The sequence below is a fragment of the Nonomuraea monospora genome (assembly GCF_039531895.1).
In the GTDB taxonomy this organism is placed as follows: Bacteria; Actinomycetota; Actinomycetes; order Streptosporangiales; family Streptosporangiaceae; genus Nonomuraea; species Nonomuraea monospora.
The window spans coordinates 204,372-319,714 of record NZ_BAAAQX010000007.1 but is presented as its reverse complement, the minus strand read 5'-3'; the positions used below and the strand labels follow the sequence as shown (position 1 = coordinate 319,714).

Sequence of the window (115,343 nt, the reverse complement as noted above, 5' to 3'; positions counted from 1 at the left end):
GAGCTGTCCGGCACGCCCGTCACCCGGCTCACCGCGTCCAGCCCGTCGGCCGCCACGCACCTGCGGTGGCTGTCGAGCTACCTGGCGGTGCCGTCCGACGGGGCGCTGGTGGTGCTGCCCGATCCGTACACGTTGCTGCTGCATCCGGTGGACGGGATCGGGGTGGTGCGGGCGATCGAGCGGCTGCGGGTGCACGCGGCCCGTACGGACGGGCTCAGCTCGCAGGTCTACTGGTGGCACGAGGGGCGGCTGACGTTGATCAGAGCCGACATCGTGACCAGGGACGGGCAGACGCGGCTCGTGGTGGCGCCGCCGCCCGACTTCGCCCGCGTCCTGGCCCGCCTCGCCGTCTGAGCGCCCGCGCCTGGAGCGACCCACGCGCCCCGACCACCCGCCCCCGCACCTCCGGCGCGAACAGGCCGCGTCACGTGGGCGATCGGCACGGACGCGACGGCCACCGTGACGCCGTAGCCGGTGACCAGCAGGCCGACCGCCGACAGGGACACCCGCAGGTCCTCGGACATGAGGGTCAGGAGGCCGACCGGCAGGTTCTCGGCGGTGTTGAAGGTGAGGGCGGCGAGCATGAGCGCGCCGAGCACCGCGAGTCTGTGCCATGGGGCCGGAGGTCGCGTGATCACCGGGTTCCTGGTGGGTGGGGAGGACGCCGGGACGCCCTCGCGGAGGGAGTCCCGGCGGCGTGCGGGCGGTTCAGCCGCGGTTGACGTAGTCGCGCAGGTGGATGGCCGTCAGCGACGTCCCGTCGGCGACCAGCTCGCCGGGGGTGCCGGAGAAGACGACCTGCCCGCCGTCGTGCCCCGCGCCGGGCCCGAGGTCGATGATCCAGTCGGCGTGGGCCATGACCGCCTGGTGGTGCTCGATGACGATGACGGAGTTGCCGTCGTCCACGAGGCGGTCGAGCAGGGCCAGGAGCTGGTCCACGTCCGCGAGGTGCAGGCCCGTGGTGGGCTCGTCCAGCACGTACGTGGTCCCGTTCTTGGCCATGTTGATGGCGAGCTTGAGCCGCTGCCGCTCGCCGCCCGACAGGGTGGTGAGCGGCTGGCCGAGGCCCAGGTAGCCGAGGCCGACGGAGACGAGGCGGTCGAGGATCGTGCCGGCCTGGCCGGTGGGGAAGAAGTCGCGGGCCTCGGAGATCGGCATCTCCAGCACCTCGCTGATGTTCTTGCCGCGCAGCCGGTACGTCAGCACCTCCGGTGTGAACCGCTTGCCCTCGCACGTCTCGCACACCGACGCCACCTCGGCCATCATCGCCAGGTCGGTGTAGATGAGGCCGATGCCCTTGCAGGCCGGGCAGGCGCCCTCGGAGTTGGCGCTGAACAGGCCCGCCTTGACCCCGTTGGCCTTGGCGAAGGCGGTGCGGATGGGGTCGAGCACCCCGGTGTAGGTGGCCGGGTTGCTGCGGCGCGACCCGCGGATCGGCGACTGGTCGGCCACCACCACGCCCTCGCGGCCCGCCACGTGGCCGTGGATGAGGGAGCTCTTGCCGGAGCCCGCCACGCCGGTGACCACGGTGAGCACGCCGAGCGGGATGTCCACGCTGACGTCGCGCAGGTTGTGCAGGGTGGCGTTCCTGATCGGGAGGTGACCCGACGGGCGGCGGAAGGTGTCGCGCAGCCGTACGCGATGGTCGAGGTAGCGGCCGGTCAGCGTGCCGGAGGAGCGCAGCCCCAGCAGGTTGCCCGAGTAGCAGATCTGGCCGCCCGCCGTGCCTGCGCCGGGGCCGAGGTCCACGACGTGGTCGGCGATGGCGATGGTCTCCGGCTTGTGCTCGACCACCAGGACCGTGTTGCCCTTGTCGCACAGCGCCAGCAGCAGGCGGTTCATCCGCTGGATGTCGTGCGGGTGCAGGCCGGCGGTGGGCTCGTCGAAGACGTAGGTGACGTCGGTGAGGCTGGAGTTGAGATGGCGCACCATCTTCACCCGCTGCGCCTCTCCGCCGGACAGGGTGCCCGACTCGCGGTTGAGGCTCAGGTAGCCCAGGCCGATCTCGACCAGCGAGTCGAGCGTCGAGCGCAGGCCCTCCAGCACCGGCCCGACGCGGGGGTCGTCGATGCCGCGGATGAAGTCGGCCAGGTCGTTGACCTGCATGGCCGAGCAGTCGGCGATGTTCCTGCCGTGGATCCGGGCCGAGCGGGCGGCCTCGTTCAGCCGGGTGCCCTCGCAGGCGGGGCAGGGGGCCAGCTTGATCGCCCGGTCGGCGAACGCCCGCGCGCCCGGCTGCATCGAATCCCGGTCCTTGCCCAGGTAGGCGCGCCTGACCCGGACCAGCAGGCCCTCGTAGGTGAAGTTACTGGTGCCGTACTTGAGCTTGGTGGCCGGCTTGTGCAGCAGGTCCGCCCACTGCTGCTCGGTGAAGTCCTTCAGCTTGGCGTCGGGGTCGAACAGGCCGGAGCCGGCCACGACCTGCCAGGGCCAGCTGTCCACCGCGTAGCCGGGGGCCGTGATCGCGCCCTCGTTCAGCGACAGCTCCCTGTCGACGACCGCGTCCACGTCGATCTCGGTCGCCTTGCCCAGCCCCTCACACGCCGGGCACATGCCCTCGGCCATGTTGAAGCTGAAGGCGGAGGCGGAGCCGACGTGCGGCTCGGCGACGCGGCTGAAGACGATGCGCAGCATGGTGTGCGCGTCGGTGGCGGTGCCCACGGTGGAGCGGGCGTTGGCGCCCATGCGTTCCTGGTCGACGATGATCGCCGCGCTCAGGTTGTGCAGCGCGTCCACGTCCGGACGCGACAGGCTCGGCATGAACGCCTGGATGAACGCCGTGTAGGTCTCGTCGATCAGCCGCCGCGACTCCGCGGCGATCGTGTCGAAGACGAGCGAGGACTTGCCGGAACCGGACACCCCGGTGAAGACCGTGAGGCGCCGCTTGGGGACGTCCACGGAGACGCCCTTGAGGTTGTTCTCCCTCGCGCCGCGGACCTGGATGCTGTCGTGGCTGTCGGCGGCGGTGTGATCGCGCGTCTGGACGGTGCTGGCCTGGTGGCTGGAGAGCACGGAACCCTTCCATCGTCGGCTGACTGTTTATGGTGTAAAGGGATTGGCCGGGACAGCTTACCCCCAACCTGGACGCGCCGGGCACCTCTGCGGGCGGGCGAACAGGTCGTGAACTCGGGGCGACACCCTGCTCAGGGCCTGCCCGGCGCGGTTAGCGTGGCAGGCGCCACCAGTGAAGATCCGTCGGAGTCACATCGAGTTGCGCAGGAATCATCGGGAGCCCGGCGTGCGCGCCGTCCTAACGCGGGGAAGGCTCGTCGCGGTCGGGATCGACCCCTGGCTGACGCGCGAGCCGCCAGAGACCGTGGCCGCCCAGGTGGCCGAGGCGGTGGACGCCGCCTTCGCCGCGGAGTCGCCGGTCGACGCCGCCGTGCCGTTCGTCGAACCGCTCGCCCTGGCGCGGGAGCTGCGCGCCGTGCGCGCCGACCTCGACGCGCGGATGGCGCGCGTGACCGCCTCCATCGAGGTGAGCGCCGCCGCGCTGTGCGCCGGCGCCGAGGTGCCGCTGCTCGACTTCGGCGAGCTGTTCGACCGGCTGATCGCGATGCTGGAGACCATCGGCGGCGTGCCCGACGGCGACGTGCGCGGCACGTCCGAGGGGCCGGTGAGCGCCGTGTGCGCGCCAGGGCCGCGGCTGGTCGCGCTGAACGTGACGGCGCGGGCCATGTACGGCGGGCCGCGGCTGCTGGGCGAACGCGTGGTGGACGGGGTCAACACCGCCCTGGACGACCTGCGGCACGGCCTGTTGCTGCGGCGTGCCGAGGCGGGAGCCGGGACCGAGCAGATCATGGCAGGGGTGGAGGAGCTGCGGCGGGCCGGGGCCCTGCGGATGCGGGGGTACGTGCGGGACATGGCGGCGATGATGTCCCAGGTCAAGGCGGCCGGCGTGGTCGTTGGTGACGTGTCGGAGGCGGTGTGAGGTCGTGAGTCTGGAACTGCCCGCCGCGCTGGCGGCCGTCGAGGAGTTTCTCGGGTGGTCCTTTCCCGAGGGGGACGAGGACGCGCTCGTGCGGCTGGGCGACGGGTACGAGGACGGGCTGGTACGGCCCGGCGGCGGACGCGAGGCGCGGCCCGGGGGCGGGGACGGGGGCGAGGTGCGGCCCGGTGCGGGGGCGCTGGTCGAAGGACTCGGGTTGAAGGCGTCCGCCGGGCTGGTGCTCGCGCGTAAGGGCGTCACGCTGCTGCAGTACGGGCTGACCGCCGCCCTGCTGGCCGAGACGCTCGCGGCTGGCGGGGCGCTCGCTTCGGGCGAGGCGCCCGCGCCGGTGCTGCGGCGGGCCGGCCAGCGGGCCCTCGACGCCGTCACGGGCGGCGAGGGGGTTTCGGGCGGCGGCGGTGTTGTGGACGGCGACGCCGTTACGGATGGCGACGGTGTTGCGGGCGGCGACGCCGTCACGGATGGCGACGGTGTTGCGGGCGGCGACGGTACCGAGGCGTAGGCGGCGGCCCTCGCGAAGGGCGTGGCTCTGGCACGGCCGCTACGCGGAGATCGAGTTCACGGCCCGGTGATGCAGGCCGATCACCGGGATCTCGTGCAGGCTGCCCGAGTACAGGAACTGCGTCATGCCGATCAGCAGCCGTCGCACGTCCTCCTGAGGCCGTACGACGAGCCGCAGGAACTGGCTCGTCGTGCCGAGCTTGTTGCCGCACTCGCGCACGTACACCCCGTGCTCGGCCAGCAGGTGATCGCGCAGCGGCACCCCGTCATGGCCCGGCGGCAGCTTCACCAGCAGGAAGTTGCCCTGAGAGGCGAACACCGACAGCCCCGGCATCGTGCTGAGCTGCTGGAACATCGCCCTCCTGTCGTTGCCCAGCCGCCTGAGGCTCTCCTGGTACTCGGGCATGAACTGCCGCATCATGAACACCACGACCTCGGCGAACGAGTTCAGGTTCCACTTGGGCAGCGCGTCGCGCACCCGTCCGGCGAGGGCGGGGTTGGCGACCATGTAGCCGAAGCGGATGCCGTGCAGGCCGAAGTTCTTGCCGAGGCTGCGCAGCACGATCACGTTCGGCCGCACGGCGGCCTCCGTCGCGATCCCCGGGTACGGCTCGGCGTCCACGAAGTCGCCGAACGACTCGTCCACGATCACCAGGTCGAGATCGATGAGCTGGTCGAGCAGCCGCAGCACCTCGTGTTTGGGCAGGTAGCCGCCGTCGGGGTTGTTCGGATTGCAGATCACCGCCACCCGCGAGCCGCGCGTACGGATGAACGAGACGTAGTCGTTCACGTCGAGCGTGAAGTTGCGGCTCTCCTGCAGCGGATACATGTCCACCCGCTTGCCCGTCTCCAGCGGCTGGTCGGTCCAGCGGCCGAAGGTCGGGATCGGCACCGCGAGGCTCTCGCGGACCAGCAGATGGTCGATCCAGGTGATCAGCTCCGTGGAGCCGTTGCCCATCGCGACCGTCTTGGGGTGCAGCCCGAGCGTGGAGCAGAGCTCCTCGGTGATCGTGCCCGCGTCGCTCGGATAGAACTTGAGTATCGTCTCCAGATTTCTCCCGAGGTGCTCGAAGATCTCCGGTGTGGGGAAATACGGGTTGCAAGGGATGCAGAAGTCCACCGGGGCGCGCTCTCCCGACGAGCTGCGCAGGAGTGAGAAGTACGACGGGCTGTGCGCTTGCGCCCGCAAGAGACTGAGCTCCACGACACCTCCATGGACCACGTGTCCGATGTGTGTAGGTACGCGCGGGTGTCGTCAGTGGTTCATGAGGACGGGTCGGTTCTGCGGAGCGCGAGGATCGCGATGTCGTCGCGTGGCGCGGTGCCGGTGAAGACCCGCAGGTCGGCGTCGATCCTGGCGGCCAGGCCGCCGGACGGGGCGCGGGCGTAGGAACGCAGCCGCGCCTCCAGCGGGTAGAAGGCGCCGCTGGGGTCGCGCGCCTCGGTGACGCCGTCGGTGCACAGCAGCATCGTGGCGCCGGCCGGGAACGTGAACCGCGTCCCCTTCCTGGGTGACGACGACAGCGCCGCCAGGCCGAGGGGCACGGCGGGCTCGCCCAGGTCGGCCTGGATCGCGTCGCCGTCGTGGATGACGAACGGGGCGATGTGGCCGCAGTTGACGGCCTCGACCACCGAGCTCCTGCCGATGTCCAGCACGAGGGCGGTGACCAGCCGCTCGGGCTCGCCGGTCTGGGTGGCGAACGCGTTCTGCCTGACGACGGAGTTCTCCAGGGCGGCCACGACGCCGGTGAGCGTGTGCTCGCGGTAGGCAGCCTCCCTGAACGAGCCCAGCACCGCCAGCGCCGTGCCGATCGCGGGCAGGCCCTTGCCCTGGACATCCGCGATCAGCACCCGGGTGCCGTGGCGGGAGGCGGCCACCTCGTACATGTCGCCGCCGACCATCGCGTCCTCCTCGACCGGCTGGTAGAGGCCGTTCACCACCACGTCGGCGGTGCGCAGGGGCAGCGGGCGCACGATCAGCCGCTGCAGCGCCGCCGCGGCCGAGCGCAGCCGGGACACCTCCTCCTCGCGCCGCACCCGGTACCGGCAGCCGACCACGCTCAGCGCCCCGAACAGCACCATGAACCCGGTCGCCAGCAGGATGTCGTCGGTCTCCGCGCCGAGGTAGACGCCGGTGCCGATCTCCGCCAGGATGACCCACACCGAGACCAGGGCCGTCTGCCACACCTCGCCGAGCGCCGAGACGATCGCCGGCAGGAAGACCAGCAGCGGGAACAGTCGCACCGCCGTCCCCGTGGCCACGTCCAGCGCGACCACCACGACCGTGACCAGCAGGCACACCGCCACCAGCACCGGCGTGCTCAGCCGCGGCCCATCGCGGTGCCGCAGTCTCCCGTCGTCCGTCACCGCTCTCCCTTCACCTCATGTCACCTTCTATCAGTCCGTTTCTCCTCTCCGGCGCGCTGGCACGCGCCCTTGACCGCACCTTGCCCTGACGTGCGAATGGGAACGCCTTCGGGCGCATTAATATCCGGGCGAACGTCCCGCGGTGAATTGAATGGCGGGGAAATCGACGGGTGGCGCGGCGCATTGCGAAATGCGCTTTCTCAGAACGGTGTTGACGCTCTGTGCTGCAAGGATAGGCAGGGTGGCTACGGAAAGTAAACAGCGCCGCCCTTTATGGTGGGGTTTGCTGTTGTTGGTGGGTGGGGTGTCCGGGTTCTCATTAGCTTCTAATCTCGCTATCCATTGACACACGAAAATGATCTTGTAAATATCTGAGTTGAGACGCGGAACGACTAATTCATGTCTGGATAGGGAGCCGCCCATATGGACATCGAGCACGACTGGAACCTGCTGCCGGCCGTGGTCGTCCGGAGCGCCGGGTTTTCCTGGGAGCTCGTCATGTCCCTCGTCTACTCGCGGGCGGCGGAGAGTGCGGTGGTGGTCGCGGGGCTGGAGCGGCGGGCTCGCGAACTGCTGGCTGAGTCGCACGACCATGACACCGACGCCCGCCCGTCCGATGCTCGCTCGGCCGACGCCCGCCCGCCCGAAGCGCCCTCGCCCGAAGCTCGCTCGGTCGAAGTTCGCTCGGCTGACGGCCGTTCGGCTGACGCGCGCTTGTCCGGCGCGCCTCCTGGACGTGCGGGGAGCGGGGTCCGGGCGGGAGGCGGCGGGTGGACGGGGAGCGGGCGGTTGCCGCGTGGCCTGCGCAGCCGCCTGCGCGACCTGCGGCCCCTGCCGGACGGCACGCCCGCCCCGGCCGACTGGCTGGCGGAGTGGAACGAGGTGACCGGGCGGCTGGAGGAGGCCAGGCTCACGCTGTCCGGGCTGGCCACCGGGGACGCCGCGCTCGGCAGGGCCGCCGTGGCGGGGATCGTCGCCGACGAGCGCTTCCTCGACGCCCTCGTCTGCTCCTCACCCGCCCTCTACCGCGACCTGCGACGCGGCACCAAGAGCGGCAAGATCCGCCGCGAGCTGGCCGAACAGGTGCAGCGGCTGTCGGCGTCGTGCGAGACGGCGGGCTGCTACGGGCCCGTCAACTACGGAGTCGTCGCCCCGGGGGAACGCGGCGGCCACACGTGGGCGGGGGCCGCCGAGTACGCGCGGCGGGTGGCGTTCCCGGCCGCGCGGGTGGGCGAGGCGTTGCAGCAGCGCGTGCTCGCCGAGCCCGCCCTCGTCGCCGGGCTGGTGCCGCGCCGCAAGACGTGGACGGGCGAGGTGCTCGACGGGGCCGCCTTCGTGGGGCACTGCGACGGCGGGCGCACGCTCGCCGAGATCGCGGCCGAGACGGGGGCCGGGGTGGAGCGGGCTTCGGCGGCGATGACCGTGGCGGTGCGGCGCGGGCTGCTTACCCACGACCTGTGCCCGCCCGCCACCGTCTGCGACACACTCGGGTGGTTGCGCGAGCGACTGGTCGCCAAGGGGGTGCCGGTGGCGGCGGGCGACGAGGCCCACGAGGGCGCGACGCGTGACGGCGTGGCCCGCGACGGCGTGGCGCGCGGTGATCGGGCGCGTGAAGGCGCGGGGCGCGGTGAGGGCGTGCGTGAGGGTGTGGCGCGGGGGGAGGGGATGCGGGCCAGGGCCGCTTCGGGTGCCTGTGAGTGCGGGTGTGCCGAGGCCGAAAGCCGTACCCGGAAGGGGCGGAGCCCGGGGGAGGAGAGCGCGGGCGGACGGGAGGCGCGCGTACGCAGGATGCTGGCCTCGGGAGTACCGCGAAGACCGTTCGTGTCCCGCCCCGGCGTGCCGGCGCAGCGCGCCCGCGCGATCATCGGCACCCGCCCCGCCCAGGACGCCGACCTCCCGCTGGGCAGGCGCGTGGGCGAGATCAGCGAGCTGCTGGCCCAGTACCCCGGCGCGTCACCCGACGTGAAGCTGGCCGTGCAACGCCGGATCGAGGCGCTGGCGGGCGGCGGGCGTCGCGACGACCGGGCGATCGTGCACGAGGCCGCCGCCGGCACGCTGCGGGTCACCGTCGGCGACGCGCTGGCCGCCGACCTGCGGGGCCGCGTGCCCAGGGTGCTCGACCTGCTCGCCGAGGAGGCCGAGCTGACCAGGCAGCGCACCAACCGGCTGCTGGCCGGCAGGCTCGGGCCAGGCACGTACGAGCTGGCCGAGGTGCTACGCTCGACCGGCGACCTGGAGATCGAGCACGGCGACCGGCTGGACGAGCGCATCGCCGCCCTCGTCCGCGACTCGCCCGCCGGCACCACCGAGCTGAACCTCGCCGGTCTGCTCCCCGAACCGGCCCCGCCCGCCGCCCCGGTGCTCTGCTCGGCCGACGTCATGGTGGCCGCGTCCGCGCTGGAGGCGTACGAGGCGGGGGTGACCCCGCTGGTCCTCAGCAGGCTCCACGACGCGGTGCTGCTCACCCCGTGGGCGCTGCAGTTCCACGAGGAACGCGCCGCGTGCCTGGCCGAGCGGGACACCGGGATCAGGCGGGCGCTGTCCGGGTTCACCGTGCTGAACGTCATCTCGCGCCGCACCAACGGCGTGCCGCCGCTGGAGCTGCCCGGCCCTGTGCTGGAGCTCGGCGGGGTGGCGGCCGACCCGAGGCGGCGGCGGATCGGGCTGGACGAGCTGTACGTGCACAGCGACGGGCAGCGGGCCGTCCTGCACGCCAAGGGGATGGAGGAGCCGCTGCTGCTGCACAACGGCGAGCACGACACGGCGTTGCACACGGCGTTCGCGCTGCCCAGGGTGCGATTGCCGAGGCTTCGCGGGCTGTCCGGCGTGCCCCGGCTGACCTGGGACAACGTGGTCCTCTCGCGGCGGCTGTGGCGGCTGGGGGGCTCCTCGTTCGAGGCGCTGGGGCAGGCCGGGGGCGATCGTGAGCTGCTGGTGGCGATGGCGCGGCTGCGCGAGGCCCACGACCTGCCGGTGGCGTTCTTCGCGTCCACGGCGCGGGAGCGGCGCTCCTTCTACGTGGACACGCGCGCGCCCGCGCTGCTCGAAGGGCTGGCCCGGCTGGCCGCCTCCGCCGACGAGGTCACGGTGACCGAGGTGCTGCCGGGGCCGGGGGAGAGCTGGCTGCGGGAGGGGGAGCGGCGGTTCGCGGCCGAGTTGCGGTGCGTCTACCTGCGGCCTGCCGGGTCTCCTGCACAGGGCGGGGAGGGGGCGGTGGCCGGTGAGCGCGCCGGTGGTGGTGGCGGGGCGCAGGTGGTCGGTGAAGTGCGGGTGGGCTCGCGTGGTGGCTCGGTTCAGGGGACGAACCGGTCCGTACAAGGGGTGCGGCAGTTGTCCGGGCCGGTCCCGCAGGCTGTCAGAGGGCTGCAGCAGCCCGTGCAGCCGTCGCGAGGGGCCGCCGTCGCGCGGTGGATGGAGCGGCGCGGGACGGCCTTGGAAAGACAGCCGCAGCTCTCGAGCCCGCGCACCACGGATCGGCGGCCCCAGCCGGACGATCTGCGGTCCCGCGCGGACGACCTCCGGCCCCGGCCGGGTGATCTGCGGTCCCGGCCGGATGACCTGCGGCCTCGTGTGGACGACCTGCGCTCCCGTGCGGATGATCTGCGGTCCCGTGCGGATGATCTGCGGTCCCGGCCGGAGAACTTGCGGGGCCGTCCGGCGCACCCCTACCCCTGGCCCGGAGAGGGCGGTTGATGGAGCTTCTCGTCATTCCCCCGTTCACCGACTTCACCACCGAGATCGTCCCGCCGCCCGGAACCGAGGTGCTCGACCTGGGCACCCGCGTCGTCGAACGCCTCGCCGACCCCGCGCTCCTGCGCGCCGCCGCAGGACGCCCCGACGGGCCGCACCCCGCGCCGGCCGGACAGGCGGCGGACGTCATCGAGCGGGCCGGCTACGACGACGCGCACCTGCGAGCCGTCGGCACGGCGCTGCGCCTGGCGGGCGACCCCGCACTCCGGCTCAGCCTCGACGGGCTCGAACTGGCCGAGGGCAGCACGCAGAGCAGCCGCGACGTGCTCACCGCGGCCGCCAGGTGCGAGCTGTTCCGTCCTGAGGTCGACCAGGCGGTGGAGGCCGCCAAGGAGCGGCGCGTGCACGTCGTGGTGGACGGCGAGCGGCAGCTTCCCGCCGCGTTCGCGCTGGTGCGGGCGCTCGGGGCGGAGCGGGTGACGCTGTGCGGGCGGCTCGTGGCCGAGCAGGTCGCGGCGCTGCGGCGGGTCCCCGAGCTGGCCGGGGCCGAGTGGCTGAGCTGGTCGCCAGAACGGGTCATCCGCCCCAGCTGGTACGCCGGCGGCCCCCGCACCCACGTCCGCTGGCTGACCGGAGGCGACACGCCGCCCGCCGGCGGCCCGTGGGCGGGCAGGCTGGACGCGGTACGGGTGGCGCGCTTCCCCCTCGACACGCTGGCCCGCTGCCGAGGGCTGACCATCATCGTGACGCGCATCGACTTCCTGGCCGCCGTGACCGGGCTGAACGGCATGACCGTCAACCTCCGCCGCCTGCTGGCCGCGATCCCGAGGTCCGCGCCGGTGACGTGCGAGCTGGCGGTGGGCGCGCCCGGGATCGACGCGGGCGTCGTGGGGGAGTCGCTGGAGCTGCTGGCGGACGGGCCGGGCGGGGTTCGGCTCGGAGGGGTGCGGCCGTACCGGATGGGGATCCGTACGGTCTGGGCCGGGCACAGCGTGCGCTTCCCGCCGCGTGCGGGGGACGACCTGACGCGGTGGATCGAGTTCGACGCGCCCGAGACCATGCGGGCTTGGGAGGTGGCGAGCACGATCAGGACGTGGCGCGACCGGCTCCACGACCTCCCACCGGGACGGCTCGCCGCCTGCACGGTCGCCGGGGACACGGCCAGTGGCGCGGTGGGTGGTGGGGTGAGCGGCACGGCGGGTGGCGCGGTGAGTGGAGCGGCAGGCGGCGCAGTGGGCGGCGTGGCGGGTGGCGCGGTGAGTGGAGCGGCAGGCGGCGCGGTGGGTGGCGGGCGGCGTGTCGTGGCGGGGGGCGGGGCCGGGGTGTCGGGGGGACGCGGGTGAGTGGGAGCCTGGGGGATGGCGCGGACGCCGGGCGGGGAGATCTGGTCGTCGAGTTGTGCCCGTGGTTCCTGCTGCGCACCACCGGCCTGCCGGTGTCGCTGCTCGACGGGCTGGGCCATCCCGACCTGCGGCGGCTCACCGAACGGCTGCTCGCCGCCGAACGCCGCCTGACCGCCGAGCGGCGGGCCTTTGAACGCCTGGCCGCCCCCATGCGCGGCAGCGTCCTGCGGCTCGCTCCCGAACGGCGCGCCCAGGCCAGGCACTGCATCAGGAGCGTGCGCACCGGGATGCCGCTGTCCGGGGAGGAGCTGGGGCTGCTGGAGTCGCTCGGGCTGGGGGAGTGGGCGCGGCGGTGGCAGTCGGCGGTGGTCGTGGCGGGGGCGGCACGGGCGGCGGCCAGGAGCGCCTACGCCGCCGCACGGCTCGTGACCCGGCGTAAGGTCGCGGAAGCCTACGACGAGGAGTCCGTGCGGGAGGCCGCCTTTCTCGCCGATCCAGCCTTCTACCAGGCGATCGTGCGGCATCCGCTGGCCCGCAGGCCGGGGGACGGCACCGCCAGGCGCTCCCGGCTGCTCAGCGCGGCGGCCCATCGGCAACTGCGGCGGTTAACGGTGGGGGGTGGGGGCGGTGGGCCTGTCCTGTATGCGCGGTTCCAGCCGGGGGACGAGCGGGCGCTGCGGGTGGGGGAGCCGGGGACTGAGCGGGTGGTCGTCGAGGCGGGTGAGTGGCTGGCGCGGCACGTCGGGGACGCGGGGCGGGTGGAGGAGTTGCGGGTCCGGTACGCGGACGCGCCCTGGCCCCGGCGGGCGGAGCGCTTCGAGGACGCTCGGCTCGAAGCGCTGGACTCGGCCGGGAGGTGCGCCCTGATGGCGGACGGGCCTTCGGGGCGCGGGATGGTGGGGGAGGGTCCGCCGGGTGGCGGGACGGTGGGGGACGGGCCTGCGGGGGATAGGCATTCAAGGGGCGGGACTGCGGGGGGCGAGCATGCACGGGGCGGGCCTGCGGGGGACGGGCCTGCGAGGGGTGGGGTTGAGGGGCGGCCGCATCCGCATGGGTGGGGTGGGCGGGCGCGGGACGCTGAGGCGTGGGGGCCGCAGCGTCACGAGGTGTTTCGAGAGGCGCGGTCCAGCCCGTACAGCGAACGCGTCACGATAGGCGGCGGCGCGCTGGCCGGGCTGCGGGCGGCGCTGACGGCGGTGTTGCCGCTGTGGCACCTGGCCACGCTCCTCGCCGACGACCCCGCGCACCTGCACGCACTCACCACCACCCTGGAGAGGCTCGCGTCCGAGGCGCTGACCCGCTGTGACGAGCCGCACGTCATCAGGCTGACCAGCCAGGACGTGGCCCGCGCCACCGCCCACCTCTGGGATCGGACCCAGCCCCGCCCCACCCTCCCCGGCCCCGACCTGATGGCCGTCGGCCCCACGCTGGACGAGGCGACGTGGCTGCTGTGCGGCGTCCGTGCCGACTGCCGCCCCCTCCACGAGCCCATCCCCGCCCAGCTCCGCCCCGCCCAGCACCCGTTCCCTGACCCGCCCACCTCACCGGGCCCCGCCCTGCACCCGCCCACCTCACCGGGCCCCGCCCTGCACCCGCCCACCTCACCGGGCCCCGCCCTGCACCCGCCCACCTCACCGGGCCCCGCCCTGCACCCGCCCACCTCATCCGGCCCCGACAGGCACCCCGAGATCGACCTGGGCGCCCACACCCCCCGCATCCTCCTGGACGACCTGATCTACCAGCGGGCCCGCTGGCGCGTCCCCCTCCCGGCGGAGCGCGGCGCGGACGCGTTCGACCGCTGGCTGGCCATCCACCGCCTGCGCCGCGAACGTGCCCTGCCCCGCCACGTCTTCGTCCACCACCCCGCCACCCCCACCCCCTTCTACGTCGACTTCTGCGACCCGTTCGCCGTCGAGGACCTGGCCAGGCACGACCCGGCCGAGGTGCTGATCACCGAGATGCTGCCCGCCCCGGGACAGCTCTGGTGGCGGGTGGACGGCCGGGAGCAGTGCGCGGAGCTGCGGCTGGGCTGCGTCGTACGCTCCGCGCCCCGATAAATTCGGTTGCCGGGCGGCACCGGGGCCTGGTGTACTCCCGGACGAGAAGCGCGCCCACCACCGTGAGGAGGCCCGAGATGGCTGAAGTGTTCATGATCCCTCAGCTCAGTGACTCCTCCGACGCAAAGGGCATGACGCTTCTTGAGTCCGATCGATACCGGGACCTCTTCCGCATCGACCTCTGACAGAGATGTACTACGGCTGCTCCGTCCAGGACGGGGCGCCGGCGCGGCGCTGACCGCCGCGATCGCCGCCGCTACGGCGTTGCCGCTGGCCGCGCCGCAGGTGACCCGGCGGTTCGTGGACGACGCCATCGGCGGCGCGAGCATCCGGCACCTGACGCTGGTCGCCCTCGCCTACCTGGGCCTCGCGGTCGCGGGCCAGGCCGCCAGGATGGTGACGGCGTGGCTGGCCAGCAGGCTGGCCTGGGACGGCACGAACCGCCTGCGCGAACGCCTGACCGGCCACGCGCTCGGCCTCGACCTGGCCTTCCACGGCCGCCACACGCCCGGCGAGCTGATCGAGCGGGTGGACGGCGACGTCGTGGCGGTCGCCGACTTCGAGGTGGCGTTCCTGCTGGACGTGGTGGCCAGCGTGCTGCTGCTGGCCGGCGTGATCGTCGTGGTGTTCGCCGTCGACTGGCGCATCGGCGCGGTGCTGCTGGTGTACTGCCTGCTCATCGGGTACGGCATGGCGCGCGCCCAGCGGCTGGCCGTGCCGTCGGCGGCCCGTTCCCGCGCTGCGAGCGCCACGCTGTTCGGCACCCTGGAGGAGCGCCTGGCGGGCGCCGAGGACCTCAGGGCCAACGGCGCGGGCGAGCACACGGTGCGCCGCTTCCACCAGGTCGCCGCCGCCCTGTTCCAGGCCGAGCGGCGCGACGCCCGCATCGGCACCACGCTGCTCGCCGGCACGTCGGTGGCGTTCGCCGCGGGCACGGCCCTCATGCTGGGGCTGGCCGCCTGGACGGTGCAGGCGGGCACCCTCACGGTCGGCACCGCCGTGCTGCTCTTCCAGTACACGCTCATGGTGCGGGCGCCGTTCGAGCGGCTGATCGACCAGATCAGGCAGTACCAGGCGGCCCTGGCCGGCCTGGCCCGCATCGCGGCGCTGCTCGCGGAGCGGCCCGCGCTGACCCCCGGCACGCGCCCGCTGCCCGCCGCCGGGCCGCTCGGGCTGCGCGTCGAAGGGGTCGCGTTCGGCTACCCGGACGACGACGAGCAGGTGCTGTCCGGCATCGACGTCACGCTGGCGCCCGGCGAGACGCTGGGCCTGGTCGGGCGGACGGGCAGCGGCAAGACGACCCTGGCCAGGCTGGTGCTGCGGCTGCACGACCCCGTGGAGGGCGCCGTCCGGGTGGGCGGCGTGGACCTGCGCGAGGCCGACCCGCACTCGCTGCGCACCAGGATTGGCGTGGTCACGCAGGACGTGCAGCTCTTCGCGGCCAGCGTCCGCGACAACCTGACGCTGTTCAGGCCGTCGCCCGGCGACGAGCGGCTGATGGAGGTGCTGCACGGCGTCGGGCTCGGCGAGTGGGCGGCCGGGCTGCCCGACGGGCTCGATACCGAGCTGCGCGGCGTGTCGGCGGGGCAGGCGCAGCTCATCGCGTTCGCGCGGGCGTTCCTCGCCGACCCGGGGCTGGTCGTCCTCGACGAGGCGTCCAGCCGCCTGGACCCGGCCACCGAGCGCCGCATCGAGGACAGCGTCGGCCGCCTGCTCGACGGCAGGACAGGGGTGATCATCGCGCACCGCCTGTCGTCGCTGTCCCGGGTGGACAAGATCGCGGTGCTCGACCGCGGCAAGATCGTCGAGTACGGCCGCCGCGACGAGCTGGCCGCGGACCCTGACAGCAGGTTCGGGCGGCTGCTCGACCTGGCGGGGGTGAGCCGATGAGACCCGTGATGCTGGTGGCCACCCGGCTGGCCACGTTCGACCTGCGCAGGTACCTGATCGGGGCGCTGCTGTGGCTGCCCGTCCACGTGATCCCGCTGGCCGGCGGGCTCGTCCTGCAGCAGGTCTTCGACCGGATCAGCGGGCACCAGCCGGCCGCGCTGGAGGCCGTGCTGTGGCTGTGCGCGGCGTTCGTCGGGGTCGAGCTGGTCCGCGGGGTGGTGATCGTCGTCGCCTGGACGTACGGCGTGTACTGGTGGAACGCGGCGGCGACGCTGCTGCGCGCCAACGTGCTGCGCTCCGTGCTGACCGCGCGCGGCCCCGCCGCCGCGCGGCTGTCGCACTCCTCGGGCGAGGGCGTCGCCCGGCTCCGGGACGACGTGGCCGACGCCGTGGACTTCACCGACGAGAGCGTCAGCCTGGCCGGCACCACCCTGTTCGCGGCCGTCGCCCTGCCGATCATGGCCTCGATCGATCCGCTGATCACCCTGGTGCTGATCCTGCCGATGCTCGCGGTCGGGGTGCTGAACAGGTCGATGCACCGGGTCGTGGCCAGGCTGCACCGCCGGGCCAGGCGGCTCGGCGCGGCCGTGACGGCGTACGTGGGAGAGGTGTTCGGCGGCGTCCTCGCGCTCAAGACGGCGGGCGCCGAGCCCGCCGCCCTGGAACGGCTGCGCGAGCACAACCGGCGGCGGCGCGACGCGGCCGTCCGCGACCGCATGGCCACCGACCTGCTGGACGCCGCCACCACCACGACCGTCGAGCTGAGCACCGGCCTGGTGCTGCTGCTGGCCGCGCCCGCCATGCGCGGCGGCGACTTCACCGTGGGGGACCTGGCGCTGTTCACCAGCTACCTCGGCTGGCTCACCGCGCTGCCCCGCTCCATCGGCACCACCCTCTACCGGCTGCCCCAGGCGGCGGTCGCCACGGAGCGGCTCACCGCGCTGATGGCGCCGCACGAGGACGCCGACGCCCTGTCGCGGGGCGCCGACGTCTGGCTGCACCACGACCCGCCCCCCACCGCCCCGCCGCCACCGCACCCCGACCCGCCGTCCGCCGACTCGCCGCTCCCGCACACTGGCCTGCTGTCCGCCGCACTGCCGAGCCCGCACGCTGACTCGCCACCCCCCACGCCGCCGCCACTGCACGCCGGTCCGCTGCGGGTGCTCGAGGCGCGCGGGCTGAGCGTGCGGGGTGTGCTGCACGGCGTCGATCTGCGGCTCGAACACGGCTCGTTCACCGTGATCACCGGGGCCGTGGGGGCGGGCAAGACCACGCTGGTACGCGCCCTGCTCGGCCTCCTGCCGCTGGACGAGGGCACGATCGTGTGGAACGGCGCCCCGGTCGCCGACCCGGGCACGTTCCTCGTCCCCGGCCGTACGGCGTACGCGGGCCAGGTGCCCCGCCTGTTCTCGGCGTCCCTGCGGGAGAACCTGCTGCTCGGCAGGCCCGCGAGCGACGACGACGCCCGGCGGGCGCTGGAGCTGGCGGCGTTCGAGCAGGACCTGACCGGGATGCCCGACGGGCTCGGCACGGTCGTCGGGCCGCGCGGGGTGCGGCTGTCCGGCGGGCAGGTGCAGCGCGCCACCGCCGCCCGCGCCCTGATCCGCGAGCCGGACCTGCTGGTGGTGGACGACCTGTCGTCCGCGCTGGACGTCGAGACCGAGCGGCTCCTGTGGGAGCGGATCGCCGGGCGCGGCCCGGAGACCGTCCTGGTCGTCTCCCACCGGCAGGCCGCACTCGAACGCGCCGACCAGGTGATCGTTCTCGACCGTGGCCGCGTCGCCGGACGCGGGCGGCTGGACGAGCTGCTCGAAGGGTGCCCCGAGATGCGGCGGCTGTGGCACACGGAACTGATCACCGACGACCTGATCACGAAGGAGGAGCAGGCCGGAGCTTAGGGCACCATGGAAGGGTGACACCAAGCACCACGAAGGTGACGGAGCTGGCCGAGCTGGTCGCCGGGGGACGGGTGGCCGTGCTCAGCGGGGCAGGGCTGTCCACCGAGTCGGGCATCCCCGACTACCGGGGCCCGACAGGCCGGGCCAGGCGCGCCGAGCCGATGACGTACCAGCGCTTCGTCGGCAGCGCAGAGGCCCGGCAGCGGTACTGGGCGCGCAGCCACGTCGGCTGGCGGCAGATCGGCGCGGCCAGACCCAACGCCGGGCACCGCGCCGTCGCCGAGCTGGAGCGGCACGGGCTGCTGGCCGGCATCGTCACCCAGAACGTGGACGGCCTGCACCAGGCGGCCGGCGCCCAGCGCGTCATCGAGCTGCACGGCGGCCTCGACCGCGTCGTCTGCCTGTCGTGCAGGGAGCGCACCCCGCGCGCCGAGCTGGAGCGCCGACTGCGCGAGGCGAACCCGTCGTGGGAGGCGACCAGCGGCCAGATCAACCCCGACGGCGACGCCGTGCTCACCGACGAGCAGGTTTCCGGGTTCCGGGTGGTCGGGTGCGCGGGCTGCGGCGGGGTGCTCAAGCCGGACGTGGTGTTCTTCGGCGAGAACGTGCCCAGGCCGCGCGTGGACGAGTGCTTCGCCGTCGTGGGCGGGGCGCGGGCGCTGCTCGTGCTCGGGTCGTCGCTGGCGATCAAGTCGGGGCTGCGGTTCGTGACGAAGGCCGCCTCGCTCGGCCTCCCCATCGCCATCGTCAACCAGGGGCCGACCGGGGGAGACGCCGACGCCACGCTCACCCTGGACGCGCCACTCGGGCCCACGCTCGCCGACCTGGCCGCCCAGTTCACCACGGCCTGCTGAGGCGGCAGGACCGGCTGCGCAGGCGGCTTCACACGGCCGTTCGAGGCTACTTCGCGTGGCCGGTCTGAGGCTGTCTCGCACGGCCGGTCTGAGGCGGCGGGCGCACTCTCGTGCGCAGGGCAGAATGGAGCCCATGCCTCCTCGTGCCTGCCTGTGCGGCCTGCCCGCCCCCTACCAGGACTGCTGCGGCCGATTCCACCGCGGCGAGGCCGCCGCCGCCACCGCCGAGCAGCTCATGCGCTCCCGGTTCAGCGCGTTCGGCGTGGGCGACGAGGCGTACCTGCTGCGTACCTGGCACCCCGCCGCCCGCCCGCCGCGGCTCGACCTGGACAAGCGGGTGAAATGGGTGCGGCTGGAGGTGCTGGAGAGCACCGGGGGCAGCGTCGTGCACACCGAGGGCACCGTCCGCTTCCGCGCCCACTACGTGGAGCGCGGCAAGGCGGGCGAGATGGAGGAGAACAGCAGGTTCGTCCGCCTCGACGGCCGCTGGGTCTACGCCGGGACGAAGGACGGCTGAGCCGCCCCTCCTCACTCGACGCAGTGCGTCAGCGTCCGGACGGTCTTGGTGATCCGGTAGTCGTGGTCGATGGTGACGACGGCGTTCCCGGGGCCCCAGTCGATGTTCTCGCAGGTGTCCTCGGAGCTGACGGCGCCGAAGTCCCACGCCTCATGCACGATCTTGTTCCCTGAGACCTTCCACTTCGGCCCGGCATGCCATTTCAGGAGAAGGCTGTAATTGCCGCCGGCCACGAGATTGTCGGACACGGTCACCGCGCTGAGATTCTTGTCCACCAGGTTGATCGGGTCGGAATGCTCGGGCGCCTGCCGCTGGTCGATGGTGTTGTGGTCGAACACCAGCCCGCTGCAGACGATCTTCCCGGGGCAGTAGGCCTGGATGCCGTCGGAGTGGCTGGTCGGCGGGCCGCACAGCTTCACGTACGAGTCGCGGACGACGATGTTCCTGCCCGACATGCGGAACCCGTCGTCGAACCCGCGCACGCTGATGCGCTCCGCCTTGAAGTTCTTCTCGCCGACGGCCTGGTTGATGACGCAGCCGCTGGGCGGGCCCACCGTGGAGTCGGTGATGGTGAACGAGCCGCCCGTCTCCCAGTTGGTGATCAGGCCGTCGATCTGGCTGTTCCTGATGACGACGTCATTGGCGGTGATGATGAGGTCGCCGGTGATGTGCTGCCCGTCGATGACCTGGCCCTGTTTGGCGGCGGTGACGTTGCCCTTGACGGTCGTGAGTTTGGTGCCGGGAGGGACGCCGGTGCAGGACAGGTTGGGGTGACGCGGGAGGTCACAGTCGGCCCTGCCGGTGGGCGACGGCGTCGGGGTGATGGTCGGCGTCACGGACGGGGTCGGGGTGACGGTGGGTGTCACGGACGGAGTCGGCGTGACCGTCGGCGTGGCGGTGGGCGTGGGCGTGGGCGTGCGGGTCGGCGTGGGCGTCGGGCTCGTCGTCGGAGTGGGGGAGGGCGAGGTGGTCGCCGGTTGGAAGGTCACGTCGACCAGATAGTTGTGCCGTCCCGCACTCGCTCTCGTGGGAAAAGCACTGGAATCGTAGACGTACACCCCATTGCGCGACTGCGCGCGCAACGATTCGGTACGCGGAGAATTGCGCGTGAAGTAACCCGGTACGACGGCGTAACGCCCGTCCGCGCTGAAATACGACACCGTGTAGGTCCTGCCGGGCGAGAGCGCGACCGTCTTGGGCAGCCGCGCCTCCTGCCAGCCCTGGCTGCTCTCCACGGTGAACGATGCCTTGGCCAGGCGGTTCCCCCGGTCGTCCCAGAGGCTGGCGGTGTGGCCGTCCGAGCTCCTGGGGTGCTTGTAGAAACGCAGGGCCGACACGGACCCCGCCCGGGAGGTCGTGAAGCGCATGCCCAGCTCCACCGGGCGCCGGGCGTTCGACAGCCGCGGCGACAGCGAGCCGGAGGCGGCCCAGAAGCTCTCCTCCGCCGTGCCCGTGCCGGGCAGCGCCGCGGCCGGGTCGATGATCGCGAGCCCTCCCGCCAGCAGGCCCGCCACGAGCGCGGCCAGGCCCGTCCGCCGCAGGCGGAGCCTTACGCGCCGCGGCGCTTTCTGATCGACGTGCAGTGACCCGTTCACGAGCGAGCCTCCATGGGCAGGCAACACGCACCGGATTTCCCCCGACCGAGAATCGCGCCCATCGTGCCATGCGGCGTCAGACGCTCGCGGTGCTTATCGCTATTCATGAGGAAAATGGGCCGTAAACGGACGGCGCTAAAACCCCGATTATCTTTCGGCCGCAGTCACGGCTTGCGGGCGACCGCTCCCACGAAGGTGTGGTACGTAATGCCGGGCTCTGCCTGGTCACCGGAGCCGGGACGCCATTCCGGCAGCGGCACCAGACCGGGCTCCAGCAGGTCCAGCCCGTCGAAATAGGTCATGATCTCCTCGCGGGTGCGCCAGCGGCCCGTCCCGAGCGTCTCGTTGAAGATCTTCTCGGCCGCGAACGCCTGCTTCGACACCTCCGGATAGGCCAGGCCCGGGTTGTGGAAGTGGGAGACGGCCAGGTAGCTGCCCCGCGCCAGGCGGTCCACCATGCGGGCGGTGATGGCGGCCGGGTGCTCGTCGTCGGTCAGGTGGTGCAGGATGGCGAACATCAGCAGGCCCACCGGGCGGTCGAAGTCGATGAGCCGGCGCACCTCCGGGTCGTCGATGATGCCGTCCGGGTCGCGCAGGTCGGCCCCCACGACCGTGCTGTGCTCGTCCACGACGAGCAGGGCGCGGCCGTGCACCAGGACGATCGGGTCGTTGTCCACATAGACCACCCGGGTGCCGGGGGCGGCCGACTGGGCGATCTCGTGCACGTTGCCCTGCGTGGGCAGGCCCGAGCCGATGTCCAGGAACTGGCGGATTCCCGCCTCCGCGGCCAGGTGCCTGACCACCCGCTTCAGGAACTCGCGGTTGGCGCGGGCGGCCTCGGGGGCGTCCGGGGCGATCTCCAGGGCGCGCTGGGCCATTTGGCGGTCGGCTTCGTAGTTGTCCTTGCCGCCGAGCATGAAATCGTAGACGCGGGAGACGTTGGGCCTGGTCGTGTCGACCCCGTAGGGTGCCCGCTCCTGCCCGTTCTCGGCCACTCTGGGCTCCTTCGGGTGCGGAAACTCAGGCGATCGTACTACTGCCGGTATACGGAAATTTCCGAAAAGTCGCGCAATTGCCCCACCGCCCGCAACCCACCGCGGCCCGCCACCCGCCCGCCGCCCGGCTGAACGCCCCCGCCCGCCTGAGCGCCCGCCTCCGGCACACGCTAGCCGGTTGGTTGTCGGGCGCCGGGCGCCGAGCGATGGGTGCTGTGCCGAGGGCGAGGCGCTGGGTGCCGGATGCCGGGTGCCAGGTGACGGGTGACGGGTGACGGGTGACGGGTGACGGGTGACGGGTGCTGGGTGACGGATGCCGGGTGCTGGGGTGACGGGTGACGGGTGCGGGTCAGGCTGACTCGCGGATCACCAGCTCCGTAGGCAGTATCACCGGCTCCACGTGCCCCGCCCCGTCGATGAGCGCCAGCAGCAGCCGCAACGTCTCCTGCGCCATCTCGGCCAGCGGCTGGCGGATGGTGGTGAGCGGCGGATGGGTGGAGACGGCCACCGAGGAGTCGTCGAAGCCCCCCACCGCCACGTCGTCCGGCACCCGCCGCCCCGCCGCGCGCAGGGCCGCGAGGGCGCCGGCCGCCATGAGGTCGGAGGCGACGAAGACGGCGTCGAGGTCGGGGGCGCGTTCCAGCAGCTCCGTCATGGCCCGCTCGCCGCTGGCCTGCGTCCAGTCGCCGTGGGCGATGAGCCGTTGGGTGGCCTTGCGGCCGAGGACGTCGGCGAAGCCTTCGAGGCGCTGGATGCCGCCGGGCGTGTCCATCGGGCCGGTGATCATGGCGATGCGCCGGCGGCCGAGGCCGACGAAGTACTCGGTCATCTGGCGGGCGCCGAGCCGGTCGTCGGCGGCGGCGTACGGGATGACGGTCTCGCGCCCGATGACGGCGCCGCAGGAGACGGCGGGCGGGCCGCCGCCGAGCGCGTCGAGCAGCGGGTCGCCCGCGTGCGTGGAGACGAGCAGCACCCCGTCGGCGTGGCCGCCGCGCACGTAGCGCACCACCCGCTCCCTGTCGCCCTCGTCACCGGCCATCATCATGACGAGTGACAGGTCGCGCTCGGCGAGCATCCTGATGGCGACGCGGATGAGGGTGCTGTAGTTGGGGTCCTCGAACAGCTTCTCGTGCGGCTCCGACAGGACCATGACGACCGATCCCGTACGCTGCGTGACCAGGCTGCGGGCGGCGCGGTTGACGACGTACCCGGTCTCGGAGATGGCCCTCTCGATGGCCACGCGCGCCGCCGGGCTCACGTACTTGTCCCCGTTGAGCAGGCGGGAGACCGTGCCGCGGGAGACCCCCGCGGCGGCGGCGACGTCGTGGATCGTTGGGCGTTTCATTTGACCGCTCCCGAGGACAGATCGGTCTTCCAGTATCGCTGCATCGTGAGGAAGAGCGCGATCAAGGGCACGATCGACAGGAAGGCGCCGGTCAGGATCAGGTTGTAGAGGGCGGGCTGGTTCGCGCCCGCGGCCAGCAGGGTGTAGAGGCCGACCGTGAGCGGGAACTTGCCGTCGTCGCCGAGCATGATGAACGGCAGCAGGAAGTTGTTCCAGATCGCCACGAACTGGAACAGGAAGATCGTCACCATGCCCGGCACCATCAGCGGCATCGCCACCCGCGACATCAGCCCGAACTCGCCGGCGCCGTCGATGCGGCCCGCCTCCAGCAGGGAGTCCGGGATGGCCGCTGCGGCGTAGACGCGGGCCAGGTAGATGCTGTACGGGTGCAGGATCTGCGGCAGCAGCACGGCCCAGTAGCTGTCGGCCAGGCCGATCCTGGAGAAGAGCAGGTACTGCGGGATGGCCAGCACCACGGCGGGCACCAGGATGCCGCCGATGAGCAGGCTGAAGATGAGGTCCCGGCCGGGGAAGCGGTATTTCGCCAGCGTGTAGCCGGAGACCGCGGAGACGGCGGTGGACAGCAGCGCGCCGCCGCCCGCGTAGACGAGCGTGTTGCCCGCCCACAGCCAGAACACGCCGTCGCGGTAGGCGAACAGCTCGGTGACGTTGTCGAGGAAGCCGGTGCCGAAGGAGAGGGTGGCGGTGCTGAACAGCTCGCCCGGTGACTTGGTGGCCGCGATCAGCACCCAGCAGACCGGGAACAGGCAGTAGACGGCGCCGATCAGCAGGAGGGCGGTGGGGACGGCGCCGGTCGGGCGCCCGGCGCCCACCAGGCGGCGGTGGCGGCGGGAGGTGGTGGCGGTGGCCGTGGTCATCGGCCCTCCCATGAGGTGCGGGGCATGACCGTCAGCCCTCTCTGAAGGCGTGGTGGCGGACCACGCGCAGGAATCCGAACGACAGGACGAGTGAGATCGCGGCGATGACGATCGAGGTGGCGGCGGCCGAGTACAGGTCGCCGGTGACGAACGCGTCGCGGTAGACCTTCATCAGCGGGCTCCACGTGGAGCTGATGGTGTTGGTCAGCGGGCGCAGCGTGGTGGGCTCGGTGAAGACCTGGATCGTCGCGATGATGGAGAACACAGTGGTCAGCACGATCGCCGGAGCCAGGATCGGGATCTTGACCCGGACGGCGATCTGGAACTCCGAGGCGCCGTCGAGCCGCGCGGCCTCGTACAGGTCGCGGGGGATGGCCCGCAGCGTGGTGTAGAGCACGAGCATGTTGAAGCCGACCCCGCCCCACACCGCCACGTTCGCCATGGAGTACGTGACGGTGGTCGCCCCCAGGAAGTCGACGTCCAGGACGTCCCTGATCGGGCTGAGCGAGGGCAGGTAGAGGAAGCCCCACAGCAGGGTGGCCGCCACGCCCGGCACCGCGTACGGCAGGAAGATCGCGATCCGCGAGAAGCGGGCCAGCCGCACCCGCGCCGAGTCGAGCATCAGCGCGAACAGCAAGGCCAGCCCCAGCATGACGACGAGCACCAGCGCCCCGTACCCGAGCACGCGCGCCCAGCCGCTCCACAGCTCGGCGTCGGCCAGGGCGGCGGCGAAGTTGTCGAACCCGACGTAGACCTCCCGCCGCGCGCCCCTGCCCAGCCCCAGCCCCGACACCTTGGTACGGCGCATCGCCAGGTAGACGGTGTAGCCGATGGGCACCGCGAGGAACAGCGTGAACAGCACGATCGCGGGGCTCAGGAACAGGTACGGCCACACCCGCTGCGAGGGCTTCATGAGGCGATCGTGAAGCCGGACTTGCGCATGTCGGCGACCGTGGCGTCCTGCATGCCCTGCACGGCGCCGGTGAACGGGGTCTTGTTCTGCAGCGCCTTGTCGAAGCCGTCCTTGAAGGCGTTGTAGGTGACGCCGACGTTCGGCCCGAAGGTGAAGCCGCGGGCGCCGGCGGAGACGGCGGCGGCCTGCTGCCAGAAGTCGGGCTGGTTGGCGAAGTACTCGGGCGGCGCGCCGAGCGCCGACTGGGCCTTGGTGGCGGCCGGGTAGATGGCGGCCTCGCTGACCAGCAGGCCGGTGGCGGCCGGGTCGGTGTTGAGCCAGGTGGCGAACTGCGCGGCGGCGGCCTTGTTCGGCGTCTTGGCGGACACGGCGGTGGACGAGCCGCCCCAGAACCCGCTGTAGTTCTCTCCGGCGTTCCACTGCGGCAGCGGCGCGACGGCCCACTTGCCCTTGGCCTTGGGCGCGTTGCTGGACAGCACGCCGGGCGCCCACACCGCGGACGGCCAGGTCAGCAGCTTGCCGTCGTTGAGCGCCTTGTTCCACTCGGGGGTGAAGTACGGCATGTCGTCGATGGCGCCCTCCTTGACGAGGGCGTCCCAGTAGTCGGCGACCTTCTTGGTGGGCTCGTCGGCGATGTTCACCTTCCACGACTCGCCGCTGATCGCCCACCACTGCGCGCCGGCCTGCTGGGCGAGGCCTGTGAACGCTCCCGGGTCCTTGCTGGAGAACGTGCCGAGGTAGGCCTTCGGGTCCTTCTTCCTGAGGGCGCGGGCCGCCTCGCCGTACTCCTGCCAGGTCTTGGGGACAGCGAGGCCGTGCTTGTCGAACAGGTCCTGGCGGTAGAAGAGCATCATCGGGCCGCTGTCCTGCGGGATGCCGTAGACGGCCTCGGTGCCCAGCGTCACCAGGCCCCACAGGCCCTCGGAGAACTCGCCCTTGATCGAGGCCGTCTCGGCCTTGAGGTCGGCGACCGCGTCGGCGGCGATGAACGAGGGCAGGTGCTGGTACTCGGCCTGGACCAGGTCCGGAGGGTTGCCGGCCTTGGCCGCGGTGAGGAACTTGGCGGCGGCGTCGTCGCCGCCGGCCTGCTTGCTGACCGTCACCTGGATGTCGGGGTGCGCCTTGTTCCAGACCTCGACGATCTTGTCCATGTTGGGGGCCCAGGTCCAGTAGGTGAGCTTGACCGGGCCCTGCGGGGAGGCGGCTGGGCTCTGCGCCGCCTCGGGGCTCTGGGCTGGCTCGCTGGAGCCGCAGCTCGCGAGGGTGGCCGTGAGTGCGAAGGCCAGGGCTGCTCCAAGGCGGTTGGCGCGCATTGCGTACCTCCAGAGGGTTCTGTGAACGTGCACAGAGTGAAGCAGTGCCGAAACGGCCGTCAAGGGGTCGTTACGTTCTCGTTAAAGTCCTGCAAGAAGATGAAATTTGGGGATAACTGTTCCCCTCGGGCCGCTGTGCGGCTTACTGTGCACGTTCACAGAAGCTTTCAAGGGGGATGGATGTATCCGGAGCGTCCTGCCGGGATCGCCTATGGCGGCGACTACAACCCGGAGCAGTGGCCGCGCGAGGTCCTGGAAGAGGACGTGGCCCTCATGCGCGAGGCCGGGGTGAACCTGGTCAGCCTGGGCCTGTTCTCGTGGGCGCTGATGGAGCCGGCGGAGGGGCGTTTCACGTTCGGCTGGCTAGACGAGATCATCGACCGGCTGCACGCCGGCGGCGTCGCGGTGGACCTGGCCACGCCGACCGCCGCGCCGCCCGCCTGGTTCGTGGCCCGTCATCCCGACGTGCTGCCGGTGACCAGGGAGGGCGTGCGGATCGGGTTCGGCGGCAGGCAGAGCGCCTGCTCCAGCGCCCCGGCCTTCCGCGAGGCGACCGCGCGGCTGGTGCGGGCGCTGGGCGAGCACTACAGGGGCCATCCCGCCGTGGTCATGTGGCACGTGCACAACGAGTACGGCGCGCCGCTCGGCGAGTGCTACTGCGAGCACAGCGTGGCGGCCTGGCGCACCTGGCTCCGCCAGACATATCGCGACATTTCCGCTCTTAACGACGCCTGGGGCGCCACGTTCTGGGGCCAGACCTACACCGACTGGTCCGAGATCGACGCCCCCCGCGCCAACCACACCGCCGTCAACCCCGCCCAGCGCCTCGACTACGCCCGCTTCAGCGACGGCCAGCACCGCGAGCACTACGCGCTGCAACGCGACATCCTGCGCGAGCTGACCCCCGGCATCCCGGTCACCACCAACTTCGCGGGCACCGTCAACTGCAAGTCCACCGACCTGTGGCAGTGGGCCCGCGAGCTGGACGTGATCGCCAACGACCACTACCTCCAGGCCGAGCGGCCCGACAACCACATCGACCTGGCCATGTCCGCCGATCTGGCGCGGTCGGTGGCGGGCGGCGCGCCGTGGATGCTGATGGAACACTCGGCGGGCGCCGTCAACTGGCAGCCGCGCAACCTGGCCAAACGCCCCGGCGAGATGCGCCGCAACAGCCTCGCGCACGTCGCCAGAGGCTCGGACAGCGTGCTGTTCTTCCAGTTCAGGGCCTCGCGGTTCGGCGCGGAGAAGTTCCACTCCGGGATGGTGCCGCACGCCGGGACCGGCTCCGAGCAGTGGCGCGAGGTGGTGCGGCTCGGCGCCGACCTGCGCAAGCTCGCCGGCCTGCGGGGCAGCCGGGTGCGGGCGGAGGTGGCGATCGCCTGGGACTGGGAGTCGTACTGGGCGCTGGAGCTGGACTGGCGGCCGTCGGTGGACCTGACGTTCAGGGAGCGGGTGGACGCCTTCTACGAGGCGCTGTGGCGGGAGCACGTCACGGTGGACTTCGTCCACCCTTCCGCTGATATTTCGGGGTATCGGGTGGTGGTGGCGCCCAGCTCGTACCTGCTGACCGAGGCGTCCGCCAAGAACCTGCACCGGTACGTCGAAGCGGGCGGCCACCTGCTCGTGTCGTACTTCTCCGGCATCGTGGACGAGCACGACACCATCCACCCGGGCGCCCACCCCGGCGCGCTGCGCGAGCTGCTCGGCCTGTCGATCGAGGAGTTCCACCCGCTGCGCGAGCACGAGACGGTGACGCTGACCGGGGGAGAGGTGGCGCGCGTCTGGTCGGAGCGGGTCCGCCCGGCGGCGGCCGTCACGGTCAGGGAGTTCGCCGGGGGCCCCGACGCGGGGCATCCCGCCGTCACCCGCCACGACCTCGGCGCGGGCGCCGCCTGGTACCTGGCCACCGCCCCCGTCACCGGCCTGCGCGAGCTGCTCGTGCAGGTGCTCGACCACGCGGGCGTGTCCCGTCCGCACGGCCTGCCCGACACACTCGAACGGGTGCGCAGAGGCGGCCACGTCTTCCTGATCAACCACGGCGACCAGCCGGTGACGGTCGAGGGGGTGAGCGGCGTGAGCGTGTTCGACGGCGTGCGGCACGACGGGCCGGTCACCGTCCCGGCCGGAGCGGTCGTGGTCGTCGCGGAAACCCCCCAACCCTAGGGAGACCGATGAAACGCATCATCCTCACCACGCTGCTGTTACTCACGGCCCTCGCCGCGCCCGCGCACGCCCAGGCCGGGCCCGGCCGCCTCCAGATCAGGGGCGCGGACGTCTCCAGCCTCGCCAAGTCCGAGGCGCTCGGCGGCGTCTACCGCGACGCGGCCGGGCGCAGGGGCGACGCGCTGCGCATCCTGTCCCAGGCCGGGCTCAACTACATCAGGCTCAAGGTCTGGGTGAACCCCGCCGACGGCTACAACACCAAGGCGCGGGTGCTCCCGGTGGCCAGGCGGGTCAAGGCGCTCGGCATGGGCCTGCTCATCGACTTCCACTACTCCGACACCTGGGCCGACCCGGGCAAGCAGTTCAAGCCCGCCGCGTGGGAGGCGCTGCCGTTCGCGCAGCTCAGGCAGGCCGTGTACGACCACACCTACGACGTGCTCGACGCGCTGCGCGACCAGGGCACCACGGCCGACATGGTGCAGGTCGGCAACGAGATCAACGGCGGCCTGCTCTGGCCGGACGGCTCCAACTCCAACTGGCCGAACACGGCGGCGCTGCTGAACGCCGGGTACGACGCGGTCAAGGCGGTCTCCGGCTCGACCCGGGTCGTGCTGCACCTGGCCAACGGCGGCGACAACGGCCTGTACCGGTGGTGGTTCGACAACGCCAACGCTAACGGGATCCGCTACGACGTGATCGGCCTGTCGTACTACTCCTACTGGCACGGCACGCTGGCGGCCTTCCAGTCCAATCTCAACGACGTCGCCGCCAGGTACGGCAAGCCCGTGGTCGTGGTGGAGACCGCGCACCCGTTCACCACGGCCGACGACGACGGCTGGCCGAACATCATCACCGCCGCCGAGCCGTACCCCGGCTACCCCGCCACGCCGCAGGGGCAGTCGGCGATGCTCGCCAAGGTGGGCGAGATCGTCCGCGCGGTGCCGAACGGGCGCGGCCTCGGCCTGTTCACCTGGGAGGCGACCTGGACGGGCGTGAAGGGCAACGGCTGGGACCCGGCCGACCCGTCGTCGGGCAACGGCTGGGAGAACCAGGCCCTGTTCGACTACGGCGACAGGGCGCTTCCCGCGATGGCGGTGCTCGGCCGCCTCTGACCTGGTGTTCCCGGCGTGTCCCCGGCCCATACGGTAGGGGTATGCGCCTGACCGCCTTCACCGACATCGCACTGCGCATCGTGATGCGCCTGGCCGTGGCGCGGCCGGATGACCTGCTCACCACCCGCGCCGCGGCCGGGATGCTCGCCGTCCCCTACACCCACGCGGCCAAGGCCGTCGCCCGGCTGAGCGAGCTGGGCGTGGTGGAGGCCAGGCGCGGGCGGGGCGGCGGGCTGCAGCTCACCGCGGCCGGGCGGGCCGCGAGCGTGGGGGCGCTGGTGCGGGAGCTGGAGGGTGCGGGTGACGTGGTGGGCTGTGAGGACGACGTGCCCTGCCCGCTGCGGGCGGCCTGCCGGTTGCGGGGCGCGCTGCGGCAGGCGCAGGAGGCGTTCTTCGCCTCGCTCGACGGGGTCACGGTCGCGTCGCTGGTGGACGCGCCGACGGGGCCCGTCCTGCTGTCGTTGACACCCCCCGGAGACAGGGCCGGCACCCCGGGAATTTAATATGAATCTCAGATGCTTATTTAAATGCCCTGTCTGGAGGTTCCCCATGCTGTCCCCCAAGGCCGCGGAGCTCGTCCGCGCCACCCTTCCCGCCGTCGGAGCCGAGCTGGAGACGATCACGGCGCGGTTCTACGACACCATGTTCGCCGACCACCCCGAGCTGCTCGACGGGCTGTTCAACCGCGGCAACCAGCGCAGCGGCGAGCAGCGCAAGGCGCTGGCGGGCGCTGTCGCGGCCTTCGCGGGCGCGCTGCTGAACAGCCCGGGCGAGCGCCCCGACGCGCTGCTGGCGCGCATCGCGCACAAGCACGCCGCGGTGGGCGTGACCGACGACCAGTACGTCATCGTGCACAAGTACCTGTTCGGCGCCATCGCCGAGGTGCTCGGCGAGGCCGTCACGCCCGACGTCGCGGCGGCCTGGGACGAGGTCTACTGGCTGATGGCCGGCGCGCTGATCGCCATGGAGGCCCGCATCTACGCCGAGGCGGGCGCGCGCGACGGCGCGACCTGGCGGCCCTGGCAGGTGGTCGAGCGGCGCGAGGAGACCGCGGACGCGATGTCGCTGGTGCTGCGCCCCGTCGGCGACGACCCCGTGCCGCCGGCCCGCCCCGGCCAGTACGTCAGCGTCCGCGTGACCATGCCCGACGGCGTGCGCCAGCTCCGCCAGTACTCGGTGTCCGGCCACGGCGCGGACGGGCACCGCAGCATCACGGTCAAGCGGGTGCGCGCCGGCGAGCGGCCGGAGGGCGAGGTGTCCACGCTGCTGCACGCCACGGTGCGCGAGGGCGACGAGCTGACCCTGTCGGCGCCGTTCGGCGACGTCGCGCTGGAGGACGGCGACGCGCCGCTCGTCCTGGTCTCGGCGGGCATCGGCTGCACCCCGATCGCCGCGATGCTGCGCCACCTGGCCGACACCGGCTCCGGGCGCAGGGTGCTGGTGCTGCACGCCGACCGTGCCAGGGCCGACCACGCGCTGCGCGAGCAGATGGAGCGCCTCACCGACGCCCTGCCCGGCGGGGAGCGCCTCTTCTGGTACGAGAGCGGCGAGGGCGACCGCGCCGGGCTCATGGACCTGGCGGGGGTCGAGATCCCCGAGGGCGCGATCGTCTACATGTGCGGGCCTGTCGCGTTCATGCGGGCCGCGCGCGCCGGGCTGATCGGGGCCGGGGTCGCGCCGCGCGACATCCACTACGAGGTGTTCGGCCCTGACCTGTGGCTCGCCGCCGCCTGAGGGCATGATGGCCGCATGACGATCTCAGCGGACGAGCTGCTCACCACGACGCGCAGCGTACGCAAGCGACTCGACCTCACCCGTCCCGTCCCCATGGAGCTGATCAGGGAGTGCCTGGAGATCGCCCTCCAGGCGCCCAGCGGCGGCAACGCCCAGACCTGGCACTGGATCGTGGTCACCGACCCCGGCAAGCGCAAGGCGATCGGCGACTACTACGCGCGCTCGTGGAACACCTACTACGGCTCGGGCGGCTCCGCCAGGCAGCTCTTCAAGGACGACCCGGAGCGCGCGGCCACCCAGCAGCGGGTCTCCGACAGCGCCGCGTACCTGGCCGAGCACCTCGGCGACGTGCCGGTGCACGTCATCGGCTGCATGGCCGTGCCGGGGCTGCCCGAGGGCAACCAGGCCGGGATGTGGGGGTCGCTGCTGCCGGCCGCGTGGAGCTTCATGCTGGCCGCCCGCGCGCGAGGGCTCGGCTCGGCGTGGACGTCGCTGCACCTGGCCTACGAGAGCGAGGTGGCCGAGCTGCTCGGGCTGCCCGCGAACGTCAGGCAGGGCGTGCTGCTGCCCACCGCGTACTACACCGGTGAGACCTTCAAGCCGGCCAAGCGGCAGCCGCTGGACGAGGTGCTGCACATCGACGGCTGGTAAGCCCCGCACGGCGGGAGCACAGTGGAGGTCACGACCGACGTGAGGGAGGGCCCCCGTGATCTCCTTGCCGCTGCTGCCGACGTCGCTGGTCGGGAGCTACGCCCAGCCGGACTGGCTGATCGACCGGGCCGGGCTGGCCGGGCGGTTCCCGCCGCGCGTGCGGGCCAGGGAGCTGTGGCGGATCCCGCCGGAGCTGCTCGGCCAGGCCCAGGACGACGCCACCGAGCTGGCGATCAGGGCGCAGGAGCGGGCCGGGCTGGACATCGTCACCGACGGGGAGATCCGCCGCGAGAGCTACTCCAACCACTTCGCGACCGCCCTGGAGGGCCTCGACCTGGACGACCCGGGCACCGCCCTGGACCGCAGCGGCCATCCGAACCCGGTGCCGCGCATCGTCGGCCCCATCCGGCGGGCCCGGCCTGTCGAGGTGGACGACCTGCTGTTCCTGCGCGCGCACACCGGCCGCGTGGTGAAGATGACGGTGCCGGGGCCGTTCACGATGAGCCAGCAGGCGCAGAACGACTTCTACCCCGACGCCGAGGCCGCCGCCATGGACTACGCGGCAGCCGTCAACGTCGAGATCCGCGACCTGTTCGCCGCCGGGGCCGACATCGTGCAGCTCGACGAGCCGTACATGCAGGCCAGGCCGGACGCGGCGCGCGCGTACGGGCTGGCCGCGCTGAACGCCGCGCTCGACGGGATCACCGGCATGACGGCGGTGCACATCTGCTTCGGGTACGCGGCGATCATCCACGAGCGGCCGGAGGCGTACTCGTTCCTGCCGGAGCTGGCCGGATGCCCGGTGCGGCAGGTGTCGATCGAGACCGCGCAGTCGGGGCTGGACCTCGGGGTGCTGTCCGACCTGAAGGACAAGACGGTGGTGCTCGGCGTGATCGACCTGTCCACGCCCGAGGTGGAGCCCGTGGAGGTGGTGGCGGGGCGGGTGCGCGGGGCGTTCGAGCGGGTGCCGCCCGAGCGGATCGTCATCGCCACGGACTGCGGGATGAAGTACCTGCCCAGGCGTTCGGCGGAGGGCAAGATGCGGGCGATGGCGGGCGCCGCGCGCCTGCTGCGGGAGGAACTGCGCGGATAATCTTAAATCCTCCTGAAATCCCCGCCCGGACCTGGTGCTCCACTTTAGGATCATCGCGCTGACCCCCTGACCCAGCGAGGAGCCCGAAGTGGCAGGAAACGAGCAGGAAAGCGCGCCCGGCGGGATAGACACCAGCAAGCCGAGCGTCGCCCGCGTCTACGACTTCATGCTCGGCGGCAAGGACAACTACGAGGTCGACCGGCACGTGGCGCAGGCGGCGCTGCGGATCGCGCCCGACGCGCCCGAGGCCGCCCTGGCCAACCGCGAGTTCCTCCGCCGCACGGTGCGCTACCTGGCCGCTGACGCGGGCATCCGCCAGTTCCTGGACATCGGCTCCGGCCTGCCCACGCAGGGCAACGTGCACGAGGTCGCCCAGTCCGTCACGCCGGGCGCGCACGTCGTCTACGTCGACCACGACCCCATCGTGCTCGCCCACGGCCGCGCCCTGCTGGCCGTGGACGAGACCACCACGATCGTCGACGCCGACGCCCGCGAGCCCGAGAAGATCCTCGACGACCCGCGCACCCGCGCGCTCATCGACTTCACCGAGCCGGTCGGGCTGCTGCTGTTCGGCCTCCTGCACCACCTCAAGGACGAGGAGGACCCGGCCGGCATCGCCGCCAGGCTCATCCGGCCGCTGGCCGCCGGCAGCCACGTGGTGATCTCGCACTTCCACAACCCGATGCAGGCCCACCCCGAGGTCTCGGAGCAGGCCTTCACGGCGGAGAAGCTCTTCAACGAGCACCTCGGCACCGGCCGGTGGCGCAGGCGCGAGGAGATCCTGGCCTACTTCGACGGGCTGGAGCTGGTGGAGCCCGGCCTGGTGCCGCTCCCGGAATGGCGTCCGGAGACGGGGGACCACCAGGCCGCGCCCGGCATCACGTACCACACCTTCGTCGGCGGCGTGGCACGCAAGCCGTAGCGGAAGCGGGTCAGGCCACCGGCAGCTTGCCGGTGGCGACCACGTCGCGGTACCAGTGGGCGCTGTCCTTCCAGGTGCGCGCCATCGTCTCGCGGTCCACGCGGACGATGCCGAACCGCTTGGCGTAGCCGTGCGCCCACTCGAAGTTGTCCATCAGCGACCACACGAAGTAGCCGCGCACGTCCGCGCCACCCGCGATCGCCTCGCTGACCGCCGTCAGGTGGCGGTGCAGGTAGTCGACGCGGTCGGCGTCGTGCACCACCCCGTCGGCGGAGACCGGGTCGGGGAACGCGGCGCCGTTCTCCGTGATCATCGTCGGCAGGTCGGGGTAGTCGCGGTGCAGGCGCAGCAGCAGCTCGGTCAGGCCGGTCTCGTCGATGTTCCAGCCCATCTCGGTGTACGGGCCGGGCTGCTTGACGAACTCGATGTCCTCGCAGGCGATCCAGGGCGAGGCGGCCCCGTCCTGGTGCCCGTCGGCGGTCTCCCTGGCGCCGCCGCCGTCCCACTGCCGCACCAGCGTCGGGTTGTAGTAGTTGACGCCGAGCACGTCCAGCGGCTGGCAGGCGGCGGCCTCGTCGCCGTCGCGGACGAACGACCAGTCGGTCACCTTCGCCGTGTCGGCGATCAGGTCGCGCGGGTAGGCGCCCTCCAGCATCGGGCCGAGGAAGGCCCGGTTGGCCAGCGCGTCCGCGCGCCGCACCGCGTCGGCGTCACGCTCGGACACGCCGCGCACGTGGTGCAGGTTGAGCGTGACCGACATCTGCGCGCCCCTGGCGGCGGTCGAGCGCAGCGCCTGCACGGCCAGGCCGTGGCCCAGGTTCAGGTGGTGCAGGGCGGCCAGCGCGGCGGCGGCGTCGGTGCGCGCCGGGGCGTGCACGCCGGAGGCGTAGCCCAGGTAGGCCGAGCACCACGGCTCGTTCAGCGTGATCCAGGTGCGGACCCGGTCGCCCAGCTCCTCGCCCATGAGGCGGGCGTACTCGGCGAAGCGCAGCGCCGTCTCGCGCTCCGGCCAGCCGCCCGCGTCCTCCAGCTCCTGCGGCAGGTCCCAGTGGTAGAGCGTGGCCACCGGGGCGATGTCCCTGGCCAGCAGCCCGTCCACGAGCCGGTTGTAGAAGTCCACGCCGGGCCGGTTGAGCGCGCCGCTGCCGCCCGGCTGCACGCGCGGCCAGGAGATGGAGAAGCGGTAGGCGCCGACGCCCAGCCCGGCCAGGAGGTCGAGGTCCTCCTCCAGGCGGTGGTAGTGGTCGCAGGCCTCGTCCCCGGTGTCGCCGTTGGCGACCAGGCCGGGCGTGTGGGAGAAGGTGTCCCAGATGGACGGGCCGCGGCCGTCCTCGTTCCAGGCCCCCTCGACCTGGTAGGCGGCTGTGGCTGTGCCCCACAGGAAGTTCTCGGGGAAGGCAGGCATGTCACTCCTTGACGCTGAGCGTGATCTCGATGTGGTCGGTGTCGGGGGACGCGGCGGCGTGCGCCGACGCGTGCCGGAGGCTCCAGGGGGCCGGTGCGCCGCCGGCCCGGCGGGCGCTCAGCCGGTCGCCCCGGCGGGACACCTCGAAGACGGCCGCGGGGCCGCCGTCGAGCGCGGGGACGGTGACGGCGCGGGTGGCGCCGTCGGCGAGGTGGTAGGCGTCAAGGGTGACGCCGTCGGCGTAGTCGTAGTCGGGCCGGTCGTCGCGGGCGCCGGTCGCGAGCACCGCGCCCGGCCGCACCAGCAGCGGCAGGCTGTCGAACCCGTGCCGCTCGGTACGCCAGCCGGGCCCGCTGACGGTCCCGCCGCCGAGCAGCCGGGTCCACACCCCCTCGGGCACGTAGTACGAGATCTCCCCGTCCGCCGACAGCACGGGCGCCACCAGCAGGTCGGGGCCCAGCATGTACTGGGCGTCCAGGTGCTCGCAGGCCCGGTCACCGGGGAACTCCAGGTGCATGGCCCGCATCATCGGCAGCCCCTCGGCCGCGGCCTGCACGGCGGCCCCGTACAGGTACGGCATCAGCCGCGCCTTGAGCTTGGTGAAGGCCCGCAGCACGTCCACGGACTCCTCGTCGAACAGCCACGGCACCCGGTAGGAGCCGCTGCCGTGCAGGCGGCTGTGCGACGACAGCAGCCCGAACGCCACCCACCGCTTGAACACGGCCGGATCGGGCCGCCCCTCGAAGCCGCCGATGTCGTGGCTCCAGAACCCGAACCCGCCCAGGCCGAGCGACAGCCCGCCGCGCAGCGACTCGGCCATCGCCTCGAACGTCGACTCGCAGTCGCCGCCCCAGTGCACCGGCAGCCGCTGCCCGCCGACCGTGGCCGACCGGGCGAACAGCACCACCTCGCCAGGCCCGCGCCGCTCGGCCAGCACGTCGTGCACGGTCTGGTTGTACAGAAGGCTGTAGTAGTTGTGCATCCGCCCGGGGTCGGAGCCGTCGGCGTAGACCACGTCGGTGGGGACGCGCTCGCCGAAATCGGTCTTGAACGCGTCCACCCCCATGTCGAGCAGCTCGCGCAGCTTGCCCGCGTACCACTCGCGGGCGGCGGGCGAGGTGAAGTCCACCAGCGCGCGCCCGGCCTGCCAGTGATCGTCCTGCCAGACCGTCCCGTCGGGCCTGCGCAGCAGATGCCCGGCCGCCGCGCCCTCCTCGAACAGCTCCGACGCCTGCCCGATGTACGGGTTGATCCACAGGCACACCCGCAGGCCGCGCTCCTTCAACCGGCGCAGCATGCCCTCGGGGTCGGGGAACACCTCCGGGTCCCACGCGAAGTCGCACCACCGGAACCGCCGCATCCAGAAGCAGTCGAAGTGGAAGACGCTCAGCGGCAGGTCCCGCCCGGCCATCCCGTCCACGAACGACGTCACCGTCGCCTCGTCGTAGTCCGTGGTGAACGAGGTGGACAGCCACAGCCCGAACGACCAGGCGGGCGGCAGCGCCGGGCGGCCGGTCAGCGCCGTGTAGCGGCGCAGGATGTCGGCGGGCGACGGGCCGTGGATGATCAGGTACTCCAGGTCGTGCCCCTCGGCGCTGAACTGCACCCGCGACACCGTCTCCGAGCCGACCTCGAACGACACCCTGCCCGGATGGTTGACGAACACCCCGTAACCCCGGTTCGTCAGGTAGAAGGGCACGTTCTTGTAGGCGATCTCGCTGCTGGTGCCGCCGTCCTCGTTCCAGACGTCCACGGACTGGCCGTTGCGGACGAGGGGGCCGAAGCGCTCGCCGAGGCCGTACACCAACTCGCCCACGCTCAGGCGGAGCTGCTCGACCATGAAGTGCCGGTCGCCGGGGTCGCGCATGACGCCCAGGCTCTTGCCCGCGCTGCGGGTCAGCTCCCGGCCGCCCGCGCTGAACGTCATCTCCCACGGCGCGTCCCTGCGCACCCGGACGGTGAGGTCGCCGCTGGTCAGGGCGGCCTCCTCGGCGTCCACGGCGATCTTCACCTCCGGCCGGTCGTCGCGCACGGCGAAGGCGGGGGAGGCCGGCACGGACCCGGCGAAGTGCACCGTGCGGACGCGGATCACGTCCGGCATCGGCGAGGACAGGTCCACCCGCAGGACCGGCCCGTCGATGGTGTCGCCGCGGCGGCTGATCTCCCGCGTCGGCGCGAGGACGCGTAGCGAGCCGTCCCGCGCGGTCACGTCGTGCGCGGCGGCGGCGTAGTCGCCGCGCACGCCCGCCCGCATCCGCCAGTAGCCGTCCTTGAACTTCATGCCGGGACGACCTCCGGGCGCAGGGCGACGACGGCGCGCGGCGCCAGCGTGACGTGATCTTCGGCGGGGGAGCCGGTCAGCAGGTCCACCCCCGGCTCGGGGATCGGCACGCGGACCGTGGCGGCGCCGTGGTTGAGCAGGAACAGCACCTCGCCGCGGCGCACCGCCTCGACGCCCTGCGGCAGGCCGGGCAGCACGCCGCGCACGCCCGCGTCGGCCAGCGCCCGCCCGGCCAGCGCGGACAGCGCGGCGGGCTCGGGCATCGTGCCGACGTACCAGGCGACGCCCTCCCCGGACGGGTGGCGCAGGATCGCCGGCCGCCCGGCCAGGTCGCCCTCGGCGAACTCGGCCACCACCTCGGCGCCCTCCGCCCGCAACAGCTCGGTCCAGTTCTCCGCCTGGAATCCCGCCCCGCCCTGCCAGGAGCAGGCGACGGGCCCCGGCACGGGCTGCCACTCCTCGCCGGAGGCGCCCAGCACCGCGCGCAGCGGCACGGGGAACCTGCCGGTCCGCACGTGCGCGTTCGGGTCCGCGACGCCCGAGAACGGGCCGACCACCAGCACGCCGCCGCCGTTCACGTACGCCGTCAGCGCCGCGGCGTGCTCGTCGCTCACCAGGAACAGGTTCGGCACCACGACCAGCGCGTACGCCGACAGGTCCGCGCCGGGCGGCACCACGTCCACGCTCACCCCGCGCTCGAAGAACGGCACGTAGTAGCTGAGGAGCTGGTCCACCGCGTTGAGCCGGTCGCTGGGCCGGCCGCGCTCTTCGAGCGCCCACCAGCTCTCCCAGCCGAACACCATCGCCACCCGCGCGGGCACCGGCTCGCCCGCCACCCCGGCGAGCGTGCGCAGCTCCTGCCCGTGCTCGCGCACCGCGGCGTGCAGCCGCGTGTCCGCGCCCGCGTGCGGCACCATCGCGGCGTGGAAGCGCTCGGCGCCGAACCGGGAGGCCCGCCACTGGAAGTAGCACAAGCCGTCCGCGCCGCGCGCGACCGCCTGCAGCGACTCCAGCCGGAACTGGCCGGGCGGCTTGGGCAGGTTGTGCTCGCGCCAGTTGACGGCGCTGGTGGACTGCTCCATCAGCAGCCACGGCCGCCCGCCGGCCAGGCCGCGCATCAGGTCGTGGGTGAGGGCCGTCCTGGCCGGGGTGAGCGGGTTGCCCGGCTCCGGATAGCAGTCGTTGGAGACGACGTCCTGCTCGCCGGCGAACGACCAGTAGTCCACCCGCTTGAAGAAGCCCATGAAGTTCGTGGTGACCGGCACGCCCGGGGTGCGGGCGCGCAGGATGTCGCGCTGCTCGCGGAAGTGGCCGAGCAGCTCGCCCGAGCAGAAACGCCACCAGTCGAGGCGCTGGCTGGGGTTGATGATGTACGGGGCGCGGCGCGGCGGCACCACCTCGGCCCAGTCGGCGTAGCCCTGGCTCCAGAACGTGGTGCCCCACGCCTCGTTGAGCGTGGCCAGGTCGCCGTAGCGATCACGCAGCCAGGCGCGGAACGCCGCCGCGGACTCGTCGCAGTGGCAGACCTCGCCGTACTCGTTGCCGACGTGCCACATGGCCAGCGCCGGATGGCCGGCGTACCGCTCGGCCAGCGCGGTCGTGATCGACTGGGAGCGCTCCCGATAAAGGGCCGAAGAAGGGCAGAACTGGTTGCGGGAGCCGTACCAGAGCCGGTGGCCGCCCTCGTCCACCGGCAGGGTCTCCGGCCAGCGGTGCCCCAGCCACGGCGGCGGCGAGGCCGTCGGGATCGCCAGGTCCACCGCGATGCCGTGCCCGCCCATCAGGTCGAGCACCCGGTCCAGCCAGCCGAAGTCGTGCCTGCCCGGCTCCGGCTCCAGCCGCGCCCAGCTGAACACGCCGACCGTCACCAGGTTGACCCCGGCGTCCCGCATCAGCTTGGCGTCCTGCTCCCACACCTCCTCCGGCCACTGCTCCGGGTTGTAGTCCCCGCCGAACAGCAGCCCACGGCCCTCGGTCACCGTGTGCGTCCCGAGTGTCAAGATCCGCCCCCTTCACGCGGTGGCGCGGAGCTGTCCCCGACCACCAGACGGCAGGGCACGAGCCGCTGTCGCGGCGGCCCGTCACCCTGCAACCGGTCAATGAGCATGCGGGCGCCGAGCCGGCCCAGCTCCGTGCTGGGCGGTTCCAGCGTCGTGAGCCGGGGGTGGAACATCTCGGCCACCCGCGCCGACGACAGCACCAGCAGCAGCGTCAGGTCCTCGGGTATGCGCAGGCCGCGCCGGGCCACGGCGGTGATCACGCCGACCGCCGCGCGGTCGTCCATCACGGCCAGCGCCGTCACGTCCGGATGGGCGTCGAGCAGGTCGTCGAACGCCTTGCCGCCCTCCTCGGCCGAGCCGGGACGGAAACCCGCCACGTAGGCCAGCCCCCGTTCCCGCGCGGCCCGGGCGAACTCCTCACCGGCGCGGACGGCGGGGCCGTACCCGGCCGGGTGCCCGTCCTCGGCCAGGTTGAACAGGGCCAGCTTGCGATGCCCCAGCCCGGCCACGTGCGCCACCGCGTCCCTGGCGGTGGCGGCGAAGTCGATGTCGGCGTAGTCGATCGTGCCGGGCTCCCGCGTCCGCCCGATCATCGCGAACGGCACCCCGGCCTCGGCCAGGAACCGTGGCCGCTCGTCGTCCAGCGCCACCTCCATCAGCAGCACCCCGTCCACCAGCCCCAGGCCGGTGAGGTGCCGCAGCTCCTCGATGGGGCCGGCGCTCTCGGGGGACAGCAGCAGGTGATACCCCAGCTCGCCGGCCGCCTCGGCGGCGCCGGTCGCGAACTGCATCTCGGTCAGCCCGAAACCGCCGCGCGGCGCGGGGAACAGCAGGGCCAGGATGCGGGTGCGCTTGCTCTGCAGGCCCCGGGCCAGCAGGTTGGGCCGGTAACCCAGCTCGGCCGCCGCCCGCTCGACCCGCCGCCTGGTCGCCGCCGCCACCGGACGGGTGCCGTTGAGCGCGGCGGACGCGGTGCTCACGGCCACCCGGGCGCGCTCGGCCACGTCACGCAGAGAGGTCATGGTGCTCCGGGGACCGTTGTGGCGGGTCGAAACGTTTCGAACCACGCTAAAGTCCGATTTGCGGGGATGTCAATGGGGTGAATTCGGAGGCCCGAAACTGGGCCTACCGCGCCTCCCCCGCACCGAAGATCGTCACCGCCTTCGTCTGCGTGAAACCGAGCAGCTCCTCCACGCTCTCCTCACGCCCCACCCCCGACGCCTTCACCCCGCCGTACGGCACCCCGGGGAAGTGCCGCGACACCCCGTTCACCCACACGAACCCCGCCTCGAAGCCCGCCGCGAACCGGTGGGCGCGGACCAGGTCGCGGGTCCACACGGATGCGGTCAGGCCGTAATCGACGGCGTTGGCCAGGCGCAGCGCCTCCTCCTCCGTCGCGAACGTCAGCACGCTCAGCACCGGCCCGAAGATCTCCTCGCCGGCCGCGCGCATGTCCTGCGTGACCCCGGTCAGCAGCGTGGGCTCGACGAAGTGGCCCCGGTCGAGGTGCGGGGGGCGCCGGCCGCCGGTGGCGACGACGGCGCCCTCGTCCTCGGCGGTGCGGACGGCGGCCAGGACGCGCGCGGCGTGCGCGGCCGAGACCAGCGGGCCCACGTCCGTGTCAGGGTCGAGGGCCGGGCCGACGCGCAGGGCGCGCATCAGGTCGCGGACCCGCGCCGTCACCTCGCCCGCGATGCTCGCGTGCAGCAGCAGGCGGGAGGTGGAGCCGCACGACTGGCCGGTGCTGGCCGTCAGGTTCATGCCCTGGACGGCGCCCCTGGCGGCGGCCTCCAGGTCGGCGTCGGGGAAGACGACCATGGCGTTCTTGCCGCCCAGCTCCAGCGTGACGTGCTTGACCGCCGCCCAGGCCGCGCCCTCCTGGATGGCCCGGCCCGTGCGTTCGCCGCCGATGAACGCGATGCGCCGGATGCCCGGATGCGCGGCGATGGCCGCCCCCGGGCCGGGGCCGACGCCGGTCACCACGTTCAGCACGCCCGGCGGCAGCGTCCCGCCGAACAGCTCGCCCATGCGCAGCGCCGACAGCGGGGTCTGGTGGGCGGGCTTGACGATGACCGTGTTCCCCGCGACCAGCGGCGCCGCGATCTTCCCCGCCGCGAACATGATCGGATGGTTGAACGGCAGGATCCGCCCGACCACCCCGTACGGCTCGCGCACCGTGTAGTGCAGGTGCTCGGCGCTGGCCGGGATCACCTCGCCGCGCAGCTCCAGCGCGCAGTCGGCGAACAGCTCCAGCGACTCCGCGGCCCGCTCCACGTCCAGCAGCATCTCCCGGTACGGGCTGCCCAGGTCGAGGGCGTCCAGGGTGGCCAGCTCCTCCCGGTGCTCGCGCAGCGTCGCGGCCAGGCGGCGCAGGATCGCGGCCCGCTCGCGCGGCGGCGTGGCGCGCCAGGCGGGGAACGCGCGGGCCGCCGCCTGGTAGGCCGCCTCCACGTCGTCCTTGCCGCCGTCGGGCACGCGGGCGAGGTACCCCTCCGTGCTGGGGTCGGCCACCTCGTACGTGCGCCCGCTGACGCTCGTCACCAGCGCGCCGCCGACCAGCATGCGCCACTGATGATCACGCGGGCTCTTCACCGGGGCCTGCCCGCGGGCAGCGGGACGACGCCCGGGGGCAGGCCCTCGTGCCGGTCCTGCACGACGTCCACGATCGCCGGCTTTCCTGACGCGAGGGCCCGCTCCAGGGCGGGTACGAGGTCGGCGCCGCAGGTCACGCGCTCACCGTGGGCGCCGTGCAGCCGGGCGAAACCGGCCAGATCTGGGTTGTCATAGAAGACTCCGAAATATCGGGCTTGGTGGGCGGTGCGCTGGCGGTCCCTGGTGTTGCCGTACGCGTAGTTGTTCGCCACCACGGTGACCACCGGGATGCTCTCGCGGACGGCCGTCTCCAGGTCCTGAGCCACCATCCAGAAGCTGCCGTCACCGCTGAGGCAGATCACCCGCTCGTGGGGGCGGGCGAGCTGGATGCCGAGAGCCGCGGGGAAACCCCAGGCCATCGCGCCGCCCGAGGAGGCGAAGTGGCTGCCGGGGCGGGTGAAGTCGAGGTGGCGCTGGATCCAGACGCCGGTGCTGGGGGCGTCCACGACCAGGGTGGCGGGGGTGCGGGTGAGCGTCTCGGCGAGGGCGCGGACGAGGGCCGCCGTCGCGACCGTGCCGGGGGGTGGCGGGGCGGCGTCGGGGAGGCGGCGGTCGCGGGTGTAGGCGGCGCGGAGTCCGCGCAGCCAGTCCGGTGCGGACGCGGTGCCGTTCATCGCGGTGAGGAGGTCGGCCGCCGCCAGGGTCGCGTCGGCGTGCAGGGCGATCTCCGGCGGGTACACCTTGCCCAGCTCGTCCGGGTCGATGTCCACGTGCACGAGTCGGGTGCCGGGGGAGAGCAGCGTCCAGCGCTTGGTGGTGAACTCCGAGAAGCGGCAGCCGAGCGCCAGGAGCGCGTCCGCCTCCTTGATCGCGCGCTCGGTGGCGGGGAGGGCGCCCGCGCCGAGGGATCCCAGGAAGTTCGGGTGGTCGTTGGGGAACTGGTTCTTGCGCGACCAGGTGGTGACGGCGGGCGCGCCGAGCTTTTCCACCAGAGAGGTGATGGGGGCGGGGAAGCCGCTCACGTCTGGGCCGTTCGCGGCGGGGAAGCCGCCCGCGTCCGGATCGCCCGCTGCGGGGGCCGTGCGGACCCCGCCGCCGATGAGCACGGCGGGGCGCTCGGCCTGGGCGAGGACGCGGGCGGCGGTCCTGGCGTCCGCGGCTGCCGGGCGGGGCAGGCCGGGACGGAAGCGGGGCTGCGGCCGGGCCTCGACGCCGGCGCGCAGCACGTCCAAGGGCAGCGACACCAGCACGGGCCCGGGACGGCCCGACACGGCCCGGCGGACCGCGCGCTGCAGCAGCTCGGGAATGCGGTCGGCGCGGTCGATCTGCACCTGCCACCGGGTGATCGGCCGGAACAGCGTCAGCACGTCCAGCTCCTCGAACGCGCCGCGCCCCGCCACGTCCCCCGGCACCTGCCCGACGAGGGCGAGCAGCGGGACGGACTCGTCGAAGGCGTTGCCCACGGCGGTGGCCAGGTTCATCGCGCCGGGGCCGCGCGAGGCGACGCACACCCCGAGCCGGCCGGAACCGCGGGAGAAGCCGTCGGCCATCGAGGCGGCCACCTGCTCGTGCCGGACCGACAGGTAGCGGATCCCGTCCTGGCGGGCGAGCGCGTCGAGCAGGTCCATGATCGTGGTGCCCGGGATCCCGTACACCTGGGAGACGCCCTCCGCGGCGAGCACCTCCACCACGAGTCCGGCCCCGTTCACGTCAGATCACCACGAAGATCAGCCAGGTGGCGAGCGGCGCGACCAGCACCATCGAGAAGCCCCACTTGACCAGCCCCCGGTACAGGCCTTCGCGCTCACGTTCGGGCGCGCCGGCGACGGTGAGCGCGCCGATCGAGGAGAACGGCGTCGCGTCCACGGCGGTGGCCGAGATGGCCAGCGCGACGACCACGCCGGTCACGTCCACGGCGCCGCTCAGCAGGAGCGGCACGGCCAGCGGGATCATCGCGCCGAGCACCCCGATGCTGGAGGCGAACGCCGAGGTGAGGCCGGCGATGAGGCACAGGATCAGGGCGGCGAGCAGCGGGGTGCCGATGCCGGCGACGCTGTCGCCGATCCACTTGACGGTGCCCATGCGCTGCATCAGCGCCACGTACGTGACGACGCCGCAGATGAGCAGGACGGTGTTCCAGCTCACCCTGGACAGCGCGCCCTCGCTGGAGGCGGGGAACAGCAGGTGCAGGGTGAGCGCCGCCGTCACCGCGAGCACGCCGATCTCCAGGCCGAAGCCGAGCGCGCCGACGCCGACCCCGGCGATGGCCAGCAGGGTGACGTTGCGCACGACGGGGGAGGGAGCGTCGCCGCCGCCGGCCGCGGCCGAGGGAGGGGTTGCCGGATGACCGGCGGCGGCGACTTCCACCCCGGAGCCGCCGTCTCGGGGCGGCCCCGGGGAGATCTCGGCGTCGGGCTCGGGGGAGGGCTCGGCGCCAGGCCACGGGAGGGCTGCAGTGCGGGGCTCCTTCATCAGCGCGCGCCCGCCGAACAGCAGGAACGTGGCCGCTCCGAGCGCCAGGCTGAACACGAAGTTGCCCACCCACGGCCACACCGGATCCACCACCAGCCCGTTGCGCTCCACGGTGCCGTTCACGATGACGCCCAGCACGTTCAACGGCGAGAAGTTGCCCGAGTTGGAGCCGTGGATCACCATCAGCCCGGCCAGCCGCGCGTTGATCCGGTGCCGCTCGGCCAGCCGCAGCGCGATCGGCGCCAGCAGCGCCACCCCGGCGGGCCCGGCCGCGCCGGCGGTGGTGGGGATGGCCGCCAGCCCGAACAGCACCCACGGGACGGCGGCGCGGTTCCCGCGCACCAGCCGGGCCGCGGAGTCGACCAGCCAGCCGATGGTGCCGTTCACGGTGGCGAGGCCGAACAGGTACGTCACGCCGAACAGCAGGATGAACACGTCGATGGGGAACCCGGAGACGGCGGTGTCGAAGTCCTCGCCGGCCGCCAGCAGCCCCACGCCGAACGTCGCCACCAGGGCCACCGCGCCGAGGTTGACCGGCCGCAGCGTGCCGATCACGAACACCGCGAGCAGAACGATGACGGAGACGACGTGCAGGGACATCGACGATCCTCCTCGCGTGCCGGACGCGACGCGCAGGCTGACCGTAGATCGGGGTCAGAATGTGTGTCAATAGTGACTTACTTCGGGAGGGTGCCGCCGTCCTCCAGCCGGTCGATCAGCTCCAGGCCGCGCTCGGCCCACTCGATCTCCGTCCTGGCGCGGGCGACGAGCCCCCGGTAGGCGTGCACCTTGTAGGCCACGATGGCGTCGTGCGACTCGGCGGGCGAGCCGGCCAGGCGGCGCCGCAGCAGCGCGGTCTCCCGGCGGGCGAGCTGGTCGACGTGCAGCTCGTAGCGGTCGCGCAGCGCCTCGTAGTGCGCCCGGTGGGCTCTGAGCTGGGTGCGCGCCTCCTGGAAGGAGCCGTACTCCAGGTAGGTGGCCTTCACGTACGCGGAGTCGCGCATCGCGGGCGGCTCCTCCACCTCGCGCACCCACCGCCGCAGCTCGGCCAGGCCCGACTCGGTCAGCGTGTAGGCCCGCTTGGTGGCCAGCGCCTTGTCGCCCCTGGCCAGCGTCCGCGCGACGACCAGCCCGCCGGACTCCAGGCGGCGCAGCTCGGTGTAGATCTGCGAGTGCTGGGCGTGCCACACGTACGCCACCGACTGGTCGAACTGCTTGGCCAGCTCGTAGCCGGTCATCGCGCCGGCCTCCAGCAGGGCGAGCAGTGCGTGACGCAGCGACATGGGCACAAGTATGTCATAGTTGACATAAATTCCACGGGAGGTGCGTGAGGTGATGGCCGAGCTGTCCCTGTCGTTCGCGTGCTGGGACTACGACCGCACCAGGGCGCTGCGCGAGGGCCGGGTCAAGCCGGAGGGCATTGAGCTCAACCAGCTCACGCTGCCGGTCGAGGAGACGTTCTACCGGCAGCTCAGGCACCGGGAGTTCGACGTCAGCGAGATGAGCCTGTCGTCGTACGTGCTCACGCTGAACGAGCCCGAGCCGCCGTTCGTCGCGCTGCCCGTCTTCCCCTCCCGCTTCTTCCGGCACCAGTCGATCTACGTCAACGCGCGCAGCGGCGTCGAACGCCCGGAGGACCTGGCGGGCAAGCGGGTCGGCGTGCCCGAGTACCAGATGACGGCCGCCGTGTGGCAGCGCGGGATCCTGGCCGAGCACCACGGCCTGCCGGTGGACGCGGTCACGTACTGGACCGGCGGGCTCGAGCAGGCGGGGCGGGAGGAGAAGCTCCCGCTCGACCTGCCCGAGCACATCCGCGTGCGGCCCATCCCACCTGGCGCGACCCTGTCGGAGATGCTCGCCGCGGGCGAGCTGGACGCGCTCTACAGCGCCGCGCAGCCGTCGTGCTTCGGCCGCGAGCCCGCCGTCAGGCACCTGTTCCCCGACTTCAAGCGGGTCGAGCAGGACTACTTCCGCCGCACCAGAATCTTCCCGATCATGCACGTGGTGGTGGTCAGGCGGGAGCTGTACGAGCGGCACCCGTGGATCGCGCGCTCGCTCTACAAGGCGTTCGACGAGTCGCTGCGCCTGGCGCTGGAGGACCTCCTGCACCGCAACGCGCTCAAGGTCATGCTGCCCTGGCTGCACGACCACGTCCGCGAGACGCTCGACGTGCTCGGCGACGGCTACTGGGCCTACGGCCTGGAGCCCAACCGGCACGTGCTCGGCCGCTTCGCCGCCTACTCCCACGAGCAGGGGCTGGCCGCGCGCCGGTGGGCGCCCGAGCAGATCGTGCTCGGTCAGGCCTCCGAGAGCTACGTGCTCTAGTACACGTACGGCCAGCCGGCCGAGTCCCAGCCGAGCAGGTTGATCCCCAGCTTGGGCGTGCCGTTCGCGTTGCCGTCGTAGTAGTGGTAGACGAGCAGGTCGCCGTCCACGTCGGACATGACGCTCTGCCCGCCGGGCCCGACGACGCTGCCGTGGGTCTCCAGCACCATCGTGCCGCCGCCGCTCAGCATCGACCTGCCCGAGCGGTCGGTGTACGGCCCTGTGGGGCTGGTCGAGCGGCCGACCTTGATCTTGTAGGTGCTGTCGAGGCCCGCGCAGCAGCGGTCGTAGGAGGCGAACAGGTAGTAGTAGGAGCCGTGCCGGACGATGTCCGGCGCCTCGACCGCGTACGGGGCGTCGGGGCGGGTGGCCAGGTGGTGGAGGGTGCGGTCGGAGGAGTGCCGCTTGCCGGTCGCCGGGTCGAGCCGGATCATGCGGATGCCCGTCCAGTACGAGCCGAAGCTTAGCCACCACCGGCCGGAGGCGTCCACGAGCAGGTTCGGGTCGATGGCGTTGTGGTCGTTGCTGGTGGTGGTGGCGTAGACGACGCCCTGGTCGGCCCACGAGCCGGGCTGCCCGGTCGAGCTGGTGGCCAGGCCGATCGCGGAGTTGTTGGAGCCGAAGCTGGAGACCGCGTAGTACATGAGGTATCTCCCGCCCTGCTGGGAGATGTCCGGCGCCCACGGGTCGTTGCCGGAGGAGTAGGTCCGCCACCACGAGGGCGGCGTGCGGAAGGCCGAGCCGGCCCGGGTGAAGGTGATCCGGTCGGTGGAGGTGCGGGCCTCCAGGTAGCCGTGCGTGGAGTACAGCACGTAGCCGGACGAGGTGCGGATCATGGTGGGGTCGTGCACGACGACGTCGCCGGCGACCCTGCCGGGGTTGGGGTAGGCGAACGAGGCGCCCATGAGCGCCAGCGCGGCGGCGGCGGTGGCGGCGAGACGGAACAGGCGGCGCAAGAGTCCTCCTCGGGTGGGGTGGGACGCTGCGCCGGCGCGTCGCAGGCAATGTAGGCGCGGGCTTCCGCGAGCGTCAACCCGGCTGTGAAAGTTACATGCGGGTGGACGTGCGAAGTGCGGCGATGCGGGTTCCCGGTGAACCCGCTCTTGACAAGGGTTGTCAGCGTTCGTAGGTTCGGGCCGCTTTCCAATCGTGATGTTAACGCTAACATCAGCGCTGCGCCAGCGTTGTCCAGGCCGGTTCCCCAGCATGGGAGGCTCAGTTCAGCACGCGATACCAGATGTTCGTGGCGCCAGGCACATGGCTGACGCTGACCTGTTCGAGCCGGACGCTCCCACCGCCCGGCTGCTCGAACAGGCGCACGCCGTCGCCGAGCAGCACCGGCAGCACGATCGTGAGAACCTCGTCCACCAGGCCCGCCCGCAGGCACTGCCGCGCCACGTCCGCGCCGAGAATGCTCACGTACTTGCCGCCGGCCGCGGCCCTGGCCGCCGCGACCGCGCGGTGCAGGTCGTCGTGAAATTCCACGCCGGGCTCCGCGGTGTCCGGGATGTCATGGGTCAGCACGAACTGCGGCCCCTGCCACGCGCCGCTGAACGCGCCCTCCTCGTCCGTGCCCTTGTTCGGGTCGTCGCCCCGGTAGGTGCGGTTGCCCACGAGCAGCGCGCCCACCTTGCCGGGCAGGTCGTCCATGGGCGGGTTCGGCTCCAGGTGCGCGGCCATCCACGACATGTCGCCGCCCGGCCCGGCGATGAAGGCGTCCGCCGACATGGCGACCGAGTACAGCAGTTTGCTCATGACCTGTAGACGATCGCGCACGCCGGAAGTCATCGTCCAGGAGGCGCGGTGGAGCGGCGCTGGATCAGCTCTATCGGCCCGGCCAGCACCTCCGCCACCGTGTCGTCCGGCTTCAGGCTGCCCAGCAGCGTCACGCCGCGCCGCCCCAGCCCGGCCAGCGGCATCCGCACCGTGGTCAGCGGCGGGTGCAGGTAGCTGGCCAGATCGAGGTCGTGCACGGCGACGATCGACACCTCACGCGGGATCTCCAGCCCGGCCGCCCGCGCCCCCTCCATCGCCCCGATGGCCGAGGCCACGTTCGCCACGAAGACGGCGGTCGGCGGGTCCTGGCCGGCGAGCAGCCGCGCCATGGCCGCCGCCCCGCCCGCCGGGGTGTAGTCGGCCGCCACGATCGGGCCCTCCGGCAGGCCCGCGTCGCGCATCGCCGCCGAGTAGCCGGCCGACCTGCGGGCTGCGGTGTCGGCCCGCGACGGGCCCGCCAGGTGCGCGATGCGGCGATGGCCCAGGCGGACCAGGTGCTCCACGGCCAGGGCGGCGGCCCGCTGGTCGTCGAGGATGACGTACCGCTTGACGCCCCTGCTGCGGTTGTTCAGCATCAGCCACGGGATGGCCGCCTGGTCGAGCTGCTGGGTGAGCGAGGTGTCGTCGCCGGTGCCTGCCAGCAGCAGCCCGTCGATGCGGCCCTGCCCGATGCGGTCCATGTACTCGCCCAGACCGGCTCCTGTCGCGCTGCCGGTGACCAGCACGTACCCCTGCGCGGCGGCCTCCGCCTCCGCGCCCTTGATGATCTCGGCGTAGACGGGGTTGGCGAAGTCGGGGATGAACAGCCCGAACATGTGCGCCCGCGACGTGCGCAGGCTGCGCGCGGCCACGTTGGGCCGGTAACCCAGCTCGTCGATGGCGGCCAGCACCCGCTCGCGCGTCTCCTGGCGGATGTTGAGCGTGGGGTCCTTGTTGACGACACGCGAGACGACGGCCCGATCGACCCTGGCCATCGCGGCGACGTCCGCGAGCGTCACGCGGGAGCGCTTCATGCGGACGATCCTGGACGCACGCTCTGCCCGCTGTCCATCGAACGGTAGAGCGCGTCGAGCAGCCGCAGCGTGCCCAGGTTGTCGCGGCCCGACGGCTCCGGCTCGCCGCCCTCGGCGACGGCCCTCAGCAGCGAGCCCATCGGCCCGGCCACCGCGTCGGGCAGCCAGCGCCGCGTCACCGGGTACGGCAGCCAGCCGTCCGTCGGCAGCGCCCGGCTCTCCACCGCCAGGGTGTCGGGGCGGCCGTGCGGGTAGTCGTACAGCAGGCCGAGCGTGCCCTTGATCGCGCCCTGCGTCCCGTCGATGCGGAAGGACGCCTCGCCGTCGCCTGAGCGGTTCTCGTGCGTGGCGTGCACCAGCGCCCGCACCTCGCCCGGGTAGACCAGCGTGCTCATCGTGCGCGTCTCGCCCTGGGCGAGCTGGCCAGGGGTGCGGCTGCCGGTGCAGAAGACCAGCTCGGGGTCGCCGAGGATGGAGCGGATGGCGTCCAGGTAGTGGATGGAGTGGTAGACGATCTCCAGCCGGTCGGTGGTGACCAGCCAGTCCCACGCGCTCCAGTCGGTGAGGATGTTCACGGTGAACGTCACCGCCGTCGGCTGCCCGATCCACCCGGCGCGCACCATCGCGCGGGCGGCGGCGACGCCCTCGTCGAAGCGGAGCTGCTGGTTGACCGCGATCTTCAGCCCGGTGGCCGCCGCCACGTCCACCAGCCCCTGGCCGGTGGCGACGTCCGGCGCGAACGGCTTCTGGCACAGCAGGTGCTTGCCCGCCGCCAGCGCCTGCCGCGCGACGCCGGGCTGCGCGCCCGGCGCGACCGCGATGTCCACGACCGCGACCCGCTCGTCGGCCAGCAGCTCCTCCAGCGACGTGTACGTCCTGGGCACCCCGTGACGGGCGGCCACCTCCGCGGCGCGCCCGGCGTCGAGGTCGAACAGCCCGGTCACCTCCAGCCCCGCCTGCCGGTAGGCGGGCAGGTGGGCCACGTCCACGATCGCCCCGGCGCCCACGATCGCGATCGGCCGGCGGTGCTCCGCCGGGATCGTCAGATCGGCGGCGGCCGCGATGGGCGCGAACACGTCGATCAACGCTCCTCCATCCGGTAGAAGTGGGCGGCGGTGCCGCCGAGCACCATCGCGCGCTCGGCGTCGCCCAGCCCCGACAGCGCCACCTGGGTCTCGCGCCACACCTTGGCGTAGTCGCCGGCCAGCGTGGCCACCGGCCAGTCGCTGCCGAACATCAGCCGCCCGGGGCCGAACAGCTCCAGCGCGTGCTCGACGTAGGGCCGCAGGTCCTCGCCCGTCCAGGTCGCGGCGTCGGCGGCGGTGTTCAGCCCCGACACCTTGGCGTACACGCCGGGGCACTCGGCCGCGCGGGCCAGCAGCGACGCCCACGGCTCCCAGCCCTTGTCCCTGATCGGCGGCTTGGCCAGGTGGTCGATCACCATCCGCAGCCCCGGCACCCGCTCGGCCAGCACCGGCACGTGCTCCAGGTGCCGCGGCAGCACCGCCACCACGTCGAACGGCACCCCGGCGTCGGCCAGCAGCTTCAGCCCCTCGATGACGGGCTCCTGCAGCACCCAGTCGGGGTCGGGCTCGTCGTGGATGAGATGCCTGATCCCGGCGAACCTCGGGTGCCGCCGGTAGCGCTCCAGCGCCTGGGCCGCCTCCTCGGGCCGGAGCAGCGGCACCCAGCCCACCACCGCGCCGATGACGTCGTACGCGTCGGCCTGCGCCAGCATGGCGTCGGTGTCGGCGTAGGAGTCCATCGACTGCACCAGGACCGTGCGGTCCACCCCCGCCGCGGCGAGCTGGGGGACGAGCTCCGCCGGCTCGAACGTGCGGAAGATCGGCCCGGAGTCAGGCGTCAGCCAGGGGTAGGAACCCGTCTCCAGGTTCCAGAAATGCTGGTGGGCGTCGATGACGGTCATGCGGCCCCTCCTCCCGGGATCAATCGTTTGAGCGTCACAAACTAGCAGGAGGTTGGACGAGCTCCAGCGTGATCTCGTCGGGGTCGAGGAAGTAGCAGGCGTAACCGCCCTTGTTCACCCCGGCCGTGATCTTCGCCGGCGGGTTGACGAACCGCACCCCGGCCGCCGCCAGGCGGGTGTGCTCGGCGCGGGCGTCCTCGACGGCCAGCGCCAGGTGGGCGGCGCCGGGCAGGTGGCGGGCCGGGTCACGCGGCTCGCCACGCGGCACCACGTACTCGACGAGCTCCAGATCGTGGGTGGAGACGCCGCGCGGCTGGCCGGGCACGGCGAGCTGGGCGACGCGCAGCACGGCGTCCGGGTAGCCGACGAGCCTGCGGGTGTAGTCGTTGTCCTGCTCCTGCCGGTGCACCAGCGTGAAGCCGAGCAGGTCGCGGTAGAACGCCACGGACCTGCCGAGGTCGGCGACGGTGAACGAGAAGTGCCAGACGCCTCTCATCGCAGCGCCTCCTGTCTGACCGATACCTGCGGTTTCGATGGTTCCCATGGGGGTGTCAGCCCTTGACCAGGGCCCGTACATCCCCCGTGATGCGCGCGGCGTCCGGCACCAGAGCCCCGGCCAGCGCCGGCGCGGCCGGCATGCGCACGTCCGGCGCGCCGATCCTGACCGGCGGCGCGGACAGGGGCGCCCCCGCCCCCGCGACGCGGGCGACGACCTCCGCGCCGAAGCCGCCCGTCACGTTCGCCTCGTGCACGACCGCGAGCCGGCCCGTCCTGGCCACGCTCGCGAGCACCGCGTCCGTGTCGAACGGGTTCAGCCACGGCGTCTCCAGCACCTCGGCCTCGATCCCCTCACCGGCCAGCGCCCCCGCCGCCTCCAGCACCCGCCGCGTCATCGCGCCCCAGGTCACGATCGTGACGTCGGAGCCCTGGCGCCGGGTGCGCGCCCCGCCCATCGGCCGGACCGGGCCGCCGGTCTCGACGGGCTCCTTCCCGCCGGAGTACAGGGTGCGGTTCTCGATCACCAGCACCGGGTCGTCGCAGTGCACGGCCGTCACCAGCAGGTCGTAGGCGTCCTGCGGCGTGCTCGGCATGCCCACCCGCAAGCCCGGGACGTGCAGGAACAGCGCCTCCAGGCACTGCGAGTGCTGCGCGCACGCGCCCGGCGCGCTGCCCTGCTGGGTGCGGATCGTCAGCGGGGCCTTCAGCCGGCCGCCCGAGACGTAGCGCACGTTGGCCGCCTGGTTGACGATCTGGTCCAGCGCCACCAGCGAGAAGTCGGCCCACATGATCTCGACGATCGGGCGGCGGCCGAACATCGCCGCGCCCACCGCGCTGCCCAGGATGGCCGACTCGCTGATCGGCGTGTCGAAGACGCGCTCCCCGTACTGCTTGCGCAGCCCGCGCGTCACGCCGAACACGCCGCCCGGCACGCCCACGTCCTCGCCGTAGACGAGCGTCTCCGGCAGCTCCTCCATGACGCGGTGCAGGGCCGCGTTCACGGCCTCCCCATAGGTCATCTCACGCATACAGGTGCTCCAAGGCTGTCGCGGGGTCGGCCGGGGGCGCCTGCCGCGCGGCCTCGGCGGCGGCCTCCATCTCGGCGCGCGCCCGGCGCTCCACCGCGTCGAGCTCCTCCTGCGGCACGCCGTCGGCCAGCAGGCCCTCACGCAACCGCGCGATCGGCTCCCGCCGCCTGATCCGCTCCAGCTCGCCCGGCCGCCGGTAGGTCTCGGCGTCGCCGATGTAGTGGCCGGCCAGCCGCTCGGTCATGCACTCCAGCAGCGTCGGGCCGCCGCCCTCCCGGGCCACCTCCAGCGCGTCACGCACGTGGAAGCGCACCGCCTCGGCGTCGTTGCCGTCGATCCGGTGCCCCGGCATGCCGTACGCGGCGGCGCGGCCGGCCAGGCGCGGGCTGCGCACCATGTCGGCGATCGGCGTCAGCTCGGAGTAGCGGTTGTTCTCGCACACGAACACCACCGGCAGACTGAACGCGGCGGCGAAGTTCATCGCCTCGTGCACCGCGCCCTGGTTCATCGCGCCGTCGCCGAACACCGTCACCGCGACCCGGTCCGAGCCGTCGTGCCGGCCCGCCAGCGCCGCGCCGCACGCGAGGGGCGCGCCCGCGCCGACGATCGAGTTCTCGCCGTGGAAGCCGTACTCGGCGGCGGTGAAGTACGCCGACCCGCCGCGCCCCCCGTTGACCCCCGACGCCCGGCCCATCAGCTCGGCGAACAGCGGCTCCGCCGGAACGCCCCTGGCCAGCGCCCACCCGTGACCCCGGTAGGTCGCGAACAGCGCGTCCTGCGGCTCCAGCTCGCCGCACGCCCCGACGGGGATCGCCTCCTGCCCGACGCACAGGTGCACCGAGCCCACGATCGGCCCCTCGGCCCGCAGGTCACGCACCTTCTCCTCGAACGCGCGGATCCGCCACATGGCCAGCAGGTCCGCCAGCCTTCTCTCACTCATGCTCATTCCTCCAGGCGTGCAACGCGGCGGCGCAGACGGCCTCGGCGTCGCCGAGGTAGGACTCGGGCGGGATGGGCAGCTCGCCCAGGCTCTCCAGGTCGCCCGGCCCGGCCACCTCGCGCAGCGCGTCGGCCAGCTCCCGCCCGTGCTCGCGCGCCTCGTGCGCCGCCTGGTAGACCAGGTCGTGGGCGCGCTCGCGGCCCAGCGCGGGCGCCAGGCGCATCATGTACGCCTCCGCCATGATCAGGCCGCCCTCCGCACTCAGGTTGGCGCGCATGGCCTCCGGATAGACCCGCAGGCCCGCCGCCACGTCCGCGGCCGTGGCCAGCGCGCCCGCGGCCAGCTCCGCCAGAAGCGGCACCACGTACCACTCGACCTGCCACTCGCCGGCCGCCCGCTCGTGCCCGGCCTCCATCGCGCGGAACAGGCCCGAGCTGAGCGCGCCCGCCGTGCCGGACATGCCGATCACGGCCTCGCAGCCGATCGGGTTGGCCTTCTGCGGCATCGTCGAGGAGGCGCCGCGGTGGTGGCCGCCCGCCTCGCGCACCTCGCCCACCTCGGTCCTGGACAGGTCCACGACCTCGCGGGAGAAGCGCGCCGCGGTCGCCGCCAGCGACGCGCACGTCACGCCGAACTCGGCCACGCCGTCCCTGGCCACGTGCCACGGCACCTCGGTGGTGCGCAGGCCGAGCCGCCGTGCCAGCCCCGCCCGTACGGCGGAGGAGCGCTCGCCCATCGCGGCCGAGGTGCCGCCCGCGCCGAACAGCGACACGACCCCCACCTGCCGCGCGGTGGCGGCGACCCGCTCGCGCTGCCGCGTCACCTCCGCCAGCAGCACCGCCAATTTCGCGCCGAACGTCGTCGGCACCGCCTGCTGCGCGTGCGTGCGGGCGGCGACGACCGTGCCCGCGTGCCCGGACACCAGGGCGGCCACCGCGTCGCCGAACGCGCCGAGCAGCCCGGCCAGCCGGTCGAGCGCCTCGCCGAGCTGCAGGGCCAGGCCCGTGTCCATGATGTCCTGCGTGGTCGCGCCGTAGTGCACGCGGCCGTTCGGCCCCTCGGGCAGCGCGGCCGAGATCATCCGGACCAGGGGGAGGATCGGGTAACCCACGTTCACCGCCTCCGACCACAGGCGCGGCAGGTCGATGTTGGTCGGCACGCACGCCGCGGCGATCGCCTCGGCGTCGCCCGGGCCGATCACCCCGGCCTCCGCCTGCGCCCTGGCCAGCGCCTCCTCGGTGCGCAGCCAGGCCAGCACCGTGCGCTCGGCGGAGAAGATCTCGGCCATCCCGCCGTCGCCGAACAGCTCGGGCAGCAGCTTGAACGTCTGCCTGGTCAAGGTCAGTTCATCTCCAGTCCGCCGTCGACGTTCAGCGCCTGGCCCGTCACGAACGACGCCAGGTCGCTGGCCAGGAACAACACCGCCGCGGCGACCTCCTCCGGCCGCCCCGGGCGCTTGAGCGGCGAGCGCTCGCTGACCTCCTTGAGGTAGCCGGCGCCCGCTTCGGGGCCGAAGCGGCGGTCGCGGTCGCTGATGATGTCGTCCCACATGGCGGTCAGGAAGACGCCGGGGCAGACCGCGTTCACCCGCACCGCGGGCGCCAGCGCCTCGGCGGCCGACTTCGTCAGCGACAGCAGCGCCGTCTTGGTGGCCGAGTAGTGGGCGGCGTCGGGCCGCCCTGAGCGGGCGGCCACCGAGGCCAGCGTCACGATGGAGCCGCCGCCCTGCTCGGTCATGCGCCGCCCGGCGGCCTGGGTGAGCCAGAACGTGGCGTTCAGGTTGACGTCCACGATCCGCAGCCACTCCTCCGGCTCGATGTCGAGCAGGGGAGTGGTGCGCATGATCCCGGCGCAGTTCACCAGCACGTCGATCCGGTCCAGCCCGTCCACCAGGGCCGCGGCCTGGGCCCGGTCGGTGAGGTCGGCCGCCCGCCCGGCCGCGCCCAGCCCGGCCGCCGCGGCGTCGAGCGCAGGGCCCTCCAGGTCGGAGAGCACGACGTCCGCTCCCGCGTCGGCCAGCGCGCGGGCGCAGGCGAAGCCGAGACCTCCGGCGCCGCCCGTGACGAGCGCGGTGCGACCCGCCAGGTCGATCGTGACAGCCATCCCCGATGGCCTCCTCACGGTTGGTCAAACGATTGACCTGAAGATAGCAGGGCGCTCACAAACCGAACAAGAGGGAGGTCAATCGTTTTTATCAGGACCTTTTTCCGGGATGCCAGCCCAGCTCGGCGTAGAAGGCCGCACGGGCCTCCTCGAACGCCGCCCGACCGAGCACGGCCCCCTCGTGCGGGCCCTCGGACACCGGCTCGTCGTGCAGCCGCGCCGGCAGCGCCTCGTCGAGCCGCCCGCCGCACTCGCGCAGCGCGTACGCGCGCATCCCGTCCAGGCGGGCCTGCCCCGCCGCCAGCAGATCCGCCAGCGTGAACGGCTCGCCCAGGACCGCCGCCACCAGCTCGGTCAGACGGTCGATCGTCAGCGGGCGGGTCGGGGTGGAGGCGAAAACACACAGGTTGAGCGCGTCCAGGCCGCTCCACAGCCGCAGCAGGCGGGCGCTGCGGGTGCCCCGCTCCTCGTCCAGGTCGTGCGCGGGCGCCACACCGGCCCCGACGCGCGCCGCCTCGGGGAAGCTGTAGGCCAGCCCGGCGACCGGGTCGAAGTCGAGGTCGTGCTCCAGCGCGTCGTAGCGCGGGCCGCCGGGGGCCAGCGCGTAGCCGAGGCCGATGCCGGGCTGCGGGCGCGGGTCGAAGCAGGGCAGCTCCGCGTTCTTCACCGTCATCGCGTACGCCTCCGCGCCCCGCCCCACCTTCCGCGCCGCCCGGGCCGAACCCTCCGCCAGCAGGTCGCCCAGCGCGCCCGACCGGGTGGCCACGTTCTCGATCAGGCCCGGCAGCGCCGCCGCGTCCCCGAACGCCGGGCCCCCGGGCAGCAGGCCGTGCGCGGCGCACTCCATCGCGAACGCCAGCGTGCCGCCCAGCGAGACCACGTCCAGGCCGAGGTCGTTGCAGCGGGCGTTGGCGGCCAGGATCACGTCCAGGTCGTCGATCCCCAGGTTCCAGCCGAGCGACAGGAACGCCTCCTGCCCGAGGCCGCCCGACCTGTCGCCGTACACCTTGAGGCAGTTGTTCGGGCAACCGGGGCACGAGCCCGTCGCCGATCCGGTTGCTGATCCGGTCACCGAGCCCCGCACCGACACCGCGCGGCCGTCGTAGTCGCGTGCCGAGGGAACCCGCAGGCCGGGCGCGCCCGGCACCGAGAAGTTGCGCACCGACGCGTAGCCCGGGGCGATCGGGTCGTCCGCCCAGCCCGCGAAACCCGGCGAACCCGCCTGGAGCGCGGCGAGCGGGTTCGTGGCCAGGGAGTCGCGGTAGTAGGCCGTCAGGGCGGCGATCGTCTCCGGGTCGGCCACCTCGGCGGGCGCGTCACCCACGCACACCACGGCCTTGAGGTTCTTCGCCCCGAAGACCGCGCCCAGCCCGTACCGGCCGGCGGCGTAGGCGTAGTCGGTCACCACGCTCGCGTACCGCACCAGGCTCTCCCCGGCGGGCCCGATCGCCGCCACCCGCGCCCCGCCGCCGTGCCGGGCGCGCAGCGCGTCCGTCGTCGCGGCGGTGCCCAGCCCGCGCAGATCGCTCGCGTCGTGAATCGTCACCTCGCCGCCCTCCACCAGCAGGTACGACAGGCGCGCCGCCCGCCCCACCACGGCCAGCGCCTTGGCCCCCGCCGCCCGCATCCCCGCCGCGAACGGCCCCAGCGCGTGCGCCTCCCCGGCGACCCCCGTCAGCGGCGACTTCGCCAGAAACACCGCCTTGGCCAGCCCGGGAGCCGCCGTCCCGCCCAGCATCCCGGCCGCCACGTACAGCAGCGCCTCCGGATCGAACGCGTCCAGCCCGGCGGGCGTCCGCTCGGCCATCAGCCGCAGGCCCAGGATGGTGCCGCCGTAGTGGCCCTTGTCCTGCGATCGGTACTCCTTCGTCACGTTTCCGCTGGTCAAATCCACAATGAACGGCATGGCAGGGCCTCCTTGAAGCTGGAGAGGGGTTCAGGAGCGGCACCACATCACACATCACCCGGCACCCGCAACCCTCGCCTCTGGACGGGCGGGCCTCTTCACAACATCATGAGACGGGGGGTGAACGGACCAGTCAGAAGGAGCTGTCCGCCATGGTCACCGTCATCGCACTCGCCACCGCCCTGTTACTCACCGGAACACCCACGGCCTCGCCCGCAGCCTCGTCCGCCTTCTCGCCCGGCGTCTCGTTCGCGGAGCCGGGCGTCGGGCCGGCGGCCGTCCAGCACCGTGACCGGCCGGTGGCGCGTACCGAGTCAGGGCTGGTGCGCGGCGCCCGCGCCGACGGCGTGGACCGCTTCCTCGCCCTCCCGTACGCCGCCCCACCCGTCGGCGACCTGCGCTGGCGCGCCCCACAGCCCGCACCCGCGTGGACCGGCGTGCGCGCGGCGGACGCCTGGGGCAACCGCTGCCCGGCCGCGGCCAGCGGCAACGGCCCCCGCTCCGAGACCGAGGACTGCCTGTACCTCAACGTGTTCCGCCCGGAAGGCGCCCGGCCGGGACAACGGCTGCCCGTCCTGTTCTGGATCCACGGCGGCGGCCTGCTCAACGGCTCGGCCAACCAGCACGACGGCACGCTCATCGCCCAGCTCGAGGACGTCGTCGTGGTGAGCGTCAACTACCGGCTCGGCGTGCTGGGCTACCTCGCCCACCCCGCGCTGACCGCGGAGGCGGGCCAGTCGGGCAACTACGGCCTGCTCGACCAGCAGGCGGCCCTGCGCTGGGTGCGGCGCAACATCGCCGCGTTCGGCGGCGACCCCCGTCAGGTCACGATCGACGGCGAGTCCGCGGGCGGCTTCTCGGTCTGCGCCCACCTGACCGCGCCTGGCTCGGCCGGGCTGTACGTCCGCGGCATCATCCAGAGCGGCTCCTGCGTCAGCCGTCCGGTGGACGAGGGCGAACGCACCGGCGGCGGCATCGCGGTCGCGCACGGCTGCCCCGATCCCGCCGCAGCCGCCGCCTGCCTGCGCGCCCTCCCCGTGGGACGGCTGGTGGACGGCCCCCAGTACACCTCGTTCACCCACGGCGTGCCCGCGCTCCCGGAGAGCCCCGACGCCGCCGTGCGGGCGGGCCGCTTCCAGCGGGTGCCGCTGATGATCGGCTCCACCCGGGACGAGGGCCGCACCTTCATGCAGGGCAACCGGGGGTGGACCAGGGAACAGTACGAGGAGTGGGTACGCACGCTGTTCGCCGACCGCGCCGCCGCCGTCCTGGCCCGCTACCCGTGGCCGGACACCTCCGACCAGTTCACCTCCGCCTACCTGACCGGCGCCATCGTCACCGACTCCGGCCTCTTCGCCGGCATCGGCGGCTGCCCGACCCTCCGCTTCGTCCAGGACCTGTCCGCCCACACCACCGTGTACGGCTACCGCTTCGACCACCGCACCGGCCCCGGCCTCAGCCCTCAGCCCGCCGGGTACGTGTGGGGCGCGGGGCACGCGGCTGAGCTGGCCTACCTGTGGCCGAGCTTCGACAACGGCATCCCGATCGCGCCCACGTTCGACGCGGGGGAGCGGCGGCTGGCCCGCGACATGGTGCACTACTGGGGCGCCTTCACCCGCACCGGGCACCCGTACGCCAAGTCCTCCGCCCGGTGGCCGGCGTTCGGCGGCTCGCTGCTGTCACTCCGGGCCGCCGGGCGCTCCACGCCGGTCCCGGTGGGCACGATGGCGGCCGAGCACAACTGCGACCTGTGGCAGAACGGCTGAACCAGTACCGAAAGGCGCACGGCCCGCATGACGAATCCGGCCCGGGTGGCATTCCCTGGCCCGCGCGTCTCGGCGCGACGGCGGGTGTGGACCGGGCCGGACCCTCGCAGCGCGAGGAGCTCGTAAAACGCCGGACATCCGCGGAATTACGCCCGCTCACCGCAGATGTCCGCCATATTTCGCGACGATAGATCTGACTTTTAATTCTTGTCAACATAAGTCCGCCCGATTTCCGAAGTAAGGTAGGGGCCATGCCAACCAACGGCCAGCACGCGGCGGGGGCGGGGGCACTGTTGGCGATCCTGCGGGACGGGCGGGCCAGGACGAGGGGCGAGCTGGCCCGGCTCACCGGCCTGTCCAGATCCACCGTCTCCCAGCGGCTGGACGGGCTGATCGGCTCCCGATGGGTCGTCGAGAGCGAGAGCGGGATCTCCTCCGGGGGGCGGCCGGCGGCCGTGTTCGCGTTCAACGGCGCCGCCCGCGTGGTGCTCGCCGCCGACGTGGGCGCCACCCGCGCCCGCCTGGCCGTCCTCGACCTGGGCCTGAACGTGCTGGCCGAGCAAGTCGCCAGCCTGCCTGTCGAGCTGGGCCCCGAGCGGGTGCTCGGCGGGGTCGCCGACGGGTTCCGCGAGCTGCTGGCCGCCGCCGGGCGCGACGCGGGGCAGGTGTGCGGCGTCGGGGTCGGGCTGCCCGGCCCGGTCGAGCACCGCACCGGACGCCCGGTGAACCCGCCGATCATGCCCGGCTGGGACGGCTTCGCGGTGCCCGAGTGGCTGCGGTCCAGGCTGGGGGCGCCCGTCCTGGTCGACAACGACGTCAACGTCATGGCGCTGGGCGAGCACTGGGCCGCCCGCCCGGCCGTCGACCACCTCATCTACATCAAGATCGGCACCGGCATCGGCTGCGGCATCATCTCCGGCGGCGGCCTGCACAGGGGCGCGCGCGGCGCCGCCGGGGACGTCGGCCACATCCGGGTGCCCGCCTCTGAGGCGCCGTGCAGGTGCGGCAACTCCGGCTGCCTGGAGGCGGTCGCGGGCGGCGCGTCGATGGCCGCCGCGCTGCGCGCCGCCGGGATCGAGGCCCGGGGCAGCAAGGACGTGGTCGCGCTCATGCGCGCGGGCGACCTGCGGGCCACCCGCCTGGTACGGCAGGCCGGCCGCGAGGTGGGCGCCGTGATGGCGGCGATCGTGAACTTCTTCAACCCGTCCGTCATCGTGATCGGCGGCGACGTCGCCGAGGCGGGGGAGCAGGTGCTGGCGGGCGTCCGCGAGACGATCTACAGCCGGTCGTTGCCGCTGGCCACCCAGCACCTCGCCATCAGGGCGGGCGCGCTGGGCGACCGGGCGGGCGTCGTCGGCGCGGCGGTCATGGTCGTCGAGCACGTGCTCGCCCCCGCCAGCATCGACCGGGCCGCCGGAGCCTGACCGCCCTCGGCCGGGCCGCCCGAGCCTGACCGCCCTCGACCGGGCCGCACAAGCCTGAGCACCGGCTGGCGGCATTGACCCTTTCACGACGGCGGCGTAACAATGGTGATCGTCCGGGCTCCGGGGCGGTGGCATGCTCACGGGAACCGGCACGGATCCGCTGCGACGTGGTCGGCGCACGCGTCCCTCAAGGAAGGGAACCCCTCGCGTGAGCCCTCACCATGCCTTACCCGATCCCTTGTCCGGCCGCGACGCCCCTGATCACGTCCTCGAGGAGCGCGAGCGCGCCGAGACGCTCCGCCACCGGCTGGGGCTGAGCCGCCGCAGCCTGTTCGCCGCCACCACCGGCCTGGCCGCCGCCGCCGCGATCCCTCTCGCCCAACCGGCCGAAGCCGCCGAGGCCGCCGTGGGAGGCAGGCACAGGCCGCTCATCCCGCCGGGCAAGCGCGGCATCATCCTCTACACCGTCCGCGACGCGATCACCCGCGACCCGGCCACCACCATCTCACCGACCGGCTTCCGCCGCGTGCTGGAGGCGCTGTCGGCGATCGGTTACCGGCAGGTCGAGTTCGCCGGCTACCGGCAGCACGCCGCCGCCGAGGGCGGCGCGAGCCTGGAGAGCGTCGAGGGCGCCACGCTGCTGCGGAGCTGGCTGGACGCGTACGGGCTGCGCGCCCAGGGCAACCACGGCTTCATCCCCGGCTCGTGGCCGCTGACGACCGCCGACCTCGACCGGTTCAAGCAGTCGCTGGAGATCGCCAACATCCTCGGCCTCGGCCACCTGGGCACCGGCTCCGACCCGACCGGCAGCGCCTACAAGGCCGACTGGGACGTGGCGGCGGAGAAGTGGAACGCGCTCGGCGCGATCGCCCGCGACGCCGGCCTCAAGCTCTACACGCACAACCACGACGCCGCGTACGCGTTCCTGCTGGACAGCGGCCCGCTGGACGAGCAGGGCAGGCCCACGCGCTCGTCGGGCATCCGCAAGCTGGAGTACTTCTTCCGGATCAGCGACCCCAGGCTCGTGCACTTCGAGATGGACATCTACTGGGCGCACGTCGCGCAGTACAAGCACCGCACGTACACCGCGCCCGACGGTTCCACGCGTACGGACGTCTTCGACCCGCTGCGCACCGTCAGGGCGCAGGAGAAGCGCTTCCCGCTCTTCCACGCCAAGGACGGCGCGTCGAACCCGGCCGTGCCGAACGGCTACGACATGGTGCCGTTCGGCACCGGCGACATCGACTACCGCCGCTTCTTCTCCCGCCTGCGATCCCCCGGGTACCACAACCCGATGTACGAGCAGGACAACGCACCCGGCGCCGACCCCGCGCAGTCACTTCAGCTCGCCGAGGTCAGCTACCGCAACATGGCCGCCCTGCGCGACTGACGCGCACACGACCGGACCGCCACGAGACCCTGCCGTTGGCCCGGCAGGCGTGGCGGCCCGGGATTCGACACTCCTCGTCCTAGGAGCAGCATCACCATGCAGCGTACCCTCGCGGTGCTCGGCGGCCTCGTGCTGGCCGGCGCCTGCCTGTCCTTACCGGCCCGGGCGCACGACCCGGCCACCACGTGGTCCAGCTACGAGAAGATCACCCTGACCAAGAACGTCGGCGAGCCGATCGACCTGGCCGTCCTGCCCGACCGGCGGGTGCTGCACACCGCCCGCAACGGCGACGTCCGGCTGACCGACCCCGCCACCGGCGTCACGAAGATCGTCAACACCATCCCCGTGTACGCCAACTCCGAGGACGGCCTGCAGACGGTCTCCCTCGACCCGGACTTCGCCGAGAACCGGTGGGTCTACGTCTACTACGCGCCCAGGACGATGACCGCGCCCTACCCGGAGACCACCCCCGCCGGTTCGGCGCCGAACACGCTGCCCGCCGGAGCCGACGAGACGTACTGGAACCAGTGGAAGGGCTACAACCAGCTCTCCCGCTTCAAGTGGACCGGCGGCGCGCTGGACCTGTCCACCGAGCAGGTCATCATCAAGGTCGAGACGCAGCGCGGCCAGTGCTGCCACGTCGCGGGCGACGTCGACTGGGACGCCGACGGCAACCTCTACCTCGCCACCGGCGACAACACGCCCGCCGGCACGCCCGGCGCCAACGGCATGGCGCCCAACAACGACGCGCCCGGCATGAACCCGGGCCTGGACTCGCGGCGCGGCGCGGGCAACAGCAACGACCTGCGCGGCAAGATCCTGCGGATCAAGGTGGCGGCGGACGGCACGTACACGGTCCCGGAGGGCAACCTGTTCGCGCCGGGCACGGCCGGCACCAGGCCGGAGATCTTCGTGACGGGCGTGCGCAACCCGTTCAGGATGGAGGTGGACCCCGAGACCGGCACCCTGTCGTGGGGCGACTACGGCCCGGACGCCGGCACCGGCGACCCCGCCAGAGGCCCCATGGGGTACGTCGAGTGGAACATCACCCCGCTCACCAAGCCCATGAACAGCGGCTGGCCGTACTGCACGGGCGACAGCTTCAACTACAACGACTGGAACTTCGCGACCGCCCAGCCGGGCCCGTGGTTCGACTGCGCGGCCGGGCCGCGCAACACCTCACGCTGGAACACCGGCCTGGCCCAGCTCCCGGCCGCCGTGCCCGCCGACCTGTACTACGGCGACAACAACACCCACCAGCCCGCCGCGTGGGCCGGGCTGACCGACTTCGACCCGCAGGGCGGCCAGGGCCCGATGGGCGGCCCGATCTACCACTACGACCCGGCCAACCCGGCGCCCGGCAAGCTGCCCGAGTACTGGGACGGCAAGGCGTTCTTCGCCGAGTTCTCCCAGGACTACCTGGCGGCCTTCACCTTCACGGGCGCCGACGGGCCGGTCACCGCGATCGAGCACTTCCTGCCCAACAGCGCGCTGCGCACCGCCGCGCAGCCCATCACCGACAGCCCGATGGACATCGAGTTCGGCCCCGACGGCTCCCTGTACGTGCTGGACTACGGCGACGGCTTCTTCCGCGCCAACCCGGACGCCGGCCTCTACCGCATCGACTACACCCCCGCCAACAAGACGCCGCAGGCCAGGATCGCGGCCGACAAGACCTCCAGCAGCGCCGCGCCGCTCACCGTCGCCTTCGACGCCACCGCCTCCACCGACACAGAGCCGGGCGCGCTCACCTACGAGTGGGACTTCGACGGCGACGGCGACTTCGACGCCACCGGCGTCACCGCCACCCACACCTACACCGAGCTGGGCCAGTACGCGGCCCGGCTGCGCGTCACCGACTCCGGCGGCCGGGCCGGGCTGACCTCCGTCGAGATCACCGTGGGCAACACCGCGCCCGTGGTGACCGTCAGGACGCCGCCGAACGGCGGGTTCTTCGACTGGGGGAACGCGCTGCCGTACCAGATCGGGGTGTCGGACGCCGAGGACGGCGACAACCCGGTCTGCTCGCGGGTGCAGTGGACGTTCGGACTGGGGCACGACACGCACGCGCACCCGGAGACGCTCGGCACGGGCTGCTCGGGCGCCTGGCCCACCCCGGCCAGCGCGCCCGAGCACGGCGAGACCGAGAACATCTACGGCGTCGTCGTGGTCAGCTACCGCGACAACGGCGCCGGCTCCATCCCCGGCGCGGTCGGCGAGGCCGCGCTCACCCTCAACCCCAAGCTCGCGCAGGCTGAGCACGCCGACGAGAGCAGCGGCGTCACCGAGACCCCCGACGACACGGCCTCCGCCAAGGCCAAGGTCACCTCGTTCGACGCGGGCGACTGGATCGCCTACGACCCGGTCCACTTCGCGGGCATCACCGGCGTCCAGACCAGGGCGTCCGGCGCGGGCACGCTGTCGCTGCGGTGGAAGTCGCCGGCGGCCGAGCCGTTCGCCACCGTGAGCGTCCCGGCGGGCGACGGCTGGCAGAGCGTCACCACGCCGCTCGCCGACCTGCCGGACGGCACCGGCCGCCTGTACGTCACCTCCTCGGGCGGCGTGGACGTGGACGCGTTCACCTTCCAGGGCGGCGGCGTGGCCGACACCACCCCGCCGTCCGTCACCGCCACCCTCACCCCGGCCCAGCCGACCGGCGCGAACGGCTGGTACACCGGCAACGTCACGCTCGCCGTCACCGCCACCGACAACGGCACGGTCGCCTCGCGGCAGTACTCCCTGGACGGCGTCACCTGGGCCAACGCCAACAACCCCGTCACGCTCAGCGCCGAGGGCGCCAAGGACGTCCGCTACCGGGCCACCGACAACGGTGGCAACGTCTCGCCCGCCGGCACCGTCACCGTCAAGATCGACAAGTCGGACCCGACGCTGACGGTCACCGGCGTGCAACCCGGGCCCTACGGCGACTCGGCCACCATCACCCCCGTCCTGACCGGCGCGGACGCGGTGTCCGGCGTGGCCGGGGTCAAGGCGGAGATCGACGGCGCGGCGGTCGCCGCCGGCAAGCCAGTGGCGTTGTGGACGCTGCCGCTCGGCGAGCACCGCCTCATCGGCACCGTCACCGACCAGGCGGGCCGGACCGCGTCCACGACCGTGACGTTCGTGACGACCACGTCGTACGCGGACGTGCGGGCGCTCGTGTCGCGCTTCCGCCAGTCGGGGGCGATCACCTGGAACGCCGCGGCCGACCTGCAGGATCAGCTCGCGCAGGCGGAGCGGCACGAGAAGAAGGGCAAGCCGGGGCTGGCGGTGGCGGCGCTCGAACGGTTCGTGAAGATCGCGGAGAAGCGCGGCAACGTGCGGGACGCGGCCGTCAGGTCGGCCCTGGTCCGCGACGCCCGCGCCCTCATCGACCGCCTACGCCCAGCCTGACCCACCCCGACGGCCCCTCAACCCCGACGGCCTTCCTGCCCGAACCGTCTCCCTACCCGGGCGGTCTCCCGCACCCAGCGGCGAGACCGCCCGGCCTGCCCCGCCCCCTGCACCTCCCGCCCCTGAGCCCTGGGTCGCCCAACCAGGCGCCCTTCCTGACCCGGCGGTCTCGCTGACCCGGCGGTCTGACCTCCGCCGAAGTACGGCGGGACAGGAGGCCCACCAAAGGGGATATCTCGCGATCTTTCGGGCAGAAGGTCGGCGATGCCCACCCTCGACCTCATCCTGGCCCTCGGCGGCGCCGCCGCGCTGCTGGCCGCGATCCTCCCCGAATACCTCGCCCGCCGCGCCCTGTCCCTGCCCCTGGTCTACCTGCTGGCAGGCGTCCTCCTGTTCACCCTCCCCATCGGCTTACCGGCCCCCGACCCGATCGCCCACCGCACCGCCCTGGAACACATCACCGAGCTGTGCGTCGTCATCTCCCTCATGGGCGCGGGCCTGGCGATCAACCGCCGCACGGGCCCGCGCGGCTGGTCCACCACGTGGCGGCTGCTCGCCCTGGGCATGCCGCTCACCGTCGCGGGCGTGGCCGCCGCCGCCCTCGCCCTGCCGGGCTGGCCGATCGGCGCCGCGCTGCTGCTCGGCGCCGTCCTCGCGCCCACCGACCCGGTGCTCGCCTCGGACGTGCACGTCGGCGAGCCCGTGGACGCCCAGAACGCCGACGACGAGGTCCGTTTCGCGCTGACCTCGGAGGCGGGGCTGAACGACGGGCTGGCCTTCCCCATCGTGTACGCGGCCATCGCCGTCGCGGCGGGCACGGCGGGCTGGGCGGGGGAGTGGGTGCTGACGGACGTGCTCTACCGGACGGCCGCCGGCGCCGTCCTGGGGCTGCTGATCGGCCGCCTGCTCGGCAGGCTGTTCTTCCGCGCCCGCTCGGACGGCCTGCGCCTGTCGGAGCGCCGCGACGGTTTCGTCGCGCTGGCCTGCACGTTCCTCGCGTACGGGGTGACCGAGCTGGCCCAGGGCTACGGCTTCGTCGCGGTGTTCGTCACCGCGTGCGCCATCAGGAGCGCCGAGCACGGCCACGGCTACAACAACGTGCTGCACGGCTTCGTGGAGCAGATCGAGCGGCTGCTCACGGCCTGGCTGCTGCTCCTGCTCGGCGGCTTCGTGGCGACCGGCGGCCTGGCGGCGCTCACCTGGCGCGGCGCCGCCGTCGGCCTCCTGCTGCTGTTCGTCATCCGGCCGCTGGCCGGCTGGCTGGTGCAGTGGCGCGGACGGGCGGGGCCGAGGGAACGGCTGGCGATCTCGTTCTTCGGCATCCGGGGGATCGGGTCGCTGTTCTACCTGGCGTACGCGCTGGGGCAGGCCGACTTCGGCGTCCCGGCGGAGGAGCTGTGGGCGGTCACCGGGTTCACGGTGCTGGCCTCGGTGGTGCTGCACGGCGTCACGGCGACCCCGGTGATGGCGCACGTGGACGCCATCCGCGAGCGAATGTCCCCCCAACACTGAGCACCGGCCGCGAGCGGCCCTCGCCCCGGCCCTGAGCACCGGCCGCGATCAGTGAGCGGACGTCCTCCCGCCGCCGAGCGACAGCCCGGCCAGCGCCGCCAGCGCCGGGACGGCGACGGTCAGCAGCCCGATCATCCCCCACGGCGTCTCGAACGGCACCCGCGGCACCACGTCCCACCCGACCGTGGCAGTGGCGGGCCAGGCCAGCAACAGACCGGCCACGCAGCCGGCCACCACACCCGGCACCGTGCCGCACGCCGCCGCCAGCGCCGCCCGGCAGGCGGTGAGCAGCCGCGGGGAGCCGAGCCGCCGCAGGACCCGCGGACGACGCGACCGCGCCGTGGCCACCAGCGCGCCGCCGAGGGCGATGAGCGCGACGATCCCGGCGAGGTACCGCCAGTTGTCCGTGCTCCGGTACCCCTGCTCCAGGTACACCCCGGCGTCATCGCCCAGCCGGGCGGCGATCCGGTCCCTGTCGGCCTCGGACGCGCGATGCAGCGAGGGGTCCACGATCAGCGCCACGACGTCGAGCCGCAACCCCAGGCCCTGAACGGACTCCATGGGCACGAACACCCGCTCCAGCCCGCCGGGGACGGGCTCGGCGTGGGTCGCCTGGATGCTCCTGACCTTGGAGCCGTCGGGGCCGGTGAGTCCATGCCAGAGCTGCACGGTGTGACCCGATAGCGGCTCGGCCGCCACCACGACGGCCGTGCCCGGGTCGTGGGGCGCAGACGGATTCCCGGTGAGGTAGCGCAGCAGCGCCCGGTCGCCGATATAGGCGGTGTCATCGCTCTCCGACACGTTGAGATACCCCGACGAGCCCACCTCGTGGCCGCGGGCGAGCGGCACGCCGGGCAACTCCTGCCGGACGGCCGCCTCGGCAGCCGCCGCCTGCTCCGGACTGAAGTTGACGACGAGCGCGCCCGGCTGAGCCAGCGGCTCGTGGTTCGCCCTGTCCTGCGCGGTCTGCGCGTACGCGACGATCACCAGCGCGACGGTGACCGCCGTGGCCACCATGGTCGCCGCCACGGCGGGTGCGGTGCGCGTCCGGTCGTCCGCCAGGTGCCGGGCCGCAGGCCGCAACGGCCCCGGCAGCCGCGCGGAGCCCCGCCCGAGCACGCCGAGCAGCCATGGGACGGCGGGCCCGAGCCCGAGCAGGAACACCGACGCGCTGAAGAAGGCCGCCAGCTCGGTCATCGCCGACCCGAAGTCGTCGTACGCCCCGTCCTCGAACGTGTTCCACGCCGCGATCCCCATCCCCACGAGCCCCATGCCCGCCACGCTCGCTCCCCGCGACAGGTAACCGGCCCACACGTCGCCATGCCGCCCGCGCGGCGCGGCGAGCGCCGCGAGGACCGTGGCGCAGCACACCAGCATCACCGGCACCCCGTAGATGACCACGAAGAACAGCAGGAAGGCGATGTCCGGCACATCCGGAGAATACGCCCCTGTAATGAGTCTGAGATTGACGACGTGCGCATCGTGGGCAGGGCGCTGCGCCCGAAGGCAGTTCCTGACCCCGCACACGTCACCCCGGCGTACTTTTCGCCCGTTCCGCCGCCTCTGCCTTGCTCGCTGAAGGACGAGCCAGGAGGGGACTGATCACCATGGCGACGACACCTGCGGCGCCCGAGCGGGTCCGCCGCGCCTACCCGGCGCCGGTCAGGGACGGTGACGACGCGTTCGTACCGCTGGCGGCGCGGATCGGCGCGGTGGCGGCGCGGCACGCGGCCGAGCACGACCGGGACGCCACCTTCGTGGCCCCCGCCTACCGCGCGATGCGCGAGCACGGCTACCTGCGCCTCCCCGTGCCCGCCGAACTGGGCGGGCTGGGGGCGTCCCTGCGGCAGGTCTGCTACGCGCAAGCCGAGCTGGGCCGCCACGACGGCGCCACCGCGCTGGCCGTCTCCATGCACCTGCACAGCACACTCACTCAGGCCTTCCTGCACGAACGCGGCGCGCCGGGCGCCGGTCAGGTGCTGCGCCGGATCGCCTCAAGCGACCTGGTGATCGCCACCAGCGGCGGCTCCGACTGGCTGTGGCCGGACACGGTCGCCACCGTCCAGGACGACGGCTCGCTGCGGGTCAGCGGACGCAAGGTCTTCTGCAGCCAGGCCCCCGAGGCCGGCGCCGTCAGCACCTGCGCGGTGCTCGGCCGGCCGGGCCCCGGTGCCGAGGTGGCGCACTTCTCGGTGCCGCTGCCCTCGCCCGGCGTGCGGCTGGAGGAGACCTGGGACACGCTCGGCATGCGCGGCACCGCCAGCCACGACCTCGTCCTCGACGACGTACGCGTCCCGGCCGAGGCGATCGTGGCCCGGCGGCCGTGGGGCGAGTTCGGCGACGTGCTGACCACGGCCGAGGTGCACTTCGCGCCGGTCGTCGCCGCCACCTACCTCGGCATCGCCGCCCAGGCCCGCGACGCCGCCCTCACCCGAGCCCGCACCCGAGCCCAACCCCGCACCCTCACCCCCGCCACCACCTCCGCTGCCACCACCTCTGCTGCCACCGGCACCACCGCCTCCGCCACCACCACCACCGGCACCGGCACCTCCCCCGCCACCAGCACCGCCGCCACCAGCCCCGCCGCCACCAGCCCCGCCGCCACCAGCCCCGCCGTCGCCGCAACCGGCGCTGCGTCTCGCGCTGAGGGCGGCGGCGTGTCTGCGGCTGAGGGCGGTGCGGCGTCTCGTGCTGGGGACGGCGGCGCGTCTCAGGCTGGGAGCGCCGCGTCTCAGACCGCCGCTCCGCCGCACGGCTCCCGTCCTGCGACCGTGTCGCCCACCGCGCAGCGGGTGGCCGGGCTCATGGACGCCCGCCTCAGGACCGCCTGGTGGTCGCTCACCGGCGCGCTGGACGACCTCGGCCCCGGCTACGCCTGCACCCCCGACACACTCGCCACCGTGATGATCGCGAAGAGGGAGGCGGTCCTGGCCGCCGTGGAGGTGGTCGGCCTGGCCATGGACCTGGCGGGCGGAGGCTCGTACTTCCGCCGCTCCCCGCTCGAACGCGCCTGCCGCGACGTCCGCGCCGGGACGTTCCACCCCCTCACCCCCGAGGCGACCCTCCTGTACGCGGGCAAGCTCGCCTTCGGCGACCCGGGAGTGACCGAGTGACGATCACAGGGGCTCGTACCGGGTAGGTTGGCGCTCCATGGAGGCACGCCCGAAGCACTCTCGACCCCGACGGCTGGCCCTGCCCGCCTGTCTGCTCGCCTGCGCGGCGGCGTGCGGAACGGCTCCGGCGACCACGCCGACCAGCCCACCGGCCGATCAGCCGACCATCACGGCGACGGCGACGGCGACGGAGACGGTGACGCCGGAGAAGGAGCTCCCGGCACCCGACGAGAAGATCCCCACCACCGCCGCCAAACTGGCAGCGGCCCTGGAGGAGACCACCGAGGAGCTCAACGCGTCCATCGACGCCTGGTCCAAGGACGGCGAGCCGCCCGAGGACCTCGAACTGCTGGCCCTGCACCAGCAGCGCATCTACCGCTACGCCGCCCGCCACCCCCCACTGGCGACCAAGGCCTTCGCCCGCCTGCCCAAGGCACTGGCCGCGCAGGCCAGGGACAACACGGAGGCGATCCGCGGTCTGCTCGCCCTGGCCCACCCCATCGACCCGGACGCCGTCTTCAAGACGCAGCCCGCCCGCCCCGCAGGGGAGCTGCTCGGCTACTTCAAGAAGGCCGAGCGGAAGTTCGGGGTGGAGTGGGAGGTGCTGGCGGCGGTGATGTTCTCGGAGACGAAGTTCGGACGGGTGAAGGCCGACAGCCACGTCGGCGCCCAGGGGCCGATGCAGTTCATGCCCGCCACGTGGAAGGCGTACGGGATGGGCGGCGACGTGCGCGACCCGCGCGACGCGGTGATGGGCGCGGCCAACTACCTCAAGGCCAGCGGCGCGCCCCGCGACTACCGGCGGGCCCTGCACGCCTACAACCCGTCCCAGGCGTACGTGAACGCCATCCTGCTGCACGCCGGCCAGATCAAGCGCGACCCGCGCGCCTACTACGCCTACTACACCTGGCAGGTGTACGTGATCACCACGGCGGGGGAGCGCCGCCTGACCGGCCCTTAGGTCAGGCGTGGTCGGCGCAGCAGGGGGTGGGGTTCGGCACCTCGGCGGGGGTGATCCGGCCGCCGGCGGCGGGCATGGTGAGCAGGGTCATGAGGCCGTCCCGCCAGATGGGCCTGACGTGATTGTTGGTGAGGACCGGGACGTCGTCGGGTGGCGGGTCTGGGGAGGCGAGCAGCAGCACCTGGTCGATGGCCGAGCCGTCGCGCAGCTCGCCCGCGCTGAGGGTGCCGGTGAGCAGGTCGCGGCCGGGGAAGGTGACGACCCTCCCGCTCCGCCTGGCCTCGTGCTCGGCCGCCGCCAGCGCCGCACCCGCCGCCAGCGGCCCGCCGCGCGCCTCACCCAACGCCCAGGACAAGACCGGCGAGCCGACCGGGCCGGACTCGCCCACCGCCCGCGACAAGACCGGCGAGCCGGCCGGGTCGGACTCGGCAGGCGCCCACGACACGCCAGGGGAGGCGCCCGAGGAGGCGCTGGGCGAGGTGCTGGGCGAGGTGCCTGAGGAGGTGCTGGGTGAGGTGACCGGCAGGGGGAGCGGGCCGGGGACGGTCAGGGAGCAGGCGACGTGCGGTTCGTCGCCCGCCGTGCCCGCCGGAACGAAATGGGTGCACCCTACGGTGTCGCCCGGCAGGCCGAGCCCCCGCACCACGGTGTGGAGCAGGTGCTCGGCCTCGGCCACCGTCCGGGAGCCCGCGTCGAGACCGAGGATCATCGGCGCGGCAGCACCCAGATCGGGTTGCTGTAGAACCACAGGTCGTTCCACGGGTCGGCGTCGCCGTACACGTCGATGGCGGGCCCGTTCGGGTCGACCGCCGCCCCCAGCAGTCCGGGCGCGGCGCGCTTGCCGTCGGTGCCGCGCAGCCGCAGGTAGACGGGCCGGTCCACGGCGCCGAGCTGGTAGGTGAAGGTGACGGTGCCGCTGTTCTTGTTCACCTCGTACGACTGCACGACCTTCGTGTTCGGCGTGGTGAAGGCGTCCTTGTCGGAGACGGCGCCGGTGACGTCGCCCTGGATGACGTCCACCCGGGCCAGGGTAGGCACGAACTGCGCCCAGTTGGGCCGCCCGGCCAGGGTGATCTCGATGGCCAGCTCGACGCGGGCGCCCTGCCGTACCTGGAGGGTGCCGCCGAGCGTCACGCCCCGCTGGCCGGTGCCGGCGGCGCGGGCCCGCACCACCAGCCCGCTGATCAGGCCGCCGTGATCGACCCAGACGCGGCCGGCGCGCAGGGCGTCCATGACGGCGCGGTAGGAGAAGTCCTCGGCGCCGGCGTGCGTCCGGCTGTAGAAGCCGGGCCAGAAGTCGCCGGAGCCGAAGTTGGCCACGCCCTTGTAGATCGGGTCCTCGTAGCGGCCGTTGGCGTTGAAGTCGCTGCCCGGGCCGCGGTCGCTGGTGTCGCCGTGCACCCAGTGGGAGTCGGAGTTGGCGGTGATCCACCACGGCTTGCCCTCGGCGAGGAGGCTGTCCCACAGGCCGCCGACGGTCGCGGTCATCCAGTCGAACCCGCCGAACGTCTTGTAGCTCTCGGCCGGGTAGCCGGGGAAGGAGTCGGCGCCGGGGGTGCTGTCGTAGTAGCCGCGCCCGCCGCCGGGGCCGTTCGGCTTGGCGATGCCGGCGGCCTGGTGGCCGGGCGCGCCCTCCATGCCGATCGCGATCGACGGCTGGGCGTCGCGCCAGCCGCGGATCTCGTGCGGCGAGTCGATGCCCTTCCTGGACGGGTGGTTGGCCAGGAACAGCGCGTCGGGCACGCGCCGCTTCCTGACCGCCTCGGCCAGGAAGTTCAGCCCGGCGATGGCCAGCGCCTCGTTCTGCGGCGTGTTGGAGCTCGCGCCCTTCACCGACCCGTCGAAGGAGCTCTCGAACTCCTTGAGCGTCGCCACCTCGTTCCTGCCCGGCGCGACGAACACGGTGCCGTGCTCGGCGGCCGGGATGTTCCACTCCAGGCCCTGGAAGACGAGCGTGTCCTGGACGGCCTCGCGGGCCGCCACGATGTCCGGGTTGACCTTGTCCACGCCGATCTTGGCGTGGGTGGCGCCGCCGTGGTCGGTGATGACCATCCAGCCCAGCCCGTACGCGTTGGCGTGGCGCACGTGGTCGATGACCCGGTAGACGGCGTCGGAGCTGTACTGGGTGTGGATGTGGTGGTCGCCCGCCAGCCACTGGTAGCCGTCCCTCGGCTCCCGCCCGCGTCCCCCGTCGAAGCCCGTGGAAGCGGCGGCCTGGCCCTCGCCGCCCAGCACGCCCGCGGCGGTCAGCCCGGCGCCCAGCAGCCCGGCCCGCCGGAACATGCGGCGGCGGGAGAGCTGGCCGGGCGACAGCTCGCCGTCGGGGACCGACAGGTCCCGCGCCACGGCGGCCTCGGTGTCTCCGGGCCGCTCGTGCGAGTGGTCGTGATCGTGGTGGTGGTGCCCGTGGCCCATGGGGTGTTTCTCCGTCCCGCCGGAAAGGGTGCGCCGGCTACGGCGGGAGCGTGGCGGAAGCGGATGAATCGGACATGAACGCCAGGGGAGCGGCGCATGCCCAGCCCACGGCCAACAGGGCGGTCAAGAAGACAGGGCGCGCGCCGCGTGCACCAGGGGCACGTGGCTGAAGGCCTGCGGGAAGTTGCCGACCAGCCGCCCGTAACGCGGGTCGTACTCCTCCGCCAGCAGCCCCACGTCGTTGCGCAGCGACAGCAGCCGCTCGAACAGGTCCTCGGCCTCGTCCCTGCGCCCCTGCATCGCCATCACCTCCACCATCCAGAAGCTGCACGCCAGGAACGCGCCCTCGCCGCCCTGCAGCCCGTCCACGTCGTTGTCCTCGGCGATCGGGTAGCGCAGCACGAACCCGTCGGACATCAGCTCCTTCTCGATCGCCGCCACCGTGCCCTGCACCCGGGGGTCGTCGATCGGCAGGAAGCCGACCATGGGGATCATCAGCAGCGCCGCGTCCAGCTCCGACGAGCCGTAGGACTGGGTGAAGGTGTTGCGCTGCGCGTCGTAGCCCTTCTCGCAGATCTCCGCGTGGATGACGTCGCGCAGCGTCCGCCACTTGTCGACCGGCCCGGTGCGGCCGAAGCGCTCGACGTACTTGACGGCCCTGTCGAGCGCCGCCCAGCACATCACCTTGGAGTGCACGAAGTGCCGGCGCGGGCCGCGCACCTCCCACAGGCCCTCGTCGGGCTCGTCCCAGTGGTCCTCCACGTAGTCGAGGAGCTGCCGCTGGATGGTCCACGCCCGGTCGTCGGCGGACAGGCCGCGCGTGCGGGCGACGTACAGGGAGTTCATCACCTCGCCGTAGACGTCGAGCTGGAGCTGCTTGACGGCCTCGTTGCCGATGCGGACGGGGCGGGAGCCCTCGTAGCCGTCCAGCCAGTCGAGGCGCAGCTCGGGCAGGCGGCGCTCGCCCGCGACGCCGTACATGATCTGCAGGTCCTGCGGGCGTCCGGCGATCGCGCGCAGCAGCCAGGCCCGCCAGTCGCCGGCCTCCTCCAGGTAGCCGGAGCTGATCAGCGCGTCGAGCGTGAGCGTGGCGTCGCGCAGCCAGCAGAAGCGGTAGTCCCAGTTGCGCACGCCGCCCAGGTCCTCCGGCAGGGACGTGGTGGGCGCGGCGACGATGCCGCCGGTCGGCGCGTACGTCAGGCCCTTGAGCGTGATCAGCGACCGGACCACGGCCTCCCGGTACGGCCCCGAGTAGGTGCACCTGCCGACCCACTCGGCCCAGAACGCCTCGGTCTCGTCGAGCTGGCTCTCGCAGTGGATCTGCGGCGGCATCGGCTCGTGCGAGGGATGCCAGGTGAACACGAACGGCAGCCGCTCGCCCTCGTGGACGGTGAACGTGGCCCGGTGGGCGTAGTCGCCGCCCTTGAGCGGCACGGGGGAGTGCAGCCACACCGAGTCGGGCCCGCCGATGGCCTGGAGGTGGCCGTTGGTGCGGCGCACCCACGGCACGATGCGGCCGTAGTCGAAGCGCACCCGGAGCTGCGTGGAGACCTGGACGGACCCGGACACGCCCTCCACGATGCGGACCACGTCGGGGTTGCGGTCGCGCGGCGGCATGAAGTCGATCACACGGACGGTGCCCGTGGGGGTGTCCCACTCGCTCTCCAGGATGAGCGTGTCAGGCCGGTACCGTCGTCTGGTGGCGGGTTTCCTGCCCGTGGGGCCGAGCCACCAGTGCCCGTTGCGCTCGCTGCCGAGCAGCGCCGCGAAACAGGCCGGCGAGTCGAACCTGGGCAGGCAGAGCCAGTCGATGGAGCCGTCCCGTCCCACGAGCGCGGCGGACTGCATGTCTCCGATCAGCGCGTAATCCTCGATCCGCATGCCTAGACGCTACTGCGAGAAGAGGTGATCCCGTGGCCGGGCCGATCATGTCGCGTCATGCCCGTCCCTGGCCACGGGATCAGTCAGAGGGAACCAGCGGGTGAACACCTGCGTCAACGGCCCGATCGCCAGCGCGAACACCACCGTCCCCAGACCCACCGTGCCGCCCAGCAGCCAGCCCGCGATCAGCACCGCGACCTCGATGGACAGGCGCGCCAGCCGTACGGACATGCCCAGCCGCACCAGGCCCGTCATGATGCCGTCGCGGGGGCCGGGGCCCAGGCCGGCGCCGATGTAGAGCAGGGTGGACAGGGCGATGACGACCACGCCCATGATCAGGTAGAAAGTCTGGAACGCCAGGTGGCCGGTGTCGGGCAGCAGGAAGATCGCGGCGTCCGCGAACGGGCCGACGAGCAGCACGTTGCTGATCGTGCCGAGGCCGGGCCGCTGCCTCATCGGGATCCACAGCAGCATGACCAGCGCGCCCACCGCGAGGATGACGGTCCCGATCGACAGGCCGGTACGCAGCGCGGCGCCCTCGTGGAAGACGTTCCACGGGCCGTTGCCGAGGCCCGACTTCACCTGGAGGGCGATGCCGAGCCCGTACAGGGCCAGACCGCCGTAGAGGCGGACGAGCCGGGCGGGCAGCGAGCTCGGCAGCGGGACGGTTGATTCGCTCATGATGGCTTCAGATTGGCATCCTCCGATTTGCCAAAACAGGGCCAATCCCGAAAAGTGGCCTTATGCGGCACATGTCAGCCATGCAGGTGGCGCGGCTCGTGGACGTCGATCCGGCGGCGCGCCCGTACTACCGCGCCCTCGCCGACGGCGTCCGCACGCTGATCATGGACGGCCAGATCCCGGTCCGCGTGCGCCTGCCCGCAGAACGCCACCTCGCCGAGACCCTGAAGGTCAGCCGCACCACCGTGACCGCCGCCTACGACCTGCTGCGCGAGGGCGGCTACCTGGAGAGCCGCCAGGGCTCGGGAAGCTGGACCGCCCTGCCCGACCCGGCCGTCTCGCCCGACAATCCGTGGCTCGGCACCGACCGCGACGGCCTCATCCAGCTCCACACCGCCGCCCCGGCCGCCCCCGCCTCCCTGGTCGCCGCCATGACGGCGGCGGTCGAGGACCTGCCCAGGTACGGCATGGGCAACGGCTACGACCCCATGGGCCTGCCGTCGCTCAGGGAACGCGTCGCCGCCCGCTACACCGCCAGGGGAGTGGCCACCAGGCCGGAGCAGATCGTCGTCACCACCGGCGCCCAGCACGCCCTCCACCTCGTCATGGGCCTGCTCGCCGGCCCCGGCGACGCGGTGATCGTGGAGTCGCCGACGTACCCGCACGCCATCGACGCCGCCCGCAGGCGCGGCGCCCGCATCGTCCCCGTCGGCGTCTCCCACGACGGCTGGCGGCCCGACCTCGTCGCCGGCGCCATGCTCCAGTCGGGGGCGCGCCTGGCCTACCTCATGCCCGACTTCCAGAACCCGACGGGCGCCCTCATGGCCGACCCCGTGCGTGCCGCCGTCGTCGGCGCCGCCCGCCGCGCCGGCACGCTGCTCCTGGTGGACGAGACCTGGTCGGAGCTCGCGCTCGACGACGTGCCCGCCACCTCCCCGATGGCCGCCTTCGACACCGACAACCGCGTCATCAGCATCGGCTCAGCCTCCAAGCTGTGGTGGGGCGGGCTGCGCATCGGCTGGATCCGCGCCACCGCCGCCCTGGCCCGCCGCCTCACCACGTTCCGCTCGTCGGTGGACATCGCCAGCCCCGTGCTGGAGCAGCTCGTCGTGGCGCGGCTGTTCGACCGGCTGGAGGAGACCCGCGCCGAGCGCCGCCGCACGCTGCGCGCCTCCCGCGACGCCCTGGCCGCCGAGCTGCGCGCCCACCTGCCGGAGTGGACGTTCGAGCTGCCGCGCGGCGGCGGCGCCCTCTGGGCCCGCCTGGACGGGGCCGGCTCCACGGCGCTCGCGGAGGCCGCGCTCTCCCACGGGGTACGCCTGGCGCCCGGCCCCTGGTTCGGGCTGGAGGGCACCTTGGAGGGCTACCTGCGGCTGCCGTACACCCAGCCGCCTTGCCTGCTCGCGGACGCGGTCCTCCGTCTGCGCGCCGCCCGCGACCACGGCCCCACCGGCGCCCCGCGCCCGCCGGACCAGCTCATCGCGATGGTGTGAACGTCTTCGGGCGTCACTCGCCGACGCCCCTGACTCCGCGTCATTCGCTGACGCCCCTGGCCAGCGGCGCGCGCCACTTGTAGCGCATCGCCGCGATCCGCAGCCCGAACGCCAGCAGCGCCGCCGCCAGCGTGGCCGGCCACCCGTGCCACCCGTAGGACGACAACCCGGCCATCGCCGCCGACCCCAGCAGCGCGGGCACCGCGTAGAGCTGCCGGTCGTACAGCAGCGTGGGGATCTCCCCGGCCAGCACGTCGCGCAGCATGCCCCCGCCCACGGCGGTCGTCACCCCGAGGAGCGCCGAGTGCAGCGGGCTCAGGCCGTACGCCATGGCCTTCTCGGTGCCGACCGCGCAGAACAGGCCGAGCCCCGCCGCGTCGAGCACCAGGATGGCCGGCATGACGCGGGCCACGTGCGGATGGAAGAAGAAGACGATCACCGTGGCGGCGATGGGCACCAGCACGTACCCGAGGCTCTGGAAGGCGATCGGCCGCACGTTCAGGATGAGGTCGCGCACGACGCCGCCGCCGAGCGCGGTCATCCCGGCCAGCACCCCCATCCCGACGGCGTCGAGCCGCTTGCGCACCCCCATGAGCGCGCCGGACAGGGCGAAGACGAAGATGCCGGCAAGGTCGAGAAGTTCAGACACGATCGGAATGTCTACCGCATGGCGGGTTCGTGGTGCTCGGCCATCATCGTCCGCAGGGTCCGCGTGAACAGGAACAGCGCCAGCCCGGCCACGATCGCCATCGCCGCGAGCACCAGGTAGTACATCGGCTCGGACAGCACCCGGCCGAGCCGCCCGGTTTGCCCGCCGACCGCGTCGCCGACCGACACTGCGATGAACCAGATGCCCAGCATCTGCCCCTTGAACGCCTCGGGCGCCAGCTTCGTCGTCACCGACAGCCCGACCGGGCTGAGCGACAGCTCGCCGAACACCTGGATCAGGTAGACCAGCACCAGCCACCACACCGACACCCGCCCCGCGCCGGCCAGCCCCGCCGCCACGGCCATCACCACGAAGCTCAGCCCCACCATGACCAGCGCGAACCCGAACTTCTGCGGCGTGCTCACCCGCGTGCCGAGCTTCACCCACAGCGCCGCGAACACCGGCACGAAGATCATGATGAACAGCGGGTTGAACGACTGCGTGGTGGCCTGGTTGATGGTGAAGCCGAACAGGGACAGGTCGGTGTGGTCCTGGGCGAAGAACAGCAGCTTGCTCGGCGCCAGGTCGTAGATCATCCAGAAGATGGACGCGGCCACGAACAGCCAGATGTAGGCCTTCATCCGGATGCGTTCGTCGCCGGTCAGGTCGTGGCTGCCGAACATGATGTAGCCGAAGTACGCGACCGGCACGATCAGGATGACCAGCGTGAGCGCCACCGTGAACCGGTCGATCGTGAGCGTGCCGGTCGCCGCCCACGCGCCCAGCACGACGAGCACCAGCACCACGCCCAGCGCCGCCAGGCGGCCGAAGCGGCGGCGCTCGCGCGGCGACAGCCGCATGCCGGGGCGCTCGCCGACGCCGCGCAGGCTCCGGCCGCCCAGCACGTACTGCAGGAGGCCGAGCGCCATGCCGACCGCCGCCGCGCTGAACCCCAGGTGCCAGCGGTCGCCCTCGGCCAGCCACCCCACCACCAGCGGTGCGAAGAAGGCGCCGAGGTTGATGCCCAGGTAGAACAGCGAGAACCCGGCATCCCTGCGCCCGTCGTCGCCCTCGGGGTAGAGCCGGCCGACCATGACCGAGATGTTCGGCTTGAGCAGGCCCGTGCCGACGATGATCAGCAGCAGCCCCAGCCAGACGAACAGCCCCGTGGTCACCGGGATCGCCATGCTGATGTGCCCCAGCATGATGACGAACCCGCCCCAGAACACCGAGCGCCGCGCCCCCAGGATGCGGTCGGCGATCCAGCCGCCCGGCAGCGCCACCAGATAGATGAGCGCCCCGTAGACGCCCACCACCGCCTGCGACGTCTCCTGCGACAGCCCGAGGCCCGCGTGCGCCGGTGAGGCGGCCATGAACGTGGCCAGGATCGCCCGCAGGCCGTACCAGGAGAAGCGTTCCCACATCTCGGTGCCGAACAGGGTCGCCAGGCCCCACGGATGCCCGAAGAACGTCCTGTCACTCACGCGGCCCCCAACACTGATCGCAACACTCTGATCACTTTACGTGACGGACGGAGGTGTTTCTCCGCAAGCTCTTGCCGCTACTTGCGGCGCTGTGGTGCGATGCACAGCAATCATGCAAGTGATTACTGACTGGAGGCGGGTGCCATGGGCGAAGTCCTCGAAGTCCGGGCCGAGATCGAGCGGCAGATCGCCGGCCGTACCGTGTGCGAGCAGCTCCGGCAGGCGGCGGAAGAGCATCACGACGCACCCGCCTACTCCGACCCCGAGGGGGACGGCTGGCGCACGCTCAGCTACGGGCAGGCGCGCGAACGGGTGCTGGAGATAGCCGCCGCGTTCATCGCTCTCGGGCTCGAACCCGGCGAGGCCGTGGCCCTCATGATGGTCAACCGCAGCGAGCACGTCCTGGCCGATCTCGGCGCGGTGCACGCGGGCGGCGTCGGCTGCACGGTCTACTCGACGTTCGCGCCCGACCAGATCGCCTTCGTGGCCGACAACGTGGGCGCCAGGTACGCCGTGCTCGGCGGCCCCGCCGACCTGGCCCGCTGGGAGCCGGTGCTCGACCGGCTGGACGGCCTGCGCAAGATCATTGTGCTGGAGGGCGCGCCCGCCGGCGACCGCTTCATGTCCTGGGACGACTTCCTCACCCTCGGCCGCGAACGCCTCGCCGTCGACCCGGGCCAGGTCGAGGCGCGCTGGCGCGCCGTCACCCAGGACGACGTCGCCACCGTTCTCTACACCTCGGGCACCACCGGCACCCCCAAGGGCGTGCCGCTCACGCACACCAACATCTTCTACGAGGTCGCCGCCACCGACCGCCTCACCTCGCTGCCCATGCGCGGCACCCAGATCTCCTACCTCACCTACGCGCACATCGCCGAGCGCATCCTCAGCCTCTACCTGCCGCTGGTCAAGGTCTCCCACGTGCACTTCTGCACCGACCTGGCCAACCTGGGCGCCACGCTCGGGCAGGTCAGGCCGATGATGTTCTTCGGCGTGCCGCGCGTGTGGGAGAAGATGATGGCGCGTCTGCTCGCCGTGCTCGCCACGCAGCCCGAGGAGCAGCAGGCCGCCGTACGCGAGGCCATGGCGGCCGGCGCCGCCTACGTCGAGGCCGGCCAGTACGGCCACACGATCACCCCCGAGATCCAGGCCGCCTACGAGAAGGCGGACGCCGCGCTGCTGTCCGTCATCCGCGGCATGATCGGGTTCGACCGCGCCGAGTGGACCGCCACCGGCGCCGCGCCGCTGCCCGACGAGGTCCAGCGCTTCTACGCCGGGCTCGGGCTGAAGGTCATCGACGTGTACGGCATGACGGAGACGACCGGCGCCTTCACCGGCAACAGCCCCGCCTGCTACCGCCTGGGCACCGTCGGCAGGGCCGAGCCGGGCGTCGAGATCCGCATCGCCGACGACGGCGAACTCCTCACCCGAAGCCCCCTCAACACCTCCGGCTACCTCGACCGCCCCGAGGCCACCGCCGAGCTGATCGACGCCGACGGCTGGCTGCACACCGGCGACATCGGCACCGTGGACGACGACGGCTTCTACCGCGTCGTGGACCGCAAGAAAGAGCTGATCATCACCGCGGGCGGCGAGAACATCTCCCCGGCCGAGATCGAGAACCACCTCAAACAGCACAACCTCATCGGCCAGGCCCTCGCCTACGGCGACAACCGGCCCCACACGGTGGCCGTCCTGACGCTGGACGCCGAGGTCGCGCCGGGCTGGGCGCAGGCGCGCGGCATCACCTTCGGCTCGCTGGCCGAGCTGGCCGAGCACCCCGAGGTGCTGGCCGAGGTCGAGGCGGCCGTGCAGGTCGCCAACGCCAAGCTCGCCAGGGTGCAGCAGGTCAAGAAGTGGGCGCTGCTCGGCGTGGAGTGGACGGCCGAGACCGAGGAGCTCACCCCGAGCCTGAAGCTGAAGCGGCGGATCATCCACACCAAGTACGCCGACGTCATCGAAGGGCTCTACGGCGAGTCTGTCTGAGGCTTTTGCCATTCGGGGCGTGTGTTGTGGTCCTGTCCATTACCGGACGGTTCCTACCGTCTCGATCATGACCAGAAGTGTTCTTCTCGTCTCGCTCGCGGCGGGGTCGCTCACGGTGCCCGCACCTGCTGCCTCCGCCGCGATCGAGCCCGCCATCCGCGCCATCACCGTACGCCCCGCCGAACCCGTGGTCGGGGCGCAGGGGTCCGTCCGCCTGGTGATCGATGTGGTCGCCAAGGGGGTGGTACGTGGTAAGGACGGCGTCACCGTCAAGGTCGAGCCGGGCGCCCCGCCCGCCGGCGCCGCCCCGATCACGGGGGCCCCGCCGGCGGGGTCACCGGCCCAGCAACCGGCCCAGCCGCCCGTCCGGCCACCCGCGCACGTGCCCATCAAGCCACCCGCCAACCCACCAGCCCAGCAACCGGGCCAGCAACCGGGCCAGCAACCGGGCCAGCAACCGGGCCAGCAACCGGGCCAGCAACCGGGCCAGCAACCGGGCCGGCATCCCGGACACGCGCCTGCTCAGCCGCCCGCGCACGCGCCCAGCAAACCGGCGGCCCAGTCACCTGCACAGCCGCCCGCCCAACCGCCTGCCCAGTCACCCGCGTCACCCGCGCAGCCTCCTGCCCACGCGCCCGCCGAGCCGCCCGCCCAGGGCCCGGCGGTCCAGCCGCCCGCCCAGAGCGCGGTGATGCCGCCCGCTCAGGCCCAGGCGCCTATTCAGGGTCAGGCGCACGTCCATGCACCGGCCCAGGGACCCGTCCAAGCCCAGGCCCACGTCCAGGCGCCAGTCCAGGCCCAGACCCACGTCCAGGCGCCCGCCCTGGCACCCGCCCAGACCCCGGACGGAACGACCGTCCTCACCCCGGCCCAGGCGTCCGGCGGCGCACCCGGCATCGCCTTCGCCGCGGGCCCGCTGCCCAGCCCCGCCGCGAACACCTCCCCGCAGGGCGGCACGAACCCCGCCCTGCTGGACGAGGAGCCCGCCTGGACCGGCGGCCCGCAACCGGCCCCGCTGGCCCAGCCCGGCGCTCCGAAGGACGGCATCCCGGGCGCGGGCCGTCCCGTCCTGCCGCCCCGCCTGGTCTGGCGCCTGGCCGGGGGAGCCCACCTGCAGCCCCAGGGCGCGTCCAGGACGAGGACGGACGAGTGGCAGACCTGGCGCTTCCTCCCGGACAAGAAGCTGAACCGCTTCTACCCGGCGGGCACCTGGACGATCACCGCCACCGCCAAGGGCGTCAACGGCGCCACGATCACCCAGTACGCCTCGTTCGAGCTGAAGCGCGAGACGAAGCTGACGTCCGTCCGGGCGGAGAAGTCGGCCCGCGCGGACGGCGTGCGCCTGCGCGGCTCGCTGACCCGGGTGGACCCGCGCGGCCTCACGGACTTCGGCCCGTTCGCCAAGCAGCGCCTGGAGGTGCTGTGGCGTCCGGACGCGTCCTCCGGCTGGCAGGCGGTGGGGCAGGCCACGACGGACGGGGCGGGCGCGTTCATGGGGACGGTCCAGGGACGCACGGACGGTTACTGGCGCGTCCGCTTCCCCGGAACAGGACACTACGCACCAGATCTCTCTAAATCCCGACAAATAGCCCAATAAACGTATAAGGGTCACCCGAACCCCCCACTCCCGCTCCGTTGCCAAACCGTGATCAACTTTGTCGCAACTTTTCCTGACCTTTACGCGTCATTGGCATTTGACGTGCCCGTACGGGTGCGTCTTTTCGGACGGGGAAGGATTTCTGTTTTGAAGATGCGACGTCTAGCCGCCGGCCTGGCGGCTGCGGCCCTGGGCGCGACCCTGGTGGCCACCGCCGCCTCGCCCGCCCTCGCGGACGACCCGGGCCTCGACCCGGATGTCGCCGGCGGCCACACCAGCCTCAAGCTCGACGTGAACCCCGAGCCCGCCTGGCGCGGCAAGCCCCTCACCGTGGAGGGCAAGCTCTCCGTGGAGTGCGACGAGGACTACATCAGCGGCTTCGTCTCGGTGCACCACGCCGACACCTGCAAGAAGTCCGAGCGCTGGCACCGCCTGGCGCACAAGCGGGTCGTGATCCTCTTCCAGCCGGACGGCAGCGGCCGCTGGGAGCACGTGGAGACCGTCCGCACCAGCGGCAAGGGTTACTTCGGCCTGCGGGTGCCCGCCCGTGAGTCGGGCACGTGGCGCGCGGTCTTCGAGGGCAGCAGGTACCTCGCGCCCTCGGAGGGCAAGGACTGGGTGAAGGTCATCGGCCGTCACTGACGCTCCGGAACCTCGAACGCCCGGCCACCACGGCCGGGCGTTCGCCGTTTCCGAAGAGGTCTCAGTAGGACACGGCCACCTGCACCCGGTGATGCGCGGGCGTCTCGGCCTCGTCCACCAGCGCCACCGCCAGATCCGCGTACGAGAACGCCGGATCCCCCTCCCGCGCCTCCGGCACCCGGCCGTCCCCGAACCGGTACCGGCCGGTCCTGGCCGCCTCGGCGTCCAGGAACACCGGCGGCGGCGCGATCACCACCCAGTCCAGCGCCGACCCCGCCAGCAGCTCCAGCTCGGCGGCATGCCCCAGTGAGAACGCCCGCGCGTCCTCGGGGAAGCCCGGGGTGTCGATGAGCCGCACGCCGGGCGAGACCTCCAGCAGGCTCCCGATGCCCAGCGCCACCAGCCGGGACACCCCGGCCCGCGCCAGCCCCTCCACCAGCGCCCGCGTGGCGGCGGTGTAGAACTCCCGCGACCCCATGTCCAGCCGCGCCGCCACCTGCACCGCCACGTCGTGCCCCGCGGCCAGCGCGGCCACGCTGCCGCTGTCGGTGACGTCCCCGGCGGCCACCTTCACCCGCGCGCCGCCCAGCTCCGGATGCCTGCCCGGGTCCCGCACCACGGCCGTCACCTCGTGCCCGCGCCCGGCCGCCTCCGCGACCACCCTCACCCCGGCCCGCCCACCGGCTCCGAACACCACGATCCCGCTCATCCGTGCCTCCGTCACACCGCCGGCGGCCGGTCCTTCCGGCCGCCCCCGCAGACGGTAGGGGGCGGGACATCGCTTTCCGCAACGATAGTTACCTACGATGACGGGATGGCCGAGCCACTCGATCCGGACATGTTCACCGGCTGCCCGCCGGTCGCCGCGCCGATCCGCATCGGCGACAAATGGACCGCCAAGATCATCCGCTGCCTGGAGCTCGGGCCGCGCCGCTTCACCGAGCTCCAGACGCCGCTGCGTGGCATCACCCCGAAGGTGCTCACCGAGTCGCTGCGCGCCATGGAGCGCGACGGGCTGCTCACCCGCACCCCGTACGACGAGATCCCGCCGCGCGTCGTGTACGAGCTCACCGACCTCGGCCGCAGCCTGCTCGAACCGATGAACGCCGGCTGCGAATGGTCCCGCAGGCACCTGCCGGAGCTGCTGCGCGCCCGCGACGCCTGGTACACGGCATCGTGACCCGCACGCCCGCCCTCCCGGAATCGATCTAGGGAAGAATGTGTTGTCGTGCCGTGAAGTGTCGGATTTTGAGGGCGGGCAGGCACCCGTCGTAGTCTGGCCCTCTGGCGAACGAACAGGAGGTGACGCCCCATGTTGCGAGACTCGTTCGGACGGGTGGCGACGGATCTGCGGGTGTCCCTCACGGACAAGTGCAATCTGCGCTGCACGTACTGCATGCCGCCCGAAGGTCTCGACTGGCTGCCGAGCGCCAAGCTCCTGACGGCCGACGAGATCGTCCGCCTGGTCACGATCGGCGTCGAACGCCTCGGCATCACCGAGGTCCGCTACACCGGCGGCGAGCCCCTGCTGCGCCGCGAGCTGGTCGACATCGTCGCCCGCACCACCACCCTGACCCCCAGGCCCCAGGTCTCCCTCACCACCAACGGCATCGGCCTGGCCCGCCTCGCGGGCCCGCTCGCCGCCGCCGGCCTCGACCGGGTGAACGTCTCCCTCGACACCCTCGACGCCGCCACGTTCAAGCGGCTCGCGCACCGCGACAGGCACGCCGACGTCATCGCCGGCCTCGCCGCCGCCGACGCGGCCGGCCTGCGGCCCGTCAAGGTCAACGCCGTGCTGATGCGCGGCGTCAACGACCACGAAGCCGTCCCGCTGCTGCGCTGGTGCCTCGACCAGGGGTACGAGCTGCGCTTCATCGAGCAGATGCCCCTCGACGCCCAGCACGGCTGGAGCCGCGAGGACATGGTCACCGCCGACGAGATCCTCAAGCTCCTGTCCGCGTCCTTCGACCTGACCCCCGACGACCTGGAGGAACGCGGCAGCGCCCCGGCCGAACGCTTCCTCGTGGACGGCGGGCCCGCCAGGGTGGGCGTGATCGGCTCGGTGACGCGGCCGTTCTGCGGGGCCTGCGACCGGGTACGGCTCACCGCCGACGGGCAGGTGCGCAACTGCCTGTTCGCCACCGAGGAGTCCGACCTGAAGACGGCCCTGCGGGACGGGGCGTCCGATGAGGAGCTGGCCGAGCGGTGGATGGTGGCTGTTTCCCGGAAGCGGGCGGGGCACGGCATCGACGACCCGTCGTTCCTCCAGCCCTCCCGCCCCATGTCCGCCATCGGCGGCTAACCACCTCCCACCCCCCGCGACCCCGACCTCTCACGACCGCCCCCCTACCGGCCCGACCGCCCCACGACCGGCCCTTCCACCCTATGACCGGCGCGCCCCGCCCCACGAGCGGCCCGCCCGACCTGCGACCGACCCGACCCGCTCCCCAACCGGCGCGATTGCCCCGCGACCGGCCCCACCCTTCCCGCCGATCGGCCCCAACTCACCTTGGCCGGTCTTGTTGCACTCCCGCCCCGCCCCTGACACGCCCGCGCCCGCCGCGCCCAGCCCACCGAGACATGCCTGCGCCACAATGGACCACCAGGAGGAGGCTCACATGCACGTGCTCAACGAATGGACCGCCCTGGCCTGCAAGGAACTGGGCATCGACCCGGCCACCGTGGACCGCGACCTCATTCTCGACCTCACCAAGGAGGTGGCCCACGGCGTCGCCAGGCCGGCCGCGCCGCTGACGGCGTACCTGCTGGGCCTGGCTCAGGGGGCGGGCACCGCGCCCGAGGACGCCGTCGCCAGACTGACCACATTGGCGAAGAACTGGAGCCAAGCGACCACTGAGACGCTGACAGACGGCTGACACTCGAACGAACTCTTGAAGTCAAGCTCGCCCCGCCTGAAGATTTCCTGTGAATAACGAGGCGGGGGCGAGTGTAAACGATTTCGGGAAAGCCGCCCTATCCAACAGCGGGCACGGCACACACTGATCGAATCATGGCCGGGAAAAGGGCGACGCCGGGTGGTTACGGGGGCAAACCACCCGGCGTCGCTTCATCGGCGTTCCGACGGGGGCCCGGAACGCCGGCACCAGCACTCCGACGGGGGACCGGAGCGCTTGGCTAAAGCGTACACCTACAACCCGTGGGATGCGTCAAGACTTAGTCACGACCCGATCTCGCGTCGATGCAGCGGTATCTCGGTTTGGTTAGCCTCAGGGGACTGAAAGGTAGGGGGAGGGGCGTCGTTGCTCCTCTCATTGGCCCCGATTACCGCTATGTATGGCAAAAAGACGGCCGCCGCGATGAACAGCAGCCGGTACGGCCACGGCACCGGCACCACGACCGCCAGGATCAGGCAGATCGTGCGAATCCCCATCTTGATGAGGTAGCTGACCTCACGCTTACGGATGTCCGCGGTCAGTGACGGTCTCGCGTCTGTGACCTGGTGGACGGCTGGTTTCCTGCGCCACCCCTTCATGACTTCCACGGTAGCCCCAGGAGGGCGCGGTGGCGACGGCAGCCCGGTGCGGACGCGGGGGTCATGCGATCATGGCCTTCGAGTAAGGAGGATGTGGAGATGACGGATCGCACGTACCGGGTCACGGAGATCGTCGGCACCTCGGGGGAGAGCGTCGACCAGGCCATCCGCAACGGCATCAGGAGGGCCTCTGAGACACTGCGGCACCTCGACTGGTTCGAGGTGACGGAGATCCGCGGGCACATCGACGCGGGGGAGATCGCGCACTACCAGGTCGGCATGAAGGTGGGCTTCCGGCTCGAGGACTCCTGACGCCGCCGGGCGGGGCGCTGGCCGGTCTTGCCGGGGATCCACTTCCCCACACCCGCCATCCGCCCCGCCGCCGGGCGCGGGAGGTCGTGAGGCGCGCGTGTGGCGCGGCAGGGTAGCGGTCGCCGGGTGTGGGCGGGCGCTGAGGTGCGGCAGGGCGCAGTCGCCGGGCGCGGGACGGCGTAGGGCGCGGAGGTGAGGCGCCGCCGGGTGTGGGCGGGCGCTCAGGTGCGATGGGGTGCGGCTGCTGGCCGCGGAAGGTGTGAGGCGCGAGCGTGAGCGCGGCAGGGGAGCGGTCGCCGGGCGGGAGCGGGCGCTGAGGTGCGGCAGAGTGCAGCCGTCGGGCGTGGGACGGCGCGGGGCCGGAGTGCGAGCTGCGGAGGGGCGCGGCCTACGGGCCCAAGAGGGCGACGGGACCGGGGTGCGTCCTGGAGGCCCCTCCCGCGCCTGGAGGCGGGGAGGCCCCCTCCCGCGCCTGGGGGCGGCTTCTCGCGCTGGGAAGCCCGCCCAGCGACCCCTGCGCGCCGTCCCCCGCAAATGGCCGTACGAACCCCCGCCCCCGGGCCGTTCCGACCGGCTAGATTGGGCGTGACCCACGGGGAGCGCACCATGGCCATTCCTCCCGCCGCCCGCGAAGCGGCACCCGGACGAGGCGAGTTCCGCATCCTCCTGGTCTGCACGGCCAACATCTGCCGCTCCGCCATGGCGCAGGTGATCGCTCAGGCGATGGTGCACTCCGCGCCCCTGCCGGTGGTGACGGCGAGCGCCGGAGTGCGGGCGATGGTCGGATACCCCATGGCGCCGCACGCGATCACGGCTCTCGACAGGCTGGGTCTGAACGGCAGGGCACATCGCGCCAGACCCCTGGACCCCGGTCTGATCGGCGCGTCCGACCTGCTGCTCACCATGGAGGCCGCGCACCGCTCCGTAGCCGTGGGGCTGGATCCGGGGGCGGCGGGCAAGACGTTCACGCTGCCCGAGTTCGCCGAGCTGGCGGTGGGGGCGGGGCATCGGCGTTACCGCTCGGACACGGTGGAGCGCGCCAGGGCGATCGTGCAGTCGGCCGCCGAGCGCCGCGCCGCCGTACAGCCGCTGGAGGTGTACGACCCGTACGGCGGCCCGCCGCAGGGCTACGAGACCTGTGCCAAGACGCTGGGCCAGTCACTCAGCCACGCCCTGGCCGCCCTCCTCGGCCCCCGCTGAACGCCGCCCTCGCTGAACGCCCTCCTGAGCGCCTCCGCCGAAGGCCAGCCCCAGCGAAGGACAGCCCCAGCGCACGCCAGCCCGCCGAACGCCCACGCGCCCCGCCAAGCCCCTCACACGGCAGACGGGCCCGCCCGCACAGCGCGGACGAACCCGTCAAAAAGGGGCCGAGAGGGTCAGCTCGCCTGGCTGACCGTGGACATGTTGAAGTCCGGCACCCGCACCGCCGGCATCACCGTCCGCTGGAAGTAGTCGTTCCACTCACGAGGCAACGTCTGCCCGCTCCCCCCGACCTCCGAGATCCGCCCCAGCAGATCCACAGGGCTCTCGTTGAACCGGAAGTTGTTGACCTCCCCCACGACCTCCCCATGCTCCACCAGGTACACCCCGTCCCGGGTCAACCCGGTGAGCAGCAGCGTCTGCGGATCCACCTCGCGGATGTACCACAGGCAGGTGACCAGCAGCCCCCGCCGCGTGGCCGCGATCATCTCCTCCAGCGACGGCCCGCCGGCGGGCCCGGTCATGATGAGGTTGTCGATGGCGGGCGTCACGGGCAGGCCGCTCAGCTCGGCCGAGTAGCGGGTCTGCAGGAGCGCCTCCAGCCGCCCGTCCTTGACCCAGTCGGTACGCCCCAGCGGCAGCCCGTTGTCGAACACCGAGCTCTCCCTGCTGGAGGCGTGGGCCGTCACGAACGGCGCGCACGCGATGCCCGCCGCCCCCGGGTCGCTCGACAGCGTGATGGGCAGGGTGGCGAGCTGTTCGCCGACGCGGGTGCCCCCGCCGGGCTTGGCGAAGACGGAGCGCCCGTCGAGCGCGTCGCGCGCCGCCGACGACCAGAACATGTAGATCATCAGGTCGGCCACGGCGCTCGGCGGCAGCAGCGTCTCGTAGCGGCCCGCGGGCAGGTCGACGCGGGTCTTGGCCCACTCCAGCCGCTGCGCCAGCGAGGAGCCGAGGGCGGAGACGTCCACGTCGGTGAAGTCCTGCGTGGACACGCCCGTCCACGCGGAGCGCTTCAGGTCGCCCGACTTGGCGTTCAGCTCCAGCCGCCCGGTGGGCTGGTCGTGGCGCAGCCGCACGCCCGTGGACGTGCCGAGGAACGTCGAGGTGAGCTTGTGCTCGGCGAACCCGTACAGCTTCCTGCCGCCCGCCTCGGCCGCCGCGAACGCCTCGCCGAGCGCGGGCGCGAACCCCTCGAACACGCCGATGTCGGTGGGCCGCACCGCCTCGCCCCAGTGCGGCGAGGCGGGGCCGGCCTCGACGAGCGGGCGGGCGTCCTCGGCGGGCTGCGCGTCACGCGCCGCCGCGTCGGCCGCCGCGACCACGTCGGCGAGCTGGTCGTCGCGGACGGCCGCCCGCGACACCACGCCCACGCCCTGCCCCGCGATCGAGATCACGGTCAGCCGGGCGGAGCGGGCGACGCCGTTCGTGGTCAGCGTGTTGCCCGCGAACCGCAGGTTCGCCGTGGAGCCCTCGTCGACGAGCACCACGCAGCCGTCGTTGCGGGAGAGCCCCAGAGCCCTCTCCACCATCTCCTGAGGAGTAGTCACTTCCCGCCCTCCTGCACGGTGTTGAGGATCCGCACGCCCCTGAACAGCGCCGACGGGCATCCGTGGCTGACCGGCGCGACCTGCCCCGGCTGCCCCTTGCCGCAGTTGAAGGCGCCGCCCAGCACGTACGTGCCCGGCCCGCCGACCGCCTCCATCGACTGCCAGAAGTCGGTCGTGGTCGCCTGGTAGGCGAAGTCCCTGACCTGCCCGTCCAGCTTCCCGTGCGAGATCCTGTAGGCCCGCTGGCCGGTGAACTGGAAGTTGTAGCGCTGCATGTCGATCGACCAGCTCTTGTCGCCGACGATGAAGATGCCGCGCTCGACGCCCGCGATCAGCTCCTCCGTGGAGGGGCCGCCGGGCGCCGCCGCCAGCGACACGTTCGCCATGCGCTGGATCGGCATGTGGCCGGGCGAGTCGGCGAAGGCGCACCCGTTGGAGCGCCCGAGCCCCTTCATCAGCGCCATCCGCCGGTCGAGCTGGTAGCCGACCAGGATGCCGTCCTTGACGATGTCGAAGCTCTGCCCCTGCACGCCCTCGTCGTCGTACCCGACGGTGGCCAGGCCGTGGGTGACGGTGCGGTCGCCGGTCACGTTCATCACCGGCGAGCCGTAGACCAGCTCGCCGAGCTGGTCGAAGGTGGCGAAGCTGGTGCCCGCGTAGGCGGCCTCGTAGCCGAGCGCCCGGTCCAGCTCGGTGGCGTGGCCGATCGACTCGTGGATCGTCAGCCACAGGTTGGACGGGTCGATCACCAGGTCGTAGTCGCCCGCCTCGACCGACGGCGCGGCCAGCTTCTCCGCCAGCAGCTCGGGCAGCCTGGACAGCTCGCCCTGCCAGTCCCAGCCGGTGCCCGTCAGGTACTCGTAGCCGCGGCCGGCGGGCGGCGCGATCGTCGACATGTCGTCGAAGCCGCCGCCTGCCGCCTTCATCGCGTTCAGCTTCGGATGGACCCGCACGCGCTGCTGCGTGGTCACCGTGCCGGCCGTGTCGGCGTAGAACTTCTGCTCCTTGACCTGCAGCAGCCGCGCCGACACGTGGTCGGCGCCCTTCAGCAGGCCGGCGGACCACTCCGCCAGCAGGCTCACCTTGTCGGCCGCCGGCACCTCGAACGGGTCCACGTCGTACGCCGACACCCACACGGCGTCGGCGTGCACCGGCTCGGCGGCCAGCTCGATGGGCTCCCTGTTGATCGGAGCGCTCACCTCGGCCACCCTGATCGCCTGCTCGGCCACCACGGCGGCGGCCTCGGGCGTCAACTGGATGCCCGCGGCGAACCCCCAGGTGCCGTTCTTGACGACGCGGACGGCGTAGCCCAGGTCGTCGGCGTCCATGGCGCCTTCGAGCCGGGTGTCGTAGAGGCTCAGCGTCTCCGCCCTGACGCGTTCGAGCCGGAAGTCGGCGTGCTGCGCGCCGAGCTCGCGAGCGCGTTGCAGGGCGGCGTCCGCGAGCTGCCGCAGCGGCAGCTCCAGGAAATCGGGGTCGATCTGGCGCATGTCCACGATCCTAACCCCGTGATCTTGTACCTCCCGGACAAGCCGAAACTCGCCGGTACGAGATAGCGTCAGGTCTCATGGCACGCTCTGTACTCGTCACCGGGGGCAATCGCGGCATAGGCCTCGCGATCGCCCGTGAACTCGCCGCGGCCGGCGACGCCGTCGCGGTCACCTACCGATCGGGGGAGCCGCCCGAGGGCCTGTTCGGCGTGCGCTGCGACGTCACGAGCACCGCCGACGTCGAGGCCGCCTTCGACAAGGTGGAGGCCGAGCACGGCCCCGTCGAGGTCCTGGTCTCCAACGCGGGCATCACCAAGGACACCCTGCTGGCGATGATGAAGGAGGAGACCTTCACCGACGTCATCGACGCCAACCTCACCGGCGCCTACCGCGTCGCCAAGCGGGCCATCAGGCCCATGATGCGGCTCAAGCGCGGCCGGATCATCCTCATCTCCTCCGTCGTGGGCCTGTCCGGACAGGCGGGCCAGGCCAACTACGCCGCCTCCAAGGCCGGCCTGGTGGGCTTCGCCCGCTCCCTGGCCCGCGAGTACGGCTCGCGCAACATCACGGTCAACGTCGTCTCGCCCGGCTTCGTCGCCACCGACATGACCGCGGAGCTCGACCACGAGTCGATCGTGGCCAACATCCCCCTCGGGCGGCAGGCGGCCCCCGAGGAGATCGCGCGCGTCGTGCGGTTCCTGTCGGGCGACGACGCCTCGTACATCACCGGGGCCGTGATCCCGGTCGACGGCGGACTTGGAATGGGGCACTGACATGGGCATTCTCGAAGGCAAGCGGATCCTCGTGACGGGGGTGCTGACCGACGCCTCCATCGCGTTCTCGGTCGCCAAGCTGGCCCAGGAGGAGGGCGCCACGGTCGTGCTGACCGGCTTCGGCCGCCTCAGCCTCGTCGAGCGCATCGCCAAGCGGCTGCCCTCGCCGGCGCCGGTGCTGGAGCTCGACGTGCAGAACAACGAGCACCTCGACACCCTGGCCGCGCGCGTCGGCGAGCACGTCGAGGGCCTCGACGGCGTCGTCCACTCCATCGGCTTCGCCCCGCAGACGGCGCTGGGCGGCAACTTCCTCAACACCTCGTGGGAGGACGTCGCCACGGCGCTGCAGATCTCGACGTACTCCTACAAGTCGCTGGCCGTGGCCTGCCTGCCGCTCATGAAGGAGGGCGGCGCGGTGGTCGGCCTCGACTTCGACGCCAGCAAGGCGTGGCCCGTCTACGACTGGATGGGCGTCGCCAAGGCGGGCCTGGAGTCGTGCAACCGCTACCTGGCCCGCGACCTCGGCAAGCACAACATCCGCGTCAACCTGGTGGCGGCGGGTCCGCTGCGGACGATGGCGGCCAAGTCGATCCCGGGGTTCAAGGAGTTCGAGGACAGCTGGCCGGAGAGGGCGCCGCTGGGCTGGGACCTGGCCGACACGCTGCCGACCGCGCGGGCCTGCGTGGCGCTGATGTCCGACTGGTTCCCTGCCACCACGGGCGAGATCGTCCACGTGGATGGGGGAGCGCACGCCATCGGGGGCTGATCTCTTTTTCTTTTTTACGGCACAGCCCACGGCACCCCACCCGCCGCACGTGGCCGGCCCCTGTCCAGGAGCACGCTCCTCCGGTTCAGGGGCCCGGCGCCGTTACGCGCGAGACGCCGGCCGTCCGCGTGGATTCCGACGCCCGATGGGGCACCCCGCAGGCCTCTGACCCCGCCGCGCCCTCAAGCTCCGCCTGCCACCGAAGCGCGCATTCCGCTTGACCGCCTCCCCCCGGCGCGCGATGTTGGCCGGGGAAGCGTCCACGACGAGGAGGCGGCCACATGGCGGACAACCTCGAACACCTCAAGGGCAGGCTCTGGGACGCCGCCCTCGACGGCGACGACCACGGCGCCGCCGACGCCGCGATGACGGCGCTCGACGACGGCCTCCCCGTGGAGGACCTCCTGCTGAACGTGCTGGCCCCCCTCCAGATGCGGGTCGGGGACGCATGGGCCGCCAACGAGGTGACCGTCGCCCAGGAGCACATCGTGACCGCCGTCGGCGAGCGGGTGATGGCCGCCGCCTCCCGGCACCCGGCCGCGCGGGCGCGGCACGCGGGCGGCAGGGGCAGGGCCGCGGTGGCGTGCGTGGACGGCGAGTGGCACGCGTTCCCGGCCAGGCTGCTGGCCGAGGTGCTGCGCCTGAACGGCTGGCGGGTCGACTACCTGGGCCCGCACGTGCCGACCCCGTTCCTGCCGATGCACGTGCGCGAGTCGGAGGTGGACGTGGTGCTGCTGTCGGCGTCGCTGCCCACGCGGCTACCGGCCGCCCGCGAGGCGATCACGGCCTGCCGGGAGGCGGGCAGGCCGGTGCTGGCGGGCGGGGCGGCCTTCGGCGACGACGGCCGTTACGCGCGCATGCTGGGCGCCGACGGCTGGGCGCCGGACGGGCGCGGCACGGCACGGCGCCTGATCGAGGACCCGGCCCGCGGGCCTGGGGGAGGCGAGGGCCCTGACGACCAGGAGTACGGCCAGATCAAGGGAACGGCGCAGGAGCTGATCGACTCCGTCATGTGGCGGCTCGGCGAGCGGATCCCGGCGATGGCCGCCTACAGCGACAGGCAGCTCAAGCACACCCGCGAGGACATCGGGCATCTCCTCGACTTCCTCACGATGTCGGTATATGTGAGTGACCCCGCGCTGTTCTCCCGTTTCCTGCTGTGGATGGCGGGCATTCTCACCGCCCGCGGCGTGCCGGAGGAGACGCTGCACCCGGCGCTGGAGCTGATCGCCGGCGGGCTGAAGGGCTGCCCGCGAGCGCAGGCGACGGTGGAGCAGGGCCAGGAGGCGCTGCGCCGCGAGCACGGCAGGGACAAGCCGGGTCACCCGTTCTGAGCCGCGCTCACCCCGGAGGGTCCTCCAGCCCCCGCATGGCCTCGGCCACGCTGGGGAACAGCGGGAGCAGCCCCTCCAGGCCCGCCTCGCCTAAGATCTGGCGAATGTAGCCATGGCGGTCGACCAGCGCCATCAGCCCGCCACCCCGCCTGTGCATGTGGTGGGCCAGCAGCACCAGCATGTCCACGCCGAAGTCGTCGAGGAAGTGCAGCTCGCTGATGTCCACGATGAGCCGCGCGCCTTCGCCGCCCAGTTGCTGGATCTCCCGTTCGACCTGGTCCACGGTGGCATCGTCGAGGCTTCCGCTCAGGGCGATGATGGCCCAGGAGCGTCGGAAGTCCGGAACTTCCCTGCGTTCTGCCACGAGGACTGATCGTCTCACTGTCTTGGCATGGATGGGCTGACTTCTCCTGCCCTCAACGATGGCACCCATCCGGCGACCTCAGGGTCGATCAAGTAACAGAACGGCGCGAGGACACCCAGGCGGCTCTGGCGATGCGCGCCTGCTCGGCCGCGGCGCTGTGCCAGGCGGCGCGTTCCCGGAAGATCTCGGCGTTCACACCGGCGTCCCCGGCGGCGCGCTCGGCGCGCGCCCGGTACCGCCGGACCGCCTGCTCGTGGACCGCGACCAGAACCTGGTACGCCAGGGCATGGTCGAGCGCCGCCCGTATCGGCACGGGAACGGGCCGGTCGGCGTCGTGGTGAACGTACGGCAAGCCCGTCCGCAGGCGCTCCAGCCGCAGCCCCGCGCGGCGGGCCCGTTCGGCGGCGCGCGCCGCCCGCTCACCCGCGGCCTTCGCCAGGCGCAGGAACCCGTCGCTCAGGCCCGGCTCCATGTCAGGCCGGCGCGGGTCGTCCAAGGGGGGATGCTCCAGAGCGGACATCGTGACTCCTCAGGCGTGCGGGCCGCCTCGCCACGACAGTGATCCCGTCATTCACCATGGGAACCCGAGGACGGCTCACACACCAAGATGCAACGGCTTCGTGTCCGACGCAACACACGGTGTGACGAACGAGGTGCTCATGCCAGCCGGTGCCGGCCGTTGCCCGTGCGCGCCGGCTCGAACGGGATGGACTCGGCGGGCTCCGTGCGCTGCCGCCGTTGCTGCACGATGCGGGTGGCCAGCACCGCCGAGCCCAGCAGCGCGATCGTCAGCGCCGTCCCGAGCACGTCGGAGGCGGGCGGGCTGGGGCGCACGACCCGCTGGTCCTGCATGGGCACGGCGAGCTCGTGCACGAACGGGTTGGGCCACAGCAGGTCCACGCGCGGCTCCTCGGCGTGCGCGGTCTTCCGCCCGGGGACGGGCGTGCCGGTGCCGACCGACTGCGGGCTGCTCTGTGGCGGACCGGTGCTCGGCACGGCCGGGGCCGCCGAGGCGGTGCTCTCCCAGCCGCGCCCCGTGCGGACCTCAGTGGGCGTGGCCGAGGACTTGGGCCGGGGGGTGAGCCGGTCGGCGGTCTCCTGCTCGTCGCAGGCGAGCACCGGCAGGCACACGTTGCCGAGCGTCTCCGGAACCAGGCCCGTCCTGCTCGGCCTGGGGGTGGTGGGGGAGGAGGTGGACGGCTTGGCGGAGGCGGAGGGGGAGGCCTTGGTGGTGGGGACGGCCTCGCCGACCCGGCCGAGCACCTCGTCGGTGGTCTTGTCGACGCCGTCGGTCAGCGGGTCGGTGGCGCCGCCGGTGAGCGTGTCGACCGTGCCGGTGACCGCGTCGACCACGTCGCACAGCGTGTTGGTCACCCCCGAGAGCAGGCCTCCGTCGCGCGTGCAGTCCTGGGCGGTGGCCGAGGCGGCAGGCGCCGCCACCGGGACGGCCGCCAGCGCCACCGCGAGAACTCCAGCCGAGATCGCGGTCCTGCTCCCCATCCGTCCCCTCCTGCGTCGCTTCCGGGGGAAATCTTTATGGACATCGCGCGTCAGACGCAGGCGTTTGCCGGGTAAAGTTGCGATTCGGTATCGAGTAGTGATACGCGAGAAGGTCTCTCGTTCCGCGTCGCGCCCGCCGCGCGGCGGGTCAGTCGAGGGACGACACGTCATCGAGGGCCTCGCGGATCTCTATCGGCAGCACGACGTCCTCGGCGGGGAGAACACCCTTCAACTGCGCGTGCGTACGCGCCCCGACGATGGCCGAGGCCACGCAGGGCTGGTCGCGCACCCACGACAGCGCCACGGCCAGGGGTGAGACGCCGAGGCCGTCGGCGGCGGTCATGACGGACTCCACGACCCGCCGGCTGCGCTCGTCCAGGTAGGGCCGGACGAAGTCGGCGAAGTGCGGGGTGGCGGCGCGCGAGTCGCCGGGGATGCCGGTGCGGTACTTGCCGGTCAGCACCCCGCGCCCGAGCGGCGACCAGGCCAGCACGCCCACCCCCAGGTGCGCGGCGGCGGGCAGCAGCTCGCGCTCCGGCTCGCGGGCCAGCAGGGAGTACTCGGCCTGGGCGGAGGTGATCGGGATGCGGCCCGGGATCATCCGCTGGGTGACGGCGGCGGTGGCGAGCTGCCAGCCGGTGTAGTCGCAGACGCCCGCGTAGACGGCGCGCCCCGAGGAGACGATGGCGTCGAGCGCGGCCAGGGTCTCCTCCAGGGGCACCTCGGCGTCGTAGGTGTGCAGCTGCCACAGGTCGACGTAGTCGAGCCCGAGCCGGTTGAGCGAGTCGTCGACGGCGGCGATCAGGTGGCGCCTGGAGGCGTCGCGCGGGCGGCGGCCCGCAGGCGTCACGACGGCCTTGGTGGAGATCACCAGCTCCGCGCGCGGCACCGAGTCGCGCAGCATCCGCCCCAGCAGCCGCTCGGCGTCGCCGCCCGTGTAGACGTCGGCCGTGTCGACCAGGGTGCCGCCCGCGTCCATGAACGTGCGGAGCTGGGCGGCGGCCTCGTCCGCGTCGGTGTCACGACCCCAGGTCATCGTGCCGAGCCCCAAACGGGACACCGACAGGCCGCTGTGGCCGACATAGCGCTGCTCCATGATCCCGCCAGGTTACCGTCCAGGCCGATGAAACGTGGGAATCGACGCCTGCGACACTTGCTGGATGACCACGCTGCTTCTGGCCCGGCACGGGCTGACGGACCTCACCGGGCCGGTGCTGGCCGGCCGCACCCCGGGAGTGCATCTGAGCGAGGCGGGCAGGGCGCAGGCCGCCGCGCTCGCCGGGCGCGTCGCTGGCGTCAGGCTCGACGCCATTGTCTCCAGCCCGCTGGAGCGCTGCCGGGAAACGGCGCAAGCGGTCTCGGAAGGGCGCGGGCTGGACGTCCGGATCGACGACCGGTTCATCGAGTGCGGCTACGGCGAGTGGACGGGCCGGCCGCTGGCCGAGCTCGCCAAGGAGCCGTTGTGGCAGGTCGTGCAGGCGCATCCGAGCGCGGCGACTTTCCCGGAAGGTGAGTCGGTGGCCGAGATGCAACATAGGGCCGTTTCGGCGGTCCGGGAGTGGAATCGCATCCTGGGGAGTAAGGCTGTCTACCTGGTTTGCAGCCACGGCGACGTGATCAAGGCGATCGTCGCGGACGCCCTGGGCCTCCACCTCGATCACTTTCAGCGGATTACAGCCGATCCGGCGGCCCTCACCGTCATTCGCTATGCCCCCTTGCGCCCCTTTGTTCTCAGGGTCAACGATATGGGGGAATTGCGGCTTGCCGAGGATTCGGAGGAGAAAGACGGGGGAGAAAACATCACCGGGAGCGATGCCGCCGTCGGCGGCGGACCCGGAACCACGTAAGGTCAGGCTATGCCGGTCTTCGACTACGACCCACCAGAGAGGTTCGTCGCCGGTGCGTTGGGGCAGCCGGGCGCACGGGTCTTTTTTCTGCAGGCCAGGGCCGAGGGCAGACTGACCACGGTGGCGCTGGAGAAGTTGCAGGTCGCCGCACTCGCGGGCAGGCTCGACGAGCTGCTCGACGAGGTGCTGCGGCTCAGCGGGGGCACCGCCCAGGTGCCCGCACTGGCCCCGGCCGACCTGACCGACGACGCTCCTCTCGACACGCCGGTCGCGGAGGACTTCCGCGTCGGCACCATGGCGCTGACCTGGGACGCCGAGAAAGCTCAGGTGGTGATAGAGGCGCAGGAGGTCGTCGAGGAGGACGACCTGGAGATCCCCGATCCCGCGGTGCTGCGCGTGCGCATCAGCGCGGGCGCCGCACGTGCCTTCACCCACCGGGCCCTGCAGATCGTCGCGGCGGGCAGACCGCCGTGCCCCCTGTGCGGGCAGCCTCTCGACGCCGCCGGTCACGTCTGCGTTCGTCTCAACGGCTACCGCGGGGGTGAGGCGGCTTCATGACCGCTCCCGAGAGCGAACCGGCCATCAAGCCACCCTCCCCACCGCCGTCCCTGCATGACGAGGAGGCGCTCGCGCTGCTGCGCGACGGCACGCTCGAGGTAGCGGGCCGCCTCGTCGAGGCGACCAACATGACGCTCTACTGCTCGGTCAAGCTGGGCGAGCGGTCGGCCGCCTGCGTCTACAAGCCCGTACGCGGCGAGCGCCCCCTGTGGGACTTCCCCGACGGCACCCTCGCGGCCCGCGAGGTGGCCGCCTTCGAGGTCTCGCAGGCCACCGGCTGGCGCATCGTCCCGCCCACCGTCTACCGCGAGGGCCCCTTCGGCCCCGGCATGTGCCAGCTCTGGATCGACACCGAGCGCGAGATCGACCTCATGCGGCTGGTCAAGAGCCGCAACCCGGTCGTGCGGCGGATGGCGGTGTTCGACGCGGTGGTCAACAACGCCGACCGCAAGGGCGGCCACCTGCTGCCGCTGCCCACCGGCCACGTGTACGGCGTCGACCACGGCGTCTGCTTCTCCGTGGAGGACAAACTCCGCACGGTCCTGTGGCAGTGGCGCGGCAAGCCGCTGGCCCGCGAGGCGGTCGCGGTGCTGGCCAAGCTGGAGCGCGACATCGAGTCGGGCTCGCTCGGGCGCAGGCTGCGCGAGCTGCTCACCCTGGCGGAGGTGGAGGCCACCTGGCAGCGGGTCAGGCGGCTGCTCGACACCGGCGTGCATCCGTACCCGTCAGAGGGCTGGCCGGCCATACCCTGGCCCCCCATATGAAAGACCTGGCGCCCGTTTAATACCCTTTGCCCATGTGCACGCTGATCGTGAGAACCGGGCGGCGGCTGAGCCTCATGGGCGTCAGGGACGAGCTCGCCGACCGGCCCTGGGAAGGGCCGGGAGAGCACTGGCCGGAGTACCCGGGCGTGATCGGAGGACGCGACCTCAAGGCCGGCGGCACCTGGCTGGCGGTCAACGCGGCGGGCCGCCGGGCCGCGGCGCTGCTCAACGGCCGCGGCAAGGCCGCCGACGAGCGCACCAAGGTCTCGCGGGGCGACCTGGCGCTGCGGGCCGCGTACACGGGGGAGCTGCCCGACGGCGGCGATCTGCGTGACTACGACCCCTTCCACCTCGTGCTGGCCGACCTGACGCGGGTGCGGCTGCTGAGCTGGGACGGCGAGCGCGCGGCCGTCTCCGAGCTGCCCCAGGGCACCAGCATGGTCGTCAACACCGGCTTGGACCCCGACAGCGAGCGGGTCGTCGCGTACCTGCCGCGCTTCAGGGACTCCGAACGGTGGGGCGAGCTGATCAAGGCAGAGCCGTCCGCCGACCCTGGGGCGCTCATCGTCAGGCACGAGCTGCCCGACGGCCGGATCTTCGCCTCCCTGTCGGTGATGGAGGTCGCGATCGCGCGGGAGGGCGTGACCTACGACTTCACCGACCTGACCGCTGATCGGGACGGATAGGCTCAAAGACATGAGATCGTGGTCTGCCCAGAACGTTCCCAGACTCCCAGGTGAGAGCATTCCGCTCAGTCTCTACGACACCTCGGCCAAGCAGGTGCGGCAGACCGACCCCGGTCCCACCGCCAGGATGTACGTCTGCGGCATCACCCCCTACGACGCCACCCACCTCGGCCACGCCAACACCTACCACGCCTTCGACCTCGTCGGCCGGCTGTGGCGCGACGCGGGCCACGAGGTGCACTACACGCAGAACGCCACCGACGTGGACGACCCGCTGCTGGAGCGGGCCGAGCAGACCGGCATCGACTGGCAGGACCTGGCCGAGCGGGAGATCGAGCTGTTCCGCGGCGACATGGAGGCGCTGCGGATCATGCCGCCCCGCGAGTACGTGGGCGTCACCGAGGTCGTCGGCCGGGTCGCCGACCTGATCGCCAGGCTGGCCGCCAAGGGCGTCACCTACGACCTCGACGGCGACGTCTACTTCAGCGTGGCCGACGCCCCCAAGTTCGGCCAGGTGTCCGGCTACGGCGAGCAGGAGATGCTGGCCCTGTTCGCCGAGCGCGGCGGCGACCCCGAGCGGCCGGGCAAGCGGCACCCGCTCGACTGGCTGCTGTGGCGGGCCGAGCGGCCCGGCGAGCCCGCCTGGGACTCGCCGCTGGGCCGCGGCCGTCCCGGCTGGCACATCGAGTGCACCGCGATCGCCCTGGACAACCTGGGCGCGGGCTACGACGTGGCCGGCGGCGGCTCCGACCTGATCTTCCCGCACCACGAGTGCGGCGCCTCCGAGGGGCACGCGGCGACCGGCGAGTGGCCGTTCGCCAAGTTCTACACGCACGCCGGCATGGTGGCGCTCGACGGCGAGAAGATGTCGAAGTCCAAGGGCAACCTGGTCTTCGTCTCCAGGCTGCGCCGCGAGCACGACCCGATGGCGATCAGGCTCGTGCTGCTGGCCCACCACTACCGGGCCGACTGGGAGTACGTGCCCGAGCTGATGGAGCGGGCCGAGCAGCGGCTGGCGTGCTGGCGCTCCGCGGTCGGGCTGGCCGCCGGGCCGCCGGCGGGCGAGGTGCTGGCCGAGGTGCGCGCGCGGCTGGCCGACGACCTCGACTCGCCCGGCGCGCTGGCCGCCGTGGACGCCTGGGCCGAGCAGGCCCTCGCGGGCGGCGGCCGCGACGAGTCGGCCCCCGGCCTCGTCCGCGACCTCGCCGACGCCCTCCTCGGGGTCGCCCTGCGCTGACCCGGCGTCCTCCTCCGGGTCGCCCTGCGCCGACCCGGCGCCGGAGCCCCGCGCCTGCCCCGGCCTATCCGCAGCTCGACCACGGTCTTCACCCCGCCACCCCAGCGGCCGCCTGATCCGGGCGGCCGCTTTTCGTTTGCCTCCACAACGGAAGGGGTTACACTGATAATCAGTAGAGCTGATTATCAGGGAGCACCCACATGATTCTGATCACCGGCGGCCTGGGCTTCATCGGCACGCACACCACCCGCGCCCTGCTGGACCTCGGAGAGTCCTGCGTGCTCGTCCAGCGCCGCCCCGCCGAGGTCCCGGAGACCTTCGCGGCCGAAGCGGGCGAGCGGCTCTTCGTCGAGCGGGCCGACGTCTCGGACGAGCGCGCCCTGCTGGAGATCGGCGACCGCCACAAGATCACCGGCATCATGCACCTGGCCGGCTCCATGCCCTGGCCGCCCGGCGCGCACGAGCCCATCGAGCACACCGAGCTGGCGCTGCGCAGCCTGCTCAACCTGTTCCGCGCCGCCCGCGACTGGCAGGTGCGCCGGCTCGGCCTGGCCAGCACCATCGGCGTGTACGCCGGGATCACCGCCGACGGCCCACTCGGGGAGGACCTGCCGCTGACGATGAGCGCCCCGCACGTGATCCCCCGCTTCAAGAAGATCGGCGAGCTGCTGGCCGGCCACCTGGAGGAGGTCGCCGGCGTCGAGGCGGTCAACTACCGCATCGGCGGCATCTGGGGGCCGCTCGGCCACAACCCCGACCCGTTCTTCCCCGCCCCGCAGCTCGTGCACGCCGCCGCCCGCGGCACCGAGCCCGACCTGTCCGCGCTGGTGGGCGAGGTGCGCGCGGGCAACGGCATCGACGTCTGCTACGTCAAGGACTGCGGGCGGGCGCTGGCGCTGCTGCAGACGGCCGGGCGGCTGCGGCACCGCACGTACAACGTGGCCTCGGGGCGGATCACCACCAACGGCGAGCTGGCCGCGGCGATCAGGGAGCACGTGCCGGACGCCCGTGTGGACCTGCCGGAGGGCCGCACCCCCGGCGCGGTGGACAACCCCCTCGACATCACGCGGCTGCGCGAGGACACCGGGTTCGAGCCCGCCTACGACACCCGGCGGGCGGTCGCCGAGTACGTGGACTGGCTGCGCGCGGGCCACGAGCGCTAGACGAGCGCTAGACGTGCGGAGCCCCCGCCGGACGCGCCCGGCGGGGGCTCCAGGGGCTGTCAGACCTGCAGTCCTTCGAGCTGCTCGATCGCGGCCAGCTCCAGCGAGAACCACTCGATGGTGCGGCGCAGCCCCTCGGCGGCGGGCACCTGCGCCCGCCAGCCCAGTCGTTCGGCGGCCAGCGTGGTGTCGGGCCGCCGGACCTTCGGGTCGTCGGCCGGGCGGTCGATGAACCGGATCTCCGACGACGTCCCGGTCAGTTCCTTGATGAGCGTGGCCAGCTCCAGCATGGTCAGCTCGTCGGGGTTGCCGATGTTCACGGGCCCGGCGAAGTCGCTGCGGGCCATGGCCAGGATGCCCGACACGGTGTCCTCCACGTAGCAGATGGACCGCGTCTGCGAGCCGTCACCGGTGATCGTGATCGGCTCCCCGGTCAGCGCCTGGCGGATGAACGTCGGGATCGCCCGGCCGTCGAACGGCCGCATCCGGGGGCCGTAGGTGTTGAAGATCCGCACGATCCCGGTGTCGGTGGCGCGCGAGTGCCGGTAGGCGGTGGTCAGCGACTCGGCGAAACGCTTGGCCTCGTCGTAGACGCTGCGCGGCCCGACCGGGTTGACGTTGCCCCAGTAGGTCTCCTTCTGCGGGTGCTCCAGCGGATCCCCGTACACCTCGCTGGTGGAGGCCAGCACGAACCTGGCCCCCTTCTCCCTGGCCAGCCCCAGCGCGTGCAGCGTGCCGACGCTGCCCACCCGCAGCGTCTCGATCGGGTAGCGCAGGTAGTCGGCCGGAGAGGCGGCCGAGGCGAAGTGCAGCACGAGATCCAGCCGGTCGGGCACGTGGATGTAGCCGGTCAGATCGCATTCGATGAGCCGGAACTCGGGCCGTTCCAGCAGGTGCTCCACGTTGCGCGGCCCGCCGGTGAGGAAGCTGTCCATGCAGACGACCTCGGCACCCTCGTCCAGCAGTCTCTCGCAGAGGTAGGAGCCGAGGAACCCGGCGCCTCCGGTGACCAGAGCCCTCATGAGATGACCTCCATGGCGGCGTCGACGACTTCGGAAACCTCGATCTTCAGCAGCCCGGGATCGGGCCGCTCGCCGTGCGGGTCGCCGTTCTGCCCGGCCCACAGCGCCACGTGGCGCCAGCCGGGCGGCGGGCCCCACAACTGGGGCGAGACCGGCCCGAACAGCACCACCGACGGCACGCAGAACGCCGTCGCCAGATGAGCCACACCGGTGTCGCCGCAGACCACCAGCTTCGCCCTGCTGACCAGATCGATCAGGTCGGCCAGGCAGGTGCGCCCGGCCAGCATCCGCTCAGGAGGCAGCCCCGCCAGCTCGGCGACCCGGCCGGCGATCGGCACCTCCTCGGCGTTACCCGTGACGATCACGTCGTCCAGCGCCGCCGCCACCTCCGCGAACCGCTCGGGCGGCCAGCGCCGCGCCGGATAGGCGGCCCCCGGATGCACGATCGCCGGCCCCGTACGGTCGGAGATGCCGAGCGTCAGATCGCCGGGATCGGCGGGGATGCCGTGCCACTCCAGCAGGTCGCACCAGCGCCGTACCTCGTGCACGCGCTCGTCCCACGCCGGGCCGGTGCCGAAGCTGATCAGCCGCCCCGGCTCGGTGCGGCGCAGCGCGTCGATGCTCTGCGGCCCCCGCCCGTGCAGGTTGACCGCCACGTCCGGCCGCTCGAAGGGCACCTCGTCCATCGGGACGGGCCCCGGCCCCGCCACGTGCACCTGGCCGTCCACCGCGCCGATCAGCGGCATCAGGGCCTCCAGGTAGCGCGGCGCGGCCAGCGTGATCCGGTGGGCGGGAAAGGCCTGGCGCAGCGAGCGCAGGGCGGGCACGGACGTGAGCAGGTCGCCCAGGCCGAGCCCGCGCAGCGCGAGGAGTTCTAGGGCCATGACGTCTCCGTGGACGGGCAGACGACGAGCTCTCTCACCTCGCATCCGGCCGGCTGCCGCAGCGCGAAGACCACGGCCTGAGCCACGTCGGCCGGGTCGTTCAACCCGGCCTCGGGTCCCGGTTTGTACTGTTCGGGTCGGCCGTCGAAGAAGCTCGTCCGCATGCCGCCGGGGATCAGCAGCGTCACGCCGATCTCCCCGCGCGTCTCGATCGCCAGCCCCCTGGTGAAGCCGACGACGCCGAACTTCGACGCCGAGTACGCCGACGCGTCGCTGAGCGGCCGCAGCCCCAGCGTCGAGGCGCAGGTGACGACCTTGCCGCGGGTGTGCTTCAGGTACGGCAGCGCCGCCCGCACGATCGAGGCCGTGCCCAGCAGGTTCACCTTGATGACCCGCTCCCAGTCGTCGGCGGGCACGTCCTCCAGCCGCCCGCACGCGTCGATGCCGGCGGCGGTCACGACGGCGTCCAGGCCGCCCGCCCGCTCGGCCAGCTCGCGCACCGCGCGCTCGGACTCCGCCCGGTCGGCCAGGTCGGCCGTCACGTGCTCGAAGCGCTGGTCGGGCTCGCGCACGTCGACGACGAGCGCCTTCCAGCCCTCCTTCTCCACGGCCTCGGCGGTGGCCAGGCCGAGCCCGGACGCGCCCCCGGTGATCAATACGTTCATTGGATCTCCCTGATCAGATTGGTTGTCGAACGCCCCGGCAGGGTGCTCAGCACGACGATCTCCGCGCCGAACCTGCCGAGGACCTCGGACTCGGGCAGCACTTCCCCCTCGTAGTCGCCGCCCTTCACCCACACGTCCGGGCGGAGCTGCTCGATGGCCGCGGCGGGGGTGTCCTCGTCGAACACCAGCACCGCGTCCACGCAGCCCAGCGCCCGCAGCACCTCGACCCGGTCGCGCACGTCCACGATGGGCCTGGACCGGCCCTTCAGCCGGCGCACCGAGTCGTCGGAGTTGACGCAGACGACCAGCGCGTCGCCCAGCGCCCTGGCCCGCCGCAGCAGGCTCACGTGGCCCGCGTGCAGCAGGTCGAAGCAGCCGCCCGTGGCGATCAGCCGGCCGCCGTACGCCCGGGTGAGCCTGGCGACCTCCAGCGCCGTGCGCGGGCGGTCGCCGAGCCGCTGCTCCTGGACCTTCACACCGGCGGCCCCGCCGCGCTCGACGAAGCGGGACGCCTCGCCCACGCCGATCGTGACCGCCTCCTCGGCGCCCGCGCCGTCGCGCAGCGCCAGCGCAGCGGCGCCGGCGAGCCTGTCGCCCGCGCCGCACGCGTCCTGCCCGCCGGCGTGCACGGGCGGAGGCACCGTGGTCGGCGGGCCGCCCGCGACGGCGAGCACGGCCCCGCGCTCACCCGTCGTGACGGCCACCGCCTTGGCCCGCAGCGACCGCACCAGCCGGCGGGCCGCCTCGTCGGGGCCGTGGTAGCCGGACGTGCAGAGCATCCTCGCCTCCGCCTCGCTGGGCGTCAGCAGCGCGCAGCCGGGCATCGGCTGCTCGCCACGGGGATGCGGATCCCACACCACCGGCACGTCGAGGCCGTGCAGCAGCTCGCGCGCCATCCTGGCCACGCCCCTGCCGTAGTCGGAGACCAGCACCGCGCCGGCCCTCCGGACCGCCTCCAGCGCCTCCGCGGTGGGGGAGTACCTGGCCGTTCCGTCGCCGGTGTCCAGCCGGACCAGCGTCTGGCCGCGCGCCCTGATCCTGGTCTTGCGCACGGTGCCGCCGCGCAGCGGAAGCCGTACCAGGTCGAGCTCCTCCGACAGCAGCCCGCACAGGCGGTGGCCGTCGGGGTCGTCGCCGACCGCCGTGATCAGCACGACGCCCGCGCCGTCGCGGGCGGCCAGCAGCGCCGCCAGGCCCGCCCCGCCCGGACGGGCCCGCTCGGTGGCGACGTCCACCACCGGCACGGGCGCGTCCGGGCAGAGCCGGTCCGCCTCGCCCTCGACGTCCACGTCGAGCAGGGTGTCCCCGAGGACGACCAGCGGCCTGTCCGTCACAGCGCCTCCTCTACGGCGTCGCACAGCAGGTGGATCAGCGCCAGGTGCACCTCTTGCACCGTCGCCGTCTCACCCGGGATGGTCACGGCCTCGTCGCACAGGCCCGCCAGCGGGTTCGGCGCGGGGCCCGTCATGGCCCAGGCCGTGAGCCCGGCGTCCTGCGCCGCCCTGGCCGCCGCCAGCACGTTCGCGCTGCCGCCGCTGGTGGACAGGCACAGCAGCACGTCCCCCGTACGGCCGTGCGCGCGCACCTGGCGGGCGTAGATCTCGTCGGGCCCGAAGTCGTTGGCGATCGCCGTCAGCGACGAGCCGTCCGCGTGCAGCGGGATCGCCGCGTACGGCTGCCTGTCGTCCCTGAACCGGCCGACCAGCTCGGCCGTCAGATGCTGGGCCTCGGCCGCCGACCCGCCGTTGCCGCAGGCCAGCAGCCTGCCCCCGGCGGCCAGCACCCCGGCCAGCTTCCCGCCCCAGGCCCGGACGGTGACCGCGTGGTCATCGACCTTCTCCAGGGTGTTCCAGAGCTTCTCCAGATGAGCATCCATGATCAACCCCCCAGGGCCGCCAGCCGGCAGACCTTTCCGTCGATGACCTGCGTGTACACGGCCTCGGTCAGCTCCGCCACGCGCGGCCAGCCGTACCGCTCCCTGGCCCGGCGGGCGCCGGCCGCGCCCAGCGAGGCCCGCCGCCGCGGATCCTCCAGGACGTCCTTGAGCGCTCTGGCCAGGGCGCGCGGGCGGCGCGGCGGCACGAGCACGCCGCAGCCGGCCACCGAGTCGAGGTGGCCGCCGACCGCCGAGGCGACGACCGGCACGCCGCACGCCATGGCCTCCACGGGCACCATGCCGAACGGCTCGTACCAGGGCACCGTCACCACGACGTCGGCCGAGCGCATCAGCGCGGGCACGTGCCGCCGCGGCACGGAGCCGATGACGTGCACGCGGTCGCCGAGCGCGTACCCCTCGGCCAGCTCACGCAGCCTGAGCGCCTCCTCGTCGTCCTCGCTGCCGCCGGCGATCACCAGATTGGCGTCCGGGAGCTGGCGCAGCGCCGCGATCACGGTGTCCACGCCCTTGCGCGGCACCATCCGGCCGATGCTCAGCACGACCGGGCCGGCCGGGCGCGGCGCCACCGGCCCGTCCGGGCAGAACGCCGACAGGTCCACCCCGCACGGCACCACCGTCACGCGGTGCTCGGGGATCCCCATCGCGCACAGCTCGTTCACCTCGTCGCTGCACGTGGCCAGCACCATGTCGGCGCGCAGGCCGATCTCCCGCTCGGTCTCGACGCGGTGCTCGGGGCTGGTGTCGGCCGCGCCCTGCCAGCGCCGCTTGACCGTGCCGAGCGCGTGGTAGGTGTGCACCACCGGCACTCCCACGGAGGCCGCGGCGCGCAGCGCCGCCTGGCCGCTCATCCAGAAGTGCGCGTGCGCCACGTCCGGCGGGCTCGCGGCCCACCGCGCGGCCAGCCGCTCGGTGAACTCCGGCATGAACGGCGGCAGCTCGTCCTTCGGCACGGGGGCCGCGGGACCGGCCGTCACGTACTCGACCGTGACGCCGGGCGCCAGGCGCACCGAGTCCGGTTGCGACTCGCGGGAACGACGGGTGTGGACGACGACTGAGTGCCCCCGCTCGGCCAGGGCCATGGCCAGCGCGGCGACATGGACGTTCTGGCCGCCGGAGTCGACGCTGCCGACCGCCGCCAGCGGGTCCGCGTGCTCCGAGATGAGATCGACCTTCACTGCGTCAGCTCCCTCACTGCCTTGACCACCTGCTCACTAGTCACCTGGGACAGGCACGGGTGCCCCGGTACCGGGCAGACGCGCGCCCTGCTGTCACGGCAGGGCGCTTCCTGGTCGCCCAGAAGCACCGCGGGCACGCCGTACGGGGCCCACCGCACCGCCGGGACAACAGGGGCGAACAGGCTCACGACCGGCGTTCCGACAGCCGCTGCCAGGTGCGCGGGGCCTGTGTTGCCCGCCACGAGCACGCCGGCACGCTCGATCACGGCCGCCAGTTCCGCGAATGTGGTCACGCCGCCGAGGTCGAGCGCGACGTCGCTGGCCACATAGGCGGTGAGGTCACGTTCTGTGCCGGTCACGACGACCTGGTGCCCGTCGTCGGCCAGCTCCCGCACTGTCTGCCGGTGCCTGTCGGCAGGCCACGTCCGGGCGGGGGCCGATGTCCCTGGGTGCACCACGACATACGCGCCTTTGTCGGCAACGCCGCCGACGCCTACACAGTGCCCCGTAAATTTCCCTATATCCGGCAACGGGTGCTGAACAGCGAGTTTCCCGTCATCGCCCTCCGGGAGCGTGAATCCGGCCGCCTCCGCGACGGCCAGCATCCGCTCCGCCTCGGGGACGTCGACGCTCTCGTCCACCCGGTGGCGGACGTCGAGCAGGGAGCCCGGGTAGTCGTTGCTGATCGCGGTGATGCGCCTGACGCCCGCCAGCCTCAGCAGCAGCGCCAGCGGCAGGGCCGACTGGTGGAAGGAGGTGAGCAGCACCGCCTCGTCGATGTCGGCCGCCTGCTCGACCAGCTCCGCCACGCCGTCCGCGGTGACGGGGGGCGGGGTGTGGTCGATCCACGGCGCCCGCCAGGTGATCACCCGGTCTACGCCGGGCAGCAGCTCGGCCGCCGCCCTGCCGTTCGGGCCGGCCAGGAAGACCACCTCGCGGGCCTTCGCGCTGATCGCGCGCACGGCCGGGCCCGCCAGCAGCACGTCTCCCGCGTCGTCGAGGCGTGCCACGAGCACGCGCCCCGTGTCGCCGGTGTTCCGGTCCTTCTTGGAACGCTCCCGTGAGGTGCCGCTCATCGCCGCGCCCTCCATTCCCCCCGAAGCCGGTGCGCGCACGCGACCGGCGGGATCAGCACACTGGTGACGGCCATCCGCAGGACCTCCTGCGGGGTGCGCGGGCCCGGCGCGATGCGCCGCCAGGCGAAGTCGGCGGTCAGCGCCGCCCACGCCACCCCGGCGGCCCACGCCGCCACGGACGTGAAGGTCCTGGCGCCGGTCCTGGCGCCGGTCCTGGCGCTGGTCCCGGCGCTGGTCCCGGCGCTGGTCCCGGCGTTGGTCCCGGCGTTGGTCCCGGCGCTGGGACGGGCGCTGGGATGGGTGCTGGGACGGGTGCGGCTCGCGATGGCGGCGGCCGTGCCGAGGAGCGCCGCCCCCAGCCCGGCGGCGGTGGTCAGCGCGTGCAGCCGCAGCCGCCCGCGCCCCCCGCCGATGTCGGCACGCCAGGCGGGGCCGTGCAGCCGCCGCATGAGCGCGTCGTCCGCGTTGCCCCGCTGGAAGCGCACGCTCGCCCAGAACCCGTCGTTCCTGACCGGGTGCCGCGTCACCCGCTCGCCCCTGACGAGCCGGTGCCCGGCCCGCGTCATCCGCAGCGCCAGGTCGGCGTCCTCCCGGTAGGCGCGGGGGAAACGTTCGTCGAAGCCGCCCACGGCCTCCAGCGCCGAGCGCCGGTAGGCCATGTCGGCCGTCACCCACAGCGCGCCGGTGAGGCCCGCCGTGTGCCGCTCGCCGTCGGTGGGGCGGCGGCCGGCCGGCAGCGGCACCTCGATGCGTCCCTGGCTGCCGCCGACGTCGTGGGGCAGGTCCACCAGGTCCTTCCAGACGGCGTCGGCCCAGCCAGGGGCGGGGATCACGTCGTCGTCGAGGAAGACCACCCACGGCGTGTCGGCGGCCCGCCATCCGGCGTTGCGCGCCGCCGCGGGCCCGCGACCGCCCGACCGGACGACGCGTACGTGCGGCGGCAGATCGGCCAGATCGGCCAGACCGGCCAGGTCGGCCAGGTCGGCCAGATCGGTCGGTTCGGTCGGTTCGGTCGGTTCGGAAGACTCGGCCGGCGCGGACGGCTGGCCCGGCTCGGAAGATTCGGATCCGCTCAATTCGGGCGGTTGGGAGGAAATGGGGGGCGGCGATTTCACGGCAGGCGGCTCCTTGGTGTGGGTGCCGCCCCCCTGGTATATGCTACGTACCGTACCAGGTTCAAACCTGTCGTCCACCACGATCACCGGAATTCCCGGTCCCACAGCCGCCAGGGCGTCCCGCAGCGTGGCCCGTCCGATGGTCGGGATCACCACGGTGATCACGACGCGAACACCTCCCCCCGCCGCACCACGTACGGCCCCAGCACCAGCACGTCCACCGGCGAGGACCCGAAGCACTCCAGCGCGTCGCGCGGATCGTCCACCATCGGCCGGCCGGCGGTGTTGAGGCTCGTGTTGACCACCACCGGCAGCCCCGTGCGCGCCTCGAACTCGCTCAGCACCCGCGCCATCAGCGGCTGCTCCCGCGGCGAGATCGTCTGGATCCTGGCCGTCCCGTCCACGTGCACGACCGCGGGGATCCGCGCCGCCCAGTCCGGGTGCACGTCGTGGACGAACAGCATGTACGGCGACGGCACCGGCCCCCGCCCGAAGATCTCGCGGGCCCTGGACTCCAGCACCATCGGCGCGATCGGCCGGAACTGCTCGCGCCCCTTGACGTCGTTGAGCCGCTCGGTGTTGCGGGCGTGCCCGGGATGCGCCAGCAGCGACCGCTGGCCCAGCGCGCGCGGCCCGTACTCGGCCCGTCCCTGGAACCAGGCGACGATCCGGTCGGCCGCCAGCTCGGCGGCCACGGCGGCGGCCAGGTCGGCGGGCCGGGTGTGCGGCACGCGCGCCACGTCCAGCCACGCGCCGAGCTCGTCGTCGGTGAAGCCGCGCCCGAGCGCCGCGTCCGGCATGGGCCCGGCCGGCTCGCCGTACGCGTTCGCCAGGTGCAGCGCCCCGCCGAGCGCGGTGCCGGAGTCGCCCGCCGCCGGCTGGATCCAGATCTCCTCGAACGGCCCCTCGTCCAGCAGCTTGGTGTTGGCCACGCAGTTCAGCGCGACCCCGCCGGCCAGGGCCAGCCGCCGCTCGCCGGTCCGCTCGTGCAGCCAGCGCACCAGCTCCAGCAGCACCTCCTCCAGCCGCGCCTGGACGCTGGCGGCCAGGTCGGCGTGGTCGGAGGTCCACGGGGCGCCCTTCTTCAGCGCCTTGGCGTAGCCGTTCCAGTCGACCGGCTCGACGCGGAAGCCGCCGTCGGCCGTCGTGTAGATCACCTCGCGCAGCGCCTCCAGGTGGCGGGGGCGGCCGTAGGAGGCCATCGCCATCACCTTGTACTCGTCGCTGGAGCGCAGGAAGCCCAGGTGCTCGGTGACGTCCTCGTACATGAGGCCCAGCGAGTGCGGCAGCTCCTGCGTCGCCAGGATCTCCAGCTCGCCGCCCCGGTAGCGGCCCGCCAGGTGGGAGACGTTCTCGCCGCGGCCGTCGGCGACCAGCACCGCGCAGTCGCGCCACGGCGCGGCCAGGCCGGCGGAGGCGGCGTGCGCCACGTGGTGCGGGACGTAGCTGACCTGGCCGGGGTCCAGGCCGGGCAGGGCGGTGGCGAGGAAGGCCGGGGCGCGCACCGCGTACCGGGTGCGCAGGTCCTCCCAGTCGCCCTCCGGCTTCTGCACGACCAGCGACGGGTCGTAGGAGTAGGCCACCGCGTCGATGTCCTCGGGGGACAGCCCCGCCTCGCGCAGGCACCACGCGGCGGCCAGCTCGGGCAGCTCCCACGCGGAGAAGGCCAGCGGCCTCTTGCCGTGCTTGCGGCGGCTGAAGCGCTCTTCCTCCGCCGCTGCCACGATCTTCCCGTCGACCACCAGCGCGGCGGCGGGGTCGTGGAAGATCGCGTTGATGCCGAGAAATTTCATGCTTCCTCCCCCTAAGGATGTCGACAACCGCTACCGAGAGAAGCGGTTCCCAAACATTCCGCCCTCCCGCGAGATGCGAAAACAGGCGGAACCTCCTGGCCTCGGTCACTTTAAGTAGTTGTTTGCCGGAGCAGGCCCCGGGTAGCTGCCCGGCACGCGACGGAGGTGAAAGGTGTTCGAAAAGCGACGTCCCGGCGCCGTGCTCTTCGACCGGGACGGGACCTTGATCAGGGATGTGCCGTACAACGGCGATCCCGACCGCGTGGAGCCCATGCCGGGCGCGATCGAAGCGCTGGGCAGGCTCAGACGCGCAGACGTCCCGGTGGCCGTGGTCACCAACCAGTCGGGCGTCGCCAAGGGCCTGCTCTCCGCTGACGAGATGGACCAGGTGAACGCCAAGGTGGAGGAGCTGCTCGGGCCGTTCGACGCGTGGGCGATCTGCGTGCACGACGACGCCGACGGCTGCACCTGCCGCAAGCCCGCGCCCGGCCTCGTCATCAGAGCCGCCGCCGTGCTCGACGTCAGCCCCCGCGACTGCGTGGTCGTCGGGGACATCGGCCGCGACATGGAGGCCGCCAGGGCCGCCGGAGCCAGGGGCATCCTCGTGCCGACCCAGGAGACGCTGCGGGAGGAGATCCGGCAGGCGTCCGAGGTCGCCGACGACCTGATCGACGTCGTGGACCGCGTACTGAGCGACACCGAGGGCCCCGTGCCGGCCGCCGCGGCGCCCTGGGCCCGCGCCATGGGCTGGAGCCGCTGGTGAGGATCCTCATCTGGCATGTGCACGGCTCGTGGACCAGCGCGTTCATCCAGGGGTCCCACGAGTACCTGCTGCCGCTCGTTCCCGGCCGTGGTCCCGATGGCCGGGGGCGGGCGGCCACCTACGACTGGCCGGACCGCGCCCGCGAGGTGCCGTGGGACCGGCTGCGCGACGAGCCCGTGGACGTCGTCGTCTACCAGCGCCCGCACGAGCTCGACCTGGCCCGCGAATGGCTCGGCCGCCCCGTGCCCGGCGTGTACGTCGAGCACAACGCGCCCGCCGGAGACGTGCCGCGCACCCGCCACCCCCTCGCCGGCCAGAGCGACGTCACGATCGTGCACGTCACCCACTTCAACGAGCTGTTCTGGGACAACGGCCGCGCCCGCACCCGCGTCATCGAGCACGGCATCCCCGACCCCGGCCACCTCTACACGGGCGAGCTGCCCCGGGCGGGCGTCGTCGTCAACGAACCCGTCCGCCGCACCAGGGTCGCCGGGACCGACCTCCTGCCCCGCTTCGCCGAACGGGTGCCGCTCGACGTGTTCGGGATGAAGGTCGCCGAGCTGCCGTACGGCACGTACGAGGACCTGCCCCAGCACGTCATGCACGCCGAGCTGGCCCGCAGGCGCGTCTACCTGCACCCCTACCGGTGGACCTCGCTGGGCCTGGCCCTCATCGAGGCCATGACGCTCGGCATGCCCGTGGTCGCGCTCGCCGCCACCGAGGCCGTCGAGGCGGTGCCGCCGGAGGCGGGCGTGCTGTCCACCAAGGTGCACGTGCTGGCCGACGCCCTGCACGCCTTCGCCCAGGACCCCGAGAGCGCCGCCCAGGCCGGCAAGGCCGCCAGGGCCGCCGCGCTGTCGCGTCACGGGCTCCGCAGATTCCTCGACGACTGGGATGCCCTGCTCAGCGAGGTATGACGGCCGGGGCGATGGGTAGGCGCGAAGAGCATGAACATGATGCTCGACTGGACCCGCAGGGCCGCCTGCCTCGACCTGGACCCGGAACTGTTCTTCCCGATCTCCATGGAAGGTCCGAGCCAGTCTCAGGTCGAGCGGGCCAAACACGTGTGCGGCGGCTGTCCCGTGCGGGAGACCTGCCTGGCGTACGCGCTGGACACGCGGCAGGCGTACGGCGTCTGGGGCGGCACCGATCCTGAGCAGCGGCGCGAGCTGAGCCTGCGAACCGAGGCCACCACCCGCCACTGACCCCGCCCTGCCCGCCCATCCGCCTGCACTGACGCTTGCGCTGCCCGCCTGCGCTGCCCGCCTGCGCTGCGCTGCGCTGCCCGCCCGCCTGCGCCGCCCCCAGCCTGCGCCGCCCGCCCGCTCGTCCGCCTGCGCTGCGCCGTCCGTCTGCGCTGCGCCGTCCGTCTGCGCTGCGCCGTCCGTCTGCGCTGCGCCGTCCGTCTGCGCTGCGCCGTCCGTCTGCGCTGCGCCGTCCGTCTGCGCTGCGCCGTCCGTCTGCGCTGCGCCGTCCGTCT

At 72.8% G+C, this 115,343-nt stretch carries 98 protein-coding genes (1 of these 98 only partly in view); 46 read left to right on the top strand and 52 right to left on the bottom strand.

The window, feature by feature from the left end; genetic code table 11:
- Positions 1–354 carry the 3' portion of a hypothetical protein gene (locus tag ABD331_RS16710; RefSeq protein WP_344475531.1) on the top strand. 510 nt of this gene lie to the left of the window's left edge, so only the last 354 of its 864 coding nucleotides appear in the window; its start codon lies beyond the left edge, outside the window; it ends in the stop codon at positions 352–354.
- 354 nt (positions 355–708) lie between these two features.
- Here the strand turns inward: ABD331_RS16710 and ABD331_RS16705 are convergent, their stop codons facing one another.
- Positions 709–2,634 (bottom strand): ATP-binding cassette domain-containing protein, encoded by a 1,926-nt coding sequence (locus ABD331_RS16705; RefSeq protein ID WP_425566004.1) that lies wholly within the window; start codon positions 2,632–2,634, stop codon positions 709–711.
- A gap of 604 nt (positions 2,635–3,238) precedes the next feature.
- Here ABD331_RS16705 and ABD331_RS16700 point away from each other — a divergent pair.
- Both ABD331_RS16700 and ABD331_RS16695 read left to right on the top strand, forming a co-directional pair.
- Positions 3,239–3,931 carry a hypothetical protein gene (locus tag ABD331_RS16700; RefSeq protein WP_344475529.1) on the top strand — a complete coding sequence of 231 codons (693 nt, stop codon included), beginning with the start codon at positions 3,239–3,241 and terminating at the stop codon, positions 3,929–3,931.
- A gap of 4 nt (positions 3,932–3,935) precedes the next feature.
- Entirely contained in the window at positions 3,936–4,451 is a 516-nt protein-coding gene (locus ABD331_RS16695) for a hypothetical protein (RefSeq protein WP_344475528.1), read from the top strand.
- Positions 4,452–4,490: 39 nt separating this feature from the next.
- Here ABD331_RS16695 and ABD331_RS16690 read toward each other — a convergent pair whose 3' ends face one another.
- Positions 4,491–5,654: a pyridoxal phosphate-dependent aminotransferase gene (locus tag ABD331_RS16690; protein WP_222871122.1), complete on the bottom strand. Its 1,164-nt coding sequence runs from the start codon at positions 5,652–5,654 to the stop codon at positions 4,491–4,493.
- 59 nt (positions 5,655–5,713) lie between these two features.
- Positions 5,714–6,817: a PP2C family protein-serine/threonine phosphatase gene (locus ABD331_RS16685; RefSeq protein WP_344475523.1), complete on the bottom strand. Its 1,104-nt coding sequence runs from the start codon at positions 6,815–6,817 to the stop codon at positions 5,714–5,716.
- Between the two features lie 423 nt (positions 6,818–7,240).
- On the opposite strand from ABD331_RS16685, the gene ABD331_RS16680 reads away from it, so the two are divergent.
- The 7 genes from ABD331_RS16680 to ABD331_RS16650 all read left to right on the top strand — a co-directional run bounded on the left by ABD331_RS16680 (position 7,241) and on the right by ABD331_RS16650 (position 19,066).
- Entirely contained in the window at positions 7,241–10,510 is a 3,270-nt protein-coding gene (locus ABD331_RS16680; protein ID WP_344475521.1) for a hypothetical protein, read from the top strand.
- Positions 10,510–11,850 (top strand): hypothetical protein, encoded by a 1,341-nt coding sequence (locus tag ABD331_RS16675; protein WP_344475519.1) that lies wholly within the window; start codon positions 10,510–10,512, stop codon positions 11,848–11,850. The genes ABD331_RS16680 and ABD331_RS16675 overlap by 1 nt, the downstream gene beginning before the upstream one ends.
- Positions 11,847–13,907, top strand: a complete 2,061-nt coding sequence (locus tag ABD331_RS16670) for a hypothetical protein (RefSeq protein WP_344475517.1) — start codon at positions 11,847–11,849, stop codon at positions 13,905–13,907. The genes ABD331_RS16675 and ABD331_RS16670 overlap by 4 nt, the downstream gene beginning before the upstream one ends.
- A 141-nt stretch (positions 13,908–14,048) precedes the next feature.
- Complete coding sequence (locus tag ABD331_RS16665; protein WP_344475515.1) at positions 14,049–15,797, top strand: ABC transporter ATP-binding protein; 1,749 nt, start codon at positions 14,049–14,051, stop codon at positions 15,795–15,797.
- On the top strand, positions 15,794–17,695 hold the full coding sequence (locus ABD331_RS16660) for an ATP-binding cassette domain-containing protein (RefSeq protein WP_344475513.1): 1,902 nt from the start codon (positions 15,794–15,796) through the stop codon (positions 17,693–17,695). Before ABD331_RS16665 ends, ABD331_RS16660 begins: the two co-directional genes overlap by 4 nt.
- A gap of 14 nt (positions 17,696–17,709) precedes the next feature.
- Complete coding sequence (locus tag ABD331_RS16655; protein ID WP_344475511.1) at positions 17,710–18,549, top strand: NAD-dependent protein deacetylase; 840 nt, start codon at positions 17,710–17,712, stop codon at positions 18,547–18,549.
- 133 nt (positions 18,550–18,682) lie between these two features.
- A complete protein-coding gene (locus tag ABD331_RS16650; protein ID WP_344475509.1) occupies positions 18,683–19,066 on the top strand; it encodes a YchJ family protein in 384 nt (127 codons plus the stop codon).
- 11 nt (positions 19,067–19,077) lie between these two features.
- Here ABD331_RS16650 and ABD331_RS16645 read toward each other — a convergent pair whose 3' ends face one another.
- From ABD331_RS16645 to ABD331_RS16620, 6 genes are all read right to left on the bottom strand, one after another.
- Positions 19,078–20,661 (bottom strand): DUF4082 domain-containing protein, encoded by a 1,584-nt coding sequence (locus ABD331_RS16645; protein WP_344475507.1) that lies wholly within the window; start codon positions 20,659–20,661, stop codon positions 19,078–19,080.
- Positions 20,662–20,825: 164 nt separating this feature from the next.
- Complete coding sequence (locus ABD331_RS16640; RefSeq protein WP_344475505.1) at positions 20,826–21,656, bottom strand: SAM-dependent methyltransferase; 831 nt, start codon at positions 21,654–21,656, stop codon at positions 20,826–20,828.
- A gap of 349 nt (positions 21,657–22,005) precedes the next feature.
- The gene (locus ABD331_RS16635) at positions 22,006–23,001 is read right to left on the bottom strand and encodes a LacI family DNA-binding transcriptional regulator (RefSeq protein WP_344475503.1); all 996 of its coding nucleotides are present in this window, start codon (positions 22,999–23,001) and stop codon (positions 22,006–22,008) included.
- Positions 22,998–23,879 (bottom strand): carbohydrate ABC transporter permease, encoded by an 882-nt coding sequence (locus ABD331_RS16630; protein ID WP_344475501.1) that lies wholly within the window; start codon positions 23,877–23,879, stop codon positions 22,998–23,000. The genes ABD331_RS16635 and ABD331_RS16630 overlap by 4 nt, the downstream gene beginning before the upstream one ends.
- A 31-nt stretch (positions 23,880–23,910) precedes the next feature.
- Positions 23,911–24,792 carry a carbohydrate ABC transporter permease gene (locus ABD331_RS16625; RefSeq protein ID WP_344475499.1) on the bottom strand — a complete coding sequence of 294 codons (882 nt, stop codon included), beginning with the start codon at positions 24,790–24,792 and terminating at the stop codon, positions 23,911–23,913.
- On the bottom strand, positions 24,789–26,105 hold the full coding sequence (locus ABD331_RS16620; RefSeq protein WP_344475497.1) for an ABC transporter substrate-binding protein: 1,317 nt from the start codon (positions 26,103–26,105) through the stop codon (positions 24,789–24,791). The genes ABD331_RS16625 and ABD331_RS16620 overlap by 4 nt, the downstream gene beginning before the upstream one ends.
- 180 nt (positions 26,106–26,285) lie before the next feature.
- Between ABD331_RS16620 and ABD331_RS16615 the strand changes: the two genes are divergently transcribed.
- From ABD331_RS16615 to ABD331_RS16585, 7 genes are all read left to right on the top strand, one after another.
- Positions 26,286–28,271 (top strand): beta-galactosidase, encoded by a 1,986-nt coding sequence (locus ABD331_RS16615; RefSeq protein WP_344475495.1) that lies wholly within the window; start codon positions 26,286–26,288, stop codon positions 28,269–28,271.
- An 8-nt stretch (positions 28,272–28,279) separates the two neighbouring features.
- Complete coding sequence (locus ABD331_RS16610; RefSeq protein ID WP_344475493.1) at positions 28,280–29,383, top strand: glycoside hydrolase family 53 protein; 1,104 nt, start codon at positions 28,280–28,282, stop codon at positions 29,381–29,383.
- 41 nt (positions 29,384–29,424) lie between these two features.
- Positions 29,425–29,886 carry an RrF2 family transcriptional regulator gene (locus ABD331_RS16605; protein WP_344475491.1) on the top strand — a complete coding sequence of 154 codons (462 nt, stop codon included), beginning with the start codon at positions 29,425–29,427 and terminating at the stop codon, positions 29,884–29,886.
- Positions 29,887–29,932: 46 nt separating this feature from the next.
- On the top strand, positions 29,933–31,117 hold the full coding sequence (locus tag ABD331_RS16600; protein ID WP_344475489.1) for a globin domain-containing protein: 1,185 nt from the start codon (positions 29,933–29,935) through the stop codon (positions 31,115–31,117).
- Positions 31,118–31,132: 15 nt separating this feature from the next.
- Complete coding sequence (locus ABD331_RS16595) at positions 31,133–31,768, top strand: nitroreductase family protein (RefSeq protein ID WP_344475487.1); 636 nt, start codon at positions 31,133–31,135, stop codon at positions 31,766–31,768.
- 55 nt (positions 31,769–31,823) lie between these two features.
- Positions 31,824–32,861, top strand: coding sequence for a hypothetical protein (locus ABD331_RS16590; RefSeq protein WP_344475485.1), 1,038 nt, complete (start codon positions 31,824–31,826; stop codon positions 32,859–32,861).
- An 88-nt stretch (positions 32,862–32,949) separates the two neighbouring features.
- Complete coding sequence (locus ABD331_RS16585; protein ID WP_344475484.1) at positions 32,950–33,783, top strand: SAM-dependent methyltransferase; 834 nt, start codon at positions 32,950–32,952, stop codon at positions 33,781–33,783.
- A gap of 10 nt (positions 33,784–33,793) precedes the next feature.
- On the opposite strand, the gene ABD331_RS16580 is transcribed toward ABD331_RS16585, so the two are convergent.
- The 8 genes from ABD331_RS16580 to ABD331_RS16545 form a co-directional block, all read right to left on the bottom strand.
- Positions 33,794–35,188: a GH1 family beta-glucosidase gene (locus ABD331_RS16580; protein ID WP_344475482.1), complete on the bottom strand. Its 1,395-nt coding sequence runs from the start codon at positions 35,186–35,188 to the stop codon at positions 33,794–33,796.
- Position 35,189: 1 nt separating this feature from the next.
- Positions 35,190–37,469, bottom strand: a complete 2,280-nt coding sequence (gene yicI, locus ABD331_RS16575) for an alpha-xylosidase (protein ID WP_344475480.1) — start codon at positions 37,467–37,469, stop codon at positions 35,190–35,192.
- Positions 37,466–39,469 (bottom strand): beta-galactosidase, encoded by a 2,004-nt coding sequence (locus tag ABD331_RS16570; RefSeq protein WP_344475479.1) that lies wholly within the window; start codon positions 39,467–39,469, stop codon positions 37,466–37,468. Before ABD331_RS16570 ends, yicI begins: the two co-directional genes overlap by 4 nt.
- Positions 39,466–40,491 (bottom strand): LacI family DNA-binding transcriptional regulator, encoded by a 1,026-nt coding sequence (locus ABD331_RS16565; protein ID WP_344475477.1) that lies wholly within the window; start codon positions 40,489–40,491, stop codon positions 39,466–39,468. Before ABD331_RS16565 ends, ABD331_RS16570 begins: the two co-directional genes overlap by 4 nt.
- A gap of 103 nt (positions 40,492–40,594) precedes the next feature.
- Positions 40,595–42,061, bottom strand: a complete 1,467-nt coding sequence (locus ABD331_RS16560) for an aldehyde dehydrogenase family protein (protein WP_344475475.1) — start codon at positions 42,059–42,061, stop codon at positions 40,595–40,597.
- A complete protein-coding gene (locus tag ABD331_RS16555; RefSeq protein WP_344475473.1) occupies positions 42,058–43,770 on the bottom strand; it encodes a thiamine pyrophosphate-binding protein in 1,713 nt (570 codons plus the stop codon). The genes ABD331_RS16560 and ABD331_RS16555 overlap by 4 nt, the downstream gene beginning before the upstream one ends.
- A 1-nt stretch (position 43,771) precedes the next feature.
- The gene (locus tag ABD331_RS16550) at positions 43,772–45,133 is read right to left on the bottom strand and encodes an SLC13 family permease (RefSeq protein ID WP_344475471.1); all 1,362 of its coding nucleotides are present in this window, start codon (positions 45,131–45,133) and stop codon (positions 43,772–43,774) included.
- 77 nt (positions 45,134–45,210) lie between these two features.
- On the bottom strand, positions 45,211–45,816 hold the full coding sequence (locus tag ABD331_RS16545) for a PadR family transcriptional regulator (RefSeq protein ID WP_344475469.1): 606 nt from the start codon (positions 45,814–45,816) through the stop codon (positions 45,211–45,213).
- 40 nt (positions 45,817–45,856) lie between these two features.
- Between ABD331_RS16545 and ABD331_RS16540 the strand changes: the two genes are divergently transcribed.
- On the top strand, positions 45,857–46,858 hold the full coding sequence (locus ABD331_RS16540) for an ABC transporter substrate-binding protein (protein ID WP_344475468.1): 1,002 nt from the start codon (positions 45,857–45,859) through the stop codon (positions 46,856–46,858).
- Here the strand turns inward: ABD331_RS16540 and ABD331_RS16535 are convergent.
- From ABD331_RS16535 to ABD331_RS16485, 11 genes are all read right to left on the bottom strand, one after another.
- Entirely contained in the window at positions 46,855–47,814 is a 960-nt protein-coding gene (locus tag ABD331_RS16535; RefSeq protein ID WP_344475466.1) for an arabinan endo-1,5-alpha-L-arabinosidase, read from the bottom strand. The genes ABD331_RS16540 and ABD331_RS16535 overlap by 4 nt on opposite strands.
- 259 nt (positions 47,815–48,073) lie before the next feature.
- On the bottom strand, positions 48,074–48,613 hold the full coding sequence (locus ABD331_RS16530; RefSeq protein ID WP_344475464.1) for a dihydrofolate reductase family protein: 540 nt from the start codon (positions 48,611–48,613) through the stop codon (positions 48,074–48,076).
- A 29-nt stretch (positions 48,614–48,642) separates the two neighbouring features.
- Positions 48,643–49,647 carry a LacI family DNA-binding transcriptional regulator gene (locus ABD331_RS16525; protein WP_344475462.1) on the bottom strand — a complete coding sequence of 335 codons (1,005 nt, stop codon included), beginning with the start codon at positions 49,645–49,647 and terminating at the stop codon, positions 48,643–48,645.
- Entirely contained in the window at positions 49,644–50,723 is a 1,080-nt protein-coding gene (locus ABD331_RS16520) for a Gfo/Idh/MocA family protein (RefSeq protein WP_344475759.1), read from the bottom strand. Before ABD331_RS16520 ends, ABD331_RS16525 begins: the two co-directional genes overlap by 4 nt.
- Before the next feature lie 5 nt (positions 50,724–50,728).
- Positions 50,729–51,574, bottom strand: coding sequence for an amidohydrolase family protein (locus tag ABD331_RS16515; RefSeq protein ID WP_344475460.1), 846 nt, complete (start codon positions 51,572–51,574; stop codon positions 50,729–50,731).
- 34 nt (positions 51,575–51,608) lie between these two features.
- Positions 51,609–52,070: a VOC family protein gene (locus ABD331_RS16510; protein ID WP_344475457.1), complete on the bottom strand. Its 462-nt coding sequence runs from the start codon at positions 52,068–52,070 to the stop codon at positions 51,609–51,611.
- A 55-nt stretch (positions 52,071–52,125) separates the two neighbouring features.
- On the bottom strand, positions 52,126–53,100 hold the full coding sequence (locus ABD331_RS16505; protein WP_344475455.1) for an alpha-ketoacid dehydrogenase subunit beta: 975 nt from the start codon (positions 53,098–53,100) through the stop codon (positions 52,126–52,128).
- The gene (locus ABD331_RS16500; RefSeq protein WP_344475453.1) at positions 53,093–54,040 is read right to left on the bottom strand and encodes a thiamine pyrophosphate-dependent dehydrogenase E1 component subunit alpha; all 948 of its coding nucleotides are present in this window, start codon (positions 54,038–54,040) and stop codon (positions 53,093–53,095) included. Before ABD331_RS16500 ends, ABD331_RS16505 begins: the two co-directional genes overlap by 8 nt.
- Positions 54,033–55,379, bottom strand: a complete 1,347-nt coding sequence (locus ABD331_RS16495; RefSeq protein ID WP_344475452.1) for a class-II fumarase/aspartase family protein — start codon at positions 55,377–55,379, stop codon at positions 54,033–54,035. Before ABD331_RS16495 ends, ABD331_RS16500 begins: the two co-directional genes overlap by 8 nt.
- Positions 55,380–55,381: 2 nt before the next feature.
- Entirely contained in the window at positions 55,382–56,143 is a 762-nt protein-coding gene (locus tag ABD331_RS16490; protein ID WP_344475450.1) for an SDR family NAD(P)-dependent oxidoreductase, read from the bottom strand.
- A gap of 91 nt (positions 56,144–56,234) precedes the next feature.
- The gene (locus tag ABD331_RS16485) at positions 56,235–58,049 is read right to left on the bottom strand and encodes an aldehyde ferredoxin oxidoreductase C-terminal domain-containing protein (protein ID WP_344475448.1); all 1,815 of its coding nucleotides are present in this window, start codon (positions 58,047–58,049) and stop codon (positions 56,235–56,237) included.
- Between the two features lie 152 nt (positions 58,050–58,201).
- Between ABD331_RS16485 and ABD331_RS16480 the strand changes: the two genes are divergently transcribed.
- From ABD331_RS16480 to ABD331_RS16460, 5 genes are all read left to right on the top strand, one after another.
- Positions 58,202–59,815 carry a carboxylesterase/lipase family protein gene (locus ABD331_RS16480; RefSeq protein ID WP_344475446.1) on the top strand — a complete coding sequence of 538 codons (1,614 nt, stop codon included), beginning with the start codon at positions 58,202–58,204 and terminating at the stop codon, positions 59,813–59,815.
- A 251-nt stretch (positions 59,816–60,066) separates the two neighbouring features.
- Entirely contained in the window at positions 60,067–61,239 is a 1,173-nt protein-coding gene (locus ABD331_RS16475; protein WP_344475444.1) for an ROK family transcriptional regulator, read from the top strand.
- A gap of 208 nt (positions 61,240–61,447) precedes the next feature.
- Positions 61,448–62,629: a sugar phosphate isomerase/epimerase family protein gene (locus ABD331_RS16470; protein WP_344475442.1), complete on the top strand. Its 1,182-nt coding sequence runs from the start codon at positions 61,448–61,450 to the stop codon at positions 62,627–62,629.
- A 96-nt stretch (positions 62,630–62,725) separates the two neighbouring features.
- Positions 62,726–66,022 (top strand): PQQ-dependent sugar dehydrogenase, encoded by a 3,297-nt coding sequence (locus tag ABD331_RS16465; RefSeq protein WP_344475440.1) that lies wholly within the window; start codon positions 62,726–62,728, stop codon positions 66,020–66,022.
- Between the two features lie 264 nt (positions 66,023–66,286).
- On the top strand, positions 66,287–67,534 hold the full coding sequence (locus ABD331_RS16460; protein ID WP_344475438.1) for a cation:proton antiporter: 1,248 nt from the start codon (positions 66,287–66,289) through the stop codon (positions 67,532–67,534).
- Between the two features lie 48 nt (positions 67,535–67,582).
- On the opposite strand, the gene ABD331_RS16455 is transcribed toward ABD331_RS16460, so the two are convergent.
- Positions 67,583–68,965: a hypothetical protein gene (locus ABD331_RS16455; protein ID WP_344475436.1), complete on the bottom strand. Its 1,383-nt coding sequence runs from the start codon at positions 68,963–68,965 to the stop codon at positions 67,583–67,585.
- Positions 68,966–69,141: 176 nt separating this feature from the next.
- Here ABD331_RS16455 and ABD331_RS16450 point away from each other — a divergent pair, with 176 nt between their 5' ends.
- Together ABD331_RS16450 and ABD331_RS16445 are read left to right on the top strand one after the other, a co-directional pair.
- A complete protein-coding gene (locus ABD331_RS16450) occupies positions 69,142–70,647 on the top strand; it encodes an acyl-CoA dehydrogenase family protein (RefSeq protein ID WP_344475434.1) in 1,506 nt (501 codons plus the stop codon).
- 37 nt (positions 70,648–70,684) lie between these two features.
- The gene (locus tag ABD331_RS16445) at positions 70,685–71,608 is read left to right on the top strand and encodes a lytic transglycosylase domain-containing protein (protein ID WP_344475432.1); all 924 of its coding nucleotides are present in this window, start codon (positions 70,685–70,687) and stop codon (positions 71,606–71,608) included.
- 1 nt (position 71,609) lies between these two features.
- On the opposite strand, the gene ABD331_RS16440 is transcribed toward ABD331_RS16445, so the two are convergent.
- From ABD331_RS16440 to yczE, 4 genes are all read right to left on the bottom strand, one after another.
- Positions 71,610–72,317: a hypothetical protein gene (locus tag ABD331_RS16440; RefSeq protein ID WP_344475430.1), complete on the bottom strand. Its 708-nt coding sequence runs from the start codon at positions 72,315–72,317 to the stop codon at positions 71,610–71,612.
- Positions 72,314–74,023 carry a PHP domain-containing protein gene (locus ABD331_RS16435; RefSeq protein ID WP_344475428.1) on the bottom strand — a complete coding sequence of 570 codons (1,710 nt, stop codon included), beginning with the start codon at positions 74,021–74,023 and terminating at the stop codon, positions 72,314–72,316. The genes ABD331_RS16440 and ABD331_RS16435 overlap by 4 nt, the downstream gene beginning before the upstream one ends.
- 123 nt (positions 74,024–74,146) lie before the next feature.
- A complete protein-coding gene (locus ABD331_RS16430; RefSeq protein WP_344475426.1) occupies positions 74,147–75,904 on the bottom strand; it encodes a glycoside hydrolase family 15 protein in 1,758 nt (585 codons plus the stop codon).
- 45 nt (positions 75,905–75,949) lie between these two features.
- Positions 75,950–76,585, bottom strand: a complete 636-nt coding sequence (yczE, locus tag ABD331_RS16425) for a membrane protein YczE (RefSeq protein WP_344475424.1) — start codon at positions 76,583–76,585, stop codon at positions 75,950–75,952.
- A 62-nt stretch (positions 76,586–76,647) separates the two neighbouring features.
- Between yczE and yczR the strand changes: the two genes are divergently transcribed.
- The gene (gene yczR / locus ABD331_RS16420) at positions 76,648–78,078 is read left to right on the top strand and encodes a MocR-like transcription factor YczR (protein ID WP_344475422.1); all 1,431 of its coding nucleotides are present in this window, start codon (positions 76,648–76,650) and stop codon (positions 78,076–78,078) included.
- Positions 78,079–78,118: 40 nt separating this feature from the next.
- Here the strand turns inward: yczR and ABD331_RS16415 are convergent, their stop codons facing one another.
- Together ABD331_RS16415 and ABD331_RS16410 are read right to left on the bottom strand one after the other, a co-directional pair.
- Complete coding sequence (locus tag ABD331_RS16415; protein WP_344475420.1) at positions 78,119–78,727, bottom strand: trimeric intracellular cation channel family protein; 609 nt, start codon at positions 78,725–78,727, stop codon at positions 78,119–78,121.
- Positions 78,728–78,738: 11 nt separating this feature from the next.
- Complete coding sequence (locus ABD331_RS16410) at positions 78,739–80,211, bottom strand: peptide MFS transporter (RefSeq protein ID WP_344475418.1); 1,473 nt, start codon at positions 80,209–80,211, stop codon at positions 78,739–78,741.
- A gap of 144 nt (positions 80,212–80,355) precedes the next feature.
- Here ABD331_RS16410 and ABD331_RS16405 point away from each other — a divergent pair, with 144 nt between their 5' ends.
- The 3 genes from ABD331_RS16405 to ABD331_RS16395 all read left to right on the top strand — a co-directional run bounded on the left by ABD331_RS16405 (position 80,356) and on the right by ABD331_RS16395 (position 84,436).
- Complete coding sequence (locus ABD331_RS16405) at positions 80,356–82,197, top strand: AMP-dependent synthetase/ligase (RefSeq protein WP_344475416.1); 1,842 nt, start codon at positions 80,356–80,358, stop codon at positions 82,195–82,197.
- A 67-nt stretch (positions 82,198–82,264) separates the two neighbouring features.
- Positions 82,265–83,794 (top strand): hypothetical protein, encoded by a 1,530-nt coding sequence (locus tag ABD331_RS16400; protein ID WP_344475413.1) that lies wholly within the window; start codon positions 82,265–82,267, stop codon positions 83,792–83,794.
- Positions 83,795–83,947: 153 nt separating this feature from the next.
- Positions 83,948–84,436, top strand: a complete 489-nt coding sequence (locus tag ABD331_RS16395) for a hypothetical protein (RefSeq protein ID WP_148432885.1) — start codon at positions 83,948–83,950, stop codon at positions 84,434–84,436.
- 61 nt (positions 84,437–84,497) lie between these two features.
- On the opposite strand, the gene ABD331_RS16390 is transcribed toward ABD331_RS16395, so the two are convergent.
- Positions 84,498–85,145 carry an NAD(P)-dependent oxidoreductase gene (locus ABD331_RS16390; RefSeq protein ID WP_344475411.1) on the bottom strand — a complete coding sequence of 216 codons (648 nt, stop codon included), beginning with the start codon at positions 85,143–85,145 and terminating at the stop codon, positions 84,498–84,500.
- 105 nt (positions 85,146–85,250) lie between these two features.
- Between ABD331_RS16390 and ABD331_RS16385 the strand changes: the two genes are divergently transcribed.
- The 3 genes from ABD331_RS16385 (at position 85,251) to ABD331_RS16375 (ending at position 87,312) form a co-directional block, all read left to right on the top strand.
- Positions 85,251–85,616, top strand: coding sequence for a winged helix-turn-helix transcriptional regulator (locus tag ABD331_RS16385; RefSeq protein ID WP_344475409.1), 366 nt, complete (start codon positions 85,251–85,253; stop codon positions 85,614–85,616).
- A 132-nt stretch (positions 85,617–85,748) separates the two neighbouring features.
- Positions 85,749–86,738, top strand: coding sequence for a GTP 3',8-cyclase MoaA (moaA, locus tag ABD331_RS16380; RefSeq protein WP_344475407.1), 990 nt, complete (start codon positions 85,749–85,751; stop codon positions 86,736–86,738).
- 316 nt (positions 86,739–87,054) lie between these two features.
- Positions 87,055–87,312 carry a DUF6457 domain-containing protein gene (locus tag ABD331_RS16375; protein ID WP_344475405.1) on the top strand — a complete coding sequence of 86 codons (258 nt, stop codon included), beginning with the start codon at positions 87,055–87,057 and terminating at the stop codon, positions 87,310–87,312.
- Between the two features lie 302 nt (positions 87,313–87,614).
- Here the strand turns inward: ABD331_RS16375 and ABD331_RS16370 are convergent, their stop codons facing one another.
- Positions 87,615–87,929 carry a DUF3099 domain-containing protein gene (locus ABD331_RS16370; RefSeq protein WP_148432882.1) on the bottom strand — a complete coding sequence of 105 codons (315 nt, stop codon included), beginning with the start codon at positions 87,927–87,929 and terminating at the stop codon, positions 87,615–87,617.
- Positions 87,930–88,028: 99 nt separating this feature from the next.
- On the opposite strand from ABD331_RS16370, the gene ABD331_RS16365 reads away from it, so the two are divergent.
- The gene (locus ABD331_RS16365) at positions 88,029–88,241 is read left to right on the top strand and encodes a dodecin (RefSeq protein WP_148432881.1); all 213 of its coding nucleotides are present in this window, start codon (positions 88,029–88,031) and stop codon (positions 88,239–88,241) included.
- 606 nt (positions 88,242–88,847) lie between these two features.
- A complete protein-coding gene (locus ABD331_RS16360; RefSeq protein ID WP_344475403.1) occupies positions 88,848–89,441 on the top strand; it encodes an arsenate reductase/protein-tyrosine-phosphatase family protein in 594 nt (197 codons plus the stop codon).
- Positions 89,442–89,617: 176 nt separating this feature from the next.
- On the opposite strand, the gene ABD331_RS16355 is transcribed toward ABD331_RS16360, so the two are convergent.
- Together ABD331_RS16355 and ABD331_RS16350 are read right to left on the bottom strand one after the other, a co-directional pair.
- Complete coding sequence (locus ABD331_RS16355) at positions 89,618–90,973, bottom strand: metallopeptidase TldD-related protein (protein WP_344475757.1); 1,356 nt, start codon at positions 90,971–90,973, stop codon at positions 89,618–89,620.
- A gap of 14 nt (positions 90,974–90,987) precedes the next feature.
- Complete coding sequence (locus tag ABD331_RS16350; protein WP_344475401.1) at positions 90,988–92,481, bottom strand: TldD/PmbA family protein; 1,494 nt, start codon at positions 92,479–92,481, stop codon at positions 90,988–90,990.
- Between the two features lie 77 nt (positions 92,482–92,558).
- On the opposite strand from ABD331_RS16350, the gene ABD331_RS16345 reads away from it, so the two are divergent.
- From ABD331_RS16345 to ABD331_RS16335, 3 genes are all read left to right on the top strand, one after another.
- Positions 92,559–93,254, top strand: coding sequence for a beta-ketoacyl-ACP reductase (locus ABD331_RS16345; protein ID WP_148432866.1), 696 nt, complete (start codon positions 92,559–92,561; stop codon positions 93,252–93,254).
- A 1-nt stretch (position 93,255) separates the two neighbouring features.
- On the top strand, positions 93,256–94,020 hold the full coding sequence (gene fabI, locus ABD331_RS16340) for an enoyl-ACP reductase FabI (RefSeq protein ID WP_344475398.1): 765 nt from the start codon (positions 93,256–93,258) through the stop codon (positions 94,018–94,020).
- 281 nt (positions 94,021–94,301) lie between these two features.
- Complete coding sequence (locus ABD331_RS16335; protein WP_344475396.1) at positions 94,302–95,354, top strand: cobalamin B12-binding domain-containing protein; 1,053 nt, start codon at positions 94,302–94,304, stop codon at positions 95,352–95,354.
- A gap of 7 nt (positions 95,355–95,361) precedes the next feature.
- Here ABD331_RS16335 and ABD331_RS16330 read toward each other — a convergent pair whose 3' ends face one another.
- The 4 genes from ABD331_RS16330 to ABD331_RS16315 all read right to left on the bottom strand — a co-directional run bounded on the left by ABD331_RS16330 (position 95,362) and on the right by ABD331_RS16315 (position 98,314).
- Positions 95,362–95,718, bottom strand: a complete 357-nt coding sequence (locus ABD331_RS16330; protein ID WP_344475394.1) for an STAS domain-containing protein — start codon at positions 95,716–95,718, stop codon at positions 95,362–95,364.
- A gap of 88 nt (positions 95,719–95,806) precedes the next feature.
- Positions 95,807–96,238, bottom strand: coding sequence for a hypothetical protein (locus ABD331_RS16325; protein ID WP_344475392.1), 432 nt, complete (start codon positions 96,236–96,238; stop codon positions 95,807–95,809).
- A 137-nt stretch (positions 96,239–96,375) separates the two neighbouring features.
- Positions 96,376–97,218 (bottom strand): hypothetical protein, encoded by an 843-nt coding sequence (locus ABD331_RS16320; protein WP_344475390.1) that lies wholly within the window; start codon positions 97,216–97,218, stop codon positions 96,376–96,378.
- Positions 97,219–97,366: 148 nt separating this feature from the next.
- Positions 97,367–98,314 carry an aldo/keto reductase gene (locus ABD331_RS16315; protein WP_344475388.1) on the bottom strand — a complete coding sequence of 316 codons (948 nt, stop codon included), beginning with the start codon at positions 98,312–98,314 and terminating at the stop codon, positions 97,367–97,369.
- Positions 98,315–98,378: 64 nt separating this feature from the next.
- On the opposite strand from ABD331_RS16315, the gene ABD331_RS16310 reads away from it, so the two are divergent.
- The 6 genes from ABD331_RS16310 (at position 98,379) to ABD331_RS16285 (ending at position 103,473) form a co-directional block, all read left to right on the top strand.
- Positions 98,379–99,065, top strand: coding sequence for an MSMEG_4193 family putative phosphomutase (locus ABD331_RS16310; protein ID WP_344475386.1), 687 nt, complete (start codon positions 98,379–98,381; stop codon positions 99,063–99,065).
- A gap of 9 nt (positions 99,066–99,074) precedes the next feature.
- Positions 99,075–99,623: a DUF3090 domain-containing protein gene (locus ABD331_RS16305; protein WP_344475384.1), complete on the top strand. Its 549-nt coding sequence runs from the start codon at positions 99,075–99,077 to the stop codon at positions 99,621–99,623.
- Positions 99,620–100,387, top strand: a complete 768-nt coding sequence (locus ABD331_RS16300; protein ID WP_148432857.1) for an SCO1664 family protein — start codon at positions 99,620–99,622, stop codon at positions 100,385–100,387. The genes ABD331_RS16305 and ABD331_RS16300 overlap by 4 nt, the downstream gene beginning before the upstream one ends.
- A 32-nt stretch (positions 100,388–100,419) precedes the next feature.
- Positions 100,420–101,073: an NRDE family protein gene (locus ABD331_RS16295; protein WP_344475382.1), complete on the top strand. Its 654-nt coding sequence runs from the start codon at positions 100,420–100,422 to the stop codon at positions 101,071–101,073.
- A gap of 10 nt (positions 101,074–101,083) precedes the next feature.
- A complete protein-coding gene (mshC, locus tag ABD331_RS16290) occupies positions 101,084–102,310 on the top strand; it encodes a cysteine--1-D-myo-inosityl 2-amino-2-deoxy-alpha-D-glucopyranoside ligase (RefSeq protein ID WP_344475380.1) in 1,227 nt (408 codons plus the stop codon).
- Between the two features lie 200 nt (positions 102,311–102,510).
- Complete coding sequence (locus ABD331_RS16285) at positions 102,511–103,473, top strand: NAD-dependent epimerase/dehydratase family protein (RefSeq protein WP_344475378.1); 963 nt, start codon at positions 102,511–102,513, stop codon at positions 103,471–103,473.
- A gap of 59 nt (positions 103,474–103,532) precedes the next feature.
- On the opposite strand, the gene ABD331_RS16280 is transcribed toward ABD331_RS16285, so the two are convergent.
- From ABD331_RS16280 to ABD331_RS16240, 9 genes are all read right to left on the bottom strand, one after another.
- Positions 103,533–104,495 (bottom strand): UDP-glucuronic acid decarboxylase family protein, encoded by a 963-nt coding sequence (locus tag ABD331_RS16280; protein WP_344475376.1) that lies wholly within the window; start codon positions 104,493–104,495, stop codon positions 103,533–103,535.
- Complete coding sequence (locus tag ABD331_RS16275; protein WP_344475374.1) at positions 104,492–105,379, bottom strand: glycosyltransferase family 9 protein; 888 nt, start codon at positions 105,377–105,379, stop codon at positions 104,492–104,494. Before ABD331_RS16275 ends, ABD331_RS16280 begins: the two co-directional genes overlap by 4 nt.
- On the bottom strand, positions 105,370–106,044 hold the full coding sequence (locus tag ABD331_RS16270; protein WP_344475372.1) for an SDR family oxidoreductase: 675 nt from the start codon (positions 106,042–106,044) through the stop codon (positions 105,370–105,372). The genes ABD331_RS16275 and ABD331_RS16270 overlap by 10 nt, the downstream gene beginning before the upstream one ends.
- Entirely contained in the window at positions 106,041–107,378 is a 1,338-nt protein-coding gene (locus ABD331_RS16265; RefSeq protein ID WP_344475370.1) for a PfkB family carbohydrate kinase, read from the bottom strand. Before ABD331_RS16265 ends, ABD331_RS16270 begins: the two co-directional genes overlap by 4 nt.
- Entirely contained in the window at positions 107,375–107,920 is a 546-nt protein-coding gene (locus ABD331_RS16260; RefSeq protein ID WP_344475369.1) for a D-sedoheptulose-7-phosphate isomerase, read from the bottom strand. The genes ABD331_RS16265 and ABD331_RS16260 overlap by 4 nt, the downstream gene beginning before the upstream one ends.
- Positions 107,921–107,922: 2 nt before the next feature.
- Entirely contained in the window at positions 107,923–109,116 is a 1,194-nt protein-coding gene (locus tag ABD331_RS16255) for a glycosyltransferase (RefSeq protein WP_344475367.1), read from the bottom strand.
- Positions 109,113–110,192 carry a glycosyltransferase family 9 protein gene (locus tag ABD331_RS16250; protein ID WP_344475365.1) on the bottom strand — a complete coding sequence of 360 codons (1,080 nt, stop codon included), beginning with the start codon at positions 110,190–110,192 and terminating at the stop codon, positions 109,113–109,115. The genes ABD331_RS16255 and ABD331_RS16250 overlap by 4 nt, the downstream gene beginning before the upstream one ends.
- Complete coding sequence (locus ABD331_RS16245; protein WP_425566001.1) at positions 110,189–111,268, bottom strand: glycosyltransferase family 2 protein; 1,080 nt, start codon at positions 111,266–111,268, stop codon at positions 110,189–110,191. The genes ABD331_RS16250 and ABD331_RS16245 overlap by 4 nt, the downstream gene beginning before the upstream one ends.
- 200 nt (positions 111,269–111,468) lie before the next feature.
- Positions 111,469–113,100 (bottom strand): carbamoyltransferase family protein, encoded by a 1,632-nt coding sequence (locus tag ABD331_RS16240; protein WP_344475363.1) that lies wholly within the window; start codon positions 113,098–113,100, stop codon positions 111,469–111,471.
- A 172-nt stretch (positions 113,101–113,272) separates the two neighbouring features.
- Between ABD331_RS16240 and ABD331_RS16235 the strand changes: the two genes are divergently transcribed.
- From ABD331_RS16235 to ABD331_RS16225, 3 genes are read left to right on the top strand one after another with little or no spacing between them, the layout of a single operon-like run.
- Complete coding sequence (locus ABD331_RS16235) at positions 113,273–113,863, top strand: D-glycero-alpha-D-manno-heptose-1,7-bisphosphate 7-phosphatase (RefSeq protein WP_344475361.1); 591 nt, start codon at positions 113,273–113,275, stop codon at positions 113,861–113,863.
- The gene (locus tag ABD331_RS16230) at positions 113,860–114,780 is read left to right on the top strand and encodes a glycosyltransferase (protein WP_344475359.1); all 921 of its coding nucleotides are present in this window, start codon (positions 113,860–113,862) and stop codon (positions 114,778–114,780) included. Before ABD331_RS16235 ends, ABD331_RS16230 begins: the two co-directional genes overlap by 4 nt.
- Before the next feature lie 36 nt (positions 114,781–114,816).
- Entirely contained in the window at positions 114,817–115,068 is a 252-nt protein-coding gene (locus tag ABD331_RS16225; RefSeq protein WP_344475357.1) for a WhiB family transcriptional regulator, read from the top strand.
- The last annotated feature ends 275 nt before the right edge of the window (positions 115,069–115,343 follow it).

Coding starts and splice junctions, on each gene's coding strand:
- ABD331_RS16705 (WP_425566004.1), bottom strand. CDS start 2,634: ATGCTGCGCATCGTCTTCAGCCGCGTCGCCGAGCCGCACGTCGGCTCC.
- ABD331_RS16680 (WP_344475521.1), top strand. CDS start 7,241: ATGGACATCGAGCACGACTGGAACCTGCTGCCGGCCGTGGTCGTCCGG.
- ABD331_RS16675 (WP_344475519.1), top strand. CDS start 10,510: ATGGAGCTTCTCGTCATTCCCCCGTTCACCGACTTCACCACCGAGATC.
- ABD331_RS16660 (WP_344475513.1), top strand. CDS start 15,794: ATGAGACCCGTGATGCTGGTGGCCACCCGGCTGGCCACGTTCGACCTG.
- ABD331_RS16650 (WP_344475509.1), top strand. CDS start 18,683: ATGCCTCCTCGTGCCTGCCTGTGCGGCCTGCCCGCCCCCTACCAGGAC.
- ABD331_RS16635 (WP_344475503.1), bottom strand. CDS start 23,001: ATGAAACGCCCAACGATCCACGACGTCGCCGCCGCCGCGGGGGTCTCC.
- ABD331_RS16630 (WP_344475501.1), bottom strand. CDS start 23,879: ATGACCACGGCCACCGCCACCACCTCCCGCCGCCACCGCCGCCTGGTG.
- ABD331_RS16625 (WP_344475499.1), bottom strand. CDS start 24,792: ATGAAGCCCTCGCAGCGGGTGTGGCCGTACCTGTTCCTGAGCCCCGCG.
- ABD331_RS16620 (WP_344475497.1), bottom strand. CDS start 26,105: ATGCGCGCCAACCGCCTTGGAGCAGCCCTGGCCTTCGCACTCACGGCC.
- ABD331_RS16615 (WP_344475495.1), top strand. CDS start 26,286: ATGTATCCGGAGCGTCCTGCCGGGATCGCCTATGGCGGCGACTACAAC.
- ABD331_RS16610 (WP_344475493.1), top strand. CDS start 28,280: ATGAAACGCATCATCCTCACCACGCTGCTGTTACTCACGGCCCTCGCC.
- ABD331_RS16605 (WP_344475491.1), top strand. CDS start 29,425: ATGCGCCTGACCGCCTTCACCGACATCGCACTGCGCATCGTGATGCGC.
- ABD331_RS16600 (WP_344475489.1), top strand. CDS start 29,933: ATGCTGTCCCCCAAGGCCGCGGAGCTCGTCCGCGCCACCCTTCCCGCC.
- ABD331_RS16595 (WP_344475487.1), top strand. CDS start 31,133: ATGACGATCTCAGCGGACGAGCTGCTCACCACGACGCGCAGCGTACGC.
- ABD331_RS16580 (WP_344475482.1), bottom strand. CDS start 35,188: ATGCCTGCCTTCCCCGAGAACTTCCTGTGGGGCACAGCCACAGCCGCC.
- yicI (WP_344475480.1), bottom strand. CDS start 37,469: ATGAAGTTCAAGGACGGCTACTGGCGGATGCGGGCGGGCGTGCGCGGC.
- ABD331_RS16565 (WP_344475477.1), bottom strand. CDS start 40,491: ATGACCTCTCTGCGTGACGTGGCCGAGCGCGCCCGGGTGGCCGTGAGC.
- ABD331_RS16550 (WP_344475471.1), bottom strand. CDS start 45,133: ATGTCCCTGCACGTCGTCTCCGTCATCGTTCTGCTCGCGGTGTTCGTG.
- ABD331_RS16545 (WP_344475469.1), bottom strand. CDS start 45,816: ATGTCGCTGCGTCACGCACTGCTCGCCCTGCTGGAGGCCGGCGCGATG.
- ABD331_RS16530 (WP_344475464.1), bottom strand. CDS start 48,613: ATGAGCAAACTGCTGTACTCGGTCGCCATGTCGGCGGACGCCTTCATC.
- ABD331_RS16525 (WP_344475462.1), bottom strand. CDS start 49,647: ATGAAGCGCTCCCGCGTGACGCTCGCGGACGTCGCCGCGATGGCCAGG.
- ABD331_RS16515 (WP_344475460.1), bottom strand. CDS start 51,574: ATGACCGTCATCGACGCCCACCAGCATTTCTGGAACCTGGAGACGGGT.
- ABD331_RS16510 (WP_344475457.1), bottom strand. CDS start 52,070: ATGAGAGGCGTCTGGCACTTCTCGTTCACCGTCGCCGACCTCGGCAGG.
- ABD331_RS16505 (WP_344475455.1), bottom strand. CDS start 53,100: ATGCGTGAGATGACCTATGGGGAGGCCGTGAACGCGGCCCTGCACCGC.
- ABD331_RS16500 (WP_344475453.1), bottom strand. CDS start 54,040: ATGAGTGAGAGAAGGCTGGCGGACCTGCTGGCCATGTGGCGGATCCGC.
- ABD331_RS16490 (WP_344475450.1), bottom strand. CDS start 56,143: ATGGCTGTCACGATCGACCTGGCGGGTCGCACCGCGCTCGTCACGGGC.
- ABD331_RS16485 (WP_344475448.1), bottom strand. CDS start 58,049: ATGCCGTTCATTGTGGATTTGACCAGCGGAAACGTGACGAAGGAGTAC.
- ABD331_RS16480 (WP_344475446.1), top strand. CDS start 58,202: ATGGTCACCGTCATCGCACTCGCCACCGCCCTGTTACTCACCGGAACA.
- ABD331_RS16475 (WP_344475444.1), top strand. CDS start 60,067: ATGCCAACCAACGGCCAGCACGCGGCGGGGGCGGGGGCACTGTTGGCG.
- ABD331_RS16465 (WP_344475440.1), top strand. CDS start 62,726: ATGCAGCGTACCCTCGCGGTGCTCGGCGGCCTCGTGCTGGCCGGCGCC.
- ABD331_RS16460 (WP_344475438.1), top strand. CDS start 66,287: ATGCCCACCCTCGACCTCATCCTGGCCCTCGGCGGCGCCGCCGCGCTG.
- ABD331_RS16450 (WP_344475434.1), top strand. CDS start 69,142: ATGGCGACGACACCTGCGGCGCCCGAGCGGGTCCGCCGCGCCTACCCG.
- ABD331_RS16445 (WP_344475432.1), top strand. CDS start 70,685: ATGGAGGCACGCCCGAAGCACTCTCGACCCCGACGGCTGGCCCTGCCC.
- ABD331_RS16440 (WP_344475430.1), bottom strand. CDS start 72,317: ATGATCCTCGGTCTCGACGCGGGCTCCCGGACGGTGGCCGAGGCCGAG.
- ABD331_RS16435 (WP_344475428.1), bottom strand. CDS start 74,023: ATGGGCCACGGGCACCACCACCACGATCACGACCACTCGCACGAGCGG.
- ABD331_RS16430 (WP_344475426.1), bottom strand. CDS start 75,904: ATGCGGATCGAGGATTACGCGCTGATCGGAGACATGCAGTCCGCCGCG.
- yczE (WP_344475424.1), bottom strand. CDS start 76,585: ATGAGCGAATCAACCGTCCCGCTGCCGAGCTCGCTGCCCGCCCGGCTC.
- yczR (WP_344475422.1), top strand. CDS start 76,648: ATGCGGCACATGTCAGCCATGCAGGTGGCGCGGCTCGTGGACGTCGAT.
- ABD331_RS16405 (WP_344475416.1), top strand. CDS start 80,356: ATGGGCGAAGTCCTCGAAGTCCGGGCCGAGATCGAGCGGCAGATCGCC.
- ABD331_RS16400 (WP_344475413.1), top strand. CDS start 82,265: ATGACCAGAAGTGTTCTTCTCGTCTCGCTCGCGGCGGGGTCGCTCACG.
- ABD331_RS16395 (WP_148432885.1), top strand. CDS start 83,948: ATGCGACGTCTAGCCGCCGGCCTGGCGGCTGCGGCCCTGGGCGCGACC.
- ABD331_RS16390 (WP_344475411.1), bottom strand. CDS start 85,145: ATGAGCGGGATCGTGGTGTTCGGAGCCGGTGGGCGGGCCGGGGTGAGG.
- ABD331_RS16385 (WP_344475409.1), top strand. CDS start 85,251: ATGGCCGAGCCACTCGATCCGGACATGTTCACCGGCTGCCCGCCGGTC.
- moaA (WP_344475407.1), top strand. CDS start 85,749: ATGTTGCGAGACTCGTTCGGACGGGTGGCGACGGATCTGCGGGTGTCC.
- ABD331_RS16375 (WP_344475405.1), top strand. CDS start 87,055: ATGCACGTGCTCAACGAATGGACCGCCCTGGCCTGCAAGGAACTGGGC.
- ABD331_RS16370 (WP_148432882.1), bottom strand. CDS start 87,929: ATGAAGGGGTGGCGCAGGAAACCAGCCGTCCACCAGGTCACAGACGCG.
- ABD331_RS16365 (WP_148432881.1), top strand. CDS start 88,029: ATGACGGATCGCACGTACCGGGTCACGGAGATCGTCGGCACCTCGGGG.
- ABD331_RS16360 (WP_344475403.1), top strand. CDS start 88,848: ATGGCCATTCCTCCCGCCGCCCGCGAAGCGGCACCCGGACGAGGCGAG.
- ABD331_RS16355 (WP_344475757.1), bottom strand. CDS start 90,973: ATGGTGGAGAGGGCTCTGGGGCTCTCCCGCAACGACGGCTGCGTGGTG.
- ABD331_RS16350 (WP_344475401.1), bottom strand. CDS start 92,481: ATGCGCCAGATCGACCCCGATTTCCTGGAGCTGCCGCTGCGGCAGCTC.
- ABD331_RS16345 (WP_148432866.1), top strand. CDS start 92,559: ATGGCACGCTCTGTACTCGTCACCGGGGGCAATCGCGGCATAGGCCTC.
- fabI (WP_344475398.1), top strand. CDS start 93,256: ATGGGCATTCTCGAAGGCAAGCGGATCCTCGTGACGGGGGTGCTGACC.
- ABD331_RS16335 (WP_344475396.1), top strand. CDS start 94,302: ATGGCGGACAACCTCGAACACCTCAAGGGCAGGCTCTGGGACGCCGCC.
- ABD331_RS16325 (WP_344475392.1), bottom strand. CDS start 96,238: ATGTCCGCTCTGGAGCATCCCCCCTTGGACGACCCGCGCCGGCCTGAC.
- ABD331_RS16320 (WP_344475390.1), bottom strand. CDS start 97,218: ATGGGGAGCAGGACCGCGATCTCGGCTGGAGTTCTCGCGGTGGCGCTG.
- ABD331_RS16315 (WP_344475388.1), bottom strand. CDS start 98,314: ATGGAGCAGCGCTATGTCGGCCACAGCGGCCTGTCGGTGTCCCGTTTG.
- ABD331_RS16310 (WP_344475386.1), top strand. CDS start 98,379: ATGACCACGCTGCTTCTGGCCCGGCACGGGCTGACGGACCTCACCGGG.
- ABD331_RS16305 (WP_344475384.1), top strand. CDS start 99,075: ATGCCGGTCTTCGACTACGACCCACCAGAGAGGTTCGTCGCCGGTGCG.
- ABD331_RS16300 (WP_148432857.1), top strand. CDS start 99,620: ATGACCGCTCCCGAGAGCGAACCGGCCATCAAGCCACCCTCCCCACCG.
- ABD331_RS16295 (WP_344475382.1), top strand. CDS start 100,420: ATGTGCACGCTGATCGTGAGAACCGGGCGGCGGCTGAGCCTCATGGGC.
- mshC (WP_344475380.1), top strand. CDS start 101,084: ATGAGATCGTGGTCTGCCCAGAACGTTCCCAGACTCCCAGGTGAGAGC.
- ABD331_RS16285 (WP_344475378.1), top strand. CDS start 102,511: ATGATTCTGATCACCGGCGGCCTGGGCTTCATCGGCACGCACACCACC.
- ABD331_RS16280 (WP_344475376.1), bottom strand. CDS start 104,495: ATGAGGGCTCTGGTCACCGGAGGCGCCGGGTTCCTCGGCTCCTACCTC.
- ABD331_RS16275 (WP_344475374.1), bottom strand. CDS start 105,379: ATGGCCCTAGAACTCCTCGCGCTGCGCGGGCTCGGCCTGGGCGACCTG.
- ABD331_RS16270 (WP_344475372.1), bottom strand. CDS start 106,044: ATGAACGTATTGATCACCGGGGGCGCGTCCGGGCTCGGCCTGGCCACC.
- ABD331_RS16260 (WP_344475369.1), bottom strand. CDS start 107,920: ATGGATGCTCATCTGGAGAAGCTCTGGAACACCCTGGAGAAGGTCGAT.
- ABD331_RS16250 (WP_344475365.1), bottom strand. CDS start 110,192: ATGAGCGGCACCTCACGGGAGCGTTCCAAGAAGGACCGGAACACCGGC.
- ABD331_RS16240 (WP_344475363.1), bottom strand. CDS start 113,100: ATGAAATTTCTCGGCATCAACGCGATCTTCCACGACCCCGCCGCCGCG.
- ABD331_RS16225 (WP_344475357.1), top strand. CDS start 114,817: ATGATGCTCGACTGGACCCGCAGGGCCGCCTGCCTCGACCTGGACCCG.